This window comes from Motilibacter aurantiacus, from assembly GCF_011250645.1.
GTDB classification, from domain to species: Bacteria; Actinomycetota; Actinomycetes; order Motilibacterales; family Motilibacteraceae; genus Motilibacter_A; species Motilibacter_A aurantiacus.
Genome location: NZ_JAANNO010000006.1, coordinates 1 through 94224, shown reverse-complemented (window position 1 = coordinate 94224; position 94224 = coordinate 1). Strand labels below are relative to the sequence as shown.

At 75.0% G+C, this 94224-nt stretch carries 92 protein-coding genes and 1 riboswitch; of the genes, 78 read left to right on the top strand and 14 right to left on the bottom strand.

The window, feature by feature from the left end:
- Positions 1-184: 184 nt before the first annotated feature.
- From G9H72_RS12315 to G9H72_RS12305, 3 genes are all read left to right on the top strand, one after another.
- A complete protein-coding gene (locus G9H72_RS12315; RefSeq protein WP_331272239.1) occupies positions 185-1405 on the top strand; it encodes a type IV pilus twitching motility protein PilT in 1221 nt (406 codons plus the stop codon).
- A gap of 13 nt (positions 1406-1418) precedes the next feature.
- The gene (locus G9H72_RS12310) at positions 1419-2642 is read left to right on the top strand and encodes a type II secretion system F family protein (RefSeq protein WP_166171412.1); all 1224 of its coding nucleotides are present in this window, start codon (positions 1419-1421) and stop codon (positions 2640-2642) included.
- Positions 2643-2943: 301 nt separating this feature from the next.
- The gene (locus G9H72_RS12305) at positions 2944-3657 is read left to right on the top strand and encodes an alpha/beta hydrolase (RefSeq protein ID WP_231126899.1); all 714 of its coding nucleotides are present in this window, start codon (positions 2944-2946) and stop codon (positions 3655-3657) included.
- A gap of 78 nt (positions 3658-3735) precedes the next feature.
- Here G9H72_RS12305 and ngg read toward each other — a convergent pair whose 3' ends face one another.
- Positions 3736-5532 carry an N-acetylglutaminylglutamine synthetase gene (gene ngg, locus G9H72_RS12300; protein ID WP_166171410.1) on the bottom strand — a complete coding sequence of 599 codons (1797 nt, stop codon included), beginning with the start codon at positions 5530-5532 and terminating at the stop codon, positions 3736-3738.
- Positions 5533-6209: 677 nt separating this feature from the next.
- Here ngg and argG point away from each other — a divergent pair.
- The gene (gene argG, locus G9H72_RS12295; RefSeq protein WP_166171408.1) at positions 6210-7646 is read left to right on the top strand and encodes an argininosuccinate synthase; all 1437 of its coding nucleotides are present in this window, start codon (positions 6210-6212) and stop codon (positions 7644-7646) included.
- 6 nt (positions 7647-7652) lie between these two features.
- On the opposite strand, the gene G9H72_RS12290 is transcribed toward argG, so the two are convergent.
- Entirely contained in the window at positions 7653-9056 is a 1404-nt protein-coding gene (locus tag G9H72_RS12290; RefSeq protein WP_166171406.1) for an aminotransferase-like domain-containing protein, read from the bottom strand.
- On the opposite strand from G9H72_RS12290, the gene G9H72_RS12285 reads away from it, so the two are divergent.
- Both G9H72_RS12285 and G9H72_RS12280 read left to right on the top strand, forming a co-directional pair.
- Complete coding sequence (locus G9H72_RS12285; RefSeq protein WP_166171404.1) at positions 9055-9981, top strand: DMT family transporter; 927 nt, start codon at positions 9055-9057, stop codon at positions 9979-9981. The genes G9H72_RS12290 and G9H72_RS12285 overlap by 2 nt on opposite strands.
- Complete coding sequence (locus G9H72_RS12280) at positions 9981-10583, top strand: FMN-binding negative transcriptional regulator (protein ID WP_166171402.1); 603 nt, start codon at positions 9981-9983, stop codon at positions 10581-10583. The genes G9H72_RS12285 and G9H72_RS12280 overlap by 1 nt, the downstream gene beginning before the upstream one ends.
- A 15-nt stretch (positions 10584-10598) precedes the next feature.
- On the opposite strand, the gene G9H72_RS12275 is transcribed toward G9H72_RS12280, so the two are convergent.
- Positions 10599-10874, bottom strand: a complete 276-nt coding sequence (locus G9H72_RS12275; protein ID WP_166171400.1) for a DUF3253 domain-containing protein — start codon at positions 10872-10874, stop codon at positions 10599-10601.
- A 113-nt stretch (positions 10875-10987) separates the two neighbouring features.
- On the opposite strand from G9H72_RS12275, the gene G9H72_RS12270 reads away from it, so the two are divergent.
- Entirely contained in the window at positions 10988-12211 is a 1224-nt protein-coding gene (locus G9H72_RS12270; protein ID WP_331272237.1) for a PQQ-dependent sugar dehydrogenase, read from the top strand.
- Here G9H72_RS12270 and G9H72_RS12265 read toward each other — a convergent pair.
- The gene (locus tag G9H72_RS12265) at positions 12187-13404 is read right to left on the bottom strand and encodes an MFS transporter (protein WP_166171398.1); all 1218 of its coding nucleotides are present in this window, start codon (positions 13402-13404) and stop codon (positions 12187-12189) included. The genes G9H72_RS12270 and G9H72_RS12265 overlap by 25 nt on opposite strands.
- 41 nt (positions 13405-13445) lie before the next feature.
- Between G9H72_RS12265 and G9H72_RS12260 the strand changes: the two genes are divergently transcribed.
- Positions 13446-14570: an ROK family transcriptional regulator gene (locus G9H72_RS12260; protein ID WP_331272236.1), complete on the top strand. Its 1125-nt coding sequence runs from the start codon at positions 13446-13448 to the stop codon at positions 14568-14570.
- Between the two features lie 180 nt (positions 14571-14750).
- On the opposite strand, the gene G9H72_RS12255 is transcribed toward G9H72_RS12260, so the two are convergent.
- Complete coding sequence (locus G9H72_RS12255; RefSeq protein ID WP_331272235.1) at positions 14751-15524, bottom strand: N-acetylmuramoyl-L-alanine amidase; 774 nt, start codon at positions 15522-15524, stop codon at positions 14751-14753.
- Between the two features lie 120 nt (positions 15525-15644).
- Between G9H72_RS12255 and G9H72_RS12250 the strand changes: the two genes are divergently transcribed.
- The 4 genes from G9H72_RS12250 (at position 15645) to G9H72_RS12235 (ending at position 21224) form a co-directional block, all read left to right on the top strand.
- The gene (locus G9H72_RS12250) at positions 15645-17768 is read left to right on the top strand and encodes a methyl-accepting chemotaxis protein (RefSeq protein ID WP_166171392.1); all 2124 of its coding nucleotides are present in this window, start codon (positions 15645-15647) and stop codon (positions 17766-17768) included.
- Positions 17769-18188: 420 nt separating this feature from the next.
- Complete coding sequence (locus tag G9H72_RS12245) at positions 18189-19043, top strand: DUF2382 domain-containing protein (RefSeq protein WP_166171390.1); 855 nt, start codon at positions 18189-18191, stop codon at positions 19041-19043.
- A 112-nt stretch (positions 19044-19155) separates the two neighbouring features.
- On the top strand, positions 19156-20355 hold the full coding sequence (locus G9H72_RS12240; protein ID WP_166171388.1) for an RNA polymerase sigma factor: 1200 nt from the start codon (positions 19156-19158) through the stop codon (positions 20353-20355).
- A gap of 23 nt (positions 20356-20378) precedes the next feature.
- Positions 20379-21224 carry a sulfurtransferase gene (locus G9H72_RS12235; RefSeq protein WP_166171386.1) on the top strand — a complete coding sequence of 282 codons (846 nt, stop codon included), beginning with the start codon at positions 20379-20381 and terminating at the stop codon, positions 21222-21224.
- A 567-nt stretch (positions 21225-21791) separates the two neighbouring features.
- Here the strand turns inward: G9H72_RS12235 and G9H72_RS12230 are convergent.
- Positions 21792-21935 carry a hypothetical protein gene (locus G9H72_RS12230; protein ID WP_166171384.1) on the bottom strand — a complete coding sequence of 48 codons (144 nt, stop codon included), beginning with the start codon at positions 21933-21935 and terminating at the stop codon, positions 21792-21794.
- A 98-nt stretch (positions 21936-22033) separates the two neighbouring features.
- Here G9H72_RS12230 and G9H72_RS12225 point away from each other — a divergent pair, with 98 nt between their 5' ends.
- The 17 genes from G9H72_RS12225 to G9H72_RS12145 all read left to right on the top strand — a co-directional run bounded on the left by G9H72_RS12225 (position 22034) and on the right by G9H72_RS12145 (position 36962).
- Positions 22034-22615 (top strand): TlpA family protein disulfide reductase, encoded by a 582-nt coding sequence (locus tag G9H72_RS12225; protein WP_166171382.1) that lies wholly within the window; start codon positions 22034-22036, stop codon positions 22613-22615.
- 16 nt (positions 22616-22631) lie between these two features.
- Complete coding sequence (locus tag G9H72_RS12220) at positions 22632-23498, top strand: cytochrome c biogenesis CcdA family protein (protein WP_166171380.1); 867 nt, start codon at positions 22632-22634, stop codon at positions 23496-23498.
- Between the two features lie 19 nt (positions 23499-23517).
- Entirely contained in the window at positions 23518-24324 is an 807-nt protein-coding gene (locus tag G9H72_RS12215; RefSeq protein ID WP_166171378.1) for an alpha/beta fold hydrolase, read from the top strand.
- Positions 24317-24910, top strand: coding sequence for a TetR/AcrR family transcriptional regulator (locus tag G9H72_RS12210; protein WP_166171376.1), 594 nt, complete (start codon positions 24317-24319; stop codon positions 24908-24910). Before G9H72_RS12215 ends, G9H72_RS12210 begins: the two co-directional genes overlap by 8 nt.
- 207 nt (positions 24911-25117) lie before the next feature.
- Complete coding sequence (locus G9H72_RS22420) at positions 25118-25567, top strand: prepilin-type N-terminal cleavage/methylation domain-containing protein (protein WP_166171374.1); 450 nt, start codon at positions 25118-25120, stop codon at positions 25565-25567.
- Positions 25568-25663: 96 nt separating this feature from the next.
- A complete protein-coding gene (locus G9H72_RS12200; RefSeq protein ID WP_166171372.1) occupies positions 25664-26980 on the top strand; it encodes a prepilin-type N-terminal cleavage/methylation domain-containing protein in 1317 nt (438 codons plus the stop codon).
- Positions 26977-27657, top strand: coding sequence for a PulJ/GspJ family protein (locus G9H72_RS12195; protein WP_166171370.1), 681 nt, complete (start codon positions 26977-26979; stop codon positions 27655-27657). Before G9H72_RS12200 ends, G9H72_RS12195 begins: the two co-directional genes overlap by 4 nt.
- Before the next feature lie 20 nt (positions 27658-27677).
- Positions 27678-29510, top strand: coding sequence for a hypothetical protein (locus G9H72_RS12190; RefSeq protein WP_166171368.1), 1833 nt, complete (start codon positions 27678-27680; stop codon positions 29508-29510).
- Between the two features lie 9 nt (positions 29511-29519).
- On the top strand, positions 29520-30299 hold the full coding sequence (locus G9H72_RS12185) for a prepilin peptidase (RefSeq protein ID WP_166171366.1): 780 nt from the start codon (positions 29520-29522) through the stop codon (positions 30297-30299).
- Positions 30300-30432: 133 nt separating this feature from the next.
- Positions 30433-31521, top strand: a complete 1089-nt coding sequence (gene pilM / locus G9H72_RS12180; RefSeq protein WP_166171364.1) for a type IV pilus assembly protein PilM — start codon at positions 30433-30435, stop codon at positions 31519-31521.
- Positions 31521-32246 carry a PilN domain-containing protein gene (locus tag G9H72_RS12175; RefSeq protein ID WP_166171362.1) on the top strand — a complete coding sequence of 242 codons (726 nt, stop codon included), beginning with the start codon at positions 31521-31523 and terminating at the stop codon, positions 32244-32246. The genes pilM and G9H72_RS12175 overlap by 1 nt, the downstream gene beginning before the upstream one ends.
- A gap of 1 nt (position 32247) precedes the next feature.
- On the top strand, positions 32248-32958 hold the full coding sequence (gene pilO / locus G9H72_RS12170) for a type 4a pilus biogenesis protein PilO (RefSeq protein WP_166171360.1): 711 nt from the start codon (positions 32248-32250) through the stop codon (positions 32956-32958).
- Positions 32959-32993: 35 nt separating this feature from the next.
- Positions 32994-33668, top strand: coding sequence for a hypothetical protein (locus tag G9H72_RS12165; RefSeq protein WP_166171358.1), 675 nt, complete (start codon positions 32994-32996; stop codon positions 33666-33668).
- 52 nt (positions 33669-33720) lie between these two features.
- Positions 33721-34902 carry a chorismate synthase gene (gene aroC / locus G9H72_RS12160; RefSeq protein WP_331272234.1) on the top strand — a complete coding sequence of 394 codons (1182 nt, stop codon included), beginning with the start codon at positions 33721-33723 and terminating at the stop codon, positions 34900-34902.
- Between the two features lie 25 nt (positions 34903-34927).
- Positions 34928-35443: a shikimate kinase gene (locus tag G9H72_RS12155; protein WP_166171356.1), complete on the top strand. Its 516-nt coding sequence runs from the start codon at positions 34928-34930 to the stop codon at positions 35441-35443.
- Complete coding sequence (gene aroB / locus G9H72_RS12150) at positions 35440-36525, top strand: 3-dehydroquinate synthase (RefSeq protein WP_166171354.1); 1086 nt, start codon at positions 35440-35442, stop codon at positions 36523-36525. The genes G9H72_RS12155 and aroB overlap by 4 nt, the downstream gene beginning before the upstream one ends.
- A complete protein-coding gene (locus tag G9H72_RS12145) occupies positions 36522-36962 on the top strand; it encodes a type II 3-dehydroquinate dehydratase (protein WP_166171352.1) in 441 nt (146 codons plus the stop codon). Before aroB ends, G9H72_RS12145 begins: the two co-directional genes overlap by 4 nt.
- Before the next feature lie 19 nt (positions 36963-36981).
- Here the strand turns inward: G9H72_RS12145 and G9H72_RS12140 are convergent, their stop codons facing one another.
- Both G9H72_RS12140 and G9H72_RS12135 read right to left on the bottom strand, forming a co-directional pair.
- On the bottom strand, positions 36982-37425 hold the full coding sequence (locus G9H72_RS12140) for a VOC family protein (RefSeq protein ID WP_166171350.1): 444 nt from the start codon (positions 37423-37425) through the stop codon (positions 36982-36984).
- Positions 37426-37601: 176 nt separating this feature from the next.
- Positions 37602-39938, bottom strand: a complete 2337-nt coding sequence (locus tag G9H72_RS12135; RefSeq protein WP_166171348.1) for an Ig-like domain-containing protein — start codon at positions 39936-39938, stop codon at positions 37602-37604.
- A gap of 296 nt (positions 39939-40234) precedes the next feature.
- Here G9H72_RS12135 and efp point away from each other — a divergent pair, with 296 nt between their 5' ends.
- On the top strand, positions 40235-40798 hold the full coding sequence (gene efp, locus G9H72_RS12130; protein ID WP_166171346.1) for an elongation factor P: 564 nt from the start codon (positions 40235-40237) through the stop codon (positions 40796-40798).
- A gap of 1 nt (position 40799) precedes the next feature.
- Entirely contained in the window at positions 40800-41228 is a 429-nt protein-coding gene (gene nusB / locus G9H72_RS12125; RefSeq protein WP_166171344.1) for a transcription antitermination factor NusB, read from the top strand.
- 93 nt (positions 41229-41321) lie between these two features.
- Here the strand turns inward: nusB and bldD are convergent, their stop codons facing one another.
- A complete protein-coding gene (gene bldD, locus G9H72_RS12120) occupies positions 41322-41816 on the bottom strand; it encodes a transcriptional regulator BldD (RefSeq protein ID WP_166171342.1) in 495 nt (164 codons plus the stop codon).
- Positions 41817-42002: 186 nt separating this feature from the next.
- On the opposite strand from bldD, the gene G9H72_RS12115 reads away from it, so the two are divergent.
- The 19 genes from G9H72_RS12115 to G9H72_RS12025 all read left to right on the top strand — a co-directional run bounded on the left by G9H72_RS12115 (position 42003) and on the right by G9H72_RS12025 (position 63110).
- Positions 42003-42905, top strand: coding sequence for a M14 family zinc carboxypeptidase (locus tag G9H72_RS12115; RefSeq protein WP_231126929.1), 903 nt, complete (start codon positions 42003-42005; stop codon positions 42903-42905).
- A gap of 51 nt (positions 42906-42956) precedes the next feature.
- Positions 42957-43541: a bifunctional pyr operon transcriptional regulator/uracil phosphoribosyltransferase PyrR gene (pyrR, locus tag G9H72_RS12110; RefSeq protein ID WP_166171780.1), complete on the top strand. Its 585-nt coding sequence runs from the start codon at positions 42957-42959 to the stop codon at positions 43539-43541.
- On the top strand, positions 43538-44491 hold the full coding sequence (locus tag G9H72_RS12105) for an aspartate carbamoyltransferase catalytic subunit (RefSeq protein WP_166171338.1): 954 nt from the start codon (positions 43538-43540) through the stop codon (positions 44489-44491). Before pyrR ends, G9H72_RS12105 begins: the two co-directional genes overlap by 4 nt.
- A complete protein-coding gene (locus G9H72_RS12100; protein ID WP_166171336.1) occupies positions 44488-45798 on the top strand; it encodes a dihydroorotase in 1311 nt (436 codons plus the stop codon). Before G9H72_RS12105 ends, G9H72_RS12100 begins: the two co-directional genes overlap by 4 nt.
- Positions 45795-46346: a PH-like domain-containing protein gene (locus G9H72_RS12095; RefSeq protein WP_231126897.1), complete on the top strand. Its 552-nt coding sequence runs from the start codon at positions 45795-45797 to the stop codon at positions 46344-46346. The genes G9H72_RS12100 and G9H72_RS12095 overlap by 4 nt, the downstream gene beginning before the upstream one ends.
- Positions 46346-47467, top strand: a complete 1122-nt coding sequence (gene carA / locus G9H72_RS12090; RefSeq protein WP_166171334.1) for a glutamine-hydrolyzing carbamoyl-phosphate synthase small subunit — start codon at positions 46346-46348, stop codon at positions 47465-47467. The genes G9H72_RS12095 and carA overlap by 1 nt, the downstream gene beginning before the upstream one ends.
- Positions 47468-50797 (top strand): carbamoyl-phosphate synthase large subunit, encoded by a 3330-nt coding sequence (carB, locus tag G9H72_RS12085; protein WP_166171332.1) that lies wholly within the window; start codon positions 47468-47470, stop codon positions 50795-50797.
- Positions 50794-51681 carry a dihydroorotate dehydrogenase electron transfer subunit gene (locus G9H72_RS12080; RefSeq protein WP_166171330.1) on the top strand — a complete coding sequence of 296 codons (888 nt, stop codon included), beginning with the start codon at positions 50794-50796 and terminating at the stop codon, positions 51679-51681. The genes carB and G9H72_RS12080 overlap by 4 nt, the downstream gene beginning before the upstream one ends.
- Before the next feature lies 1 nt (position 51682).
- Complete coding sequence (locus G9H72_RS12075; RefSeq protein ID WP_196791131.1) at positions 51683-52759, top strand: dihydroorotate dehydrogenase; 1077 nt, start codon at positions 51683-51685, stop codon at positions 52757-52759.
- Positions 52756-53499: an orotidine-5'-phosphate decarboxylase gene (pyrF, locus tag G9H72_RS12070; RefSeq protein WP_166171328.1), complete on the top strand. Its 744-nt coding sequence runs from the start codon at positions 52756-52758 to the stop codon at positions 53497-53499. The genes G9H72_RS12075 and pyrF overlap by 4 nt, the downstream gene beginning before the upstream one ends.
- A gap of 111 nt (positions 53500-53610) precedes the next feature.
- On the top strand, positions 53611-53934 hold the full coding sequence (mihF, locus tag G9H72_RS12065; protein ID WP_166171326.1) for an integration host factor, actinobacterial type: 324 nt from the start codon (positions 53611-53613) through the stop codon (positions 53932-53934).
- Complete coding sequence (gene gmk, locus G9H72_RS12060; RefSeq protein ID WP_166171324.1) at positions 53931-54530, top strand: guanylate kinase; 600 nt, start codon at positions 53931-53933, stop codon at positions 54528-54530. The genes mihF and gmk overlap by 4 nt, the downstream gene beginning before the upstream one ends.
- A gap of 53 nt (positions 54531-54583) precedes the next feature.
- On the top strand, positions 54584-54850 hold the full coding sequence (rpoZ, locus tag G9H72_RS12055) for a DNA-directed RNA polymerase subunit omega (RefSeq protein WP_166171774.1): 267 nt from the start codon (positions 54584-54586) through the stop codon (positions 54848-54850).
- Between the two features lie 243 nt (positions 54851-55093).
- Positions 55094-56329, top strand: a complete 1236-nt coding sequence (coaBC, locus tag G9H72_RS12050; protein ID WP_166171322.1) for a bifunctional phosphopantothenoylcysteine decarboxylase/phosphopantothenate--cysteine ligase CoaBC — start codon at positions 55094-55096, stop codon at positions 56327-56329.
- A 217-nt stretch (positions 56330-56546) separates the two neighbouring features.
- The gene (metK, locus tag G9H72_RS12045) at positions 56547-57749 is read left to right on the top strand and encodes a methionine adenosyltransferase (protein ID WP_166171320.1); all 1203 of its coding nucleotides are present in this window, start codon (positions 56547-56549) and stop codon (positions 57747-57749) included.
- A gap of 160 nt (positions 57750-57909) precedes the next feature.
- On the top strand, positions 57910-60027 hold the full coding sequence (locus G9H72_RS12040; RefSeq protein ID WP_166171773.1) for a primosomal protein N': 2118 nt from the start codon (positions 57910-57912) through the stop codon (positions 60025-60027).
- Between the two features lie 138 nt (positions 60028-60165).
- Positions 60166-60711, top strand: coding sequence for a peptide deformylase (gene def, locus G9H72_RS12035; protein WP_166171318.1), 546 nt, complete (start codon positions 60166-60168; stop codon positions 60709-60711).
- Positions 60712-60717: 6 nt separating this feature from the next.
- On the top strand, positions 60718-61644 hold the full coding sequence (gene fmt / locus G9H72_RS12030) for a methionyl-tRNA formyltransferase (protein WP_166171316.1): 927 nt from the start codon (positions 60718-60720) through the stop codon (positions 61642-61644).
- The gene (locus G9H72_RS12025) at positions 61641-63110 is read left to right on the top strand and encodes an RsmB/NOP family class I SAM-dependent RNA methyltransferase (RefSeq protein WP_166171314.1); all 1470 of its coding nucleotides are present in this window, start codon (positions 61641-61643) and stop codon (positions 63108-63110) included. The genes fmt and G9H72_RS12025 overlap by 4 nt, the downstream gene beginning before the upstream one ends.
- A gap of 14 nt (positions 63111-63124) precedes the next feature.
- On the opposite strand, the gene G9H72_RS23000 is transcribed toward G9H72_RS12025, so the two are convergent.
- Complete coding sequence (locus G9H72_RS23000) at positions 63125-64348, bottom strand: GGDEF domain-containing protein (RefSeq protein WP_331272232.1); 1224 nt, start codon at positions 64346-64348, stop codon at positions 63125-63127.
- Positions 64349-64447: 99 nt separating this feature from the next.
- Here G9H72_RS23000 and rpe point away from each other — a divergent pair, with 99 nt between their 5' ends.
- From rpe to G9H72_RS11990, 6 genes are all read left to right on the top strand, one after another.
- On the top strand, positions 64448-65122 hold the full coding sequence (gene rpe, locus G9H72_RS12015) for a ribulose-phosphate 3-epimerase (protein ID WP_166171312.1): 675 nt from the start codon (positions 64448-64450) through the stop codon (positions 65120-65122).
- A gap of 81 nt (positions 65123-65203) precedes the next feature.
- Positions 65204-65345: riboswitch (FMN riboswitch) on the top strand.
- Positions 65346-65476: 131 nt separating this feature from the next.
- The gene (gene ribD, locus G9H72_RS12010; RefSeq protein ID WP_166171310.1) at positions 65477-66556 is read left to right on the top strand and encodes a bifunctional diaminohydroxyphosphoribosylaminopyrimidine deaminase/5-amino-6-(5-phosphoribosylamino)uracil reductase RibD; all 1080 of its coding nucleotides are present in this window, start codon (positions 65477-65479) and stop codon (positions 66554-66556) included.
- A gap of 4 nt (positions 66557-66560) precedes the next feature.
- The gene (locus G9H72_RS12005) at positions 66561-67175 is read left to right on the top strand and encodes a riboflavin synthase (RefSeq protein ID WP_166171308.1); all 615 of its coding nucleotides are present in this window, start codon (positions 66561-66563) and stop codon (positions 67173-67175) included.
- Entirely contained in the window at positions 67172-68458 is a 1287-nt protein-coding gene (locus tag G9H72_RS12000; protein ID WP_166171306.1) for a bifunctional 3,4-dihydroxy-2-butanone-4-phosphate synthase/GTP cyclohydrolase II, read from the top strand. The genes G9H72_RS12005 and G9H72_RS12000 overlap by 4 nt, the downstream gene beginning before the upstream one ends.
- A complete protein-coding gene (gene ribH, locus G9H72_RS11995) occupies positions 68455-68937 on the top strand; it encodes a 6,7-dimethyl-8-ribityllumazine synthase (protein ID WP_166171304.1) in 483 nt (160 codons plus the stop codon). The genes G9H72_RS12000 and ribH overlap by 4 nt, the downstream gene beginning before the upstream one ends.
- Entirely contained in the window at positions 68934-69197 is a 264-nt protein-coding gene (locus G9H72_RS11990) for a phosphoribosyl-ATP diphosphatase (protein WP_166171302.1), read from the top strand. The genes ribH and G9H72_RS11990 overlap by 4 nt, the downstream gene beginning before the upstream one ends.
- A gap of 14 nt (positions 69198-69211) precedes the next feature.
- Here G9H72_RS11990 and G9H72_RS11985 read toward each other — a convergent pair whose 3' ends face one another.
- The 3 genes from G9H72_RS11985 to G9H72_RS11975 form a co-directional block, all read right to left on the bottom strand.
- The gene (locus G9H72_RS11985) at positions 69212-69511 is read right to left on the bottom strand and encodes a hypothetical protein (RefSeq protein ID WP_166171300.1); all 300 of its coding nucleotides are present in this window, start codon (positions 69509-69511) and stop codon (positions 69212-69214) included.
- A 699-nt stretch (positions 69512-70210) separates the two neighbouring features.
- A complete protein-coding gene (locus G9H72_RS11980; protein WP_166171298.1) occupies positions 70211-71065 on the bottom strand; it encodes a hypothetical protein in 855 nt (284 codons plus the stop codon).
- On the bottom strand, positions 71062-71592 hold the full coding sequence (locus G9H72_RS11975; RefSeq protein WP_166171296.1) for a SigE family RNA polymerase sigma factor: 531 nt from the start codon (positions 71590-71592) through the stop codon (positions 71062-71064). The genes G9H72_RS11980 and G9H72_RS11975 overlap by 4 nt, the downstream gene beginning before the upstream one ends.
- A 76-nt stretch (positions 71593-71668) precedes the next feature.
- Between G9H72_RS11975 and hisG the strand changes: the two genes are divergently transcribed.
- From hisG to G9H72_RS11950, 5 genes are all read left to right on the top strand, one after another.
- Entirely contained in the window at positions 71669-72514 is an 846-nt protein-coding gene (gene hisG / locus G9H72_RS11970; protein WP_166171294.1) for an ATP phosphoribosyltransferase, read from the top strand.
- 74 nt (positions 72515-72588) lie between these two features.
- Entirely contained in the window at positions 72589-72978 is a 390-nt protein-coding gene (locus tag G9H72_RS21610; RefSeq protein WP_331272230.1) for a PH domain-containing protein, read from the top strand.
- 162 nt (positions 72979-73140) lie between these two features.
- Entirely contained in the window at positions 73141-73992 is an 852-nt protein-coding gene (locus G9H72_RS11960; RefSeq protein ID WP_166171290.1) for a DUF6065 family protein, read from the top strand.
- Positions 73993-74058: 66 nt separating this feature from the next.
- Positions 74059-74769, top strand: a complete 711-nt coding sequence (locus tag G9H72_RS11955) for an SseB family protein (protein ID WP_331272229.1) — start codon at positions 74059-74061, stop codon at positions 74767-74769.
- 86 nt (positions 74770-74855) lie between these two features.
- A complete protein-coding gene (locus G9H72_RS11950; protein ID WP_166171286.1) occupies positions 74856-75662 on the top strand; it encodes an MBL fold metallo-hydrolase in 807 nt (268 codons plus the stop codon).
- Positions 75663-75822: 160 nt separating this feature from the next.
- Here the strand turns inward: G9H72_RS11950 and G9H72_RS22415 are convergent, their stop codons facing one another.
- Positions 75823-76149, bottom strand: a complete 327-nt coding sequence (locus tag G9H72_RS22415; RefSeq protein ID WP_166171769.1) for a DUF1844 domain-containing protein — start codon at positions 76147-76149, stop codon at positions 75823-75825.
- Between the two features lie 446 nt (positions 76150-76595).
- Between G9H72_RS22415 and infC the strand changes: the two genes are divergently transcribed.
- From infC to tyrS, 17 genes are all read left to right on the top strand, one after another.
- Positions 76596-77276 (top strand): translation initiation factor IF-3, encoded by a 681-nt coding sequence (gene infC, locus G9H72_RS11940; RefSeq protein ID WP_166171284.1) that lies wholly within the window; start codon positions 76596-76598, stop codon positions 77274-77276.
- Positions 77277-77405: 129 nt separating this feature from the next.
- Positions 77406-77600 (top strand): 50S ribosomal protein L35, encoded by a 195-nt coding sequence (rpmI, locus tag G9H72_RS11935; RefSeq protein WP_166171282.1) that lies wholly within the window; start codon positions 77406-77408, stop codon positions 77598-77600.
- An 85-nt stretch (positions 77601-77685) separates the two neighbouring features.
- Positions 77686-78075 carry a 50S ribosomal protein L20 gene (gene rplT, locus G9H72_RS11930; RefSeq protein ID WP_166171280.1) on the top strand — a complete coding sequence of 130 codons (390 nt, stop codon included), beginning with the start codon at positions 77686-77688 and terminating at the stop codon, positions 78073-78075.
- Between the two features lie 117 nt (positions 78076-78192).
- On the top strand, positions 78193-79014 hold the full coding sequence (locus G9H72_RS11925) for a TrmH family RNA methyltransferase (RefSeq protein WP_331272227.1): 822 nt from the start codon (positions 78193-78195) through the stop codon (positions 79012-79014).
- Between the two features lie 65 nt (positions 79015-79079).
- A complete protein-coding gene (locus tag G9H72_RS11920; RefSeq protein WP_331272226.1) occupies positions 79080-80153 on the top strand; it encodes an ATP-binding protein in 1074 nt (357 codons plus the stop codon).
- 98 nt (positions 80154-80251) lie between these two features.
- Positions 80252-81361 carry a phenylalanine--tRNA ligase subunit alpha gene (pheS, locus tag G9H72_RS11915; RefSeq protein ID WP_166171276.1) on the top strand — a complete coding sequence of 370 codons (1110 nt, stop codon included), beginning with the start codon at positions 80252-80254 and terminating at the stop codon, positions 81359-81361.
- A gap of 1 nt (position 81362) precedes the next feature.
- On the top strand, positions 81363-83840 hold the full coding sequence (pheT, locus tag G9H72_RS11910; RefSeq protein WP_166171274.1) for a phenylalanine--tRNA ligase subunit beta: 2478 nt from the start codon (positions 81363-81365) through the stop codon (positions 83838-83840).
- A gap of 59 nt (positions 83841-83899) precedes the next feature.
- Complete coding sequence (locus tag G9H72_RS11905) at positions 83900-84454, top strand: DUF998 domain-containing protein (RefSeq protein WP_166171272.1); 555 nt, start codon at positions 83900-83902, stop codon at positions 84452-84454.
- A 53-nt stretch (positions 84455-84507) separates the two neighbouring features.
- Entirely contained in the window at positions 84508-85551 is a 1044-nt protein-coding gene (argC, locus tag G9H72_RS11900; protein ID WP_166171270.1) for an N-acetyl-gamma-glutamyl-phosphate reductase, read from the top strand.
- On the top strand, positions 85548-86699 hold the full coding sequence (argJ, locus tag G9H72_RS11895; RefSeq protein WP_166171268.1) for a bifunctional glutamate N-acetyltransferase/amino-acid acetyltransferase ArgJ: 1152 nt from the start codon (positions 85548-85550) through the stop codon (positions 86697-86699). The genes argC and argJ overlap by 4 nt, the downstream gene beginning before the upstream one ends.
- A complete protein-coding gene (gene argB, locus G9H72_RS11890) occupies positions 86696-87583 on the top strand; it encodes an acetylglutamate kinase (protein WP_166171266.1) in 888 nt (295 codons plus the stop codon). Before argJ ends, argB begins: the two co-directional genes overlap by 4 nt.
- A 47-nt stretch (positions 87584-87630) precedes the next feature.
- Entirely contained in the window at positions 87631-88791 is a 1161-nt protein-coding gene (locus G9H72_RS11885) for an acetylornithine transaminase (protein WP_196791137.1), read from the top strand.
- Entirely contained in the window at positions 88784-89722 is a 939-nt protein-coding gene (gene argF / locus G9H72_RS11880) for an ornithine carbamoyltransferase (protein WP_166171262.1), read from the top strand. Before G9H72_RS11885 ends, argF begins: the two co-directional genes overlap by 8 nt.
- A complete protein-coding gene (locus G9H72_RS11875; protein ID WP_331272224.1) occupies positions 89719-90246 on the top strand; it encodes an arginine repressor in 528 nt (175 codons plus the stop codon). The genes argF and G9H72_RS11875 overlap by 4 nt, the downstream gene beginning before the upstream one ends.
- Positions 90247-90343: 97 nt before the next feature.
- Positions 90344-91756, top strand: coding sequence for an argininosuccinate lyase (gene argH / locus G9H72_RS11870; RefSeq protein ID WP_166171260.1), 1413 nt, complete (start codon positions 90344-90346; stop codon positions 91754-91756).
- Entirely contained in the window at positions 91738-92403 is a 666-nt protein-coding gene (locus tag G9H72_RS11865; protein ID WP_166171258.1) for a DNA-3-methyladenine glycosylase, read from the top strand. Before argH ends, G9H72_RS11865 begins: the two co-directional genes overlap by 19 nt.
- Positions 92400-93656: a tyrosine--tRNA ligase gene (tyrS, locus tag G9H72_RS11860; RefSeq protein ID WP_166171256.1), complete on the top strand. Its 1257-nt coding sequence runs from the start codon at positions 92400-92402 to the stop codon at positions 93654-93656. Before G9H72_RS11865 ends, tyrS begins: the two co-directional genes overlap by 4 nt.
- Positions 93657-94224 lie beyond the last annotated feature (568 nt).

The window sequence follows — 94224 nt, the reverse complement described above, 5'->3', positions numbered from 1 at the left end:
TGCCGCGTTCCTGCCGCGTTCCTGCCGCGTTCCTGCCGCGTCCCTGCCGCGTTCCTGCCGCGTTCCTGCCGCGTTCCTGCCGCCTTCCTGCCGCCTTCCTGCCGCTCAACCCGGCAGCGCATCGGCCGATCAGGAGGGGAGACCTGCCGCCGGCCCGGGGGCAGCCGGCGTCAGGAGGCCTTGCGTGGACCAGCGCGCGCAGACGGGGACGTCTCCCTACGCGTTCTACGCGGTCCCGGACGAGGCAGCCGCCGAGGAGCAGGCGCCCACGCCGCTCTCCCGGCGGCACGGGGAGGTGCCCGCAGTCGCCGGACGGCACGCCGCGCCGTCCGGGGCCGAGACGCTCGACCTCGGCGCCCTGCTCGTGGCGACCCTGGACCTGGGAGCCTCCGACCTGCACCTCACGGCCGGCGCGCGCCCGGCGCTGCGCGTCGACGGCGAGCTCCGCCAGATCGAGGGCCAGCCGGTGCTCAAGCCCGCCGTGCTGCAGCAGGCGGTCTACGGCATCCTCACCCAGCGTCAGCGCGAGCGGCTCGAGGAGACGCTGGAGCTCGACCTCGCGTACAGCATGCCCGGCCGGGCCCGCTTCCGCGTCAACGTCTACCGCCAGCGCGACTCGCTGGGCGCGGTCTTCCGGACGATCCCGTTCCAGATCCGCCCGCTCGAGCAGCTGAACGTGCCGCCCGCGGTCGCCGGCTTCGCGGCCCTCGAGCGCGGCTTCGTGCTGGTCACCGGGCCGACCGGCTCGGGCAAGTCCACGACGCTGGCCGCGCTGCTCGACCTGGCGAACCGCACCCGTAGCGACCACATCATGACCGTCGAGGACCCGATCGAGTTCCTGCACAGCCATCAGCGCTGCCTGGTGAACCAGCGCGAGGTCGGCGAGGACACCAAGTCGTTCCAGGACGCGCTCAAGCACGTGCTGCGCCAGGACCCGGACATCATCCTCGTCGGCGAGCTGCGCGACCTGGAGACCATCGGCGTGGCCCTCACCGCGGCCGAGACCGGCCACCTCGTGCTCGCGACGCTGCACACCCAGGACGCCGCACAGACCATCGACCGGCTGATCGACGTCTTCCCTCCGCACCAGCAGCAGCAGGTCCGCACCCAGCTGGCCGGCGCGCTGCAGGGCGTCGTCTGCCAGACGCTGGTCAAGCGGGCGGACGGCGCCGGCCGCACCGTTGCCGCGGAGGTGCTCGTCGTCACCCCCGCGGTCCGCAACATGATCCGCGACGGCAAGACGCACCAGATCTACTCCGCGATGCAAGCCGGTGCCGCGCACGGCATGCAGTCGCTCGACCAGTCCCTCGCGCAGCTGGTGCGCCAGGGGACCGTCACGTACGACACGGCGCTCGAGAAGTGCCACAACGTCGAGGACTTCAAGCGCCTCGCAGGCCGGGCCTGAGGAGGCAGCAGCGATGGCATCCACCGCAACGTTCGAGTACAGCGTCCGCGACCGCTCGGGGCAGATGGTCAAGGGCAAGCTGACCGGCGAGTCGCAGGCCGCCGTCGTGGCGAAGCTGCGGGCGCAGGGCTACGCGCCGGTGAGCGTCAAGAAGTCCGGCTCCGGGCTGCAGAAGGAGCTGTCGATCCCCGGCCTGAGCAAGCGCGTCACGCTCAAGGACCTCGCGGTCATGTCGCGGCAGTTCGCGACGATGATCAACTCCGGGCTCTCGCTGCTGCGGGCACTCGACATCCTGTCCTCCCAGACCGAGAACCAGGAGCTCGCCCGCGTCCTCGGCCTCGTGCGGGCCGACATCGAGTCCGGCATCTCGCTCTCCTCGGCACTGGCCAAGCACCCCAACGCGTTCCCGCCCCTGTTCGTCAGCATGTGCCGGGCCGGTGAGGTCGGCGGCTTCCTGGACTCGGTGCTCCTGCAGATCGCGGAGAACTACGAGGCCGAGGTCAAGCTCCGCGGCAAGATCAAGTCGGCGATGACCTATCCGGTCGTCGTGTTCGTGATCGCCATCCTCGCCGTCGTCGGCATGCTGCTGTTCGTCGTGCCGGTCTTCGCCAACATGTTCAGCGATCTCGGCGGTGAGCTGCCCGCGCCGACCAAGGCGCTCGTCTTCCTCTCCTCGGCGCTGAAGGTGGTCGCGCCCGCCCTGGTCCTGGCCGGCATCGTCTCCTTGTTCACCTGGCCGAAGGTGAAGCACAAGCCGCAGGTGCGCAACGTCCTCGACCCCATCAAGCTCAAGCTGCCGATCTTCGGGAAGCTGTCGCAGAAGATCGCGCTGAGCCGCTTCACCCGCAACCTGGGCACGATGATGCGTTCCGGAGTCCCGATCCTGCAGTCGCTGGAGATCGTCGGCTCGACCGCGGGCAACGTCGTGCTGCAGCGTGCGGTCACGGACGTCTCGGAGGCCGTGCGCCGTGGAGAGTCGCTGGCGAGGCCGCTCGAGCGCCACTCCGTCTTCCCGCCGATGGTCGTGCAGATGCTCGTGGTCGGCGAGGACACCGGGGCGCTCGACACGATGCTGCACAAGATCTCCGACTTCTACGACCAGGAGGTCGAGGCGACGGCGGAGTCGCTGACCAGCCTCATCGAGCCGTTGATGATCGCGGTGCTCGGCGGCGTCATCGGGTCGATGATCATCGCGCTCTACATGCCGATCTTCGGGGTCTTCGACCTGATCAAATGAGCCGGCCGGTGGGCCTCCCCGGAACGCACGAAGGCCTCGACGGCAGCGGGGCGGCGCTGCCGGAGGCCTTCGTGGTCCGAGGCGGGGCCGATGGCGGGAGTCGCCTCGCGGCGAGTGGCCGAACGCGAGCGCCGGCGGAGCTGACGACGCGACGGCGGTCCTTCATGAGACCCGGGGACATCGCCCCCATCTACCCTGCCTGAGCTGCAACCGGGCACGTGGTCGGCGCATTCCCCGGGTAGCGGACGGACCGGAGGGAAGAACCCGGCGCAGCGGCGGCTCGGCATCGGGGAGGCACCACGTGAGCGCTCTGGAGCCGGGCGACGCCCACCAGCGCCCGGTGGACAACTCGCGGCACGGGCGGCTGGCGTTCCGGGCGCGCCCACCGGTCGCTCAACCGGCGCGGAGTGGGCTCCTCCGTCTGGGCGACGGGGGCTCGGGGGAGCTCGCGCTGGGGTGGGTGCCGGCTGCCGCCGCCGAGCGGCCGGTCCGGCTCGTGCTCCTCCTGCACGGCGCGGGAGGCTCGGCCCGGCACGGGCTCGACCTGCTGCTGCCGGTCGCGGAGGAGCGCGGGCTCCTGCTGCTCGCTCCGAAGTCCCGCCACGCGACCTGGGACGTCATCATCGGCGGCTACGGCCCCGACGTGCAACGCGTCGACCGCCTGCTCGACCAGGTCACGGACGGGTACGCGGTCACCGGCCTCACGGTCGCCGGGTTCTCCGACGGCGCGTCCTACGCCCTGTCGCTCGGGATCGGCAACGGCGACGTCTTCGACTCCGTCGTCGCCTTCTCCCCGGGCTTCGCCGCTCCTCTGGTGCGGCACGGACGGCCTCGCGTCTTCGTCTCCCACGGCACGCGCGACGAGGTGCTGCCCGTCGACGTGTGCAGCCGCCGACTGGTGCCCCGGCTGCAGGGCGACGGGTACGCGGTGACGTACCACGAGTTCGACGGCGGCCACGTGGTGCCAGGCCCGGTCGTCGATCAGGCCGCCGACTGGATGGACGAGCCGGCATAGCTGCGGCCGGGTAGGCCTAACAGGCCGGTAGGCCCGGTAGGCCCGGCACGCCGGCAGCCCCGGGCGACGGCGGAGGGCTCACCGGGGCGCGTGGTCGTGCGAGCGCAGGTCGGCCGACCGGCCCCGGACCGGGATGGCCGAGGTCGACGGGAAGAGCAGGTCGACGAACCGCTCGGCGGTCGGCTGCGGCTCGTGGTTCGCCAGCCCGGGGCGCTCGTTGGCCTCGATGATGACGTAGTCCGGGCCATCGACCCGGGGCACGAGCAGGTCCAGGCCGGTGACCGGGACGTCGAGAGCGCGCGACGCGGCTTCGGCGACGTCGCGCAGGTGCGGGTGCAGCCGCGCGGTGCAGTCGTGGATGGTCCCGCCCGTGTGCAGGTTCGCGGTCCGCCGCACGGCCAGCTCGACCCCCTCGGCGAGCACGGAGTCCATGTCGTAGCCGGCCTCGCGCACGGTGTCGACGGTCCCGCCGTCCAACGGGATGCGGGACTCGCCCCCGGTCGCCGCCGCCCGGCGCCGGCTCTGGGCCTCGATGAGCTCGCGGACGGTGTGGCGCCCCGTGCCGAACACGCGCGCGGGCACGCGTACCGCCGCTGCGACCACCCGGTGCCCGATGACCACGATGCGCAGGTCCTGGCCCTCGACGAGCTCCTCGAGCAGGACCTCCGGGCAGAAGGACCGGGCGAGCTCGACCGCCTCCCGCAGCTCCGCCGGCGTCGAGGCCCCGACGGTGATCCCACGCCCCTGCTCACCGCGGACGGGCTTGACGACCAGCCGGCCGACGTCCCTCAGGAACGCCTCGTCCTGCTCGTCGCCGCGCGCCAGGGCACCGCGCGGCACACGCAGCCCCTCGCGGGCGAGGATGCGCCGGGTGACCTGCTTGTCGTCGCACCGGCTCAACGCGACCGCCGACGTCAGCTCCGACAGTGACTCCCGGGTGACGACCCTGCGCCCGCCGTGCGACAGGCGCAGCTCGCCCCACTCCGGGTCCAGCACCTCCACGACGATGCCCCGACGCCGTGCCTCGTCGGCGATGATCCGGGCGTACGGGTTGAGCCGCTCGTACCCGTCGTCCGGGGGAGCAGCGAAGAGCCGTTCGTTGATCGGGTTCTTGCGCTTGATGCAGTAGACCGGCACGCGCTCGAAGCCGAGCTTCTCGTAGAGCCGGATGGCCCGGACGTTGTCGTGCAGCACCGAGAGGTCGATGTACGCCCGGCCGCGTGCCCGATAGCGCTCGGCGAGGGCGCGGACCAGAGCCTCGCCGACGTTCGGCAGGCTGGCCTGCCGGTCCACCGCGAGGCACCAGAGGCTGGCCCCGCGCTCGGGGTCGCCGAAGGCTCGCACGTGGTCGACCCCTGTGACCGTCCCGACGATCTCGCCGGTCCGGTCGTCGGTCGCGACCAGGTAGGTGAAGGTGCGGCCGTGCTGGTTCTGCCAGACCTGCTCGATGTCGGCGGTCATCATGCCGCAGGAGGCGTAGATGCGGTTGATCTCCTGCACGTCGGCCAGGCTCGTGACGGCGCGCACGCTGAGCGGGGCCTCACCGAGCGGCGCTTGCATGTAGCGGTGCAGCCACAGCCGATAGGTGAACGACGGATCCACGAACACCTCGTCGGGTGCGCGGTGGACAAGCACGTGCGGGTCCCTGGCGTACACGCAGATGTCGCGGTGGCCCGGCTCCTCCACGCGCAGCAGCTGCAGGACCTGGGACTGGTCGGCGAAGGTGTGGCCGAAGATGAGGCGCCCCCAGCCGCAGTCCAGGGCCACGTCCGGGGTCATCCGCTCGTCGGTACCGCCTGGCGGCTCCCGCCAGCTGTCGGTGGAGAGGGTGCCGTGCTCGAGCCACCGCCCCGCGTGCCTGGCGTCCCTGCCCATGTCAGCCTCCCTGGTCGACGTCGTGGGCCTGCAGCCACATTCCCCGAAGCCCGGGCCTGTCACCGCGCAGCGGGACGGGCCCCGCGCCGCGGATGCGTGCAGCTCCTTGCGGCGGGCGCGGCGTCGTCGTCGGCCGGCTGCGGGCGGGAGGGGCCGTCTGGGCGCTGCCGTCCACGTCGGGCCTCCCGCGGAGGGGCCGACGTGCTCGCGGGGGGCAACAGGGCGCCTCGTGCTGGCTCATGTGCCTCGGCTCTTGCTCGCGGAACAGTGGTCAGGTACGCCCCTGTCTGGACGCGAACGGCCCGGTGCCACCGGCCGAAGTGCAGCTTTACATACCGTAGGAGGGCGGGTGCAAACAGTCCTCGTGGGCTCGCGGTCGACCGGTGCGTCGGTGCCACGCCGGCCGGGTCGGCTCCTGCCGGCCGACGATCTCGTGCCCGACGCGCTCGAGCCCGGCCCCGCACACGTCCATCGCTGCGATCTGGTCGTGTCTCGGCCGGGCGAGGATGCCCGTGTAGTGCGCACGCCGGCCACCTCGTCGAGCGCGGAGCGGCGCGGCGTGCGTGCGAGGGCTGCACGCCCCCCCCGGACGCGTCCAGGGGGCCTGGCCGCCGTCCGCAGGGACGCCCCAGCGACCCGCCTGCATAGCCATACAGGGGAGTGCATACAATGGCGTCATGTCCAAGGTGCTCGCCTCGCTCCCCGTCGGCTCCCGTGTCGGGATCGCCTTCTCCGGTGGCCTCGACACGTCCGTCGCCGTGGCCTGGATGCGCGAGAAGGGCGCGGTGCCGTGCACCTACACGGCCGACCTCGGGCAGTACGACGAGCCGGAGATCGAGACGGTCCCCGGCCGGGCGGCCGCGTACGGCGCGGAGGTCGCCCGGCTGGTCGACTGCCGCTCCGCGCTGGTGGAGGAGGGGCTCGCCGCGCTGGCCTGTGGTGCCTTCCACATCAAGTCCGGTGGCCGCGCCTACTTCAACACCACGCCCCTCGGCCGCGCCGTCACCGGCACGCTGCTGGTGCGCGCGATGCTCGAGGACGACGTGCAGATCTGGGGCGACGGCTCCACCTTCAAGGGCAACGACATCGAGCGGTTCTACCGGTACGGGCTGCTCGCGAACCCCTCGCTGCGCATCTACAAGCCCTGGCTCGACGCCGACTTCGTCGGTGAGCTCGGCGGCCGGACCGAGATGTCGCAGTGGCTGGCTGCGCGCGGCCTGCCCTACCGCGACAGCGTCGAGAAGGCGTACTCGACCGACGCGAACATCTGGGGCGCCACGCACGAGGCCAAGTCCCTCGAGCACCTCGACACCGGCATCGAGATCGTCGAGCCGATCATGGGCGTGCGGTTCTGGGACCCCGCGGTCGAGATCGCCCCGGAGGACGTGACGGTCACGTTCGAGCAGGGCCGTCCGGTCGCCGTCAACGGCCGTCGCTTCGACGACCCGGTCGCCCTGGTGCTCGAGGCGAACGCGATCGGCGGCCGGCACGGGCTCGGCATGTCCGACCAGATCGAGAACCGGATCATCGAGGCCAAGAGCCGGGGGATCTACGAGGCGCCCGGCATGGCGCTGCTGCACGCGGCGTACGAGCGCCTGGTGAACGCCATCCACAACGAGGACACCATCGCGATCTACCACGCGGAGGGCCGCCGGCTCGGGCGCCTGCTCTACGAGGGCCGCTGGCTCGACCCGCAGTCGCTGATGCTGCGCGAGTCCCTGCAGCGCTGGGTGGCCGCCGCGGTGACGGGCTCGGTCACGCTGCGGCTGCGCCGCGGCGAGGACTACTCCCTGCTGGACACCACCGGCCCGGCGCTGAGCTACCACCCGGACAAGCTGTCGATGGAGCGGACGGAGGAGGCTGCGTTCGGGCCGGTCGACCGCATCGGCCAGCTGACGATGCGCAACCTCGATATCGCCGACTCCCGGTCCAAGCTCGAGCAGTACGCCCGGCTCGGGCTGGTGGGCGGCGGCCCGACGCTGGCCGGCGGGGCATCCACCGACCTCATCGGCGCCCTGCGCGAGGGCGGCGCCACCGCCATCGCGGCGGGCACGCGCGACACCGGCGGCACCGAGCTGCTGGACGCCGCGGCGATCGAGTCCGGCACCGACTGAGAGCGGCTAGACCACGGCCTTCAGCGCCGCGCCGAGCAGGGCCGCGGCCTCGGGGAACCGGCTGGGGTCCTCGCCGGCGAAGTTGAGCCGGACGTACGGGCCGGACGGCTCGGCGGGGAACCACTCGGTGCCGGGGGCGACGAGGACGCCGCGTGCCTCGCCCTCGCGGACGAGCTGCTCGACGTCCGTGCCGTCCGGCAGCCGGGCCCAGAGGTTCAGGCCCCCTGCCGGCACGTGCTCGACGTGCAGCTGCGGGGCGTGCTCGCGCACGCTCGCGACGAGCAGGTCCCGGCGGTCGCGCAGCTGGCGCCGCATGGCGCGCAGGTGGCCGGCCCACCCGGGCTGGGTCACGACGTCCAGGGCGGCCGCCTGGAGCACGCCGCTGACGTACATCGTCTCGGCGGCGCGGTCGGCGAGGACCCGCTCGCGGGCCGGGCCGCGGGCGACGACCGCGGCCACGCGCAGGGCCGGCGACACGCTCTTCGTCAGCGACCGGAGGTAGACGACGTGGCCGTCGGCGTCCTGGCCCACGAGCGGCCGGGGCTCGGCGTCGATCGCCAGGTCGTGCGCCCAGTCGTCCTCGACGAGGAACGCGCCCCGGGCGCGCACGACGTCGAGCACCGCCCGGGCGGTGCCAGCGGGCCACTGCGTGCCGGCGGGGTTGGCGAAGGTCGGCTGCGCGTAGAAGGCCCGGGCGCCGGTCAGGGCGAAGGCACGGTCCACCTCGTCCGGGTCGGGCCCGTGCGCCCCGCTCGGGACCGGCACGAGCGTGACCCCGACCTGCTCGGCGGCCAGGATCGCGCCCCAGTACGTGGGGGACTCCACGAGCAGCGGCCGGCCCGGGCCGACCAGCGCCCGGAAGACCGAGCTGAGACCGCTCTGGCTGCCCGCCGCGACGAGCACGTCGCGCGGGGCGGGCGCGCCCCCGGGGGGTGCGCCGACCGCGGTCTGCGCCGCGAACCACGCCTGCAGCTCGGGCAGGCCGGCGACGGGGGACCGGGTCAGCGCCGTCTCGGCCCGGGCCGCCCGGGACAGCGCCGCGCGCACCAGGCGCTCGGGCAGCAGCTCACGGGCCGGGTAGCCCGAGTGCAGCCCGATCGCGTCGGGCAGCGACGCCCGCTGCGTGGAGGAGAGCGCAGCGCGTCCGGTCCGCGGGCCCAGTGCCGAGGTCTGCCAGCCGTAGTCCGCCGGCCGCGACGGCCCCGACGCGCTGACGAAGGTGCCGACCCCGGGCCGGGTCTCGACGAGGCCGAGGCCGACGAGCTGCCGGATCGCGCGCTGGACGGTCACCGGGCTGGCCCCGTGCTCGGCCACGAGGGCGCGGCTCGAGGGCAGGCGCGTCCCGGCGGGGGCGTCGGCCACCCATAAACGGAGTGCGGCGACGATCCGCGCCGCGCTATCGTCAGCCATGTCAGTACAGAGTAGCGCTATCGGCCCTAGCCCGGTCGTGATATCGCAGCGACCCGGGCTCGCCTGGGGCCTCGTCGGGGTCACGGCCTTCTCGTTCACGGTCCCGTTCACCCGGTACGCGACCGGCGACGGGCTCTCGCCGCTGTTCGTCGGAGCGGGCCGGGCCGTCGTGGCCGCCGCGCTGGCCGCCGTCGTCCTGGCCGTGACACGGCAGCGCCTGCCGGCGGCCCGGCAGTGGCTGCGGCTCGCCGTGGTCGCCGGCGGGGTGGTGGCCGGCTTCCCGCTGCTGACGGCGTACGCGCTCGAGGAGGCGCCGGCCGCGCACGGCGCGGTCGTCATCGGCCTGCTGCCGGCCGCGACGGCGGTGATGGGCGTGCTGCGCGGCCGTGAGCGGGTGCCGGGCGCCTTCTGGGCCTTCGCGGCGCTGGGGGCCGCCGCAGTGGGTGCGTTCGCTGCCGTGCAGAACGGCGGCCTCGGGGTGCTGCACCGGGCGGACCTGCTGCTGTTCGCCGCCGTGCTCGCCGCCGCCGTCGGCTACGCGGAGGGCGGGCTGCTCGCCCGAGAGCTGGGCGCCTGGCAGACGGTGTCGTGGGCGCTGCTGCTCGCCGCGCCGCTCATGACCGTGCTCACCGGGGCCTCCGTCGCCCAGGCGGCGCCGTCCGGGACCGCGCTGCAGTGGCTCGCCTTCGCGTACCTCTCCGCCGTGAGCATGTACCTCGGCTTCTTCGCGTGGTACCGAGGGCTCGCGATCGGGCCCATCACCCAGGTCAGCCAGGTCCAGCTGGTGCAGCCGGTCCTGAGCATCCTCTGGGCGGCGCTGCTCCTGCACGAGCAGCTGAGCGCCGCCACCGCGGCCGGCGGCCTGGCCGTCGTCGCGTGCGCCCGCAGCGCCGTCCGCACCCGGCAGAACAGGAGATCGAGCTGATGCGCCACACCCCGAGGTTCCTGCTCACCGACCCCGAGGAGGTGAAGCGACTCGTCCGTGAGAACCCGTGGGCGACCTTCGTCAGCTCCACGGCGGGCGGGCTCGTCGCCTCGCACTACCCGGCGCTGCTGGACGAGACGGCCGACGGGATCACGCTCCTCAGCCACTTCGGCCGCCCGGACGAGGTCGCGCACGAGCTCGGGCGGCACCAGATGCTCGTCATCGTCCAGGGGCCGCACGACTACATCTCCCCGAGCTGGTACGCCCCCGGCGAGCTCGTCCCGACGTGGAACCACGTCACCGCCCACCTCTACGGGACGCCGGAGACCCTCGACGAGGAGGAGAACTACGCCGTCCTCTGCAACCTCACCGAGCACTTCGAGCACCACCACGCCGGCGGCCGCTCGCTGGCCGAGGACGAGGCGGGGACGCGCCGGGCGGCCAGGGGCACGGTCGGGCTGCGCCTGCGCGTCGACCGGTTCGACGCGCGGGCCAAGCTCAGCCAGAACAAGCCCGCCGACGTGCGGGCGGAGATCATCGCGCGGCTGGACGAGCGCAACCCGGCGCTCGCCGCGGAGATGCGCCGGGTGGCGGCGACCTGAGCCCCGGCGGCGGCGTCAGCCGGGGCGTACCCGCCGGATGCGGACCGGCCCGCGCGCCGTGCCCGGGTCGACGACGGCGCCGCGCTGGGTGACGACGACTTGCCCGGCCGCGGCGAGCCGGCGCGCGGCGGACCGGACGGGCTCCATGAGGTCGCGCCAGTCCTCGGTGCCGCCGATTGCCCGGGCGGCCTCCGACGGGCAGATCGTCGAGCCGTCGGCCCGAGCCTCCAGCAGCGCGAGGATCGCCTCCTCGAGCGCTCGGTCGGTCGGGGGTCCGGGCGTGCGGGGCACGCCCCCATGCTCCCGGACTCCCGCCGGTGCGGCACCTCGGCGTGTGACTGGGCCGGGGCGCGGGTACGCGGCGGGTGAGCCGACTGCCCGGCGTCGGCGGAGACGGAGCTGACGTGCACGTACGCCGCGAGAAGCGGTCCTGGATGCGACGCGGGGTCGGCGCGGGAGCGGTCCTCGCCCTGCTGCCCGCCCTGGCCGGCCTCGCGCCCGCCGGCGCCGCCGAGCCGCCCCCGCCCCCGCCGGACGGCACGATCTTTGAGCCCGAGCGCCTTCCCTACGGGCCGGAGGTGCCCGGCAAGCTGACGGTCCCCGCCGGCTTCACGGTCACCGAGTACGCCGCCGGCCTCGGCAACCCGCGCATCCTGGCCGTCGGCCCGGACGGCACGGTCTATGCGACCCGGCGGCAGACCGGCGACGTGATCGCCCTGCTCGACACGGACCGCGACGGCGACGCGGACCGGACCGTCCGCGTGGCGCACGGGCTGAAGCGGGTCAACGGGATCACCGTGCACGAGAACGTGCTCTACCTCGCCACCGACAAGAAGATCCTGACCGCCCCGCTCCGTGGCGCCGGCACGATCGGCCGGCTGCGCACGATCGTGGACGACCTTCCCGACGCCGGCCAGCACCCGAACCGCACGCTCGCCGTCGGGCCGGACGGCTACCTCTACGTCACGGTCGGCAGCACCTGCAACGCCTGTGACGACACCAACCCCGAGAACGCGACGATTCTGCGCATGCCGCTCGACGGCAAGGGCCGCATCATCTACGCGAAGGGCCTGCGCAACACCATCGGGTTCGGCTGGGTGCCCGGCACCCGGGCCCTCTACGGCATGGACCACGGCTCGGACTGGCGGGGGGACGACCAGCCGCCGGAGGAGCTCAACCGCATCGAGCGGGGGGCGAACTACGGCTGGCCGTGGTGCTTCGCGGACAAGCAGGTCGACCCCTACATCCCGAACCAGCCGACCCCTTTCACCAAGTCGCGATTCTGCGCCGCCACCAAGGCGCCTGCGCTGACCTACCAGGCACACAGTGCACCACTTCAGATGCTCTTCTCGACGAGTGCGTCCTTCCCGCGTGACTACCGGGGAGACGCGTTCGTCGCCATGCGCGGGTCCTGGAACCGCAGCCAGCCGGCCGGCTACAAGGTGGTGCGCGTCCGGTTCGACGGCACCACGCCGGTCGCGGTCGAGGACTTTCTCACCGGCTTCCTGACGGCCGACGGCACCGGGGTCTACGGCCGCCCGGTCGGCCTCGCCCAGCTGCCCGACGGGTCGCTGCTCGTGGGCGACGACACCATGGGGACGGTCTACCGGGTGGCCGCGACCCGCTGACCGGTACGCCGCCGTGCGGCCGGCGCGACCAGTAGCGCCAGCCCCACGGCGGCGAGCCCGGCCCCGGCGTACGCGACGGCGGGCGGGGCCGCGGCCTCGAGCACCCGCCCGCCGAGCAGGCCGCCGCTGGCGATGCCGACGTTCCAGCTGCTGTTGACGACGCTGGGCGCGAGGTCGGGGCTGCCCGGCGTGGCGTGCAGCGCCGCGGTCTGCAGCAGGGTGGGGAGAGCGCCGAAGGCCACACCCCAGGCGAACACGGCCGCGGTGGCCGCCCAGGGCGAGGACGCCGGCCCGCCGAGCGCGACGAGGGCGGCCACCGTGAGCGCGAAGGCCCCCGTCAGCCCGGGGCGCAGCCGCCGGTCGGCCAGGGCGGCGGCGGCCGAGAGCCCGAGCAGGCTGCCGACGCCGTACGCGAGCAGGGCCGCCCCGAGCGCTGCCTCCGGCACCCCGGCGTTCCGCAGCAGCGGGCTGATGTACGTGTAGGCCGTGTAGTGGCCGAGGGTGAAGACCATGATGGTCACGGCCACCACGAGCAGCGCGGGCCGGCGCAGGGCGGCCCCGATCGACAGGGCGGGGCCGGCCGCGGACGGTGCCGGGGCGGCGGGCAGCATGCGGGCCGCGCCCAGGGCGAGCACCAGCAGCCCCGCGCCGGCCAGGGTGAACGCCCAGCGCCAGCCCACCGCCGTGCCGAGGAACGTGCCGAGCGGCACGCCGAAGCTCAGGGCCAGCGCGTTCCCGGCGTTGACGTAGGCGATGGCGCGCCCGGCCTGCTCCGGGCGGGCGGCGGTCACCGCCAGCGCCACCACGATCGAGAACACGCCGGCGTGGGCGAGGCCGCCGAGCACCCGGGCGACCAGGGTCGCCCAGAAGCCGGCCGCCGAGGCCACGAGCAGGTTGCTGACCGCGTACGTCAGCAGCACCGCGACGAGCGCGGTCCGGCGCGGCCAGCGGACCAGGAGCGCCGTCAGCGGGATGGAGCCGACGACGACCACCACCGCGTAGACCGAGACGAGCAGCCCGACGCGCGACTCCGGCACCCCGAGGTCCGCCCCCATCTCCGACAGCAGGCCCACCGGGAGGATCTCGGTGGTCAGCGCTGCGAAGATCGTGGCCCCGAGCAGGGTCAGCATCCCCACCGGCAGGCGGGGGAGCGGGACGGCAGGAGGAGCTGTCGGGGCGGCGGGGGAGAGCACCCTCCCATTAAACTCCCTCCACGAGCTTTATGGAGGCGGTCGTGAGCCGGATCGAGGGACGGGCGCTGGCACTGCTGCAGGCCGTGCACGCGGACCCGGGGCTGACCCGGGCGGAGGCGGCGCGGCGGCTCGGGCTCGGGACCGGGGCGGCGACCGAGCTGGTGGGGCGGCTCGTGACCGCGCAACTGCTCACCGAGCGGCCGGCGCCGCCGAGCGGCTCGCGCGGCCGGCCCACGCGCCACCTGGTGGCGCACCCCGCCGGGCCGGTGGTCCTGGCCCTCTCCATCACCCACGAGTCCTGGCGGCTGGACGCGGTCGAGCTGGGCGGCACCGCGCTGGCCACCGTCGCCGAGCCGCACACCGGTCGGGTCGAGGCGGTGCTGCCCGCCGTCGCGCAGGCGGTCGGGGAGCTGCGCGCCCGCTTCGAGGGGCGGGTGCGCGGGCTGGGTGTCTCCGCGCCGGGCACGGTTCTGGAGGGCAGGTACCTCGACGCGGCGAACCTCGACTGGCACGCGGTCGACCTGCACGCCGTGTGGCCGGGCGCCGAGGTGATCGTCGCGGACAACGACACCACGCTGGCGGCCCTCGCGGAAGGCCGCCGCGGGGCTGCGGTGGACGCCGCGCTCGCGATCCACGTCCGCATCGAGGCGGGGCTCGGCGGCGCGGTGCTCGACGGTGGGCGACTGGTGCGCGGCGCGCGCGGCGTCGCGGGCGAGTTCGGCCACATGCCGTTCGGCGACCCCGAGCTCACCTGTCCCTGCGGCGCCCGCGGCTGCTGGGGGATCGCCGTGGACGGGACCGCCCTGGCCCGGCTGCTCGGCGCTGCCCCACCGGCCAACCCCATCAGCTACGGGCAGCGGGTGCTCCGAAGGGCGCGCAGCGGCGACGCCGCCTCCCGCGCCGCCGCCGAGCAGATCGCCGGCACGTTCGGCCGCGGCGTCGCCGGCCTCGTCAACGCGCTCGACCCCGACCTGGTCATCCTCGACGGGCTGGCGACGGACCTGCTCGAGGCCGCGCCCGGAGCGTTGGAGGCGGCGTACCTCGCGGGGCTGATGGCCTTCCGCCGGGACCTCCCGCCCCGGCTAGTCCCCGCCGAGCTGCGCGAGGCCGGCCCTCTGGTGGGCGCGGCCGAGCAGGTGTGGACCGCACTGTGGCCGTTGCTCTGACGGGGCGATGCGAGGGGCCGCGCGGGACACGACGCTCTCGTGCGCTCAACCTGCTCCTCGTGCTCGGTGCGGCCTTCTCCGGCGAGGCCGTCTACAAGGTGTGGGCCCAGGAGCTCGCGCCCACTCTGCTGCCGGGGACAGCGCAGGACTTGACGATGTCGGCGTGTCACGGCTCCCGCGCTAGGAGCCGGTCGTCAGATAGGCGAGCACGCCTTCCGCGATCCCGCGTGCAGCCTTGCCGCGACCTGAAGCCGAGCTCAGGAAACTCGCATCGCTGGAGTTGCGCATGTTGCCGCACTCGACCAGCGTCGCCGCCTGCCGTGCGAGGTTGAGCCCGGCCAGGTCGGACCGGCGGGCCAGGCCCGGCTCCCGGAGCCCGCCGGCGTACGTCGCGCGCGGCAGCCCCGTCACGCCGCCGAAGGACGCGCGCAGCGCCCGGGCGAGCTCGTCGGACGCGCCGAGGACGCGCAGGTTGCCCCTGTCCGGCGCGAGGCCGGGCTCGATGACGTGGAAGCCGCGGGCGCGGGAGGACGCGCCGTCGGCGTGGATGGAGACGACGACCTCGGCGCGCCGCTCGTTGGCGATGCGGGCGCGCCGGTCCACGCACGGGCCGACGCCGCTGTCGTCCGGGCGGGTGAGGCTGACCGTGGCGCCGAGCCCACGCAGGATGGTGGCGGCCCGGCGGGCGACGTCGAAGGCGAAGGCGTGCTCCGGGTAGCCGGCGTCCGTCGCGGTCCCGGTCGTGTTGCAGGGCTTGGAGAAGCCGCCGGCGTCGACGGGCCGGCCGGTGACCTCCGGGTGCAGCGCGTTGTCGCCGTTGTGACCGGGGTCCAGCACGATGCGCCGGCCCTCCAGCGGCAGCGGCGCCGGCGGCCGTGCCTGCGCGCTCGTCGGTGCGCCCGCGGCGAGGAGGGCGACGAGCGCGGGCAGCGCGAGCGGGCGGAGGAGGCGCACACCTTCATTAGAGCGGCATCGGACCGCCATCCGCCGCCAGTGGGCCGGCATTGGGCCGGCCGGGTGACGCCCCCGTGCTAGTGCTTCAGGCAATAGCTCTAGAAGGCGAGAACCCGGACCATGAGCACCTTGCCTGTCCCCCGCACCGGACGCGGGACCCGTTTCCGTGTCACGTCACTTCTCGTCGGCGGGACCGTGCTGACCTCGGTGGTGCTCACCGGGTTCGGCGCGCTGCAGGCCGGCCGGATGGGCGCCGACGTGCGCGAGGAGGTCGCCGGCCTGACCGACCAGCAGCTCGACCGGGTCGCCGACGGCGTCTACGACGTGGTCTCGACCCAGGGCGACCTCACCGGCGTCAAGCTCGACAACGACCTCGCCGTGGCGAGCGACGTTCTTGCCCGCGCGGGCGGCTTCGGCACCGGCGGCGGGTCGGTCTCGTGGAGCGCGAAGAACCAGGTCACCCAGGAGCAGACCCGGGTCACGCTGCCGCGCGCGCTCGCCGGCGCCACCTGGCTGGGCCAGAACACCGACGCGGGCCGCGCGACCGCTGTCGTCGACGAGGTCAAGCGGCTGGTCGGCGGCACGGCCACGATCTTCCAGCGCATGCCCGACGGCGGCATGCTCCGGGTAGCCACCAACGTCCTGGGCAAGGACGGCAAGCGGGCCATCGGCACGTACATCCCCGCGCTCGGGGCCGACGGGAAGCCGAACGCCGTCGTCTCGACGGTCACCTCGGGCAAGACCTTCCGCGGCGTCGCCTTCGTCGTCGACAGCTACTACGCCGCGGTCTACCAGCCGCTCGAGGACGCGCGCGGCCGGGTGGTCGGCATGCTGTACGTCGGGGTCAAGCAGGAGAGCATCCCCACGTTGCGCGAGGCCCTCATGCAGGCCAAGGCCGGCGAGCACGGCACGGTCGCGATCGTCGGCGGGACCGGCGACCGCCGGGGCAAGGTCATGATGAGCACCTGGCCGGACGGCACCGACCCGCTGGAGGTCACGGACGCCGACGGCAAGGCCTACCTCGCCGAGGCCGTGGCCAAGGGCGCGCAGCTGACCGGCGGCCAGCTCGCGACCGTGCCCTACCGCCACGCCGACACCGGCGGCCACACCCTCCGGGTGAGCTACTACGCGCCGTGGGACTGGGTCATCCTCGTCGACTCCCAGGACAGCGACTTCTCCGCGGTGGACGAGGACGTGGCCGCGGGCACGCGCGGCCTCATCGGCTCCCTCGTCCTCGCCGCCCTGCTGGTCGCGGTCGTCGCGGCGCTGGTCGCGCTCGCCGTCGGTGCCCGCATGGCCCGACCGCTCGAGCGGCTGCACGAGCGGCTGCGGGCGGTGTCCGACGGCGACGGCGACCTCTCCGCCCGGCTCGACGAGGACGAGCCCGGCGAGGCCGGGCAGCTCGCCCGCGCCTTCAACGCCTTTGTCGCCAAGGTGGCGGTGACGGTCGAGGGCGTCGCCCACGTGGCGGCCAAGCTGCAGGCGAGCGGTGCCCAGGTGGGCCGCATCGCCGAGGACCTCGGCCGCGCCGCCAACCGCTCGGCCGAGCATGCGGCCCGGGCGGAGGGCGCGGCGCAGGACGTGCGCTCCAACGTGCACGAGCTCACCCTGGGCGCCGAGGAGATGTCCTCCTCGATCACCGAGATCTCCCGGAACGCGGCAGAGGCCGCCGCGATCGCGGGGGACGCGGTCCGCACGGTCGAGCACACCACCGAGACGGTCGGCAAGCTCGCCTCCTCCAGCGCGCAGATCGACGAGGTCGTCAAGGCGATCACGTCGATCGCGGAGCAGACCAAGCTGCTGGCGCTGAACGCCACCATCGAGGCGGCCCGCGCCGGCGAGGCCGGCAAGGGGTTCGCGGTGGTCGCCAACGAGGTCAAGGAGCTGGCCACGGAGACGGCGCGCGCGACGGACGACATCAGCCGGCGGGTGTGCGCGATCCAGGAGGAGACCGGCGAGGTGACGTCCGCCATGAACCGCATGGGGGAGGTCATCGCGTCGATCGACAGCTACCAGACCAACATCGCGGGGGCGGTCGAGGAGCAGACCGCGACCACCGCCGGGATGCAGCAGCAGATGGCCGGCACGCGGGACGCCGCGAGCGAGATCGCGACCGGCATCGCGGACGTCGCGCTGGCGGCGGCCTCGACCGACGAGCGCGCCGGCCAGGCGCAGCGGACCGCCTCCGAGCTGGCCGCGCTCACCGACGAGCTCGGACGGCTGGTGTCCAGCTTCCGGCTGTGACCGCTGTGATGATCGGCACGTCGTCGTCGTGCATGGAGCCGGCCCATCCCGTTCTCGGGGTGGGCCGGCTCCTCCGTCCTGACGGGGACACACTGTGGGAGACACGTTGTGTGACAACTGCGCGCACAACGACGTGACCGTCGGGCCATGACGCAAGATTCGCCCGGTTCTTTCCAGTTTTCGCAGGTGCGTGACCGGGGATCTGTCCTTTCGTTGCGACGACCGCTGCGCGGGGGACGCCCTGCAGGGAAGCGGACACGGTGGCCGGGCAGCAGCCCGCCGCCCCACACCCCGTCATTGCGCGACCCAGGGCCACCCGTGCGAGCTCCCGTGAGGGAGGGCGCGACGGTGCCCGGAGTCCCGCGGAGGCGCGGCCGTCGCCGCAGAGCCGGACGTATCGAATCGCAGAAAGGGCATCTCATGATCGGAACCGACGACCTGACCGGCGTCATCGGCGGCACCCTCTACGGCAGTGACGGCCAGAAGATCGGCAAGATCGGCCAGGTCTACCTCGACGACGCGACGGGCCGGCCTGAGTGGCTGACCGTGCACACCGGCCTGTTCAGCACGAAGGAGACCTTCGTGCCGCTCGCCGAGGCGACGACGAGCGCGGACGAGGTCCGGGTGCCGTACACCAAGGACCAGATCAAGGACGCCCCGAACGTCGACCCGGAGGCCGGGCACCTGTCCGAGGCCGAGGAGGCCGAGCTCTTCCGCTACTACGGGGTGCAGCAGGCCGGCACGGCCGGCTACGCCGAGGAGGCCGCGGGCTACACCGACGGCACGGTCGGCACGGTCGGCACGGAGACGACGACCGGCACCTACACCGGGGCGGGCACGGGAACGTACGAGACCGCCGGCACGGTGGGGCACGACACGTCCGGGCCGAACACCGACGACGCGATGACTCGCTCGGAGGAGCGCGTCCGCGTCGGCACCGAGACGGTCGCGGCCGGCCGTGCGCGGCTGCGCAAGTGGGTCGAGACCGAGCAGGAGACGGTCACCGTCCCCGTGCGCAGCGAGCGCGCGACGCTCGTCACCGAGCCCATCACGGACGAGAACTACGACCGCGCGACGTCGGGCCCCGCGATCAGCGAGGAGGAGCACGAGGTCGTGCTGCACGCTGAGCGCCCGGTCGTCACGACCGAGGCCGTCCCCGTGGAGCGGGTGCGCCTCGACGTCGAGTCCGAGACCACGAACGAGCAGGTCACCGAGGACGTCCGCAAGGAGCGCATCGAGCTCGAGGGCGACGTCGACGCGCCCACGCGCCGCTAGCCGGTACGGCGACGACCAGCGGTGCCCCGGGGATTCCCGGGGCACCGCTGACGTGTGTGCGGGGCCCGGCGCCCGGGCAGGTGGCGAGGCAGGCACGGCGGCAGGACGAAACATGACGGAGCAGGACTGGGGCGCGCAGGCCGTCGACGACCTCGCAGGACGGCTGCGCTCGTTCCTGGCGGGGTACCTGCGCGACCGCAGCGCGCAGGTCGATCTCGAGGACGTGGTCCAGGAGGCACTGGTCCGCACGTGGACGGCACGGGAGCGGCTGGATTCCGGAGTCGCCGTCCAGTCCTTCGCGCTGGTGACGGCTCGCAACCTGGCTCTGTCCAGGCTGCGCTCCGGGGCGGCGGCCCAGCGCGCGTACGAGCGGATGCCCGGCCCGCCGGAGCCACCCTCCCCGTCCGAGCAGGCCGAGCGCGCCGACCGGGCGCGGATGCTCTCCGCCGCGATCGCGGGGCTGCCGCGGCGGGACCAGGAGGCGCTGCTCCGGCACGACGTCGAGGGTGAGGCGCTCGCCGACCTGGCGGCCGAGCAGGACGCCTCGCCCGGGGCGCTGGCGGCGCGGCTGGCGCGGGCGCGCTCCCGGCTGCGCGTCGACTACGTCCTCGCCGTGCAACGGGCCGAGCTGCCGACGGCGCGCTGCCGCCCCGTCCTGCTGGCGCTGTCGGCGGCCGACCGCCGCCGGATGCGGGAGACCGGGGCGATGCGGCATCTGGCCGAGTGCGGCACGTGCGCCCGCCTCGCCGAGCCCCTGAGCGCGCGCCGCCTCCCCGCCGGCTGGCTGGTCCCCGGCGCCGCCCCGCTCGCCGGCGGGCCGCCCCCCTCGTGGTGGCGGTCCCTGGCCCGCAGGATGCTGCGCCCGCAGGCCGCGGTCGCGTCCGCAGCCGTGGCCGCCGGCGCCGCCGTCGTGGGCTACGCCGCGGTGCGTGCAGCCGAGGAGCCGCGGCCGGCGGCTCCGCGGAGCCTCTCCTCGCCGGCCCCGTCGGCCGAGGACCGGGTGGTCCGGCTGGCCGGCGCCGAGGTGCTCGCTGTCCCGGCCGACGAGGGCTTCTGGGTAGCGGCACCACCGGAGGTACGCCGCATGCCGGGGCAGGCGGCCCGGCTCTGGGTGCAGCTGCGAACCGGCGGCGACGAGTCCCGGGCCCACCTGCGCGCCGGTGACCTGGTCTCGGGCACCGGCCGCCTCGAGCCGACCGGGCCGGGGCTCGCCGAGCGGTTGGGGGTGACGGCCGCCGAGGGGGCGCGCGAGCTGGACGGTCAACCGCTGCACCTGGTCCTGCGAGCGAGCGATCTGCGGGTGGGCCGCTGAGCCCGCGGTGCGACGATGCGCACATGAGCGTGCTGATCCCGGTGAGCGAGCTGGCCGACGCTGTCTCGGCCGGCGGCGCCCTGCACCTGCTCGACGTGCGCTGGGCGCTCGGCGGGCCGCCCGGGCGCGCCGAGTTCGAGGCGGGCCACGTGCCCGGCGCCGTCTACGTCGACCTGGACACCGAGCTGTCCGCGCCGGCCGGGGAGGGCGTCGGCCGCCATCCGCTGCCGGCGCCCGAGGCACTGCAGGAGGCCGCGCGTTCCTGGGGGCTGCGGTCCGGTGTGCCCGTCGTCGTGTACGACGGGGGCAGCGGCGCGGCGGCCCGGGCCTGGTGGCTGCTGCGCTGGGCCGGCCACCCCGACGTACGCCTGCTCGACGGTGGCCTGCCGGCCTGGCGGGCGGCGGGGCTTCCGCTCGAGACCGGCCGGGCACCGGCCCCGGAGCCCGGCGACGTCACGCTGGGCGAGGGGCGGCTGCCCACGCTCGACGCGGACGGTGCCGCGCGCCTCGTGGCGGAGGGCGGGCTGCTCCTGGACGCCCGGGCAGCCGAGCGCTACCGCGGGGAGGTGGCCTCGGTCGACCCGAAGCCCGGCCACATCCCGGGCGCGGTCAGCGCGCCGTACCTGGACAATCTCGCGGCCGACGGCAGGTTCCTGCCGCCGGCCGAGCTCGCCGCGCGGTTCACCGGCCTCGGGGTCGAGCCGGGCCGCCCGGTCGGCGTCTACTGCGGCTCCGGGGTGACGGCGGCCTCGCAGATCGTGGCGCTGGCTGTGGCCGGCCACGAGGACGTCGCGCTCTACCCCGGGTCCTGGTCGCAGTGGGCCACCTTGCCCGGGCGGCCGGTGGCGACCGGCGCCGAGGCGGGCTGACGCGGCCCGGCCCGTCTGACGCGCGGCGGCGGCTCCACGAGGCGGGGGCTCTGCGCGCCCAGCTGCGCCGGGTCCGCGAGCAGGGCCAGGCCGGGCAGCTGCTGGCCAGCTGCTCGATCACGACGCGCGGCTGCAGGCGGGCGAGCGGCGCGACCAGACAGACGTGGATGCCGTGGCCGAAGCCGATGTGGTGGCGCACGTCGCCTCGGAAGACGCCGAAGCGGTCGGGCTGTCAGAAGACGTCGGGGCCCGACGAGCGCGGAGAGCAGGTCGTCCGCGGGGTCGGCGCCTCGGCGGGCCGCCAGCTCGTCGACCAGCTCCCCCAGGGCGCGGTCGCCCCGGCCCCGTCCGGCCCGCGTGACGCGATCGAGTCGACCAGGCGCGGAAGCGAGGCCGCTCGTCCTCGGGTACCCCGACCAGCCGGGCATGACGTTCACGGGAACGGGGTCGGCGAGGCCGCGCATGCCGTCGACGGTCCCGCTGGCCCGCACGTCCGCCAGCAGGCCGTCGACGGTCGCCGGGTCTCCGGCTCCGGTGCGGAAACCTTGCGCGGGGTGAACGCGCTGCTCACCAGCCGGCTCGGGCTCGTGTGGTCCGCGGCACCGGCTCCCCGGCCTCGCGCACCTTCGCGTGGAACGCGCTGCGGTCCCGGCGGGTGACCGGCTCCCACAGCCCGGAGGGGCCGACGTCGGCCTGCCGGGATCCCGGCATCTGCGACGTCACCGAGCCGTAAGGACGGGACCGCTTCCCCCGGGGCGGGGCGAGGGCGCTCAATGGGCCGGACCAATGACGGCAGCCCTGGAGGACCCGTGTCGCGTCGGCCCCTGCTCCTGCTCGCCCTCGGAGCCGCGCTCGTCCTGCCCGGCTGCGGCGGATCGGCCGAGCCCGCGCCGGGCGCGGCCGGCACGGCGGCCGCTGAGGCCGCCGTGCCCGGTGCGGTCTCGTCGCCCCCTGCGCCGGGCGACGTCCCGGCCGGGACCGAGGGGACTGCGGGGGACGCGCTCGACTTCGCCGCCACGACGCTCGACGGGGCCCCGTTCTCCGGCGCCTCGCTGCGCGGCCGGCCGGCCGCCCTGTGGTTCTGGGCTCCGTGGTGCCCGACCTGCCTGCGCCAGGCCCCCGCCGTGCGGGAGGCGGTGGCGGCCCATCCGGAGGTCAACATCGTGGGCGTCGCCGGCCTGGACTCGGCGGAGAACCTGCCGGGCTTCGTCGACATGGCGAAGGTCTCGTCGATCCCGCACCTGTCCGACGAGCCGGGCGAGATCTGGAAGCGCTTCGAGGTGGCCGAGCAGAGCACCTTCGTGCTGCTCGACGTGACGGGGCAGGTGGTGTTCCGCGGCCCGCTCGAGCCGGACGAGATCGCGGGCCGTCTGGCCCGGCTGGCCGGCTGAGCGCCCGGGCACGGGAATGTCCGACGTCCCGCTCGCGCTCGCGGCTGCCGCCGGAATGCTCGCCGCGCTCAACCCGTGCGGCTTCGCGCTGCTGCCGGCGTACCTCTCGCTGGTGCTGGCCGACGCGCCCGGGCGCTCCCGGGCGGCCGTGACGGGCCGGGCGCTGCGGTTCGCGGGGGCGATGACCCTGGGGTTCGTCGGGGCGTTCGCCCTCTTCGGGCTCGCGTTGCGGCCGGTGGCCGGGCCGCTGCAGCAGCGGCTGCCCTGGCTCACGGTCGCGCTCGGCGTCGGCTGCGTGCTGCTGGGCGGCTGGCTGCTGCTCGGGCGCGGGCTCGGCGTGCGCGCCCTGGTGGCCCGGCGGGCGCCGCGGGTCGACGGCTCGTTCCCCGCCACGGTAGTGCTCGGCGTCGCGTTCGCCGGCGCCTCCCTCGGCTGCACGGTCGGCCCTTTCCTCGCCATCGTCGTCTCCAGCCTGCGTGCCGGGTCGCTGCTCGAGGGAGGGGCGCTCTTCCTGGCGTACGCCCTCGGCATGGGCGCCGTGGTGGCGACGGCCGCCGTCGCGGTGGCGCAGGCCCGGTCCTGGCTCGTCCGGCGGATGCGGGCGGCCGCGCCGTACGTCTCGCGTGCCGGCGGTGCGGTCGCCGTCCTGTCCGGTGCCTACGTCGCCTACTACGGCTGGTACGAGCTGCGGGTCCTGCGGGGCGAGCTGCAGGGGGACCCGGTGGTCGAGGCGGCGGGCCGGCTGCAGGGGGTGCTCGCGGACGGGCTCGACCGGGCCGGCCTCGGGGCGGTGCTGGCGGCGCTGGCCGTTCTCGTCGTGGCCGGCGTCGGGATCGGCCCGGCCCGGCGGGCGGTGCAGCAGCGCCTTGACCGCCACGGCTAAGAGTATTAGCTTCATGGCTATGACTACTAGCTACCTGCAGCTCGCCGGCGGGCGCATCGCGTACGACGTGACGGGCGACGGGCCACTCGTGGTCTGCCTGCCCGGCATGGGGGACGTCCGCTCGGTCTACCGCTTCCTCGTCCCCGCGCTGGTCGCGGCCGGCTTCCGCGTCGCGACGATGGACCTGCGCGGGCACGGGGAGAGCGACGTCGGCTTCGACTCCTACGACGACGTCGCCGCGGGGCGGGACGCGCTCGCCCTGGTCGAGCACCTGGGCGGCCCGGCCCTGCTCGTGGGCAGCTCGATGGGGGCCGGCGCCTCGGTGTGGGCGGCCGCCGAGCGCCCGGGGGCGGTCCGCGGGCTGGTCCTGGCCGGGCCGTTCGTCCGCGACCCCCGGCCCCGCCGGCTGGTCACCCTCGCGCTCAGGGTCGCGCTGCTGCGGCCATGGGGGCCGGCGGTGTGGCGCGCGTACTACCGGGCGCTCCATCCCGGGCGCCGCCCCGCCGACCTCGCCGACCACCTCGCCCGCATCGCGGCCGCGCAGCGCCGCCCGGGCGCCTGGCGCGCCTTCGCCGCCACCACCCGCACCAGCCACGCGCCCGTGCAGGCGCGGATCGCCGAGGTGGCCGCGCCTGTCCTCGTCGTCATGGGCGAGCGGGACGCCGACTGGCCGGACCCGGCGGCGGAGGGCCGCTGGGTGGCCGACGCCCTGCGGGGCGAGCTGCTCCTCGTCGAGGACGCCGGCCACTACCCGCTGGCCGAGTACCCCGAGCTGGTCGCCCCCGCCGTCAGGGACTTCGCGCGGGCCGCGACCGCCCGTGCCTAGGGCCGGCCTCACGCCCGAGCGGGTGGTCGAGGCCGCGGCCGTGCTGGCCGACGAGGTCGGGCTCGAGCAGCTGACGCTGGCGCTGATCGCGCAGCGGCTCGGGGTCGCGATGCCCAGCCTCTACAAGCACGTGCAGGGCCTGGACGACGTACGCCGACGGCTCGCCGCCCGGGCCGTGGCCGAGCTGGCGGCCGAGCTCGCCGACGCGGCGGCGGGCCGGGCCGGGCCGGACGCGCTCGCCGCCGTCGCCGGCGCGTACCGGGCGTACGCGCACCGGCATCCGGGGCGCTATCCGGCCACCTTGCGCGCGCCGAGCCCTGACGACCCGGCGCACGTGGCCGCGGGGGAGCGTGCCGTGGGCACCCTGTACGCAGCGCTGCGCGGCTACGGGCTGGAGGGGGAGGACGCCGTGGACGCGACCCGGTCCCTGCGCAGCGCGCTGCACGGCTTCGTGGCGCTGGAGGCAGCCGGCGGGTTCGGCCTGCCCCGTGACGTCGACCGCTCGTTCGAGCGCCTGGTGGCCGCGCTCGACGCGGGGCTGCGGGCGTGGCCCGGGCGTCCGGCAGAAGTTGTGCGCGGACGCTAAACCGCGTCCGGAATGGGCCGATGGATCAGGTGTCATCGAGCCGCACCGGCAAGAGAAGGGGCGCCCCACCGACGAGGTGGGTGCCACATCAGGGGTTCACCGCGAGCCCGCTGGACCCCTGACCTCTCCTCGGCCGGCACCGAAAGGTGCCGCGAGGGACCGGCGGGGCGGCTCACCGATCGGTCCTCCGGGAAGGAACTCCCACCCATGCTCGCTCGTCTCCGCAACGCGCAGGACAAGAAGGACTCGGGCTTCACGCTCATCGAGCTCCTCGTCGTCATGATCATCATCGGCATCCTCGCCGCCATCGCCGTGCCGGTCTTCCTGAACCAGCGTGCGAAGGCCCGTGAGACCTCGGCCAAGTCCGACGTCACCACGATCGGCAAGGAGGTCGCCGCCTACTACGTCGACGGGACCGGCAACGTCACCCTGGCCACCGCCGGCAGCACCTGGACCCTGACCGACGCCACGGCGAACGCGCAGATCACCACCGGCTCGCTGAGCTCGGGCAACACGGCGCGCACCGTGGCCCAGGGCACCGCCGGCGCCTGGTGCGTGCAGGTCGGCACCAACGACAACCCGGCCAAGATCTGGCGTTACCAGGGCGGCAGCAACGCCAATGCCGCTCAGGGCCTCAGCCAGGGCGCCTGCGCCTGACCCACCGCCGGCAGAAGGGGTGGCCGCCTCGGCGGCCACCCCTTCCGCGTTGCCCGGCGGGCTCAAGCACGAGCCGGATCCGCCGACACCTACTCCGTGACCCGAGACGAGAGGACGCCGCGCGTGCTCGACCGGATGCGCCGCGACGACGGCTTCACCCTCACCGAGGCGATCGTCTCCCTCGTCATCTTCGGCCTGCTCGCCTCGATCACGGCCTCGCTGCTGATCGGGCTGCTGAGCACCACGAAGGCGAACGACCAGCGGGCGGTCGCGTCCAGCCTCGCCTCCCAGCAGATCGAGGCCGTCCGCGGCCAGGACGCGCTCGCGATCGCCGACGGCCTCACGAGCGCGCGGTCGACCGTCAACGGCACGACCTACGACATCCGGCAGACCGCGAACTTCGTCTCCTCGGGGGAGGCCACCTCGCTCTGCGCCGGCACCGGCTCGAGCCTGGCGTACAAGCTGATCACCGTCGAGGTCCGCTGGCCGGACATGGGCTCGACGCAGCCGATCCGGATGGACACGCTGCGCGCCCTCGGCCTCGGCAGCGACGCACTGGACCCCGAGAAGGGCACCCTCGCCATCCTGGTCAAGACCCCGAAGGGCCGTCCGATCGGGGACGCGGTCGTCAGCCTGAGCCCGGGTGCGCTGACCCGGGTGACCGGCAGCGACGGCTGTGCCGTCTTCACCGGGGTCACGCCCGGCTCCTACTTCCCGACCGTGTCGAAGGCCGGCCACATCAGCCGCGAGGGCCTGCCCACGTTCACCCCTCAAGCTGCCGTCACGGCGCTCAAGAACACCGTGACCCGCGCGACGATCGACTCGTACGCCGCTTCCGGCCGGCTTGCGGTCACACTCACGTCCCCGAACGGCTTCCCGATCCCCGCGACGCTCGGCCTCACGCTGGAGAACTCGCTCTGGGCGTCTCCGCGAGCCCGTCCCTTCGCCGACTGCTCCGCCGTCCAGACCGCTCCGCGTGGCTGCGTGTCCTGGGACACGACGGTCCCGGCCGCACCGCCGCGCGTCGCCGCCGCCGTCTTCCCCGACCCCTACCGGGCCTGGGCGGGCACGTGCTCGGCCGTCGCGCCGGCCTCGCCCGCCACGTCGTCGCTGACCCAGGTCGGCGAGAGCACGACCAGCCCGGCGGAGGTCCGACTTGTCGACCTGCAGGTACAGCTGAACGGCGTTTCCGGAACCAGCAAGGTGTGGGCGGTGCAGCCCGCGAACGCGCAGTGCACTTCCGGGGAGCAGTGGCCGCTGACGGAGACCGCGGCCGGTGTCTACCGGGCGGCGCTTCCCGCGGGCACCTGGACGATCGTCCGGACGGACGGCGCTGCGCCGACGGGCACGACGGGCGTCGCCACCGCCGTCCTGAGCCCCGGCCAGACGCAGCCGGTGCAGGTGATCGGATGAGCAGCGAGTTCTTGGCCCGGCTGCGGCGGCGGTCCGTGCGTGGCGACGCCGGCATCACCCTGACCGAGCTCATCGTCGCCATGTTCGTCGGGAGCATCGTGCTTTCGGGAGTCGCCGCGCTGACCATCTCCACCCAGAAGTCGGTCAGCCAGGCGATGGCCCGTGCCGGCGCCACGGCCGACGTGCGGACGGCGCTGGCCTACATGTCGCGTCGCCTGCGGGTGGCCGTGCCGCCCGGCGGCGGCACCGCGGGGGCGTTCGAGGCGGCGGGCCCGCGATCGGTGACGTTCTACGCCAGCCTCGTGGCACCCGGGTCCACGGGGACCCCGGCGCCGACGAAGATCGAGTTCTACGTCGACACCGCCGCTGGCTGCCTGGTGGAGGCCCGCACCGCCGCGGTGGGGGCCGGTGCCCCGTACACCTGGCCGTCCTCGGGCCGGAGGACCACCTGCATCGCTCTCGGCTCGATCAACCCGGCAGGCCAGCGCCTGTTCACCTTCTACGCCACCCCCGGCGCGACGACACCGCTCGCGACCGACGCCTCCGGCGCGGTCACCGCACGTGACCTGCCCGCCATCGAGAGCGTTGCGGTCGACCTCGCCGTCGCGCCGACGAAGCCCGCCGGGACGGCTCCGTCCCAGGCGAGGACCCGGCTCACCCTGACCAACCTGCTATGACCGGCCCTGGAGGGACCCCGATGCGCTCGCGCGTGCTGCTCCGCGCCCGCCGTGGCGAGGACTCCGGCTTCACGCTCGTCGCCGTCGTCGTCGCGATGACGGTGCTGATGCTGATGCTGCTCTCCGCGCTCGCCTACGTCGTCCGCGACCTAAAGCCGGGCCGGGAGAACGAGGACGGGCTGACGGCGCTCGCAGCCGCCCAGGCGGGGGTCGACGAGTTCGTGTCCCGGCTCAACGGCAACGGCCTGTACTACCAGACCATGACCGCCGACCGGACGAACCTCGCGGTCGTCAACCCGAACGACCCCGTCGCGAGCAGGAGCATCGGCGTGGCGGCGCCCGGTACCGGGGGAGTGGCCGGCTACTTCAAGTACTGGCCGCTCGGCACCGCGACGGAGACGGCGCGCACCGGCATCATCCGGCTGCGCGTGACGGGGACCAGCGGCAGCGGGCCGGAGGCCGAGTCCCGCACGCTCACCGTGCAGCTGCAGCGCAAGACCCTGCTGAACTACCTGTGGAACACCCAGTTCGAGGTGCAGGACCCGCTGGTCTACAAGGACGCCGCCCGGGCCGACGTCTCCGGATCCGCAAGCCCCGGGAACAACTTGTTCTACGCCGCAGACCCCAGGATCGTCGAGGCGCTCTGCTCGGCCCGCTACTTCCGGCCGGCCGGCGCGGCGTCGACCGTGCCGGCCCGCGCCAGCACGACGTACAAGGCCGGCACCAGCTTCCGGATGCCGGACGGGACGACATACAGCAACCCCTACTACAACGTCATCGACCGCAAGGGAAATGTCGTGAACGGCCCGTACCGCGACGGGAGGACGGTGACCAGCGTCTGCCGTAGCGGCGAGCTCTCCTGGACCACCGGTGACGTCGTGGACGGGCCGCTGCACAGCAACGACGCGCTGAGCATGAGCGGCACGCCCGCCTTCCTCAACCCGAAGGTCGAGACCGGCTGGTCCACGACGTCGGCTCCGGCGGCCGACGCCGGCCGCGGCTTCTGGTACGGGTCCGGGGGGCCGCTGACCTCCTACGGGGGGCGCGCTGCGTACCAGCCGGCCTATGCGCCGGACGTCGCGCTGCCGGCGACCAACAGCGACCTGCGGGCCAGCGCGGTGACCGACGGGTGCGTCTACACGGGCGAGACCCAGATCACCTTCAGCGGCACCACCATGACCGTCTACAGCCCCAACACCACCACGACGAAGAGCGGCTGCTTCAACGGCAACGCCCGGAGCTCGGCGCAGACGTACCCCATCCCGCCGGTGGTCTACGTCGACCAGCTGACCGGGACCTGCCTCACCTCGCTCGGCTTCGAGCGGGCGACGATGGTGCAGAACAGCCGGACCAACGACTACGACTGCAGTGACGGTGACGCCTACGTGCAGGGCACGGTCTCCGGCCAGGTCACGGTGGCCTCGGCGGACGAGATCGTCGTGACCGGGGACCTGAAGTACGCTTCCGGTCTCTCCGGCACGGACGTCATCGGCCTGGTCGCGAACGGATTCGTGTGGGTGTACCACCCGGTCAACGCCAACGACGAGAACCTGCTCACGTCCGCGGCCAGCGTCCACTACATCGACGCCGCGCTCACCTCGCTCAGCCACAGCTTCGCGGTCGAGAACTCGAGCTCGGGCGCCGGCCTCTCCTCCGCGAGCAGCGACGCGAGCAAGCTCAACATCCGCGGAGTGATCGTGCAGAAGTTCCGCGGCGCGGTCGGCACGGGTGGTGGCGCGAGCGGATACCTCAAGAACTACATCTACGACGCCCGGCTCGCGAACCAGCCGCCGCCCTACTACTCGCGCCCGGTGGACACCACCTGGAACGCGACCCTGCTCTCGGACGGGTAGGAGGCCCACGTGCCCGCCCTCCTCGTGCTGCTGGCCGTCGTCGGCCTCGCCGTCGGCTCCTTCCTCAACGTCGTGGTGTGGCGGGTGCCGCGCGGCGAGAGCGTCGTGGCCCCGGGATCGCACTGCCCGTCCTGCGCCGCCGCCGTGCGCACGCGCGACAACGTGCCGGTCCTGAGCTGGCTGCTCCTGCGCGGGCGATGCCGCGACTGCGGGACGCCCATCAGCCTGCGCTACCCGCTGGTCGAGCTGCTCACCGCCGCCGTCTTCGTCGTGCTCGGCGCGCGCCTCGGCGCCTCGTGGGAGCTGCCGGCGTACCTCTACCTCGGGGCGCTCGGCGTCGCGCTCGCCCTCATCGACCTCGACGTCAAGCGGCTGCCGAACGTCCTGGTGCTGCCGGCGTACGCCGTGGCGCCCCTGCTGCTGACCGTGCCCGCCGTCCTCGACGACCGCTGGCCGGACCTGGGGCGCGCCCTGCTCGGCGGGGCGGCCCTGTACGCCGGGTACTTCGCGCTCGCCTTCGCCTATCCCGCCGGCATGGGCTTCGGCGACGTCAAGCTGGCCGGCGTCCTCGGCATCTACCTGGGCTGGCTGGGCTGGGGGCCGCTCGCCGCCGGCGCGTTCCTCGGCTTCCTGCTGGGCGGGGTCGTGGGCGTGGCTCTGCTGGCCGGCCGACGCGCCACCCGCAAGACCGCGATCCCGTACGGGCCCTTCATGCTCGTCGGCGCGCTGCTCGGCGTGCTGGCCGGCAGCAGCATCACCGGCGCCTACCTCGACGTCATCGGCGTCTGACCCCGCCCGCGGGCCTTCCCCACGCGCCCGTTCGGGAGGCGCGGGGGCTCAAGGCGAGGGCCACCGCGCCGATGGTCTTGTCGAGTGCACTTCCGTGCGCAGCGCGGCCCTGCCGGCCGGGGAAGGAAGCGACGTGGCTGGAGCCATCGGTCTCGACATCGGGACGTCCGGCGTACGGGCGGCGGAGGTGTCGTCCGGGAAGGGGCGGGCGACCCTCGAGCGCCTCGCGGAGGTGCCGCTGCCTCCGGGCGCCGTGCGCGACGGAGAGGTCGTCGACGTCGCAGCCGTGGCGGCAGCCCTGCGCGAGCTCTGGGCGACCGGCCGCTTCTCGACCAAGAAGGTCGCCCTGGGCGTCGCCAACTCCCGCGTCGTCGTCCGTCAGGTCGAGCTGCCGTGGATGCCGCTGGCCGACCTCAAGGCCTCGCTCGCCTTCCAGGCCCAGGACCTCGTCCCCATGCCGATCGACCAGGCACTGCTCGACTTCCACCCGCTGGAGGAGTTCGAGGCCCCCACCGGCGCACGCCTGCTGCGCGGACTGCTCGTCGCGGCCTCCCGCGAGATGGTCGACAAGCTGGTGGACGCCGTCCAGCAGGCAAAGCTGGTGCCGACGTCGGTCGACCTCACGTCCTTCGCGGTGCTGCGCTCGATCGGCTCGGTGGTCATCGCCGGCCCGGCTGCCGACGGGCCCGGCGTCCCCGTCGAGGCGATCGTGGACGTCGGCGCGTGCGTCACCAACGTCCTCGTCCACCAGGGTGGCGTCCCGCGCTTCGTCCGCATCCTGCCCATGGGCGGCCAGCACCTCACCGAGGCCGTGGCCGACCGCCTGGGCGTCCCGTTCGAGCGCGCCGAGCAGCTGAAGCAGGAGCTCGGCGCCGGCGCGCCGGACGGCCCGGCCCCGGAGTGGGACGGCTCGGAGAGCGACCACGCGCGGCGCGCCCTCGCCGACGCCACGAGCGCCCTCGTCGCGGAGATCCGCGGCTCGTTCGACTACTACGTCGCCTCGTCCGGCACCGCGCCGATCGCCCACCTGCTGCTCAGCGGGGGGAGCGCCCGGCTGGCCGGGCTGGACGCCCGCCTCTCCGAGGCCACCCGGCTGCCCGTCCGCACGGTGACTCCGCTCCCGCGGCTGCGGATCGGAAGGACCGGCCTGAGCGAGCACGCCCTGGGCCTGCTCGCCCCGTCGTCGACGGTGCCCGTCGGCCTCGCTCTCGGAGCTGCCTGATGACCACACCCACCTTCCTCTCCGCCGAGACCGCGGACACCGCGGTCTCCGCCGCCCGTGCGGCAGTCCTGCCCCGGGTCAACCTGCTCCCGCCCGAGATCCTCGAGCAGCAGCGGTTCCGCAGGGTGCAGGCGGGCCTCGGGGCCGGCCTCGGCCTGGTGGCCGCGCTCGTCGTCGCCGGCTACGCCCTGTCCGCCGGGTCCGTGTCCGACGCCCGGCAGGACCTCGCGGCCGCGAGGTCCGAGGGCGCGCAGCTGCAGAGCGCGCAGCAGGAGTACGCCGACGTCCCCCAGGTCGAGGCCGACCTGAAGGCCGAGTCGGCGCTGCTGGCCCAGGCCATGGGCCGGGACGTGCGCTGGTCGCAGTACCTGCGGGACATCGGCGTCATCGTCCCCAAGGGCGTCTGGCTGACCGAGGTGTCGATCGTGCAGCCCGAGGCCGGCGCCGCCACTGCAACGGACGCCGCGGGGACGCCGGCCACCGGCAGCGCGGTGACCTCGGCCCCGGTCGCCACGATCACCTTCACCGGCAAGGCGACGAGCCAGGACGCCGTGGCCGGCTGGCTGGACGCGCTGTCCGGCGAGCCGGGTTTCGCCGATCCGTACTTCACGAACTCGCAGTCGGCGGTCGACGCCGAGCTCGGGCGCACGCTCATCACGTTCTCCTCGAGCGTGAACGTGACCGCCGAGGCGCTGTCCCACCGCTACGACTCGACGGGGAGCTGACATGACCCGCACCCAGAAGTGGACCGCCGCCACGGTGGCGGCAGGCCTAGTCCTGCTGGCCGCCGGCTGGCTGCTCCTCCTCGGGCCGAAGCGGGCCGAGGCCTCCGGCCTGCGCGACGAGGCGACGGCGCAGCTGGCCCAGAACGCCCAGCTCTCGACGCAGCTCGGCCAGCTCAAGGTGCTGGCGCAGGAGCTCCCCGCCAAGCAGCGCGCGCTGGCCCAGCTCAACAGCAAGGTGCCGGACAGCGTCGACCTGCCCACGCTCGTCCGCCGGATCACGGCCCTGGCCACGGCCTCGGGTGTCACGCTGGGGAGCATCTCGCCCGCCGCACCGGTGGCTCTCGCCGGCACCGACGGCACCGTCACGGGGATGCAGAGCGTCTCCGTGGGGCTCACGGTCACCGGCGACTACTTCGAGGTGGCCGGCTTGCTCAGCCGGCTGGAGACGATGGGCCGCGCCTTCCTGGTGACCACGGTCTCCCTCACCGACGCCATGGCGACGGGCACGGACGAGGCGCCGGCCGGGACGGTCCAGGCGCAGATCCAGGGCGCGGTCTTCGTGCGCCCTGCCGACGGCACGGGCACCGCGGCCGGGGGCACCGCGGCCGTGGGCAGCAGCGCCCCGGCCGCCACCCTGTCCGGCACCACCCCGTCCGGCACCACCCCGTCCGGCACGCCTGCCGGCGGCACCTCGACCCTGCCCGCCAGCTGACCCGGCTCCGGCACGCTCACCGAAGGACACCTTCCATGCCCCGCAGTGCAGGAGACCCCGCCGACCAGCGCCAGGTGCGGCCGGCGTTCCTCGTGGCCGCCGGCGGCGCCGCGGTCGTCGCGGCCGGGATGCTCGCCTGGTCCACGACGTCCGGCGGCGACGACACCGCCCTCGCGGTGGTGACGACGGCCCCGGCCGCCGCCCCTGCGTCCCCGGTTCCCGCGGCCTCCGCCATCCCGGCAGCCACGCCTGGCTCCGGCGGGGACGACACGCTGACCAGCGCCCGGCCCGCCGGCGGCGGCGCGCTGCGCAACCCCTTCGTCCCGCTCGTCGCGGCCGCGCGCCCGTCGGCAACCCCGGCCGCCTCGGCCGCGCCCTCCGCGAGCGCCACGCCGGCGCCCACCGCGGTCCCGAGCGCCACCGCGGCACCCGGCTCGGCGGCTCCCGGCCCGACGCCCACCGCCACGCCCGCTCCCACGCCGTCTCCCAGCGCGGCCCCGGTCGTCGTGAAGCTCGTGGCGGTGGGCGGCGACAACGCCGCCGCGACCTTCCAGGTCTCCGGCAAGACGTACGTCGCCGTGCCGGGCGCGGAGTTCGCCGAGCGGTTCACCCTGCTCCGCCTGGAGGGCGGCAGCTGCGGGACCATCGCGTACGGCACCGTCAAGAAGGACCTCTGCGAGGGCCAGTCCCTGACGGTGCCTGCAGGCTGAGGCACCGCGCGCGCGTACGGCCCACGCACCGCGCTGTGGGAGGATCTGAGCCGTGCTGCGCTGGATCACCGCCGGGGAGTCCCACGGCCCTGCCCTCCTCGCCGTCCTCGAGGGGCTGCCCGCCGGAGTGCGGGTCACCACCCGCGACCTCGCCGACGACCTCGCGCGGCGCCGCCTCGGCTACGGGCGCGGCGCCCGCATGTCGTTCGAGCAGGACGAGGTCGAGCTGCTCGGCGGAGTGCGCCACGGCGTCACCCAGGGCGGGCCGGTCGCGGTGCGCGTCGGCAACACCGAGTGGCCGAAGTGGCAGCAGGTCATGGCCGCGGACCCGGTCGACCCCGAGGTGCTGGCCGGGCTCGCGCGCAACGCGCCGCTGACCCGCCCGCGCCCGGGCCACGCCGACCTCGTCGGGATGCAGAAGTACGGCTTCGAGGACGCCCGGCCCATCCTCGAGCGGGCCTCCGCGCGGGAGACCGCGGCCCGCGTCGCGCTCGGCCGCGTCGCCAAGGCCTTCCTCGCCCAGGCCGTGGGCGCGACCGTCGTCAGCCACGTCGTACGCATCGGAGGGGCCGTGGCGCCCGAGGGCGTCGTGCCCGGCCCCGACGACCTCGCGGCGGTGGACGCGGACCCGGTGCGCTGCTTCGACCCCGCAGCGAGCGCGGCGATGGTCGAGGAGATCGACCGCGCCCACAAGGACGGCGACACCCTCGGCGGCGTCGTCGAGGTCGCGGTCACCGGCCTCCCGCCCGGCCTCGGCAGCCACGTGCACTGGGACCGGCGCCTGGACGCCCGGCTGGCCGCCGCGCTGATGGGCATCCAGGCGATCAAGGGCGTGGAGGTCGGCGACGGCTTCGCGCTCGCCGCGACCCCCGGGTCGAAGGCCCACGACGAGATCGAGACCGGCGAGGACGGCCGGATCCGTCGCCGCAGCGGTCGCTCCGGGGGCACCGAGGGCGGCATGTCGACCGGCGAGGTGCTGCGGGTGCGAGCGGCCATGAAGCCGATCGCGACCGTGCCGCGCGCGCTCGACACCGTCGACGTGGCGACCGGGGAGGCCACCAAGGCCCACCACCAGCGCAGCGACGTCTGCGCGGTCCCCGCCGCCGGGGTCGTCGCGGAGGCGATGGTCGCGCTCGTCCTCGCGGACGCGGTGCTGGAGAAGTTCGGCGGCGACTCGGCCGCGGAGACCCACCGCAACGCCGCCGCCTACCTCGCCGGGCTGGGCGTCCGGTGACCTCCCTCCGCCTGCTCCGGCGTTCATGAGTCCGCGTGCAGTGGTCGTCGGCCCGCCCGGTGCCGGCAAGACGACCGTGGGACGGCTGCTCGCCGCCCGGCTGGCGCTGCCCTTCCGGGACACCGACTCCGACGTCGAGGCCACGACGGGCACCTCGGTCGCGGAGCTGTTCATCGACAAGGGCGAAGCCCACTTCCGCGAGCTCGAGCGCGCCGCGGTGGCGGCGGCTCTCGACGGCTTCGTCGGCGTCCTCGCGCTCGGCGGGGGAGCGGTGCTCGACGCCGGCACCCGGGCCGCGCTCGTCGCCTCGCCGGCGCCGGTCGTCCTGCTCGAGGTCGGCATCGAGGACGCCGCGGCCCGCGTCGGCTTCAACCAGGCGCGCCCCCTGCTGCTCGGCAACCCGCGCCAGCAGTGGCAACGGCTGCTCGAGCAGCGCCGGGCCTTCTACGAGGAGGTGGCGACCATGACGGTGCCGACGGACAAGCGGGCGCCGGAGGAAATCGCCGACGACATCGTGGCGCGGCTGGAGGGCCGCCGATGAGCGCGCCGACCCGCATCCGCGTGGGAGGCGAGGCGCCGTACGACGTGGTCGTCGGCCGTGGCCTTCTCGGTGAGCTGCGCGGCCTGCTGGGTGACCGCGTCCGCCGGGTCGCCGTGATCCATCCGCACGCCCTGGGCGCGACGGCGGAGGCGGTGCGCGAGGACCTCGTGGCGGCCGGCCTGGAGGCCGTGCTGCTCGACACCCCCGACGGCGAGGACGCCAAGTCGGCGGAGGTGGCGGCCTTCTGCTGGTCCGTGCTCGGCCAGGCGCACTTCACCCGCTCGGACGCGGTGGTCAGCGTCGGCGGCGGCGCGACCACGGACCTCGCCGGGTTCGTCGCGGCCACCTGGCTGCGCGGCGTCGCCGTCGTGCACGTGCCCACCACGCTGCTGGCGATGGTCGACGCGGCCGTCGGGGGCAAGACCGGCATCAACACCGCCGAGGGCAAGAACCTCGTCGGCGCCTTCCACCCGCCCGCCGGGGTGCTCTGCGACCTGACGACACTGGAGACGCTGCCGGTCAACGACTACGTGGCCGGGCTGGCCGAGGTGGTCAAGGCCGGGTTCATCGCCGACCCACGCATCCTCGAGCTCATCGAGGCCGACCCCGAGGGAGCGGCCTCGCCCACGGGCGAGCACGCCCGGGAGCTGATCGAGCGGGCCATCGCGGTGAAGGCCCGCGTCGTGGCCGCCGACCTGCGCGAGTCGGGCGAGCGCGAGTTCCTGAACTACGGGCACACCCTGGGGCACGCGATCGAGAAGGTCGAGCGCTACCAGTGGCGGCACGGCTCGGCCGTCGCCATCGGGATGATGTTCGCGGCCGAGCTGGCCCGGCTGGCCGGCCGGCTGGACGACGTGGTCGTCGACCGGCACCGGTCGATCCTCACCACCCTCGGGCTGCCCACGCAGTACGCCGCCGGCGCCGCCGCCTGGCCGAAGCTGCTCGACACGATGAAGGTCGACAAGAAGTCGCGCGGTGACCTGCTGCGCTTCATCGTCCTGGACGACGTGGGCAAGCCGTCCCGGCTCGAGGGGCCGGACCCGGCGCTGCTGGCGGCGGCGTACGCGGAGGTGACCCCGTGACGACGGTGCTCGTGCTCAACGGGCCGAACCTCGGCCGGCTCGGCAGCCGCGAGCCCGAGGTCTACGGCTCGGAGACGTTCGCGGACCTCGCGGCCGCCTGCGCGACGACGGCGGCCGAGCTGGGCCTCACCGCCGACGTGCGCCAGACCGACGACGAGTCCGAGCTCGTGCACTGGCTGCACGAGGCGGCCGACGGCGCGGTGCCCGTCGTGCTGAACCCCGCCGCCTTCACGCACTACTCCTACGCCCTGCGGGACGCCTGCGCCCAGCTCGACGGCCGCGCCCCGCTGGTCGAGGTGCACATCACCAACCCCGCCCGGCGCGAGGCCTTCCGGCACACCAGCGTGGTGGCGGGAGTCGCGACCGGCACGGTCGCAGGCTTCGGGCTCGACTCCTACCGGCTGGCGCTGCGCGCCGTCGCGGCGCTGCTGTCCTGAGCCGGGCCCGGTCCCGCGGTCAGGAGCCGGCGGCGGCGAGCTCGGGCACCTCGGCCTCGCCGGCGGCCACCGCCGGGTTCATCCACATCACCTCGAAGACGTGGCCGTCGAGGTCGCGGAACGAGCGGCCGTACGTGAAGCCGTGGTCCTGGGCCGGCATCCAGTCGCTGCCGCCGGCTGCGAGGGCCTTGTCCACGAGGGTGTCGACGGCCTCCCGGCTGTCGGCCGACAGCGCGTAGAGCGCCCGTGTCCCGGCGTGCGGGCCGGCGACCGGCGTCCCGGCCGGCAGGAAGTCGGAGAAACGCGCCTGCTGCAGCAGCATGAGGGTGATGTTGTCGTCGAGGACCACGTTGGTGGCCTGGTCGTCGCAGAACTGCTCGTTGCGCCCGTAGCCCAGCGCCTGCCAGAACGCGTCGGAGGCGCGGACGTCCGCGACCGGCAGGTTGATAAAGATCATGGTCATGGCGGGGTCCCTCTCTCGGATGCCGCTCCTGCGGCGCGGTCGCACGACGTGTGCGTCAGCAGGGAAGACGTCCCGTCGGGGCGGAAGTCATCGCCGCCCGGGCACACGAGCGCGCCGTGCCCCTTCGCCAGGCGGAGGAAGCACGGCGCGCGTCGCACCACGCGGGTGGTGGGCCGTCAGGCCCCGCTGATGGCGTCCACCGCGAGGTCGGTGCCCCGCGAGCGCTTGTTGCCCTTGCTCGTCGCGCTCACGACCACGGTGTGCTTGCCCGCCGGGACCTTCACCGTCGCGACCCTGCCGCAGCTGCTGTAGCCCCGGTAGAGGTCGACGGTCGCCACCCGGCGCCCGTCGACGGCGACCGTCGCGATGCCCGACCGCACGCTCCGGCAGGCGTGGACCGTCACGGAGGTGCCGCGCAGCACGGCCTTCACCGCCGGCTTGGCCTTGCCCTTGGTGGCACGGACGAACGACTTGCCCGCCGCGTCGGAGGCCGTGACGGTGCGCCAGCCGCCGCGTACCCGCACCAGTGCCGAGCTCGCGCTGTCCACGACCCCGGTGGTGCGGACGGTCGTCCCGACAGCGATCGCGCTCTTGCCCGACAGGTCCAGGACCGTCGGCGCCACCCACGCGGAGTAGCGGGTGTTCGCGACCAGCGGCGCGGACGGGGTGAAGGTGTAGGCCGTGCCGCTCTGGCGCGTCACCACGCCGCGGACCTTGGCCCCGTCCTCGCCCACCAGGCCGACGGTGGTGCCCGAGACACCGGTGACCGGCTCGCTGAAGGCCAGCGGGACGGCACCGGTCAGGGCCATCCCGTCGGCGGCTCCGATGCTGGCCTGGGGGGTGTCGACGTCCCGGCGGAAGGGGGCGCCGGACGACCAGGGGTAGGCGAAGCCGGACTCGTCCAGGGCACGGACCCGCCACGTGTAGGTGCCGTTGCCCAGCTTGCTCGCGTCGAGCGTGACCCGGCTGGTCCCCGCGGGGTCGCCGGGGCGCACGACCCGGTCGGTCGTGACGTCGACGACCGGCTGGGCGAAGTTGCCGTCGACCGCCACCTGCACGCGGTACGCCTTGGCCTCGGAGTCCGTCGCCGCCACGCGGGCGCCCGCCGGGACGGCAGCGGTCTGCGTCGTCCAGGACGCGCTGACGACCGGGCCCGCGGAGACGGCGGAGACGGCGCGTACCGGGGAGGTCGCGAGCTTGCCGAAGCGCTGCGGGCCGCTCACCGGGCCGCAGAGCCGCCACCCGCAGGCCTGCACGCCCCAGTAGAGCGACCGGGCGTCGGGCAGGGTGCCGTAGGGCGACAGGCTCGTCGCGGCGGTCTCCCACACGTGGTCGGAGTCGCGCAGGTCCTTCGTGCGCGACACGTAGAGGCGGTACTTGATCGCCCCGTCGACCGGTTGCCAGGAGAAGACCGGCGTGGCGGAGGCGACACCGCCGGCCACCGGGGTGACCGCGGCACCGCCCGGCACCGCCGACACGGCCTCGGCGACCGCCGCCGGCGAGGTGAAGGTGAACGTGCCCTGGTCGGACCAGCTGCTGCAGGCCGGCTTGGGCGCGTAGCCGGGCACCGCGGACGGGACCGGCACGGTGATCTTGCCGTCCGAGACGCTCTTCGTGCCGCCGGCGCCGTCCCAGACGCCGGTGCAGCTGAGCGCCGGGTCGTTGAAGGGCGTCTTGGCCTCGCTCACGGTCCCGTCGCGGCCCCGGACCCGCCAGTACCACGCGCCGGGGAAGAACTTGCCGCCCTCCATCGGGTTGCGGGCGGCCACCCGCTCGGCGGCGTCGGCCAGGCAGACAGCGCGGGCGGTGGGCTCGGTCTTGTCCAGGCACGTCTTCTGCTCGTCCTCGAGCCACTGCACGCGCGGGTCCTCGCCGAAGGCGAACGCGCACTTGGTCTCGTCGCCCGGCAGCGCCTCCTTGCCCGCGGCCGTCCCGTACGGCGCGAGGTAGGTGTGCTGGGTGTAGCAGGTGAACCGGCGGGTGTCCTCGCGGCCCTCGTAGGACCAGGCGTCGTGGAACGGGTCGGCGCTGAACTCGACTTCGTAGAACGATGCGTCGGCGACGGGCTGCCAGCTGACGACCGGCACCGCGACCGAGGAGACGGTGACCGGCGACGCCGGCTCTGCGTCCCAGCTCCTCGTGAGCGTCGCGGGCGCGCTCCACTCGCCGGCAGCCGCGGCGGTGGTGGCGCGGACCCGCCACACGTAGTCGCCGCTCGGCACGAGCGGCGGCAGCTGCCAGGCCGGCGTCGGGACCGTGGCCGCCAGGACGTTGGGGTCGAATCCGTCGCTGTCGGACAGCTGGACCTCGTAGCCGGTCGCCCCCTCGACCGGGGCCCAGGTGAGCTCCGCGTTCGACACGACCGCCCCCGCGTCCGGGGCCAGCCCGGCCGGAGCCGCCACCGTGGCGGCACCGGCCGGTGCCACCGGGGCCACGACGAGGCCCGCCAGCAGGGCCGGCACCGCGAGCACGGCGGGCAGGGCCGCGCGGCGCCATCGGCGGGTCAGAGACATACGGGCTCCCCTCGCGGGGGCCGTTCGCCCCCTCTGCCCGACAGTCGGCGCGAACGCGACGTCTCCGATGGCCCGGACGGATGATCGCGAGGCGCTGGACCGGCCGGACGGGTGACGCGGGGGCCGCCGGTGCCGCCGCGCGCGCCTCAGGGTGCCCGAGCCCGGGCCTGCCCGCCCCCGGTAGGCTGGGAAGCCGTGCCTTCGGACGGCTCGCGACGCGGCTCCTGACGCCTGTGCTTGTTGCGGCCACCGGGCAGAGCACAACGACGGACATCCGAACGAGGCGAGGCGTACCCGTGGCGACGAGCAACGACCTGAAGAACGGCCTGGTGCTGAACATCGACGGCCAGCTGTGGACCGTCATCGAGTTCCAGCACGTCAAGCCCGGCAAGGGCGGCGCCTTCGTGCGCAGCAAGCTCAAGAACGTCCTGTCCGGCAAGGTCGTCGACCGCACCTTCAACGCGGGCGTCAAGGTCGAGACGGCCACCGTTGACAAGCGCGACATGCAGTACCTCTACAAGGACGGCAACGACTACGTGTTCATGGACACGGACTCGTACGACCAGCTGAACGTCCCCGCGGCGACCGTCGGCAAGAACGCCGACTACATGCTCGAGAACCAGATGGCGATGGTCGCGATCCACGAGGGCACGCCGCTCTACATCGAGCTGCCGGCCTCGGTCGAGCTCGTCATCGAGTACACGGAGCCCGGCCTGCAGGGCGACCGCTCGACCGGTGGCACCAAGCCGGCGCGCCTCGAGACCGGCGCCGAGGTCCAGGTGCCGCTCTTCATCACCAGCGGCGAGAAGGTCAAGGTCGACACCCGCGACGGGTCCTACCTGGGCCGCGTGTCGAGCTGACGTGTCGGCCCGCCACAAGGCGCGCAAGCGCGCCCTCGACGTCCTCTTCGAGGCCGAGCAGCGCGGCCGTGACCCGCTGACCTCGCTCGCCGAGCACGTCTCGCGCGGCGAGCCGCCGGTCTCGGCGTACGCCGTGGAGCTCGTCGAGGGCGTCGCGGCCCACCGGGAGGCCATCGACGCCGTCCTGGCCCGGCACGCGCAGGGCTGGGAGCTCGACCGCATGCCGGCGGTCGACCGCAACGTGCTGCGCATCGCGGTCTACGAGCTGCTCCACCGCGACGACATCCCGGGCCCGGTGGCCGTCGCGGAGGCCGTTGCCCTCGTCAGCGAGCTGTCGACCGACGAGTCCCCGGGGTTCGTCAACGGGCTGCTCGGCACCGTGCTCGGGCTGCGTCCGCAGCTGTCACAGGTCGAGCCGCAGGACTCCTAGCGGCCCGCCGCGCGGCCTGCACGACGAAGCCGTGGAGCGCCGGGGGGTGTCGTCACCCGCGCCCCGCGCTCCACGGCTTCGTCGTACGCCCGGTCAGTCCTCGACGACCGCGCGCCGGGCCTCGGGGTTGAGCACGCCCCAGGTGATGAGCTGCTCGGTGAGCACGCTGGGGGACTGGTCGTAGATCACCGCCAGGGTGCGCAGGTCGTCCTGGCGGATCGAGAGGACGCGGCCGTTGTAGTCGCCGCGCTGGCTCTGGATGGTGGCCGCGTAGCGGGCGAGCGGGCCGGCCTTCTCCGCGGGCACGGAGCCGAGCCGCTCCAGGTCGATGACGAGCCGCGGCGGGGGCTCCGACGCGGCGCTGGGCGCGCCCTCGGGCAGCAGCTCGGCCACCGGGACGCCGTAGAAGTCCGCCAGCTCGGCGAGCCGCTGCACGGTGACGGCCCGGTCCCCGCGCTCGTAGGAGCCGACCACGACCGCCTTCCAGCGGCCGTCCGACTTCTCCTCGACGCCGTGCAGAGAGAGGCCCTGCTGCGTCCGGATCGCCCGGAGCCGTGCTCCCAGCGCCCTTCCGTACTCGCTTGCCACCCGTGAACCTCCCGACGATTACCGGCCGCGAGGGCCGTGACTTAGAGTGACGTTACGGAGAGTGAAGGCCGCAGGTCAAGCGCAACCCGCTCCTTACCATCCGTACGGGGGACAGCCGCCAGTGGGCCCGGTCACCATGGCCCGGTGCTCCTTCCCCGCTCCCGACCCGGCCGTCGGGCCCGCTGGATGACCGCTGCGCTGGTGTGCGCCGCGGCCCTGCCTGCCCCGGCCGGTGCCGCCCCGACCGATCCGAGCCGAAGGCTAGGCGGTGCGCACGCACCGGCTCCTGCGCTGCCCGAGCGACGCGCCGCGGTGCCCGTGTCGAGCCCGCAAAGCTCACTGAGGGTGATCATTTTCGGACGATCCGTGCGCGGCCGTCAGCTGGTCGCGGTACGGCGCTGGCGGCCGGGCGCGCCCGCGGTCCGCGTGCTCGTGATCGGCCAGGTCCACGGCGACGAGCGGGCCGGGGCGCAGGTGGCGCGGCTGCTGCGCCGCGGCGGGCTGCCGGAGGGCATAGACCTCTGGGTGGTGCCCACCGCGAACCCGGACGGCCTCGCCGCCCGCACCCGGGTCAACGCCAGGGGGGTCGACCTCAACCGCAACTTCCCGGTGCTCTGGCGCGCGCGGGGCGCGCGCGGGTCGAGCACCTGGCCCGGCCCGTCCGCCGCGAGCGAGCCCGAGACGCGGGCGCTGCTCGGCCTCGTCCGGCGCGTCGACCCGCAGATGACCGTCGTGCTGCACCAGCCGCTGCACGGCGTGGACTCCTACGGTGCCCGCGCGCGCCCGCTCGTGCGCGCCCTCGCCGAGCGGGCGGGCCTGCCGGTCAAGACCTTCTCCTGCGGCAGCGGAGGGTGCAGCGGGACGTTCGGCCAGTGGCACAACACCGAGCTGCCCGGGTCCTCGGTCACCGTGGAGCTGGAGCGGCACCCGTCTGCCGCGCGCGTGCAGCGGGTGGCGCGCGCGGTGCTCGAGGTCGCGGCGACGCTGCCGCCGGCCCCGGCTGGTACGGTGCCAGACGGTGCGGCGGCAAGCCGGCGCACCGCAGCCCCTCACCGACATCCTTTAAGGCCCGTCCAGCGAGGCGGGTAAGGAGGTCCAGCGTTGACGACCGTCCCCTCCGAGGGGCGGCGCGACGTCGAGCTGCCCGCGGCCGCGGCCCCCGCCGAGCCCGGGCGTGAGCCCGACGTACGCACCGTCCTGACCGCCGCCGAGATCGACCGCTCCCTCTCGCGCATCGCGCACGAGGTCCTCGAGCGGGGCAAGGGCGGCGCCGACCTCGTCCTGCTCGGCATCCCGACCCGAGGCGTCGCCCTGGCCCGCCGGCTGGCCGCCCGGATCGAGAGCTTCGAGGGCAGCCCGGTCCCCGTCGGCAGCCTCGACGTGACGATGTACCGCGACGACCTCCGGCTGCGGCCCGCCCGCGCCCTCGAGCGCACCGAGATTCCCCCGTCGGGGGTCGACGGCAAGCTGGTCGTGCTCGTCGACGACGTGCTCTTCTCCGGCCGCACCGTCCGCGCGGCGCTCACCGCGCTGGACGACGTGGGACGCCCGCGCGCCGTGCAGCTCGCGGTCCTCGTCGACCGCGGCCACCGCGAGCTCCCGATCCGGGCCGACTACGTCGGCAAGAACATCCCCACCTCGCTGCGGGAGAGCGTGCAGGTCCGGCTGGCCGAGCACGACGGCGCGGACGGGGTCCTGCTCCGCCCGACGGGAGGCGCGCAGTGAGGCACCTGGTCTCCGCCGGCGACCTGAGCCGTGACGAGGCGCTGCTCGTCCTCGACACCGCCCACGAGATGGCCGGCCTGCAGCAGCGCGAGATCAAGAAACTGCCCACCCTGCGCGGCCGCACCGTGGTGAACCTCTTCTACGAGGACTCCACCCGCACCCGCATCTCCTTCGAGGCGGCGGCCAAGCGGCTCTCCGCCGACGTCATCAACTTCAGCGCCAAGGGCTCGAGCGTCTCCAAGGGCGAGAGCTTCAAGGACACCGCACTGACGCTGCAGGCGATGGGCGCGGACGCCGTCGTCGTCCGCCACTCGGCCAGCGGCGCCGCCCAGCGGCTCGCGGCCTCGGGCTGGGTCGGGGGCAGCGTCGTCAACGCGGGGGACGGCACCCACGAGCACCCCACCCAGGCGCTGCTCGACGCGTACACGATGCGCCGCCGCCTGGCCGACGGCCGCGGCGACCTCGCCGGCCGCCGCGTCGTGATCGTCGGGGACGTCCTGCACAGCCGGGTCGCCCGGTCGAACGTGCTGCTGCTGGCCACCCTCGGCGCCGACGTCACGCTCGTCGCGCCTCCGACGCTGCTGCCGATCGGCGTGCAGACCTGGCCGTGCGCGGTGTCGTACGACCTCGACGCGGTCCTGCCGAAGGCCGACGTGGTGATGCTGCTGCGCGTGCAGCGCGAGCGGATGAGCGAGGCCTACTTCCCGAGCGCCCGCGAGTACACCCGCCGCTACGGCCTCGACGCCACCCGGGCCGCGACCCTGCAGGACACGGCGATCGTCATGCACCCCGGGCCGATGAACCGCGGTGTCGAGATCGCGGCCGAGGTCGCCGACTCCGAGCGCTCGACCATCGTCGAGCAGGTCGCCAACGGGGTCAGCGTCCGCATGGCGGTCCTCTACCTGCTCCTCGGCGGGGCGTTCGACAGCAGCAAGGAGCACCAGCGATGAGCGGTTCAGCGAACTCGACCACCTTCGTCCTGCGCGGGGCCCGCCCGTACGGAGGCGGCCCGGTCGACCTCGTGCTGCGTGACGGCGTGCTCGCCGAGGCCACGGCAGCCGGCACCGCGGGGGCGGCGGGCGCGACCGTGGTCGACGCCGACGGCCTCGTCGCGCTCCCGGGCCTGGTCGACCTGCACACCCATCTGCGCGAGCCGGGGCGCGAGGACGCCGAGACGGTCGAGACCGGCACCCGGGCCGCCGCGCTCGGCGGCTTCACGGCCGTGCACGCCATGGCCAACACCGATCCCGTCGCCGACACCGCCGGCGTGGTCGAGCAGGTCTGGCGGCTGGGCCGCGAGGCCGGGCACTGCGACGTCGCGCCGGTCGGGGCGGTCACGGTCGGGCTGGGCGGCGAGCGGCTCGCCGAGCTCGGGGCGATGGCCGACTCCGCCGCCCGGGTCCGGGTCTTCTCCGACGACGGCAAGTGCGTCTCCGACGCGGTGCTCATGCGCCGGGCGCTGGAGTACGTCAAGGCGTTCGACGGGGTCATCGCGCAGCACGCCCAGGAGCCGCGGCTCACCGACGGCGCGCAGATGAACGAGGGGGCGCTGTCCGGGGTGCTCGGCCTGCGCGGCTGGCCGTCGGTCGCCGAGGAGGCCGTCATCGCCCGCGACGTCCTGCTCGCCGCGCACGTCGGAAGCCGGCTGCACATCTGCCACGTGTCGACCAGGGGCTCGGTCGAGATCCTGCGGCTGGCCAAGGAGCGCGGCATCGCCGTCACCGCCGAGGTCACCCCGCACCACCTGCTGCTCGACGAGTCCCTCGCCGCGACGTACGACCCGGTCTTCAAGGTCAACCCGCCGCTGCGCGGCAAGGACGACGTGCAGGCGCTGCGCCAGGCCGTGGCCGACGGCGTCATCGACGCGATCGCCACCGACCACGCCCCGCACGCCGCCGAGGACAAGGAGGGCGAGTGGGCCAACGCGCTGCCCGGCATGCTCGGCCTCGAGACGGCGCTGGCCATCGCCCAGGAGGCGCTGGTCGAGACCGGCCTGCTCGACTGGGCCGGCGTGGCCGACCGGCTCTCGACCCGGCCGGCCCGCATCGGCCGGCTCACCGGCCACGGCCGCCCGCTGCAGGCCGGGGAGCCGGCCAACGTCGTCCTGGTCGACCCGGCGGCACGGCGCACCATTGACCCCGCCGGCCTGGCCTCACGCAGCCGCAACACGCCCTATGCCGGGCGCACCCTCCCCGGGCGGGTGGTCGCGACGTTCCTGCGGGGGCGCCCGACCGTGCTGGACGGGGCGCTGGCATGAGCGAGGCCGTCCTGCTCGCCGCCGAGCAGCAGCACCTGACCAAGCTCGGGGAGCGGCTCTGGCTCGTCGGCGGCCTGCTCGCCGCGCTGGCGCTGGGCTACCTGCTGCTCTGGAGGGGCTGGCGCAAGCGCGGCGCGCGCCAGTCCGACGTCCCCGCGCTGCCGCAGGTGCCCGAGGCGGTCGCGCGCGGCGCCGTCCGCGCCCGCGGCGAGGGGACGTACGTCGTCACGACGACCGCCGGCGACTGGCTGGACCGGATCGTCCCCCACGGGCTGGGCGTGCGCAGCCTGGCCCACATGATCGTGTCCGACGCGGGCGTGCTCTTCGCCCGCGTCGGCGCCCCCGACGTCTTCGTGCCGACGGCCGCCCTGCGGGGCGGCCGGCTCGAGCGCGGGATGGCGGGCAAGTTCGTAGAGGAAGGCGGATTGGTGGTCGTCACCTGGGAGCACGGGACGCGTCAGCTCGACACGGGGTTCCGGCCACGCGCCGCGGCCGACCGGGACGCGCTGCTGGCAGCGGTGCAGGGGCTCGTGGAGGTGAAGTCCTGATGGCCCGCGACGCCCTGCTCGTCCTCGAGGACGGGCGCACCTTCCGCGGCGAGGCCTTCGGCGCCGACGGCGAGGCCTTCGGCGAGGCCGTCTTCGCCACCGGCATGACCGGCTACCAGGAGACGCTGACCGACCCGTCGTACCACCGGCAGGTCGTCGTCATGACCGCCCCGCACGTGGGCAACACCGGCGTCAACGACGAGGACCCCGAGTCGCGCCGCGTCTGGGTCTCCGGCTACGTCGTGCGCGACCCCGCCCGCCGCCCGTCCAACTGGCGCGCACAGCGCACCCTGCAGGACGAGCTGCGCGAGCAGGGCGTCGTCGGCGTCGGGGGCGTCGACACCCGCGCGCTGACCCGGCACCTGCGCGAGCGCGGTGCGATGCGCGTGGGCCTGTCCACGATGGAGGACGACCCGGCCAAGCTGCTCGAGCGCGTGCTCACCAGCCCCGGGATGGTCGGGGCCGACCTCGCCGCCGAGGTCACCACGCCCGAGCCGTACGTCGTGCCCGCCGTCGGCGAGGCGCAGCTGCGCGTCGCCTGCCTCGACCTCGGCGTCAAGCGCGCGACCCCGCTGCGGATGGCCGACCGCGGCATCGAGGTCCACGTGCTGCCCGCGACGAGCACGATCGAGGACATCCTCGCCGTCGCGCCGGACGGGCTCTTCGTGAGCAACGGGCCGGGTGACCCGGCGACGACCGACGGGCCGGTCGAGGCCGTCCGCGGGGCGTTGGAGCGCGAGCTGCCGACCTTCGGCATCTGCTTCGGCAACCAGATCCTCGGCCGCGCGCTCGGCCTCGGGACCTACAAGCTGCGCTACGGCCACCGCGGGATCAACCAGCCGGTCCAGGACCGCGCCACCGGCAAGGTGGAGGTCACGGCCCACAACCACGGCTTCGCGGTCGACGCGCCGGTCGACGGCACGCCGGTCGAGACGCCGTACGGCCGGGCCGAGGTGAGCCACGTCGGGCTCAACGACAACGTGGTGGAGGGGCTCCGGCTGCTCGACGCCCCCGCGTTCTCCGTCCAGTACCACCCCGAGGCCGCCGGCGGGCCGCACGACGCGGCGTACCTCTTCGACCGGTTCCGTGACCTGATGCTCGACAAGAAGGGACGTCGCTGAATGCCCCGCCGCGACGACATCCGCAGCGTCCTCGTCATCGGCTCCGGGCCGATCGTCATCGGGCAGGCGGCCGAGTTCGACTACTCCGGCACCCAGGCCTGCCGGGTGCTCAAGGCCGAGGGCCTGCGCGTCATCCTCGTCAACAGCAACCCGGCGACGATCATGACCGACCCGGAGATCGCCGACGCGACCTACGTCGAGCCCATCACGCCCGAGTTCGTCACCAAGGTCATCGCCGCCGAGCGGCCGGACGCGCTGCTGCCGACCCTCGGCGGTCAGACCGCGCTCAACACCGCGATGGCGCTGGACAAGGCCGGCGTCCTCGAGGAGTACGGCGTCGAGCTGATCGGCGCCAACGTCGAGGCGATCGTCAAGGGCGAGGACCGGCAGAAGTTCAAGGAGGTCCTCGACACGATCCCGGGGGCCGGCTACGCGGACTCGCGCATCTGCCACTCGATGGAGGACTGCCTCGCCGCGGTCGAGGAGCTCGGCTACCCGGTCGTCGTCCGCCCGTCGTTCACCATGGGGGGCTCCGGCTCGGGGCTGGCCTACGACGAGGAGGGACTGCGCCGCATCGCCGGAAGCGGTCTTCACCTCTCGCCGACGACCGAGGTGCTGCTCGAGGAGTCGATCCTCGGGTGGAAGGAGTACGAGCTCGAGCTGATGCGAGACCGCAACGACAACGTCGTGGTCGTCTGCAGCATCGAGAACCTCGATCCGATGGGCGTGCACACCGGCGACTCGATCACCGTCGCGCCGGCGATGACGCTCACCGACCGCGAGTACCAGGTGCTCCGCGACATCTCGATCGCGATCATCCGCGGGGTCGGGGTCGACACCGGCGGCTGCAACATCCAGTTCGCGGTCGACCCGCGGACCGGGCGGGTCGTCGTCATCGAGATGAACCCGCGCGTCTCGCGCTCCAGCGCGCTCGCCAGCAAGGCGACCGGCTTCCCGATTGCCAAGATCGCCGCCAAGCTCGCCGTGGGCTACACCCTCGACGAGATCCCGAACGACATCACCCGGGTCACGCCCGCGAGCTTCGAGCCCACGCTCGACTACGTCGTGGTCAAGGCTCCGCGGTTCGCGTTCGAGAAGTTCCCGTCGGCCGACTCCACGCTCACCACGCACATGAAGTCCGTCGGCGAGGCCATGGCCATCGGGCGCAGCTTCCCCGAGGCGCTGCAGAAGGCGCTCCGGTCGCTGGAGCGCAAGGGGTCGAGCTTCAGCTGGGCCGGCGAGCCGGGCGACAAGGCTGCCCTGCTGGCCGCGGCCGGGCGCCCGCACGAGTCGCGGCTGCTCGAGGTGCAGCAGGCGCTGCGCGCCGGCGCGACGGTCGACGAGGTGCACGAGGCCACCGGCATCGACCCGTGGTTCGTGGACCAGGTCGCCCTCATCAACGAGGTGGCCGAGCAGGTGCGCGGCGCCGCGGAGCTCACTGCCGACGTCATCCGCCGGGCCAAGCGGCACGGCTTCTCCGACGCCCAGCTCGCCGAGCTGCGCGGCATGCCGGAGTCCGTCGTCCGCGGTGTCCGGCACGCCCTCGGCGTCCGCCCGGTCTACAAGACCGTCGACACCTGCGCGGCCGAGTTCGCGGCACGCACGCCGTACCACTACTCGGCCTACGACGAGGAGGACGAGGTCGAGCCGCGCGAGACGCCGGCGGTCCTGATCCTCGGCAGCGGGCCGAACCGCATCGGGCAGGGCGTGGAGTTCGACTACTCCTGCGTGCACGCGTCCTTCGCGCTGCGCGACGCCGGCTTCGAGACCGTGATGGTCAACTGCAACCCCGAGACCGTCTCGACCGACTACGACACCAGCGACCGGCTCTACTTCGAGCCGCTCACGCTGGAGGACGTGCTCGAGGTCGTCGCCGCGGAGCGCCGCGCCGGCCCGGTCGCGGGCGTCATCGTCCAGCTCGGCGGGCAGACCCCGCTGGGCCTCGCGCAGGCGCTGGAGGAGGAGGGCGTGCCGGTCGTCGGCACCTCCCCGTCGGCGATCCACCTGGCCGAGGACCGCGGGGCGTTCGGCCGGGTGCTCGCGGCCGCCAAGCTGCCCGCGCCGCAGCACGGCACCGCCACGACGTACGACGAGGCGAGCGAGATCGCCGCCGGCATCGGGTACCCGGTGCTGGTCCGCCCGTCGTACGTCCTGGGCGGGCGCGGCATGCGGATCGTGCACGACGCCGACGAGCTCGCCGAGTGGTTCGCGTCGGTCGCGGGCGCCGTCACGCCTGAGCACCCGGTGCTCGTGGACCGCTTCCTCGACGACGCGGTCGAGATCGACGTGGACGCGCTCTACGACGGCGAGGAGCTCTACCTCGCCGGGGTCATGGAGCACATCGAGGAGGCCGGGGTCCACTCCGGCGACTCGGCCTGCGTGCTGCCGCCCGCGACGCTCGGCGCCGAGGAGATCGCCCGCGTCCGAACCTCCACGGAGGCGATCGCCCGCGGCGTGGGAGTGCGCGGGCTGCTCAACGTGCAGTTCGCGATCGCCTCCGACGTGCTCTACGTGCTCGAGGCCAACCCGCGCGCGTCGCGCACCGCGCCGTTCGTCTCCAAGGCGACGGCGGTGCCGCTGGCCAAGGCGGCCGCGCGCATCATGCTCGGCGCGACGATCTCGCAGCTGCGTACCGAGGGGATGCTGCCCGAGCGCGGCGACGGGGGAGACCTCCCGCTCGGCACGCCGCTGTCGGTCAAGGAGGCGGTGCTGCCGTTCTCCCGCTTCCGCACGGTCGAGGGCGGGCACGTCGACGCCGTCCTCGGCCCGGAGATGCGCTCGACCGGCGAGGTCATGGGCATCGACTCGACCTTCGGCACCGCGTTCGCCAAGGCGCAGGCCGCCGCGTTCGGCGGGCTCCCGATCAAGGGGCGGGTCTTCGTCAGCGTCGCCAACCGCGACAAGCGCGCGATGGTCTTCCCGGTCAAGCGGCTGGCCGACCTCGGCTTCGAGCTGCTCGCGACCGAGGGGACGGCCGCCGTGCTGTCGCGCAACGGCGTCGCCGCCACCGTCGTGCGCAAGCACAGCGAGCGGGCGGCCGCGCCGGGGGAGCCGACGATCGTCGACCACATCCTCGCCGGCGAGGTCGACATGATCGTGAACACGCCGACCGGTCGGGCCGCCCGCGCCGACGGGTGGGAGATCCGTACGGCCGCGGTCGCCATGGACCGGCCGATCATCACGACCGTGCAGGAGCTCGGTGCGGCGGTGCAGGGCATCGAGGCGCTGACCCGGGGCGACCTCGGCGTGCGCTCGCTGCAGCAGCACGGCGAGACGATCCGCGCGGCCCAGGCCCAGTCGCCGTCCTCCCGGCCGGGTGCGGGGGCATGACGGTGGCTCCCAGCGCCCCGCTCGGCGGGGTCGTGCAGGTGCGCGGCGAGGTGCTGTCCGTGCGGCGCGTCGGGGCGTACGCCGCGATCACCCTGCTCGCGCCGGGGGTGGCCGAGCGCTTCCGCCCCGGCCACTTCGTCGCGCTCGCCATCGGCGACCAGAGCTCGAGCATGCTGCTGCGGCGCAGCTTCAGCATCCACCGCTGCCAGGAGCGCGGCGTCTACGGCGGCACGGTCGAGATCGTCGTGTCGGCCCACGGGCCGGGCACCCAGTGGCTGGCCTCGCGCCGGCCGCACGACCCGGTCGACGTCGTCGGCCCGCTGGGGACGCCGTTCGCGCTGCCCAAGGAGCCGGCCAGCTGCGCGCTCGTCGGGGGCGGCTACGGCTCCGCGCCGCTGTTCACCCTCGCCGAGCGGCTGCGCGCCCGCGGCTGCCGGGTCGACATCGTGCTCGGCGCCGCGACGGAGGAACGGCTCTTCGGCGTCCTCGAGGCCAAGCGGATGGCCGACTCGGTCACGGTGACGACGGACGACGGCTCGCTCGGCATCCGGGGGCGGGTCACCGACGCCCTGCCCCGCGTCATCGAGCGCGCCGCCACCGACGTCGTCTACGCCTGCGGCCCCATGGCCATGCTGCGGGCCGTGTCGGACGTGGCTGCGGGCGCGGGGATCCCGGCGCAGGTCGCCGTCGAGGAGGCGATGGCCTGCGGCATCGGGGTGTGCATGACGTGCGTGCTGCCCGTCGTCGGCGAGGACGGCGTGACGCGCATGGTCCGCTCCTGCACCGAGGGCCCGGTCTTCCGTGGGGAGAGCGTCCGCTGGGCGGACGTGGGCACCGTGCCGGCCGACTGCCTCGGCGCCCCCGTGGCGGCGGGAGGCCACTGACATGACGGTCCCTCCCACCGTGCGGCCGGTCGCGCCGCACAGCGCCGACGTGCCCGAGCCCGCGGTCGACATGCGCGCCTCGCTCGCCTGGGCAGCGCTGCCCAACCCGGTCGCCACGGCCTCCGGCTGCGCCGCCAACGGCCGGGAGCTCGCGCGCTTCTACCCGCTGTCCCGCCTCGGGGCGATGGTGACCAAGAGCGTCATGCTCGCGCCGCGCTCCGGCCGGCCCACCCCGCGCATGGCCGAGACGCCCAGCGGCATGCTCAACTCCATCGGCCTGCAGGGCCCCGGCGTCGACGCGTTCGTGCAGCAGGACCTGCCCTGGCTCAAGTCCCAGGGCGCGCGGACGATCGCCTCGATCGCGGCCGGCAGCATCGACGAGTACGCCGAGGTGGCCGCCCGGCTCGCGCTCGCCCCGCCCGGGACGGTGACCGCGGTCGAGGTCAACATCTCCTGCCCCAACGTCGAGGACCGCGGCCTGGTCTTCGCCTGCGACCCCCACGCAGCGGCGGCCGCCGTCGCCGCCGCGCGCGAGGCGACCGACCCGTCGATCCCGGTCCTGGCCAAGCTGTCGCCGGACGTCACCGACATCGTGTCCATCGCGCGGGCCTGCGTCGGCGCGGGTGCCGACGGGCTCACGATGATCAACACCGTGCTCGGCATGGCGATCGACACCACCACGCTGCGCCCCGTCCTCGGCGGCGTCACCGGCGGCCTGTCCGGGCCGGCGATCCGCCCGGTGGCGGTGCGCTGTGTCTGGCAGGTCCACGCCGCGCTGCCCGACGTGCCGATCCTCGGCGTCGGGGGAGTGCGCACCGGGCTCGACGCCCTGCAGCTGATCCTCGCGGGGGCCAGCGCCGTCTCGGTGGGCACCGCCGTCTTCAACGACCCCGGCGCGCCGCTGCGCGTGCTGGGCGAGCTGCGCACGGCGCTGGCCGAGCGCGGGTTCGAGCGGCTGCGCGACGCGGTCGGCTACGCCCATCGTGCCCTCGGCGACGGCGCCGACCGGATCGCCCCGGCCGTGCCCGCGGGGCCGAGCCTGCAGGACTTCGCCCCTGACGCCGAGGAGGCGCTGTGAGCCCGCAGGAGGTCCGCGCGCCCATCGCGGTCGCGCTCGACGCGCCGGACCTCGGGACCGCGACGGCGTGGGCCCGGGCGGCCGGCCCGCACGTGCGCACGCTCAAGGTGGGGCTGGAGCTGTACCTGCGCAGTGGGCGCGAGGCCGTCGAGGCCGTGCGCGAGGCCAGCGGCGGGCGCGAGGTCTTCCTCGACCTCAAGCTGCACGACATCCCGAACACCGTCGCCGGGGCGGTCCGGTCGGTCGCCGGCCTGGCCCCCGACTACCTCACGGTGCACGCCGCCGGCGGCCCGGCGATGGTGCAGGCCGCGGCCGACGCGCTGCCGTCGGGGCGCGTCACGGCGGTCACCGTGCTCACCAGCCTCAGCGCCGGGGACCTGGAGCGGGTCGGCCTCGCCGGGCCGCCGCTCGACGCCGTGCGGCGGCTCGCGGCCCTCGCCGTGGCCGCCGGTGCCGGGGCCCTGGTCTGCTCGCCGCAGGAGGTCCGGGCCGTCCGGCAGGAGGTCGGCCCCGACGTCGTCCTGGTCACGCCCGGGGTGCGGCCGCCAGGGGCGGCCCTCGGCGACCAGGCCCGGGTGTCCACCCCGCAGCAGGCGCTGGCCGACGGTGCGGACCTGCTCGTCATCGGCCGTCCGATCACCGCCGCCACGGACCCGGGGCGGGCGGCAGCCGAGATCGCCGCCTCCGTCTGGGGCGAGCCCGGCGGGCCGGCCCCGACCCACGGCTCGCAGAGCCTGTAGGCAGGGGGTGCATTGCCTCCCCGTCCGACCAGTCGCTAGGTTTCCGGCTTCAGGCCATCGACTTCTTCAGGCCGCCAGAGCAGCCCGGCGTCCAACCGCGAGGTGAACCGCGTGCCCCTTCCCCCCTTGACGCCCGAACAGCGGGCCGCCGCCCTCGAGAAGGCTGCGGCCGTGCGTCGCGCCCGCTCCGAGGTGAAGAGCCGCCTCAAGCACTCGGGTGCCTCCCTCGGCGAGGTGATCGCCACCGGCCAGGAGGACGACGTGGTCGGGAAGATGAAGGTCTCCGCGCTGCTGGAGTCGATGCCGGGCGTGGGCAAGGTCCGGGCCAAGCAGATCATGGAGCGGCTCGGCATCGCCGAGACGCGGCGCGTGCGCGGCCTCGGTGCCAACCAGGTCGCCGCGCTCGAGCGCGAGTTCCCCGCGCGAGACGCGTGACAGCGGCCGCTGCGGCGTCCCCGCCCCCGGCGCCGCGCCGCCTCACCGTCCTGTCCGGGCCTTCCGGGGTGGGCAAGACGACCGTGGTCAAGGCGCTGCGTGAGCGCTACCCCGACGTCTGGGTGTCGGTCTCGGCCACGACGCGCTTCCCCCGCCCGGGGGAGGTCGACGGCGTGCACTACTGGTTCGTCAGCGACGCCGAGTTCGACGCCCTCGTCGCGTCGGGGGACCTGCTCGAGTGGGCGGTCTTCGCGGGCAACCGCTACGGCACGCCGCGCAAGCCGGTGCAGGACAAGCTCGACGCCGGCGTGCCGGTCGTCCTCGAGATCGACCTGCAGGGCGCTCGGCAGGTGCGCGAGCGTGCGCCGGACGCGCTGCTCGTCTTCGTGGCGCCGCCCTCCTGGGACGAGCTCGTCCGCCGGCTGGCCGGGCGGGGCACCGAGCCCGAGGACGTCGTCGCCCGCCGTCTCGAGGCCGCCCGCGAGGAGCTCGCCGCCGAGGGCGAGTTCGACGTGACGCTCGTCAACACGGACGTCGAGGAGCTGTGCATACGGCTGGTAGCCTTGATGGAGTCGCCTGTCAACCCGAGCCGGTGAGCACCGGCTCCGTCCAGGCGGCCGCCCCAACCCGCGACGAGAGCGAGTACAGCGTGTCCGGTTCCCAGGTCGTCCCCGAGGGCATCACCAACCCGCCGATCGACGAGCTGCTGGCGGCCACCGACTCCAAGTACAGCCTCGTGATCTACGGCGCCAAGCGCGCACGGCAGATCAACGCGTACTACTCCCAGCTGGGCGAGGGCCTGCTGGAGTACGTCGGCCCGCTGGTCGAGACGCACGTCCACGAGAAGCCGCTGTCGATCGCGCTGCGCGAGATCAACGCCGGCCTGCTCACGGCGGAGCCGATCGAGCAGCCCTGACCTTCCCCGTCCCGCCCGGATGCGGGCCTGCTCCTCGTGAGCGGGCCCGCATCCGTCGTTCCGGCCCGGCGGGCGCGCACCCGCCGCGGCGCTTCCGGCAGCAGCATTCGGCCCAGCGACCACCTCTGGCCCCCTGGGGCCCACCTGCGGGCCCGTGCCGCGGGCCCGAGGTGGCGCCACCGGTCCAGGAGCCGGCGGGGGCCGCCGCGCGCCGCCGTGCCGCTGCTGGTTTGCTGATCGACCATGGCTGAGATCGTGCTGGGCGTGACCGGCGGCATCGCCGCCTACAAGGCGTGCGAGCTGCTGCGCCGGCTGCGCGAGGCCGGGCACGGGGTCACCGTCGTGCCGACCGACGCGGCGCTGCGCTTCGTCGGGGCCCCGACCTGGGAGGCCCTGTCCGGGCGCCCGGTGCGGCGCGACGTCTGGTCCGACGCCGCCGAGGTCCCGCACGTGCGCATCGGGCGGTCCGCCGACCTCGTCGTCGTCGCACCGGCCACCGCCGACCTGCTGGCCCGGGCCGCCCACGGCCTCGCCGACGACCTGCTCACCAACGTCCTGCTCACCGCGCGCTGCCCGGTGCTGTTCGCGCCGGCGATGCACACCGAGATGTGGGAGCACCCGGCGACCCGGGCCAACGTCGCCCTGCTGCGCGAGCGCGGCGTGCAGGTGCTCGACCCCGCCGTCGGCCGGCTGACCGGCGCCGACTCCGGCCCCGGCCGGCTGCCCGAGCCGGCCCAGATCGCCGAGGCCTGCCGACGCGCCCTGGCCCGGGCGGGCTCGCCCGGGGCGCTGCACGATTTGGCCGGGCGGCGGGTCGTCGTCTCCGCCGGCGGCACCCGCGAGCACCTCGACCCCGTCCGTTTTCTCGGCAACCGCTCGTCCGGGCGGCAGGGCTGGGCGCTGGCCACCACCGCGCTGGCCCGCGGGGCCCGGGTCGACCTCGTCGCCGCGAACGTCGCCCTGCCGGCCCCGGCCGGGGCGAACGTCGTCCCGGTCGGGTCGGCCGCCGACCTGCACGACGCGGTGCTCGGCCTCGCCGCGGGCGCCGACGCGGTGGTCATGGCCGCCGCCGTCGCCGACTTCCGCCCTGTCGCCCGGGCCGACGCGAAGATCAAGAAGGCCGGGAGCGGCGCCCCTCCGATCGAGCTCGAGCAGACCCCGGACGTGCTCGCCGGCCTCGTGCAGGCCCGGGACGCGGGACGGCTCGGCGCGCCCGTGCTCGTGGGCTTCGCCGCGGAGACCGGCGACGAGAGCGCGGACGTGCTCACCCACGGGCGGGCCAAGCTCGCCCGCAAGCGCTGTGACCTGCTCGTCGTCAACGAGGTGGGTGACGGCGCGCGCGCGACCGGCTTCGAGTCCCCGGACAACGCCGGTGTCGTGCTGGGCCTCGACGGCAGCGAGCGCGCGGTGCCGCCGGGGCCGAAGGAGGCGCTCGCCGACGTCGTCTGGGACGCGGTCGGCCGGCTGCTCGCGCGCTGACCCGGCAGACGTGGCGCTCGTCTCACCATCCGGGAGAGTTCCCGGTCGCTGACCGGACTGCCGCCGCCCTCCCGGTAGGCTCGGCGCCTAGCCATCGCCCGCGAGGGCGCCGACCTCGCCCCGACCCGTCCGCCCCGGCCACCGAGCGATCCGCACCCCGATCGCACGGCAGCCGCGTCCGACGACCGGGCCGCTTCGCCGGAGACCAGGAGAGCGCGTGTCCCGACGCCTGTTCACGTCCGAGTCCGTCACCGAGGGCCACCCGGACAAGATCGCCGACCGCATCAGCGACTCGGTGCTCGACGCCCTGCTCAAGGACGACCCCAAGAGCCGCGTCGCCGTCGAGACCCTCATCACGACCGGCCAGGTGCACGTCGCCGGCGAGGTCACGACGCAGGCGTACGCCGACATCCCCGGCATCGTCCGGGACGCCGTGCTCGAGATCGGCTACGACTCCTCCGCCAAGGGCTTCGACGGCCTGTCCTGCGGCGTGTCGGTCTCGATCGGCGCGCAGTCCCCGGACATCGCGCAGGGCGTCGACGTCGCCTACGAGTCGCGCGTCGAGGGCGACGAGGACCCGCTGGACCGCCAGGGGGCCGGCGACCAGGGCCTGATGTTCGGCTACGCGTGCGACGACACGCCCGAGCTCTACCCGCTGCCGATCGCGCTCGCGCACCGGCTGGCGCAGCGGCTGACGGCCGCGCGCAAGGAGGGCACGCTCCCGTACCTCCGCCCCGACGGCAAGACCCAGGTCACCATCGAGTACGACGGCGACCGCGCCGTCCGCCTCGACACCGTGGTCGTCTCCAGCCAGCACGCCGAGGACATCGACATCGTCGGGATGCTCGCACCGGACATCGAGGAGCACGTCATCAAGCCCGTGCTCGCCGAGGCGGCGCCCGAGGGACTGCAGACCGAGGGCCACCGGCTGCTCGTGAACCCGACCGGCAAGTTCGTCATCGGCGGCCCGATGGGCGACGCCGGACTGACCGGCCGCAAGATCATCGTCGACACCTACGGCGGCATGGCCCGTCACGGCGGCGGCGCGTTCTCCGGCAAGGACCCGTCCAAGGTGGACCGCTCCGCGGCCTACGCCATGCGGTGGGTCGCGAAGAACGTCGTCGCGGCGGGCCTCGCCAAGCGCTGCGAGGTGCAGGTCGCGTACGCGATCGGCAAGGCCCACCCGGTCGGCCTGTTCGTCGAGACGTTCGGCACCGGGACCCTCTCCGACGAGATGATCCAGGACGCCGTGCTCGAGGTCTTCGACCTGCGCCCGGCCGCGATCATCCGGGACCTGGACCTGCTGCGCCCGATCTACGCGGCGACGTCGGCGTACGGTCACTTCGGCCGCGACCTGCCCGACTTCACCTGGGAGCGCACCGACCGCGCGGACGCGCTGCGCTCGGCCGCCGGCGCCTGAGCACACGTCCTCGCCCGACGGGCGGCCGCCTCCCTGCGGGGGCGAGCCGCCCGTCGGCGTTTCCGTGCCCGCCCGGGGCTGTGCACGCGGGGGCGCTGGACGGCCGGCGCTGTGGACAGGCCGCCGCCGGTCGGTGCCGGCTGTTAGACCTAGGAGGGTGATCGCGACGGGAGTCGAGCCGCCGCACGAGCAGCTGGCGCTCGTGCGTGAGCAGGTGCGCCGCGCCCGTCCCAAGCCGGCCGACCCGCCTGCCACCTCCCTGCCGGTGGCGCGGGTCGCGGTCGACGTCCCGCTGGCGCACCTGGACCGCACGTTCGACTACCTCGTCACCGAGCCGCAGGCGGAGGCCGCGGTGCCCGGGGCGCGGGTCCGGGTGCGGTTCGCCGGCCGCGACGTGGACGGGTTCGTGCTCGACCGGGCCGAGTCCTCGGACCACACCGGCCGCTTGGAGCCGATCCGGCGGGTCGTCTCCGCCGAGCCCGTGCTGACCCCCGAGGTCGCCCGCCTCGCCCGCGCGGTGGCCGACCGCTACGCCGGCACCCTGGCCGACGTCCTGCGGCTCGCGGTGCCACCGCGGCACGCGGCCGCCGAGGCCGAGCCGGCCCCGCCGGTGCCCGGCACGCCGGTCGAGCCACCGGAGCCCGGCCCGTGGGCGCGCTACCCGGACGGGGCGTCCTACCTCGCGGCCCTGACCGCCGGGAGCGCGCCGCGAGCGGTCTGGGCCGCGCTGCCCGGGGACGCCTGGCCGGACGAGATCGCCCTGGCCGTGCAGGCCACCCTCGCGGGGGGCCGCGGCGCGCTGGTGATCGTGCCGGACGCGCGGGACGTGGCGCGGGTCGACACGGCGCTGACGGAGCGGCTGGGGCCGGGGCGGCACGTCGCCCTCACCGCCGCGCTCGGGCCGGCCGAGCGCTACCGCCGCTTCCTGGCGCTGCGCCGGGGCGCCGCCTCCGCGGTCGTGGGCACCCGGGCCGCGGCCTTCGCCCCGGTGGGACGGCTCGGGCTCGTCGTCTGCTGGGACGACGGGGACGAGAGCCTCGCCGAGCAGCGCGCGCCGTACCCCCACGCCCGGGAGGTCTGCCTGCTGCGCGCCGCGCCGCGCGGGCTGGCGGCCGACACGCCCGCCGCGTGCCCGCCCGGGCTGCTGCTCGGCGGTCGCACGGTCACCGCGGAGGCGATGCAGCTGGTGGAGACCGGCTGGGCGCACCGGCTGGCCGCCGCCCGCGTCGACGTGCGTGCGGCCGCGCCGCGGGTGCGCACGGCCGCGGACGGCCCGCGGGCCGACGACCCGCTGGCCGCCGCCGCCCGCATCCCCAGCTCGGCGTGGCGGACCGCGAGCGCGGCACTCGAGCACGGCCCGGTCCTCGTCCAGGTCCCCCGCGTGGGGTACGTCCCGGCGCTCGCCTGCAGCCGCTGCCGCACGCCGGCCCGCTGCCCGCACTGCTCGGGCCCGCTCGCCCTGCGCGCGGGCGGGTCGGTGCCGGCCTGCCGGTGGTGCGGGCGCGGCGGGCCGGGCTGGCGCTGCGCCGAGTGCGGCGGCACCCGTCCCCGCGCCGTGGTCGTGGGCGCCGCGCGCACCGCGGAGGAGCTCGGGCGCGCCTTCCCGCGCGCCCGCGTGCGCCAGAGCTCGGGGGAGAAGCCGCTGCTGAGCGTGGGCAGCCGCCCGGCCCTGGTGGTCGCCACGCCCGGCGCCGAGCCCGTCGCGGAGGGCGGCTATGCCGCCGCGCTGCTGCTGGACCCGGTGGCCCTGCTCGCCCGGCCCGACCTGCGTGCCGAGGAGGAGGCGCTGCGCCGGTGGGCGGGCGCCGCCGCTCTCGTGCGTCCGGCCGCCGAGGGGGGCGAGGTCGTGCTCTGCGGCGATCCCGGGCTGCCCGGTGTGCAGGCCCTCGTGCGCTGGGACCCGTTCGGCGCGGCCGCCGCCCAGCTCGCCGACCGTGGCCCGCTCGGGCTCCCCCCGGTCGCCCGGGTCGCCACGGTCACCGGCCCGCTGCGCTCGGTGTCCGCGGTCCTGTCGGACGTGCGCCGCACCCTGGAGGGCGCCGGCGTGACCGGAGTGGACGTCGGCCTCCCGGTGCAGCTCGAGCCCTCGGCGCGCGCCCCCGGCGGGCCGCCGCCGGGGGCGACGGACGAGCCCCCGGCGGCCCGCGCGGTCCTGCGCGCCCCGCGGTCGGCCGGGGCCGCGCTCTCGGCGGCGTTGGCCACGGCGCAGGCGCTGCGCTCGGCCCGGCGCGACGCCGAGCCGGTCAGGGTCCGGGTCGACCCGCTCGACCTCGGCTAGCGCCCCGCGTCTGCCGGCCGCCCGTGGTCCCGGGGGGTCCTCGGGATCTGCCGGCCCCGGTTCCGGAGCGCGGGCGGGGCCTGCCCCGTTGCCTAGACTGAGGCGTTCCGCCCACCGTCTGCGAGGAGTGCACCGCCCGTGGCGATCCAGCCCATTCGACTGTTCGGCGACCCGGTGCTGCGCACCAAGGCGGACCCGGTCGTCGACTTCGACAAGGAGCTGCGCACTCTGGTCAAGGATCTGACCGAGACGATGATGGACGCGCCCGGCGCCGGGCTCGCCGCGCCGCAGATCGGCGTCTCGCTGCGCGTCTTCACCTACCACGTCGACGGCGAGCTCGGTCACCTCATCAACCCCAGCCTGGACCTGTCCGAGGAGCAGCAGGACGGCGACGAGGGCTGCCTCTCCCTGCCCGGCATGGCCTTCGACACCCGGCGGGCCATGCGGGTGGTCGCCAAGGGCCAGAACGAGCACGGCGACCCGGTCACGCTCGAGGGCAGCGCGATGCTCGCCCGCTGCGTCCAGCACGAGACCGACCACCTCGACGGCATCCTCTTCATCGACCGGCTGGACCGCGAGCAGCGCAAGCTGGCGCTGCGCGCCCTGCGCGAGGCCGAGTGGGCCGGCGCGCCGGTGCCGACCGTCAAGGACAGCCCGCACGCCACCCACGGCCTGGCGCTGTAGGCCGCCGTGCGCCTCGTCTTCGCCGGCACGCCGGACGTCGCCCTGCCCAGCCTCGACGCGCTGCTCGGCAGCCGGCACGAGGTCGTCGCCGTCGTCACCCGCCCCGACGCCCCCGCGGGCCGCGGGCGCCGGCTCGCGCCGAGCCCGGTCGCCGAGCGTGCCGTCGCCGCCGGGGTGGAGGTGCTCAAGCCCGCCCGGCCGCGGGACCCCGACTTCCTCGAGCGGCTCGCCGAGCTCGCGCCGGACTGCTGCCCCGTCGTCGCCTACGGGGCGCTCGTCCCGCGCGCGGCCCTGGACATCCCGCGCCACGGCTGGGTGAACCTGCACTTCAGCCTGCTGCCGGCCTGGCGTGGGGCGGCGCCCGTCCAGCACGCCGTCCTCGCCGGAGACGAGGTCACCGGGGCGAGCACGTTCCTGCTCGAGGAGGGGCTCGACACCGGGCCGGTCTTCGGGCTGGTCACCGAGGCCGTGCGGCCCACCGACACCAGCGGCGACCTGCTCGGCCGGCTGGCCGTGTCCGGAGCGGGTCTGCTCGCGGCGACGCTCGACGCGATCGAGGACGGCGCCGCGGCGCCGACCCCGCAGCCGGCCGAGGGCGTGAGCCTCGCGCCGAAGCTCACGGTCGAGGACGCCCGGCTCGACTGGTCCCAGCCGGCGTTCGCCGTCGACCGGCGCGCCCGCGCCTGCACGCCCGCGCCGGGGCCGTGGACGACGTTCCGCGGGGAGCGGCTGCGCCTCGGGCCGGTACGCCCGCAGCCGGACGCTCCCGCGCTGGCCCCCGGTGAGCTCGTCGTCGATCGCGCCGGCGCCCGCGTCGGCACCGCCACGGTGCCCGTCCTGCTCGGGGAGGTCCAGCCCGCCGGCAAGCGGCTCATGGGAGCCGCGGACTGGGCGCGCGGCGTACGCCCCGAGCCGGGCGAGCGGCTCGGGTGAGCCCGGCCGACGGAGGGCACGCCCCGCGTGCCCGCTCCGGTCCGGCGGCGCCCGGCCCGTCGCGGCGCGGGGGGCCGCGACGTGCCTCTGCCGGGGCGCGCCCCGCGCGCTCGTCCGACCCGGCCCGCGACACCGCGTACGCCGTGCTCACCGCCGTCCGCGAGCGTGACGCGTACGCCAACCTGGTCCTGCCCGCGCTGCTGCGCGAGCGGCGGCTCGACCCGCGCGACGCCGCGCTCGCCACCGAGCTGGCCTACGGCACCCTGCGCGGGCTCGGCACGTACGACGCGGTCCTCGCCGCGTGCGCGGACCGGCCGCTCGGCCGCGTCGACCCGCCGGTGCTCGATGCCCTGCGCATGGGCGCCCACCAGCTGCTCTCGACCCGGGTCCCGCCCCACGCGGCCGTGTCGGCGACCGTCGACCTGGTGCGCAAGGGGCCTTCTCGCGGGGCCGCGGGGTTCGCGAACGCGGTGCTGCGACGGGTCACCACCCGGGACCGGGACGCGTGGCTGGCCGAGCTCGCGCCGCCGCTCGACGAGGACCCCGTGGGGCACCTCGCACTGGCCCACGCGCACCCGCGCTGGGTGGTGCGCGCGCTGCGTGACGCCCTGGACGGGTCCATGGAGGAGACGGCCGCCGCGCTCGAGGCCGACAACGTGCGCCCGGCGGTGACGCTGGCGGTGCGTCCCGGCCGCGCCGACGTGGAGGAGCTCATCGCCGAGGGAGCCAGCCCCGGCTCCTGGTCGCCGTACGCCGCGGTGCTCGCCGGCGGCGACCCCGGCGACCTGCCCGAGGTCCGCGCCGGCCAGGCCGGTGTGCAGGACGAGGGGAGCCAGCTGGTCGCGCTGGCCGTGGCGGGCGCCCCGCTGGACGGGCCGGACGTGGCCTGGCTCGACGGGTGCGCCGGGCCCGGTGGCAAGGCTGCGCTGCTCGCCGGGCTGGCTGCCGGGCGCGGGGCGCGCGTGCTCGCGGCCGAGCTGGCGCCGCACCGGGCCCGGCTGGTGGCGCAGGCGGCGGTGCCGACGGGGGCGGCGGCCGTGGTCGTCGCCGACTCGACGGCCCCGCCCTGGCGGGCGGGCGTGTTCGACCGGGTCGTGGTCGACGTGCCCTGCAGCGGGCTGGGCGCGCTGCGGCGTCGCCCGGAGGCACGGTGGCGGCGCAAGCCCGAGGACGTCGTCAGGCTCGGCCCGCTGCAGCGGGCGCTGCTGCGCTCCGCACTGGCCTCGGCCCGTCCCGGCGGCGTCGTCGCCTACGCCACGTGCAGCCCGCACCGGGCCGAGACCCGGGACGTGGTGGACGACGTGCTCGCGGGCCGCGACGACGTCGAGCGCATCGACGCCCGCCGGGTCCTGGACGCGGTGACGGCCCGGCCGCTCCCGGCGCTCGGCGAGGGGCCGGACGTGCAGCTCTGGCCGCACCGGCACGGCACCGACGCGATGTACCTCGCCCTGCTGCGCCGGCGCTGAGCCCCCAGGGCACGTCAGGCGGGGACGGTCGGCTGCCCGGCCTCGAGCTGCCCGAGCACCACGCGGTCCTTGCCGGCCCGCTTGGCCTCGTAGAGGTGCGTGTCGGCGGTCCCGAGCAGTGCGCCGAGCCGCGGATGGGCAGGGCCCGGGCCGCCCGTCGCGACCCCGACGCTCATCGTGACGCGCAGCCCGGGGGAGACCGCGTCCAGGTCCAGGGCGGCGACGGCGGCCCGGAGCCGCTCGCACGCCTCGGCGGCCTGGCGCTGCCCCGCCCCGGGCAGCAACAGCACGAACTCCTCGCCCCCGAGGCGGACGACGAGGTCGCCGGCCCGGCGACCGGCGTCCAGGGTGGCCGCGACGCGGCGCAGCACCTCGTCCCCGGCCGGGTGGCCGTACCTGTCGTTGACGTGCTTGAAGTCGTCGATGTCGCAGACGGCCAGGCTGATCGCGGCAGGCGGCTCGCGGCGGGAGTCGATGGCGCGCAGCGCGGCGTCCAGCGCTCGCCGGTTGCCGAGACCGGTGAGCACGTCGCGGCGGGTGAGGCCCTCCAGCTGCCCGGCCAGCAGGCGGGAGCGGCGCAGCGCCTCCTCCAGCTCCTCGGTGCGCTCGGCGACCCGGGCCTCGAGCCGGCCGTTGGCCTCGGAGAGCCGTCCGGCGAGGTCGGCGGCGCGCTGGCGCTCGTGCTCGGCCTCGCGCAGCAGGGTGGAGACGATGCGCGAGGTGACGAACGCCGCGAAGGCCGCGACGACCGACAGGAGCACGCCGGCCACCTCGACGTCGTGGTAGCTGGACGGCCGGGTCCCGTCCCCTGCTATCGACGGCAGCAGGAGGATCAGCGCGAGCGTGGCCGCCAGCACGAGCGGCACCGCGCGGACGCGGACGACGAGCCCGCCGGCGAGCACGACGATGGAGCTGTAGACCGGCGCGAGCTGGGAGTTGGTCGCGTGGACGATGCCGGCCAGGATGGCTCCGAAGCTGCAGACGACGAACGCGCCGGCGATGCCGACGTGGCCGCGGCGCGCGAGCGGCACGGCGCCGAGGTAGGCCAGCGCGGTCAGGCCGAGGCTCCAGAGCCCGCTGCGCGCGTCGGAGAGCTGCGCGACGATCGGGGTGAGCGCGACGGCCAGGCCGGACACGCTGGAGCAGAGGGCGATGAGGACCCGCCCGCGTCGGCGTACGTCCGGGTCGGGGTGCTGCACGCGCAGCAGGGAGCCCAGTAGGCGACGGAAGGTCTGCACGCCGCCTCCCCTCCTGCGTCACGGGCCCGTCGTCCTAGCATCGGCGCCCATGCACCGAGTCGAAGGCAATCGCCGCCGCAACTCGACGGGCCCGGCCCGATGACGGTCCAGATCTCGCCGAGCATCCTGAGCGCGGACTTCACCGACCTGGCGCGGGAGGTCGCCCGGATCGCGCCGGCCGCGGACTGGGTCCACGTCGACGTCATGGACGCCCACTTCGTGCCCAACCTGACGATCGGCCTGCCCGTCGTCGAGCGGCTGGCCCAGGTGAGCGAGCTGCCCCTCGACTGCCACCTGATGATCGCAGACCCCGACCGCTGGGCACCGGAGTACGCCGAAGCCGGCGCACGCTCGGTGACCTTCCATGCCGAGGCGGTGAGCGCGCCCGTGCGCCTGGCCCGCGAGCTGCGGGCGCGCGGCGCCCGGGCAGGGCTCGCGCTCAACCCGGCGACCCCGGTCGAGCCGTACGCCGACCTGCTGCCCGAGCTGGACATGCTGCTGCTCATGACCGTCGAGCCCGGGTTCGGGGGGCAGAAGTTCCTCGACCTGGTCCTGCCCAAGCTGCGCCGCGCCCGCGAGCTCGTGCAGCGCTCGGGCGCGGAGGTCTGGCTGCAGGTGGACGGCGGGGTCGCGGCCGACACGGTCGAGCGCGTGGTCGAGGCGGGGGCGAACGTGCTCGTCGCCGGGTCGGCGGTCTACGGCGCCGCGGACCCGGCGGAGGCGGTGCGCGGGCTGCGCGCGCTCGCCGAGGGCGGGGCAGCCGCCGACGCCTGAGCCACCGCGTCCGCATGCTGGACGGACGGCCGCGTTCCGCCGGCCGGAATCGTTCCGCGTGCGACGATGTTGCCGACGACGACGCGTGCCCCGGGGTCGGTGGAATTCCGAACCGGCGGTGACAGTCCGCGACCCGGTCTCGGCGCCTCCACGGGCCGGAGCCGGTTGACCCGGTGCAACTCCGGGACCGACGGTGAGAGTCCGGACGGGAGGCGGCACGCGGCGGATGGGACGTGCGCGTCCCCGCGCACGCAGGCAGGGCCTGTCGTGCGGCGGGCGCGTGCGCTGCCCGCCCGCCGCTGCGCCCTGCCCCCGCGGTACGCCGGTGACGGCGAGCGGCGGGACGGAGGCAGCATGACGGGTACGACGGCGAGTCAGGCGGAGGTCGCCGCTATGCGCCGTGCGGTCGAGCTCGCCGCCCTCGGCGCGGCCACGGCCGCCCCGAACCCCGTCGTCGGCTGCGTGGTGCTGGGCCCGGCCGGCGAGACCGTCGGCGAGGGCTGGCACGAGCGCCCCGGCGGCCCGCACGCCGAGGTCGCCGCCTTGCGCGCTGCCGGGCCCGCCGCCCGCGGGGCGACCGCCGTCGTGACCCTCGAGCCCTGCCGCCACACCGGGCGGACCGGCCCCTGCACACAGGCACTGCTCGCGGCCGGCGTCTCCCGGGTCGTCTACGCGGTGCCGGACCCGTCGCCGGTCGCCGGGGGAGGCGCCGCCGAGCTGCGCGCCGCGGGGGTGGACGTCGCGGGCGGCCTGCTCGCCGCGGAGGCCGAGGCCGGCAACCGCCGCTGGCTCACCGCGGCGCGGCTGGGGCGCCCCGAGATCGTCTGGAAGTACGCCGCCACGCTCGACGGGCGTGTCGCCGCCGCCGACCGCACCAGCCGCTGGATCACCAGCGCCGAGGCTCGCGCCGACGTCCATGCGCTGCGCGCGGACGTGGACGCGGTGATCGCCGGGGTCGGGACGGTCCTGGCCGACGACCCCCAGCTCACCGTGCGCGGCGTGCCCGTCGACCGCCAGCCGCTGCGCGTGGTGGTCGACAGCGCCGGCCGGACGCCGCCGGGCAGCCGCGTCCTCGACGACGCCGCGCCCACCTGGGTGGCGACGGCAGGCGAGCTGGGCCGCGGCCCCGACGGCCGCGTCGACCTGGGGGCGCTGGCCCGCGGGCTGTCCGCCCGCGGCGTGCTGCGCGCCATGGTCGAGGGCGGGCCCACGCTCGCCGGCGCGCTGCTGCGGGCCGGGCTGGTCGACCGGGTGGTCGGCTACGTCGCGCCCGCGCTGCTCGGCGCCGGGCCGGCGGCCCTGGGCGAGGCGGGCGTGGGGACGATCGCCGGGGCGTACCGCCTCGAGCTGGTCGACGTGCGGCGCGTCGGGCCGGACCTCCGCCTGGAGGCCGTCCCGGTCGCGGCGGGGCAACTCATCGAGGCGAAGGAGTAGGCGCGTGTTCACCGGCATCGTGGAGGAGCTCGGCGAGGTCGTCGGGGTCGAGGAGCTCGCGGACAGCGCGCGGCTGACGCTGCGCGGGCCGTTGGTGACGAGCGACGCGGTGCACGGCGCGTCGATCGCCGTGAACGGCGTCTGCCTGACGGTGGTCGACGTGGCCGACGGGGTGTTCTCCGCAGACGTCATGCGCGAGACGCTCGTCCGCTCGTCGCTCGGCGCGCTGGCTGCCGGCGACGTCGTCAACCTCGAGCGGCCGGTCGCGCTGCAGGCCCGCCTGGGCGGCCACATCGTGCAGGGCCATGTGGACGGCACCGCGGAGATCGTGTCGCGGACCCCGGGGGACCGCTGGGAGGTCGTGCGCGTCGCGGTCCCGGCCGAGCTGGGTCGTTACGTGGTGGAAAAGGGCTCGGTCGCCCTCGACGGCGTCTCGCTCACCGTGAGCGCCGTCGGCGACGGCTGGCTCGAGGTGAGCCTCATCCCGGCGACCCTCGAGGCGACGACGCTGGGACGCAAGCCGCCGGGGGCACCGGTCAACCTGGAGGTGGACGTGCTCGCCAAGTACGTGGAGTCGCTGCTCGGCGCCCGCGCCGGGCAGCCCGGGGGTGCAGCATGACCGCCGTGGCCGACGGGCACACCGACGTCCGCCTGGACCCGGTCGAGCTCGCGGTCGAGCACATCGCCGCCGGGCGGGCCGTGGTCGTCGTCGACGACGAGGACCGCGAGAACGAGGGCGACATCATCTTCGCCGCGGAGAAGGCCACGCCGGAGCTGGTGGCGTTCATGGTGCGCCACAGCTCCGGCTACGTCTGCGTGCCGCTGCCCGAGGAGGAGTGCGACCGGCTGGGCCTGCCGCCGATGACGGCGGTGAACGAGGACCGGCGGCAGACCGCGTACACCGTCACCGTCGACGCCAAGGAGGGGGGCGGGACGGGCATCTCGGCGACGGACCGGGCGCGCACCATCCGGCTGCTGGCCGACCCGGCCTCCACGCCGGGCAGCTTCACCCGCCCCGGCCACATCGTCCCGCTTCGGGCGCGACCCGGCGGCGTGCTGCGCCGTGCCGGGCACACCGAGGCCGCCATCGACCTGGCCGAGCTGGCCGGGCTGCGCCCCGCCGGCGTGCTCGCCGAGGTGGTCAGCGAGGAGCACCCCGGCGACATGGCGCGCCTGCCGGAGCTGCGCCGCTTCTGCGACGAGCACGGGCTCGCGCTGGTCTCGATCGCGAGCCTCATCGCTTACCGCCGGCGCTTCGAGAAGTCCGTCGAGCGGGTCGCCGAGACGCGGCTGCCGACGGAGTTCGGCATGTTCCGGGCCGTCGGCTACCGCGACCTTCGCGACGGCGCGGAGCAGGTGGCGCTCGTCGCAGGCGACATCGGCGACGGGCGGGACGTGCTCGTCCGGGTCCACTCCGAGTGCCTCACCGGGGACGCGTTCGGCTCGCTGCGCTGCGACTGCGGGCCCCAGTTGCACGCGGCGCTGCGCACCGTGGCCGACGAGGGCCGCGGGGTGGTGCTGTACTTGCGGGGCCACGAGGGCCGCGGGATCGGGCTGGTGGACAAGCTGCGGGCGTACGCGCTGCAGGACGCCGGCGCGGACACGGTCGAGGCGAACCTCGCCCTGGGCCTGCCGGCGGACCGCCGCGACTACGGGACCGGTGCCCAGGTGCTGGCCGACCTCGGCGTGCACACCATGCGGCTGCTGACCAACAACCCCACCAAGCGGGCGGGGCTGGAAGGGTACGGTCTGCAGATCTCCGGGACGGTGCCGCTGACCATGGTGCCGACCGCGGACAACCTCAAGTACCTGCAGACCAAGCGGGACCGGATGGGGCACGAGCTGCCCGACCTGCCGGACTCGGGCCCGGACGGGCCGAACCTCGAGAGGAGCCCCACGTGAGTGGAGCCGGCGCCCCCACGGTGCAGGCGGACGGGCACGGGCTGCGCGTCGCGGTGATCGCCGCCCGCTGGCACGAGCAGATCATGGGCGGCCTGCTCGACGGCGCGCTCACCGCGCTCGCGCAGTGCAAGGTGGAGGACCCGGTCGTCGTCCGCGTGCCCGGCACCTTCGAGCTGCCCGTCGCGGCAGCCCGGCTGGCGCGCACCGGCTCCGACGCGGTCGTGGCGCTCGGCGTCGTGATCCGCGGGGGCACGCCGCACTTCGAGTACGTCTGCTCCGCGGCGACCTCGGGGCTGACCCAGGTGTCGGTCGAGACCGGCGTGCCGGTGGGCTTCGGGGTGCTCACGTGCGACACCGAGGAGCAGGCCTACGCCAGAAGCGGGCTTCCGGGGTCGCAGGAGGACAAGGGCTACGAGGCGGCGAGCGCCGCGGTCAGCACGGCGGTCGTGCTGCGGGACGTGCTGAAGGGGTGGGCGTGAAGTCGTTCGAGGCGCTCTTCGCCGAGCTGTCGGAGAAGGCGGCCACCCGCCCGGAGGGGTCGGGGACCGTCGCCGAGCTGGACAGGGGTGTCCACTTCATCGGCAAGAAGGTGCTGGAGGAGGCCGCCGAGTCCTGGATGGCGGCCGAGCACGAGGACAAGGAGCGGGCGGCCGAGGAGATCAGCCAGCTGCTCTACCACTCGCAGGTCCTCATGCTGGCGCTCGGGCTGAGCCTCGAGGACGTCTACAAGCACCTCTGAGCCCCCGGCCCCGCTCAGCCGACGGCCAGCACCTGACCGCCGTGCCCGCAGCACCCGGTGCGCGCGACGGCGAGCAGGTCCCCCGGCGCCAGGCCCGCGGGAAGCAGCGCCGAGCGGGACACCCAGCCGAGGTCGTCCACCACGGCGTGCGGCGACCGGCGGGCGACCGAGGCCCGGCCGACCAGCCGCGCAACGTGGGTGCCGTCGCAGCGGGCCTCGTACGCCGAGAGCAGGCCCGCCCGCACGGGCGGCACGACGGCGACGGGCCGGCCGTCGGCGGCGGGAAGCACCTCCTGCACGGGCAGCACGGTCACCGGCCCCGCGGGACGGGCAGCCCCACGGGGCCGTCACCGTGATCGGCACCACGCGCCCGGCCTGCGCCGCAGCGCGCCGAGCGTCACCGCAGGGGCCGGCCCGCGGTCGGGGCGGTGGGGCGCACCCAGCTGGCCCCCTCGGCCCGCAGCCAACATCGCACGCGCCCATGGCGCAGCGGCAGGCCCCCCGAGCCACAGGGTGACGTCCCGGCCGGCCCAGGCGCGCGCCCGCATCCGGACGTCGAAGCCGAAGACGGCCTGGACGGGAGCCCCGGCCTGCCCTGCGGCCCGGCCAGCGAGAAGCCCTCGACCAGCCGGTCGTCCCCGCGCGCCCGGGTGCCGGACGGCCACAACGACTCCTCGAGCGGGTCGGGATGAAGGCGCGGAGGGAGGGGAGGCAGTCGCTCAACGTCATGGCACCGGCTCACGCGCTCCGCCCGCCGCCGGACAGGGGCCGGGCCGGATCCTGACGGTCCTCGTACGCCGCCCTGACCCCGGTGTCAGCCCGGCCTCACGGTTCCTCGGCACCGTGTCAGGGAAGGGTCAGGAGCACCCGCCGGAGCCGGTGGGCGAGGAGGCTGCCGCCATGGCGAACAAGACGCACCACGAGCCGCTGTCTGCCGACGGCCAGGTGACCGGCGTCCTGTGGGTCACCGCTGTCGCCGCCGCCCTGCTCGTGCTGATGTGGGCGCTCTGACGTCACCTGCGAGGGCCTGCCGGCAGCGGCGGGACACCGCTCGGCTGCTCGCCCTGCGCCTTGGCCAGCGCGGCGTCCGCCACCGCGCCGAGCCAGCTCAGCGGGCTGTCCACCGCGATGTAGCTGCGGGCCTTGAGGCTCACCCGCACGACGAGGTCGCCCTTGCGGACGGCCAGGGACCACTCGGTGGCGTCGAGGGTCGGGTAGGTGGAGCGCCTGGCGTACTCGCCGCCCGTCCGTGAGGCCCAGGCCCGCAGCACGACCGTCCGCCGGTCGCAGGCGTCCAGGCTGCCCTGCTCGCGCAGCAGGGCGGCCCCGCGCCCCGGCTCCGTCTCCAGCACGCTCGTGGTCAGCAGCGGCAGCCGGCCCGTCGCACCCCGCACCGGCGCGCGCCAGAGGCCCCAGCCGATCTCCCGCCGGGCGTCCTGAGGCAGCCAGGCCACTGCCGGCTGCCCGGTCAGCCGGTCCATGACCGTCCCCCGGGCGTCGATGTACCACGCGCCGTCCCGCTCGGCCCGCCAGCCGCGCCCGAGCTCGCCCGCCGTGAGCGCGGCGTCGGTGGCCGGCGGGCTGGAGGTGCCGGCCACGGCGAGCCCCTCGCACCGCGGGGTGAACTGCGTGCGTGGCTCGGCGGACACGGCAGCGGCCGGCGCCGAGCGGCGGGAGCCGTGGTCGACGGCGACGGGCACGGCGGCGACGGCGGTGACCGAGAGCGCCGCCCCGACGGCCGGCACCACGCGGCGTGCCCGGGCGCGCCGCCGCCCGCTGCGGGCCGCCTCCGCGACCAGCGCGCCCGGCAGCGTCATCCGCTCGCCCCGGGACAGCGAGTCCCGGACGAGCTCCTCCAGATCGGTCATGGCGCAGATCCCTTCCCGGCCGGGGCCGAGGCGTCGAGTACGAGGTCGGGCGGCAGCCGGCGGCGCAGCGCCGCCAGTGCGCGGTGGGCCGTGACGCGGACGCTGCCGGGGGAGACGCCGAGCGTGGCCGCGATCGCGGCGTCGTCGAGGTCCTCGAGATAGCGCAGCACGACGACCGCGCGCTGGCGCGGCGGCAGGGTGGCGAGCGCCCGGCGGACGGCGTCCCGCTCCACCACGTCGCCGGCCGGGTCCGGCGAGGCGCCGGGGTCGACGTGCTCGCTGGCGAGCTCGCCGGACCACCGGCGCCGGCGCCAGCCGAGGAACCGGTTGAGCATCATGCGGCGCACGTAGGCGTCCGGGTCGTCGGCGCGCAGCACCTTGCGCCAGTGCACGTACGCGTCGGCGAGCGCGGTCTGCAGCAGGTCCTCCGCCTGCTCGCGGTGCCCGGTGAGGGCGTACGCGAACCGCAGCAGCGCCGGCCCGCGCGCCGTCGCGTACTCGTCGAACCCGCCGCCCCGTCCGTCCATGCCCCTACTGATGCCGAAGCCCCCTCCTCCGGTTACAGGTCCGAAGGACTCTGCGCCGTCTGGAAGGATGGGGCACGTGCTGAGGGTCGCCGTACCGAACAAGGGCTCGTTGTCCACCGCTGCGGCGGAGATGCTGAAGGAAGCGGGGTACGCGCAGCGCACCGACCCGCGGGAGCTGGTTCTGCAGGACCCGGCCAACGACGTCGAGTTCTTCTTCCTGCGCCCGCGTGACATCGCGGTCTACGTCGGCTCCGGCCAGCTGGACCTCGGCATCACCGGCCGTGACCTGCTGCTGGACTCCGGTGCGCCCGCCGAGGAGCTGCTCCAGCTCGGCTTCGGCGGCTCGACGTTCCGGTACGCAGCCCGACCGGGCACCGCTTCCTCGCCCAAGGAGTTCGAGGGCAAGCGCGTCGCGACGTCCTATGCCGGCCTGGTGTCCAAGCACCTGGCCGAGCTCGGCGTCTCGGCCGAGGTCATCCGGCTCGACGGCGCCGTCGAGACGAGCGTCCGGCTGGGCGTCGCCGACGTGATCGCGGACGTCGTGTCGACCGGGACCACGCTGCGCCAGGCCGGCCTGGAGATCCTGGGCGACCCGATCCTGCACAGCGAGGCCGTCCTCGTCCGCGGCGCGGGGGCCTCCGGCTCGGCCGCCGTGGACCAGCTCGTCCGCCGCCTGCAGGGCGTCATCATCGCGCGCCGCTACGTGCTGATGGACTACGACGTGCGCGCGGAGCTGGTGGAGGAGGCGGTGGCGATCACGCCGGGCATCGAGTCGCCGACGGTCTCCCCGCTGCACGACCGCGGCTGGGTGGCCGTCCGCGCGATGGTGCCCAAGAGCGACACCAACCGGGTCATGGACGAGCTGTGGGAGCTGGGGGCGCGGGGGATCCTCGTCACCGGCATCCACGCGTGCCGGCTCTGAGCGCTCCGACGCCGGGGCCCGGCACCGCGCCACCGGCCCTGCCGCACACCTTCCGGCCGCGGTGGGGCAGGCGTGTGCCGTACGCCCTCGCGGTGGTGGTCGCCGCGGTCTTCGCCCTGCTGGTGGTCGGGCTCTCGGACTGGCCCGCCCTGGACCGGTTCCTCGTGGCCGTCGTAGGGGCCGCCATCGTCTGGTTCCTGCACCGGCTCGCCGACGTCCGGGTCGTGGCCGACCAGCAGGGGCTGCTCGTGGCGAACATCCTGCGCGGCCGCCGGCTCGAGTGGGCGGAGGTCCTCGGGGTCACGCTGCGCCCCGCCGACCCGTGGCTCGTGCTCGACGTCTCCGACGGCAGCACCGTCGCGGCGATGGGGGTGCAGGGCTCCGACGGGGCCTACGCGGTCGAGCAGGCCCGGCAGCTGGCCCACCTCGTCGCGGCCCGGGCGTCCGCCCGCGAGGAGGGGTGAGCGCTCCGGCGCGGGCGGTGCCGCCGGTCGGGCCTTCGCGGCCAAAGGGAGGGCGCCCCGCCGCACGGTGCGCTATCTGTTGACATCGAGCAGACCGTACGAGCACACGCGCGACCGTCCGGACGTGCGGCCGCTTCCCGAAGCGCGGAAGGACACCTGATCGTGACAAGTGCGCACGAGGACGGTAGGACGCAGCCGGCCGACGACCTGCCCGCCGCGTCGGGGCCGCGGCCCGCTGCCGCGAACGAGCTGGTGGCGTACTTCGGCAAGGGCGGCCCTGCGCGCGCACCGATCGTGCCGGCTCCGCGCAAGCGCGAGTGGCTGGACTTCACGCCGGGCAGGTCCGGCAAGTACTGCCTGCCGCTGCTCATGGCGGGGGAGCAGGGCTGGGAGATCTGCAACCCGGTCGGCTTCACGGCCGTCTGGGACGGCGGGGAGGCCCCTGACGCCCTCACCGTCGTGCCCGACGGCCGGCCGCGCGAGGTCCTCGCCGCGTCCATCTTCGGCGGCGGCGTCCTGAGCTTTGGGGTGCCGCACGTGTTCAGGACGCCATCCGGGTGGAACCTGCTGGTCCGCGGGCCCGCCAACCGCCCGAAGGACGCCGTCAGCCCGCTGGAGGGGCTGGTGGAGACCGACTGGTCGGTCGCCCCCTTCACGATGAACTGGAAGCTCACCCGCCCAGGCGCGCAGGTGCGCTTCGAGGAGGGCGAGCCGTTCGCCATGATCCTGCCGCAGGCGCGTGGGACGCTCGCCGAGTTCGAGCCGCGGTGGCTCCCACGCTCGGCCGACCCGTACACCAGCCAGGAGGCGGCGCGCTTCCACGAGGAGCGGGTGGCCGCGCACCGGCAGAACTTCCTGGCTGCGAACGGCTTCGGCGAGCCGGCACCTCTGGGCATGAAGTACTTCAAGGGCCAGTACCCCGACGGCTCGCCGGCCCCGGTGCACGAGACGCGGACGCGGCTGCGCGAGTTCGAGCCGTGGCAAGGCCCCGCCGACGACGTGGACGGGGCATGACCTGCCCCGCCACCGCCGATGGTCCCCCGTGGCGCGGCCGAGGCCGGGCTGGCTAGGTTGCGCCCCGTGACAGGCTCCGCCGGCAGGACGATCCCGGACACCGGCTTCGCCGGGGACGAGGGGAGCGCCGACCGCAAGGTCGCGGCGGCCCTCGCGGCGTACGCGTCGGACCCGGCGCGCTGGCCGGAGGTGCTGTCCGCCCTCGCCTCCTCCCGGCTGCTCGTGCCCGTGGTGGCCGTGCTCGCCGAGGAGGAGGACGTCGCGCCCGGGCAGCTGCGTCGGGAGAAGCGCACCGACATGGCGCTCGTCACCGTCGAGGGGCCGGGCGGCCGGGCGCTGCCGGTCTTCACGAGCCTGGAGACGCTGTCGCGGTGGCGGGCCGACGCCCGGCCCGTGCCCGTCGAGCCGTCGCGCGCTGCGGTCGCCGGCGCGGCGGAGGGGGCGCGCGCCCTGCTCGTGGACCCCGCCGGGCCGGTCCCGTACGTCGTGGCGGGCCCCGCGCTGCGCGCCCTGGGCGCCGAGCAGGTGGCCCTCCCGTTGTACGACGACCCCGCCGCCGCGGCGGCCGTGCAGGCGCTCGTTGCGCCCGAGCCCGAGGTGGCGGCGGTGCGCCTCGTGCCGGGGGAGGGCGTCGACGCGCGGATCGTGCTGACCGTCCGCGAGGGCGCGGCGCTCGAGCCCCTGCTGCGGCGGCTGGGCCCGGTGCTGCAGGGCGCCCCGCTGCTGCGGGAGCGGACGCTGCGCGGCGTCGACGTGGCGGTCGAGCCGGCCGGCTAGGCGAGCCGTGGGCTGCGGCGCCGGGGCCGTGCGGATGGTCGAGCCCGGGCACGGGTAAGCGGCGCGCTCGCGGGCAAGGTGCCGCCGTGCACGATCAGCCGGACTCCTCGCTCTTCTTCGTCGGGACCGCGACGACGGTCCTGCGTCGCGACGGCTTCACGGTCGTGACGGACCCGAACTTCCTGCGCCGGGGCCAGCGGGCGTACCTCGGCAAGGGGCTGAGCTCACGCCGGCTGACCGATCCCGCCATCGCGGTCGAGGACCTGCCCGTACTGGACGCCGTCGCCCTTTCGCACCTGCACGGGGACCACTACGACCGCGCCGCCAGACGCGGCATCCACCCCAGCGTCCCGGTCGTCACCACGGCCCACGGGGCGAAGCGGCTGCGGCGGCAGGGGGTGACCACGGCCGGCCTGTCGACGTGGCAGCCGTGGGAGCTGACGAAGGGCGGGAGCACGCTGCGCGTCACGGCGCTGCCCGGCCGGCACGCCCCCGGGCCGATGCAGGCCGCCCTTCCCAGCGTGATGGGGATGCTGATCGAGTTCGAGCCGGTCGGGGGCGGGCGCCCGTACCGGATCTACGAGACCGGTGACACGCTCGTCATCGACGACCTCAAGGAGGTCGTGCGGCGCTTCCCGGACATCGACATGGCGCTGCTGCACCTGGGCGGGACCAAGGTGCTCGGCGTCACCGTGACCATGGACGGCCGGATGGGCGCGGACCTCATCGAGCTGCTCGAGCTCGGTCGCCGGTCGCGCATCGTGCCGATCCACTACGACGACTACGGCGTGTTCAAGTCCCCGCTGGAGGACTTCCGGGCCGAGGTGGACAGGCGGGGGCTCGTGGCGGACATCCGGTACGTCGCGCGCGGCGACACGCTGCCGCTGGACTGAACGACGGCACGCGGCCGGGCCCGTGCGTGCTGACGAGCGCCTCGAGCCGCCCCGAGCCGCCCCGAGCACGCTGATCATGGGCAGGTCGGCGCCGGCGGCCGCGTGTCGCCGACGACCTGCCCATGATCGCGCGGCCGTCAGGCGTGCGGGGGAGGGTGGCTCAGCGCCCGGAACCGCGCGGGTAGACCGGGCCGGTGAGCTTCTCGCCGGGCCCCTCGCCCGGGGCGTCGGGGATCAGGGACGCCTCGCGGAAGGCCAGCTGCAGCGAGCGCAGCCCGTCCCGCAGGGGCGCGGCGTGGTGGTGGCCTAGCGCGGGGGCGGCGGCGGTCACCAGCCCGGCGAGCGCCGTGATGAGGGTTCGGGCCTCGTCGAGGTCCTTGTGCTGGGCGGCGTCCTCGTCCTCGGCGAGGCCGCACTTGACCGCGGCCGCGCTCATCAGGTGGATGGCCGCGGCCGAGACGACCTCGACGGCGGGGACCTCGGCGATGTCCCGGGCGGCATCGGATACGGCATCAGACGCGGCACGGGACGCGGCACGGGACGCGGCATCGGACGCGGCACCGGACACGGCAGAAGGAGTGGGTACGCCCGACGACGCGGGGCGGCTGGGCGGGCCCAGCGGATCTGTGCTCACACCTGGTAGCCTTTCAGATCGACCCGTCCGTCCCGACAGGTGCTCCACCGCCCCGGCGCGGAGTGCCAGCGGAACGGGCGCGCAAGCGGAGGCCCTCCTCCCACCTGTGGCCGACGGACTGCTGCTCGCTCAGCCGTCGACAGGCCGCAAGGTTCCGGTCCAGCACCGCCCGCGCGGAATGGCGGGTGGTGCCGCGGGTGTTCCCCTGTCACGGGGCCCCGCCCGGTCGGGAGGAAGCTCGCCGCGTGTGGTGGGCGCCCGGCTCTCGCCGGACGGCTGCGCAGGTCACTTGCAGAGTTGTGCAGGTCCCGCCCCGTACCCGGCTAGAGGAGAGCAGCATCAGCACTGAGCCCCGCATCAACGACCGGATCCGTGTGCCCGAGGTCCGGCTCGTGGGCCCCAATGGCGAGCAGGTCGGCATCGTGCGCATCGAGGACGCGTTGCGTCTCGCGCAGGAGTCCGACCTCGACCTCGTGGAGGTCGCGCCGATGGCCCGCCCGCCGGTGGCCAAGCTCATGGACTACGGGAAGTTCAAGTACGAGTCCGCGATGAAGGAGCGTGAGTCCCGGCGCAACCAGGCTCACACCATCATCAAGGAGATGAAGCTCCGCCCGAAGATCGATGCTCACGACTACGACACCAAGAAGGGTCACGTCGTGCGCTTCCTCAACGCGGGCGACAAGGTCAAGATCACGATCATGTTCCGCGGCCGCGAGCAGTCCCGGCCCGAGCTGGGCTACCGGCTGCTGCAGAAGCTCGCGGAGGACGTGCAGGAGCTGGGCTTCATCGAGTCCGCGCCCAAGCAGGACGGGCGCAACATGATCATGGTGCTGGGGCCGCACAAGAAGAAGGTCGAGGCGATGGCCGAGGCGCGCGAGGCGAAGGCCCGCCGCGCCCAGGGCGACGGCGCGGCCGAGGTCGACGGGGAGGACCGGCCGACTGCGGCGGTCGCCGCCGACGAGGCGACCAGCGCGGAGTAGCAGGGCGCAGCAGCAGGACCGCGGCGGGTCGGGACCGCCGGCCGCGCAGAACGCAGGACCCCTGCCCCGGCGGACGACGCCGGGGCGGGGTTGCAGCACGTACTGACGACCTTTGAGGAGACCGGCCCGATGCCGAAGAACAAGACCCACAGCGGGGCGAGCAAGCGCTTCCGCGTCACCGGAACCGGCAAGATCATGCGTCGTCAGGCGGGCCGCAACCACCTGCTCGAGCACAAGCCTTCGACGCTGACCCGTCGCCTGTTCGACGAGGTCGAGGTCGCCCCGGGTGACGCCAAGCGCATCAAGAAGATGCTCGGCCGCTGACGCCCTGCCGCTGACTCCGTAGCTCTTCCCCGTCCGACCCCGGCGGGTGGCGTGTGCCGCCCGCACTCTTGAGGAGAAGTTTTCCGTGGCACGCGTCAAGGCCGGCGTTCACTCGTCGAAGAAGCGCCGCACCGTCCTGGAGCAGGCGAGTGGTTACCGCGGGCAGCGCTCGCGGCTGTACCGGAAGGCGAAGGAGCAGGTCACCCACTCGCTCGTCTACGCCTACCGGGACCGCAAGAAGCGCAAGGGCGACTTCCGCCAGCTGTGGATCCAGCGCATCAACGCTGCGGCCCGCGAGCAGGGCATGACCTACAACCGCTTCATCCAGGGCCTCAAGGCCGCTGAGATCGAGGTCGACCGGCGCATGCTCGCCGAGCTGGCCGTCAACGACCCGGCTGCCTTCAAGGCGCTGGTCGACCTCGCTCGCGCCGCCCTCCCGGCCGCCGCTCCCGCGGCTGCCGAGAGCGCCGCCTGAGCCGGCCTCCTGTCGGCCCGGCCGGACCGCCACGCGCGCCGGCCGGGCCCGGAGAGCACTCGAGTGCCGAGCTCTGAGCCGCGCCCCGCGCGCGCGGGCGAGAGTCCCACGTCCCTGGTGACCTCCGCCCGCAGCCCGCGGGTCGCGGCAGCCCGCCGGTTGGCCAAGCGGTCGTTCCGCTCGGCCGACCGGCGTTTCCTCGCCGAGGGCCCGCAGGCGGTGCGCGAGGCGCTGGCCTGCACGCCCGACCGCGTCCTCGAGGTCCTCGTGACCGACGAGCTCGCCGGGCGGCTGCCCGAGCTGGTCGGCCTGGCCCGCGACGCACGCGTGCCGGTCATGCGCGTGACGGCAGACGTGCTGGCCTCGGTCGCGCAGACGGTGACCCCGCAGGGGGTGCTCGCCGTCTGCGGCTTCGTCGACGTCCCGCTCGAGCAGGCGCTGTCCGCCGGCGCGCGGCTGGTCGCCGTCCTCGCCAACGTGCGCGACCCCGGCAACGCCGGCACCGTGCTCCGCGCGGCCGACGCCGCGGGGGCCGACGCCGTCGTGCTCACCGACGCGTCCGTGGACGTCTACAACGGCAAGTGCGTGCGTGCGACCGCAGGCAGCCTCTTCCACCTGCCCGTCGTCGCGGGCGCCCCCGCGGCGGCCGCCTTCGACGCGCTGCGCGCAGCCGGCCTGCGGGTGGTGGCCGCGGACGGCAAGGGCCGCGACCTCGACCTCGCCGACCGCGACGGCGACCTCGCCGGCCCGACCGCCTGGGTCTTCGGCAACGAGGCCTGGGGGCTGCCGGACGCGCTCCTGGACATGTCCGACGACGTGCTCGCCGTGCCCATCCACGGCCGGGCCGAGAGCCTGAATCTCGCCACCGCCGCCGCTGTCTGCCTGTACGCCTCGGCGCGCGCCCAGCGCGCCCTGCCTGCGCCGCCCTCCGGACACTGACCGTGCGGGCAGGGGAGTCGGAGCGGCACTCGTCCACGACCGCCTCCGGACCGTACGATTCGGGCGTGCCGGAGCATCTCGAGCCTGCTCCCGATCCAGGCGTCGGCCTGGCGCCCGACGACCTGCCCGACGGTCTCGTCGTCGCGGACGCCACGGGGCGCGTCGTCGTGTTCAACGCCGCCGCCGAGCACATGACCGGGTCCCGCGCCGCCGACGTGCTCGGGCGTCCGCTCGAGGACGCCCTGCCGCTCGCCGACCGCGACGGCAAGGTCTGGTGGAGCTGCGCGGCGCCCTACACCGGCCTCGCGATACGCACCGGCTTCGGGGAACGGACCCTGCAGCTGCCCGACGGCCGGGAGGTGCTGGTGAGCGGTCGCTACGTCCGCGAGCAGCGCCTCGGCCCCGTCGCGCGCGTGGTCGTCTCGATGCGCTGCACGCGGGTCCGCGAGCGCGAGGAGCTCAGCCGTGCCGAGCTCGTGTCCACGGTCGCGCACGAGCTGCGCTCACCGCTGACCTCGGTGAAGGGCTTCACCGCGACGCTGCTCAAGCGCTGGGACCGTTTCACCGACGAGCAGAAGCGGCTCATGCTCGAGACCGTCGAGGCGGACGCCGACCGGGTCACCCGGCTCATCACCGAGCTGCTGGACACCGCGCGCATCGACTCGGGACGGCTGCAGCTGCGCAAGGAGCCGGTGGACCTGCCGGCGGCCGTCGCGCGCCACGTCGCCGGGCTCGTCGCGGCCGGCGCCGAGGAGGCGCGCTTCGTGGTCGAGGTGGCCCCGGGCCTCGGCGAGCTCTGGGCCGACCGCGACAAGCTCGACCAGGTTCTCTCCAACTTGCTGGAGAACGCGCTCCGCCACGGCGAGGGGAAGGTGACGGTGCGGGTGGAGCCCGCCGCGGGCGCCGGCACCGCGCTGACCGTCATCGACGAGGGCGAGGGCGTGCCGCTCGAGATGCGCCAGCGGGTGTTCACCAAGTTCTGGCGGACCGGGCGGCGCGGCGGCACGGGCCTCGGGCTCTACATCGTGCGCGGCCTCGTCGAGGCGCACGGCGGGCAGATCGCCATCGACACCGCGCCCTCGGGCGGAGCGCTGTTCCGGGTCGAGCTGCCCGCGGGCGTGCCCGACTTCGAGCTCTGAGCACGCGCCCCACCCCGTCCTTCCTCTGACTCCCGCTCCGTGCGGCGGCCGCTGTCGGCCGCCCGCCGTAGTCACGGCGCTCACTAGACTTGCGCACCGTGTCCGCCCCGAACCGTTCCTTCGACCCGGTGGAAGTGAGCTCCTTGCACGCTGACGAGGTCGCGCGCATGCGCGACGAGGCGCTGGCGGCCTTCACGGCGGCTGGAGGCCTCGACGCGCTCCACGCCGCGAAGGTCGCGCACCTCGGCGACCGTTCCCCGCTGCGGCTCGCGCGCGCCGAGGTCGGCGCGCTGCCACCGCAGGCCCGCGCCGACGCCGGCAAGCGTGTCGGCGGCGCGCTCAAGGCCGTCGAGGAGGCGTACGCCGCGCGCCGGCAGGTCCTCGAGGCCGAGCGCGACGCGCGCGTGCTGGTCGAGGAGGCGGTCGACGTCACGCTGCCGTGGGACCGGCGCCCCGTCGGGGCGCGGCACCCCCTGACCACGCTTCCCGAGCGGATCGTCGACGTGTTCGTCGGCATGGGGTGGGACGTCGCCGAGGGGCCCGAGGCCGAGGCCGAGTGGTTCAACTTCGACGCGCTCAACTTCAAGCCCGACCACCCGGCGCGGGCGATGCAGGACACGTTCTTCGTGGGTGCCCCCGACAGCGGGGTCGTGCTCCGGACGCACACCTCGCCGGTGCAGGCGCGGACGATGCTCGAGCGCAAGCCGCCGATCTACGTCGTCTGCCCGGGCCGAACCTTCCGGACGGACGAGCTGGACGCCACGCACACGCCCGTCTTCAACCAGGTCGAGGGGCTCGCCGTCGACAAGGGGCTGACGATGGCCCACCTGCGCGGCACCCTGGACGCCTTCGCCGAATCCATGTTCGGCGAAGGCGTGATCACCCGTCTGCGTCCTCACTTCTTCCCGTTCACGGAGCCGTCCGCCGAGGTCGACCTGCGCTGCTGGGTCTGCCACGGCGCCTCGGTGGGCGACCCCGCCAACCCCTGCCGTACCTGCAAGTCCGAGGGCTGGGTCGAGTGGGGCGGCTGCGGCATGGTCAACCCGCGCGTCCTCGTCGCCTGCGGGCTCGACCCCGACGTCTACACCGGTTTCGCCTTCGGCATGGGCATCGAGCGGACCCTCATGTCCCGGCACAACGGCCAGGACATGCGCGACATGGTGGAGGGCGACGTGCGCTTCACCCTTCCTTTCGGACTGGAGGTCTGACGTGCGGGTGCCGCTGTCGTGGCTGCGGGAGCACGTCGACATCCCCGCCGGGCACAGTGCTCGTGAGGTCGCCGAGCGCCTCGTCCGCGCCGGGCTCGAGGTCGAGGGCATCGAGCCCGTCGGTGACGTCTCCGGCCCGGTCGTGGTCGGCCAGGTCCTCGAGTTCGTCGAGGAGCCGCAGAAGAAGAAGACGATCCGTTGGTGCCAGGTGCGCGTCGCCGAGGGCGAGGAGCCGCGGGGCATCGTCTGCGGGGCGTCCAACTTCGCCGTCGGGGACAAGGTCGTCGTCTCGCTGCCCGGCGCGGTGCTCCACGGCGGTTTCGCAATCGCCGCCCGCAAGACGTACGGCCACGTCAGCGACGGCATGATCTGCTCCTCCACCGAGCTGGGCGTCGGGGACGACGGCACCGAGGGCATCGTCGTCCTGCCCGAGGACGCGCCCGTCGGGGCCGACGCGGCCGACTACCTGAAGCTGCGCGACGAGGTCCTCGACATCACGCCGACCCCCGACCGTGGCTACGCGCTGTCGGTGCGCGGCATCGCGCGCGAGCTCGCGGCGGCGTACTCCGTGCCGCTGCGCGACCCCGCAGACGTCGAGCCGGCGACGAGCGAGGGCCCGGCATGGCCGGTGCGCGTCGAGGACGGCGCCGCCTGCGACCGCTTCGTCGCGCGCGGGATCGTCGGGCTCGACCCGGAGCGCCCCTCGCCCGCGTGGATGACGCGCCGCCTGGCGCTCGCCGGCATGCGGTCGGTCAGCCTGGCCGTCGACGTCACGAACTACGTGATGCTCGAGCTCGGCCAGCCGCTGCACGCCTACGACATGCGCCGGCTGCAGGGCGCGATCGTCGTACGCCGGGCTCTGCCCGACGAGCGCATCGAGACCCTCGACGGCACGAAGCGGGCACTGGACCCGGATGACCTGGTCATCTCCGACGAGAGCGGCGCCATCGGCGTCGCCGGGGTCATGGGCGGCGCGTCGACCGAGATCTCGGCCGCCACCACCGACATCGTGCTCGAGGCCGCTCACTTCGACGCCGCGGTCGTGTCCCGGGGCAGCCGGCGGCACGGGCTGCTCAGCGAGGCCTCGCGCCGGTTCGAGCGGGGCGTCGACCCGGCCCTGCCGCCCGTCGCGGCCCAGCGGGCGGTGGACCTGCTCGTCGAGCTCGGCGGCGCGACGGCGGAGGACGGCGTGACCGACGCCGGGACGCCCGTCCTGCCGGCGCAGCTGCGCATGCCGGCCGACCTGCCCGGCCGTGTCGTCGGCGTGGGCTACACCACGGACGAGGTGCTCGCCGCCCTCCGGGCCGTGGGCTGCACGGTCACCGCGGAGGGCGAGGACCTGCTCGTCACACCGCCGTCCTGGCGGGGGGACCTCGCCGGGCCGTACGACCTGGTCGAGGAGGTGGCGCGGCTCGACGGGTACGACCGCATCCCGTCGGTCCTGCCGCTGCCGCCGGCGAGCGCCGGGCTCACCGAGCAGCAGCGGGCACGCCGCCGGGTCGGCCGCGCGCTGGCCGGGGCCGGCCTCGTCGAGGCCCCGAGCTACCCCTTCATCGGCGAGGCGGACCTCGAGGCGCTCGGCCTCGCCGCGGACGACCCCCGACGCCGGACGCTGCACCTGGCGAACCCGATCTCGGCCGAGCAGCCGGCGCTGCGCACCACGCTGCTGCCCGGGCTGCTCGCGGCGCTGCGGCGCAACGTCGCCCGCGGCGCGGTCGACGTGGCGCTCTTCGAGACCGGCCTGGTCTTCCGCGTCGACGACGGGCCGCTGCCGCAGGCTCCCCGCCTCGGCGTGGACGCCCGTCCCAGCGACGAGCAGCTCGCCGCGCTCGACGCGGCCCTGCCCCGCCAGCCGCGGCGGGTGGGGGCGGTGCTCGCCGGCAACCTGCGCCGGCCGGGCTGGTGGGGGCCGGGCGAGCCCGCGCTCTGGGCCGACGCGATCGAGGCCGCGCGGACGGTCGCGTCCGCCGTCGGCGTCACCCTGGACGTACGCGCCGACGAGCACGCGCCGTGGCACCCGGGGCGCTGTGCCGCGCTCCTGGTCGGCGGCACGGTCGTCGGACACGCCGGCGAGCTGCACCCGCGGGTGGTCGAGGCGCTCGGCGTGCCGGAGCGGACCTGCGCGATGGAGCTCGACCTCGACCTGCTCATGGCCGACCTGCCCGGCCCGGTGCCCGCGCCGCGGCTGTCGGCCTACCCCGTGGCCACCCAGGACGTGGCGCTCGTGGTCGACACCACGGTGCCGGCCGCCGCCGTCGAGGCCGCGCTGCGCGCCGGGGCGGGGGGCCTGCTGGAGCAGGTGCGCCTCTTCGACGTCTACAAGGGCGCCGGGATCGCGGAGGGCCAGCGCTCGCTCGCGTACCGGCTGTGGCTCCGGGCCGAGGACCGCACGCTGACGGCCGAGGAGGCGTCGCAGGCGCGGGACGCGGCGGTCGCCGAGGCCGGTCGTCGGACCGGCGCGGTGCTGCGCGGCGCGTGAGCCTGCGGCGACGGCTGCGGGGTGAGCCGTCCCCACGAGGCGGTGCGGCAGCCTGGGCCGTGGCCTCCGCCGCCGCCGCGCCGGTGCTGCTCGTCGGTGGGTGGACGCTGGCTGCGGCCCGGCAGCCCGACGGCTTCGACGCCGTGCGGGGCTCGATCAGCGCGCTGGCGGGCGCCGGCGCGGCCGACGCCTGGGTGATGACGGGTGCTCTGGCCGGGCTGGGCGCGTGCCACCTCGTCACGGCGAGCGGGCTGCGGGCGGCCCCGGCCGCCGCGCGCGCGGGCCTCGCCCTGGGCGGGCTGGCCACCTTCGCGGTCGCCGCGACCCCGCTCCCGGCCGAGGGCGGCTCCGGCGCCCACGCGGTCGCGGCGGTGGTGGCCTTCGGCGCGCTCGCTGCCTGGCCGGCGCTCGGCCGGCGCAGCCCGGTCGTACGCCTCCTCCGGCCACTGCCCGCGGCCGCCGCCGCTGCCGCGCTGGGCGCGCTCGTCCTGTGGGTCGGCCAGCAGGCGGTGACCGGCGGCGCAGCTCTCGGGCTGTCCGAGCGGGCCGCCGCCGGCGCGCAGGCCGTCTACCCGCTGCTCGTCGTGCTTTCCGCCCGCGCCCGCCGGGCCTGACGAGGGGCCCGCGCCGTTCTGCATGACCATGCGTCATCCGGTATGATCTCGCCATGGGTCTCACCGTTGCCGTCACGGGCGCGAGCGGGTATGCCGGGGGTGAGCTGCTGCGGCTGCTCGCCGGGCATCCCGAGCTCGACGTCACGACCGTCACCGCCGCGAGCTCGGCGGGCACGCCGCTCGCCGCGGCGCACCCGCACCTCGCGGGAGCGCGCGGGCTGGGCGACCTGGTGCTGCGACCCACCGACCCGGCCGAGCTGGCCGGGCACGACGTGGTCTTCCTGGCCATGCCGCACGGGCAGTCGGCGGCCGTCGCCCGCGAGCTCGAGGGCAGCGGCGCCCTGGTCGTCGACCTGGGCGCCGACCACCGGCTCACCGACCCGGGCACGTGGGAGTCCTACTACGGCGGGGCGCACGCCGGCACCTGGCCGTACGGCCTGCCCGAGCTGCCCGGGCAGCGCCAGCTCCTGCGCGGCGCGCGGCGGATCGCTGCCCCCGGCTGCTACCCGACCTCCGTGGCGCTCGGCCTCGCCCCGGTGCTCGCCGCCGGCCTGGTCGCGGCGCAGGACGTCGTCGTGGTCGCCGCGAGCGGCACCTCCGGCGCCGGTCGCTCGGCCAAGGTCGCCCTGCTCGGCTCCGAGGTCATGGGCGCGGTCTCGGCCTACAAGGCCGGCGGCGCGCACCAGCACACCCCCGAGATGGAGCAGACCCTGACGACCGCCGCCGGCAGCCCGGTGACGCTGTCGTTCACGCCGCTGCTGGCCCCGATGCCGCGCGGCATCCTGGCGACCTGCACCGCGGCCCTGAGGCCCGAGGTCACCACGGCGCAGCTGCGCGAGGCGCTGCAGGCGGCCTATGCGGACGAGCCGTTCGTGACGCTGCTGCCCGAGGGCGTGTGGCCGACCACCGCGGCCACCGCGGGCTCGAACTCTGCGCACGTGCAGGCCGCTGCGGACACCCACGCGGGCCGCGCGGTCGTGACGGTCGCGATCGACAACCTCGGAAAGGGCGCCGCCGGCCAGGCCCTCCAGTGCGCCAACATCGCGCTCGGCCTTCCCGAGGAGTGCGGCCTCTCCGTCGTGGGGGCCGCGCCGTGAGCGTGACCGCTGCTTCGGGGTTCCGCGCTTCCGGTGTCACCGCCGGGCTGAAGCCCAGCGGCACCCCGGACGTCGCCCTCGTGGTCAACGACGGGCCGTCCCACGGCGCGGCTGCCGTCTTCACCGCCAACCGCTGCAAGGCGCACCCGGTCACGTGGAGCCAGCAGGTCGTGTCGGACGGCCGGGTCGACGCGGTGCTGCTCAACTCCGGGGGCGCCAACTGCTACACCGGAAGCCAGGGCTTCCTGACCGTCCACCGGTCCGCAGAGCTCGTGGCCGAGCTCACCGGGCTCAGCGCCGGGGACGTGGTCGTCTGCTCCACCGGGCTCATCGGGCAGCAGCTCGACCTGGTCCGGCTGCTCGCCGGGACCGAGGCGGCAGCCGGTGCCCTCGCGTCGGACGGCGGCCCGGCCGCGGCCCGCGCGATCATGACGACGGACACCCGCCCGAAGGAGGCGCTCGTCGCCGGCCAGGGCTGGGTGGTCGGCGGCATGGCCAAGGGCGCCGGGATGCTGGCGCCCGCGCTCGCGACCATGCTCGTGGTCATCACGACCGACGCCGACGTGGACGCGGAGACGTGCGACCGCGCCCTGCGGGCGGCCACCAGGGTCACCTTCGACCGGCTCGACTCCGACGGGTGCATGTCGACCAACGACACCGTCCTGCTGATGGCGAGTGCCGCTTCCGGGATCGCGCCTTCCTACGACGAGTTCGCCGAGGCCGTGCGCGTGCTCTGCGCGGACCTCGCGCGGCAGCTGCTCGCGGACGCCGAGGGGGCAAAGCACGACATCTCCATCGAGGTGGTCGGCGCCGCCTCGGAGGAGGACGGGCTCGAGGTCGGCCGGGCGGTCGCGCGCAGCAACCTGCTCAAGTGCGCGATCTACGGCGAGGACCCCAACTGGGGCCGGGTGCTGGCCGCCGTCGGCACGACAGGGGCGCAGTTCGACCCCCAGGAGGTCGACGTGTCCTTCCAAGGCGTCAAGGTGTGCATCGCCGGCGAGCCGGGGGAGCCGCGCGAGCTGGTGCGGTTCGACGGGCGCGACGTCGCGATCCGCATCGACCTGCACGCGGGGGCGGAGTCGGTGACGGTGTGGACCAACGACTTAACCGTCGACTACGTCCACGAGAATTCGGCGTACTCCACGTGAGCGCGGTCTCCCGCGACCGCGCGGCCGCGCTCTCCAAGGCCGCGACCCTCGTCGAGGCGCTGCCCTGGCTCAAGCGCTTCGCCGGCCGCACCGTCGTCATCAAGTACGGCGGCAACGCGATGACCAACGAGACGCTCAAGGCCTCGTTCGCAGCCGACGTCGTCTTCCTGCGCCACGCCGGCCTGCGGCCCGTCGTCGTCCACGGCGGCGGGCCTCAGGTCACCGCCGCGCTCGACCGGCTGGGCATCGAGACCGTCTTCACCGGCGGCCTGCGGGTCACGACCCCGGAGGCGATGGACGTCGTCCGGATGGTCCTGGTCGGCCAGGTGCAGCGCGAGGTCGTCGGCCTCGTCAACGCCCACGGCTCCTTCGCGGTCGGGCTCTCCGGCGAGGACGCCCGGCTCTTCACGGCCGAGCGGACCATGCCGGTGGTCGACGGCGAGCCCGTCGACGTCGGGCTCGTCGGCGACATCGTCCGGGTCGAGCCCGAGGTGGTCGAGGCGCTGCTCGACGACGGACGCATCCCGGTGGTCACCAGCGTCGCGCGCGGGGACGCGGGCGAGGTCTACAACGTCAACGCAGACATCGCGGCCGCCGCGCTCGCGGTGGCCCTTCAGGCGGAGAAGCTCGTCGTCCTGACCGACGTCGAGGGCCTCTACGCCGACTGGCCCAGCACCGACGAGGTGCTCAGCTCGGTGGACGCGGACTCGCTGGAGGCAATGCTGCCGACGCTGTCGTCGGGAATGGTCCCCAAGATGCAGGCCTGCCTGCGGGCGGTCCGGGGCGGCGTGTCCAAGGCGCACGTGCTCGACGGTCGCGTCCCCCATTCCCTGCTGCTCGAAGTGTTCACCGACGAAGGCGTCGGGACGGAGGTCACCCCGTGAGCCCCAGCCAAGCCCGCTCCGGTGTCGAGCGGTGGTCGTCGGCCGTCATGCCGACCTACGCGACGCCCGGCATCACCCTGGTCCGCGGCGCAGGTGCCGTCGTCGAGGACGACACCGGGCGCAGCTACGTCGACCTCATCGCAGGCATCGCGACGAACGTGCTCGGCCACGCCCATCCGGCGGTCGTCGCGGCGGTCACGGAGCAGGTCGGCCTGCTCGGCCACACGTCGAACCTCTACGCCAACCTCCCGTCGATCACGCTCGCCGAGCGGCTGCTCGGGCTGCTCGGCCGCGAGGGCAAGGTCTTCTTCTGCAACTCGGGCGCCGAGGCCAACGAGGCCGCGCTCAAACTGACCCGGCGCACCGGGCGCACCAAGGTCGTGGCGGCGTACGGCTCCTTCCACGGCCGCACCATGGGCGCCCTGGCGCTCACCGGGCAGCCGCTGAAGCAGGAGCCCTTCGCCCCGCTGGTCCCAGGTGTGGCTCACGTGGACTACGGCGACGTGGCGGCCCTGCGCCGTGCCGTCGACGACGCGACGGCCGCGGTGTTCCTCGAGCCGGTGCAGGGGGAGGGCGGCGTGCTGCCCGCGCCCCCCGGCTACCTCGAGGCCGCGCGGGAGATCACCACGGCCGCCGGGGCCCTGCTCGTGCTCGACGAGGTGCAGACCGGCATCGGGCGCACCGGTGCCTGGTTCGCGCATCAGGCGTCGGGCGTCCGCCCCGACGTCGTCACCCTCGCGAAGGGGCTGGGCGGTGGCCTGCCGCTCGGCGCCTGCATCGGCCTGGGCGAGGCGGCGGCGCTGCTGCGCCCCGGCGACCATGCGAGCACCTTCGGGGGCAATCCCGTCACGTGCGCGGCCGGACTGGCCGTGCTCGACACGGTGGAGGCCGACGACTTGTGCTCGCGGGCCAAGGCGCTCGGGCACCGGCTGGCCGCCGGCGTCGAGTCGCTCGGGCACCCGCTCGTGTCAGGGGTACGCGGCGACGGGCTCCTGCTCGGCATCACGCTGTCCGCGCGCGTGGCACCCCTCCTCGTCGACGCGCTGCGTGGAGCCGGCTTCCTCGTCAACGCCGTCGCGCAGGACGTGATCCGGCTGGCGCCGCCGCTGGTCCTCACCGACGAGCAGGCCGACGCCTTCCTGGCCGCCCTTCCTGCTGCCCTCGATGCCGCCACTGATGCTGCCGCCCAGGAGGCCGCGAATGTCTGAGCAGACGACCGTCCGGCACTTCCTGCGCGACGACGACCTGTCCCCGGCCGAGCAGGCCGAGGTCCTCGACCTGGCCGCCGCGCTGAAGAGGGACCGCTTCGCCGCCCGCCCGCTGGAAGGCCCGCGCAGCGTGGCGGTGATCTTCGACAAGCCGTCGACCCGCACCCGGGTGTCGTTCTCGGTGGGCGTCGCCGAGCTCGGTGGCTACCCCCTCGTCATCGACTCGGCGGGAAGCCAGCTGGGTCGCGGCGAGCCGGTGGCGGACACGGCACGGGTCCTGGACCGGCAGGTCGCGGCCATCGTCTGGCGGACCTTCGCCCAGAGCGACCTCGAGGCGGTGGCCGCCGCCAGCCGGGTGCCCGTGGTCAACGCGCTCACCGACGAGTTCCACCCCTGCCAGCTGCTAGCCGACCTGCTCACCGTCCGCGAGCGCCACGGGCGGCTGGCCGGGGTCACCCTGGCGTACCTCGGCGACGGGGCCAACAACATGGCCCACAGCTATCTGCTCGCCGGTGCCACCGCCGGCATGCACGTGCGCATCGCCTGCCCTGAGGGGTTCGACCCGGACCAGGCCGTGCTGGCCCGCGCCCACGAGATCGCGGCGCAGACGGGCGGCTCCGTCGCGCACGTCCGGGACGCCGCCCACGCCGCGGAGGGCGCGGACGTCCTGGCCACCGACACATGGGTGTCCATGGGGCAGGAGGGCGAGGCGGGCTCCCGCGCCGGGGTCTTCGAGCCGTTCGCGGTCACCGAGCAGCTGATGCGCATCTCCGCGGCCGGCAGCATCGTGCTGCACTGCCTGCCCGCCTACCGGGGCAAGGAGATCGAGGCGGCGGTGATCGACGGCCCCCGCAGCGCCGTGTGGGACGAGGCGGAGAACCGGCTGCACGCGCAGAAGGCCCTGCTCACCTGGCTGCTGGAGCGGGCGTGAGCGTCCCACAGACGAAGGCGGCACGACACCGTCGCATCGTCGACCTGCTGGGGCGCAACAACGTCCGCTCGCAGCCGGAGCTCGCCAAGCTGCTCGCCGCCGACGGGCTCGTCGTCACCCAGGCCACGCTCTCCCGTGACCTCGACGAGCTCGGAGCGGTGAAGGTCCGTTCAGGAGACGGGGAGCTGGTGTACGCCGTGCCCGGCGAGGGCGGCGACCGTACCCCGCGTGCCGCGGCCGACCGGGCCGCCCTGGACGCCCGGCTGCTGCGCACGCTCAACGACCTGCTCGTCTCGGCCGACGCGTCCGGCACCCTCGCCGTGCTGCGCACCCCTCCCGGCGGGGCGAACCTGCTCGCGTCCGCGCTCGACGCGGCCCAGCTGCCCGACGTGCTCGGCACCGTGGCCGGCGACGACACCGTCCTCGTGGTCTCCCGTGGCGCCGACGGCGGGGCGGCGGTGGCCGACCGGCTGCTGACGCTGGCCGGCGAGGCACGTCCCGACCCGGCCCGTCACCTCGCCTGACCGCGCAGCCGACCGCGTGCGCAAGACTTCCGCCCCATGCACCGCAGAAGGAGAGACCGTTGACCAGCGAGCAGACCCCGGTCCTGGAGGGGGCGCAGTGACCGAGGCCCCCCGGCGCCTGTGGGGCGGCCGGTTCGCCAGCGGGCCCGCCGACGCCCTCGCGCAGCTCTCGGTCAGCGTCCAGTTCGACTGGCGCCTCGCGCCGTACGACCTGCTCGGCTCCAAGGCGCACGCCCGCGTGCTGCACCGGGCGGGCCTCCTCGATGACGACGAGCTCGGGCGCATGCTGGAGGCGCTCGACGGGCTGGCCGCCGACGTGGCGTCCGGCGCGTTCCGGCCGACCGTCGACGACGAGGACGTCCACACGGCCCTCGAGCGCGGGCTGCTCGAGCGGCTCGGCGCGCTCGGCGGCAAGCTGCGCGCCGGGCGCAGTCGCAACGACCAGGTGGCCACGGACCTCCGGCTCTACCTGCGGGACGCGGCCCGCCAGCTGGTCGCGCGCATCGCCGAGCTCGAGACGTCCCTGATCGGCCTCGCCGAGCGCAACATCGACGTGCCGGCCCCGGGGATGACGCACCTGCAGCACGCGCAGCCAGTGCTCCTCGCCCACCAGCTGCTGGCCCACGTCCACCCGCTCGCCCGCGACGTCGACCGGCTGCGCGACTGGGACGAGCGGGCCGCCTGGTCACCGCTGGGCGCGGGCGCGCTCGCCGGGTCCTCCCTGCCGCTGGACCCGGAGGCCACCGCGCGCGAGCTCGGCTTCCGCGGGGCTATCCCGAACAGCATCGACGCCGTCAGCGACCGTGACTTCGTCGCGGAGTTCCTCTTCGTCGCGGCGCTGCTCGGGGTGCACCTGTCGCGGCTCGGCGAGGAGCTCTGCCTCTGGGCGACGTCGGAGTTCGGCTGGGTGCGGCTCGACGACGCCTTCTCGACGGGCTCGTCGATCATGCCGCAGAAGAAGAACCCCGACATCGCCGAGCTCGCCCGTGGCAAGGCCGGGCGGCTCATCGGGCACGTGACCGGCGTGCTGGCCATGCTCAAGGGCCTGCCGCTCGCCTACGACCGGGACATGCAGGAGGACAAGGAGCCGGCTTTCGACGCCGTCGAGCAGCTGCTCCTCGTGATCCCGGCGCTCGCCGGGATGGTCGCCACCCTGCGGGTCGACGCAGTGCGGCTGGAGGCGACCACGCCGACCGGGCATGCGCTGGCGACCGACGTCGCCGAGTGGCTCGTGCGCCGGGGGGTCCCGTTCCGGGACGCGCACGAGATCTCCGGAAGCCTCGTGCAGCTGTGCGACTCGCGTGGCATCGAGCTGTGGGAGCTGGACGACGCCGACTTCGAGGCGGTGGACCCCCGGCTGGACGCCACGGTGCGGTCAGTCCTCTCGGTCCGCGGGGCGCTCGAGGCCCGCTCCGCCGTCGGCGGGACCGCCCCTGCGCGCGTCGCCGAGCAGTTGGCGGCGCTCGCCGCCGGGGCCAGCGAGCACGCTGCATGGGCGACGCGGGACTGACCGCCTTCCGGCGGGAGACGCTGCGGGGGCCGGCGCCCGAGGTGGCGCCGGCCCTGCTCGGCGCCCTGCTCGTCAGCGACACCGAGGCCGGGCGGGTAGCGGTGCGCCTCACCGAGGTGGAGGCGTACGCGGGGGAGGCCGACCCCGGCTCCCACGCCTTCCGCGGGCGTACCCCGCGCAACGACGTCATGTTCGGCGATGCCGGCTTCCTGTACGTCTACTTCACCTACGGCATGCACTGGTGCGCCAACGTGGTGTGCGGGGTCGAGGGCACCGCGTCGGCCGTCCTCCTGCGGGCGGGCGAGATCGTCGTCGGCCCGGAGCTCGCGCGTACGCGGCGGCGGGCCTCCCGCGCCGACGTCGACCTGGCGCGCGGCCCCGCGCGGCTCTGTGCCGCCCTCGGGGTCGACGGGTCGGCGTACGGCCTGGACCTGCTCGCCCCGGCCTCACCGGTCCGCCTGCTCGCGCCGGCCTCGCCCGTGCCGGCTGCGGCAGTGGCGACCGGGCCGCGAGTGGGGGTCACCGCCGGGGCCGACACCCCGTGGCGCTTCTGGGTCGGCGGTGACCCGACGGTCGGCGCCTACCGCAGGCATGCGCCCCGCCGCCGGACGGCCGGTCCCACGGGTGCGGGATCATCGACGCCATGAGCGCCATCCTCGACGACCTGCGTGCCCGCGGGCTGCTCGCCCAGACGACCGACATCGACGCCCTCTCGGCGGCGCTCGGGGCCGGGCAGGTGACGTTCTACACCGGCTTCGACCCCACCGCCGCCAGCCTGCACGTCGGGCACCTCATGCAGGTGCTCACGATGCGCCGGTTCCAGATCGCCGGGCACCGGCCGCTGGCTCTCGTCGGCGGCGCGACGGGGCTGATCGGAGACCCGAAGCCCACGGCGGAGCGCGTGCTCAACGACCCTTCCGTGGTCGCGGGGTGGGTGGGGCACATCCGCGGCCAGATCGAGCGCTTCCTGGACTTCGACGGGCCGGCTGCGGCCACCATGGTCAACAACCTCGACTGGACGTCCCAGCTCTCGGCGATCGACCTGCTCCGCGACCTGGGCAAGCACTTCAGCGTCAACCGGATGCTCGACAAGGAGGCCGTGAGCGCGCGCCTGGCGACCGGTATCTCCTACACCGAGTTCAGCTACCAGATCCTGCAGGCCAACGACTACCTCGAGCTCTTCCGCCGGGAGGGCTGCACGCTCCAGCTCGGCGGCAGCGACCAGTGGGGCAACATCACCGCCGGCGCGGACCTCATCCGCCGGGTCGAGGGGGGCCACGCGCACGCCCTGACGACGAACCTGCTGCTCAAGTCCGACGGGACCAAGTTCGGCAAGACCGAGGGCGGCGCCGTGTGGCTGGACCCGGCGCTCACCAGCCCGTACGCGTTCTACCAGTTCTGGCTGAACTCGGACGACCGGGACGTGCCGACGCTGCTGCGCTACCTCTCGTTCCGTCCGTTGGAGGAGATCGAGGCGCTAGAGGCCGAGACGCGGGACAAGCCGGCCGCCAGGGCCGGTCAACGCGCGCTGGCCGAGGAGCTCACCACACTGGTGCACGGCGGCGACCAGTGCGTGGCGGTGATCGACGCCAGCCGCGCTCTCTTCGGGCAGGGCGAGCTCGCTGCCCTTGACGCGGCAACGCTGCAGTCCGCTCTGGCCGAGCTGCCCCGGGCGGCCGCGTCGCGCCCGCTGCCACTCGTCGTCGAGCTGCTCGCGAGCTCCGGGCTGTGCAAGAGCCGTTCGGAGGCTCGGCGCGCGGTGCAGGAGGGCGGGGCGTACGTGAACAACGTGCGGGTGGCCGACGTCGATGCGACGCTGCGGGCGGAGGACCTGCTGCACGGGCGCTGGGCGGTGCTTCGCCGGGGCAAGCGCTCGCTGGCCGCGGTCGAGCTCGACTGAGCCGGCGCTGGGGGGCGGGGCAGCCGTGACGGGGGTCACGTGGACCGCGCTTTGCGTTCACGGTCCCGTGTGCGCTAAGTTTGCTCCTCGGCTCGCTGAGCGACGGACACGGGAAGTGGCCGCGGTGGCGGGCCGGACGGGACCACGGGACCGGCTGGCGCCGGTGCGAAGCGTTCGTCATGACAACAAGAACCTTGAGTCGGCGCCGGTGACGACGTCCGGCCGGTCGTGCCAGGAAGCGCTCGCTTCCGGGCAGAGCGCCGCGGAATCCTTGCGCTGGTGAGGACTTCGCACCGGAGGAACTGCTAAAGTTTCTCCCAGAACAGCCGAGCAAGACCTTCCGGGAATTGAGCGGCTGTTCTCCGGTGAAGCTCCATCAGGAGCGACCCCGGGGCCGGGCAAGAGACGCTGTATGGTTCTCGGGCACGGCAGGAAGAACCGAAGCGGTGCCGAAAGGCCGGCCGCGGGGAGCGGGAGAGTGTGATAAGCTCTCCGAGCAAGAACGGAGAGGCGAGGCCCGGGAGGGTGGAGCTGATCCGGTGGGAATGAGCCTCGTGCCCGGGGTGTT

Coding starts and splice junctions, on each gene's coding strand:
- G9H72_RS12310 (WP_166171412.1), top strand. CDS start 1,419: ATGGCATCCACCGCAACGTTCGAGTACAGCGTCCGCGACCGCTCGGGG.
- ngg (WP_166171410.1), bottom strand. CDS start 5,532: ATGGGCAGGGACGCCAGGCACGCGGGGCGGTGGCTCGAGCACGGCACC.
- argG (WP_166171408.1), top strand. CDS start 6,210: ATGTCCAAGGTGCTCGCCTCGCTCCCCGTCGGCTCCCGTGTCGGGATC.
- G9H72_RS12285 (WP_166171404.1), top strand. CDS start 9,055: ATGTCAGTACAGAGTAGCGCTATCGGCCCTAGCCCGGTCGTGATATCG.
- G9H72_RS12290 (WP_166171406.1), bottom strand. CDS start 9,056: ATGGCTGACGATAGCGCGGCGCGGATCGTCGCCGCACTCCGTTTATGG.
- G9H72_RS12280 (WP_166171402.1), top strand. CDS start 9,981: ATGCGCCACACCCCGAGGTTCCTGCTCACCGACCCCGAGGAGGTGAAG.
- G9H72_RS12250 (WP_166171392.1), top strand. CDS start 15,645: ATGAGCACCTTGCCTGTCCCCCGCACCGGACGCGGGACCCGTTTCCGT.
- G9H72_RS12245 (WP_166171390.1), top strand. CDS start 18,189: ATGATCGGAACCGACGACCTGACCGGCGTCATCGGCGGCACCCTCTAC.
- G9H72_RS12240 (WP_166171388.1), top strand. CDS start 19,156: ATGACGGAGCAGGACTGGGGCGCGCAGGCCGTCGACGACCTCGCAGGA.
- G9H72_RS12235 (WP_166171386.1), top strand. CDS start 20,379: ATGAGCGTGCTGATCCCGGTGAGCGAGCTGGCCGACGCTGTCTCGGCC.
- G9H72_RS12230 (WP_166171384.1), bottom strand. CDS start 21,935: ATGCCGGGATCCCGGCAGGCCGACGTCGGCCCCTCCGGGCTGTGGGAG.
- G9H72_RS12220 (WP_166171380.1), top strand. CDS start 22,632: ATGTCCGACGTCCCGCTCGCGCTCGCGGCTGCCGCCGGAATGCTCGCC.
- G9H72_RS12215 (WP_166171378.1), top strand. CDS start 23,518: ATGACTACTAGCTACCTGCAGCTCGCCGGCGGGCGCATCGCGTACGAC.
- G9H72_RS22420 (WP_166171374.1), top strand. CDS start 25,118: ATGCTCGCTCGTCTCCGCAACGCGCAGGACAAGAAGGACTCGGGCTTC.
- G9H72_RS12195 (WP_166171370.1), top strand. CDS start 26,977: ATGAGCAGCGAGTTCTTGGCCCGGCTGCGGCGGCGGTCCGTGCGTGGC.
- G9H72_RS12190 (WP_166171368.1), top strand. CDS start 27,678: ATGCGCTCGCGCGTGCTGCTCCGCGCCCGCCGTGGCGAGGACTCCGGC.
- G9H72_RS12175 (WP_166171362.1), top strand. CDS start 31,521: ATGACCACACCCACCTTCCTCTCCGCCGAGACCGCGGACACCGCGGTC.
- pilO (WP_166171360.1), top strand. CDS start 32,248: ATGACCCGCACCCAGAAGTGGACCGCCGCCACGGTGGCGGCAGGCCTA.
- G9H72_RS12165 (WP_166171358.1), top strand. CDS start 32,994: ATGCCCCGCAGTGCAGGAGACCCCGCCGACCAGCGCCAGGTGCGGCCG.
- G9H72_RS12155 (WP_166171356.1), top strand. CDS start 34,928: ATGAGTCCGCGTGCAGTGGTCGTCGGCCCGCCCGGTGCCGGCAAGACG.
- aroB (WP_166171354.1), top strand. CDS start 35,440: ATGAGCGCGCCGACCCGCATCCGCGTGGGAGGCGAGGCGCCGTACGAC.
- G9H72_RS12140 (WP_166171350.1), bottom strand. CDS start 37,425: ATGACCATGATCTTTATCAACCTGCCGGTCGCGGACGTCCGCGCCTCC.
- G9H72_RS12135 (WP_166171348.1), bottom strand. CDS start 39,938: ATGTCTCTGACCCGCCGATGGCGCCGCGCGGCCCTGCCCGCCGTGCTC.
- G9H72_RS12115 (WP_231126929.1), top strand. CDS start 42,003: ATGACCGCTGCGCTGGTGTGCGCCGCGGCCCTGCCTGCCCCGGCCGGT.
- G9H72_RS12100 (WP_166171336.1), top strand. CDS start 44,488: ATGAGCGGTTCAGCGAACTCGACCACCTTCGTCCTGCGCGGGGCCCGC.
- G9H72_RS12095 (WP_231126897.1), top strand. CDS start 45,795: ATGAGCGAGGCCGTCCTGCTCGCCGCCGAGCAGCAGCACCTGACCAAG.
- carA (WP_166171334.1), top strand. CDS start 46,346: ATGGCCCGCGACGCCCTGCTCGTCCTCGAGGACGGGCGCACCTTCCGC.
- carB (WP_166171332.1), top strand. CDS start 47,468: ATGCCCCGCCGCGACGACATCCGCAGCGTCCTCGTCATCGGCTCCGGG.
- G9H72_RS12080 (WP_166171330.1), top strand. CDS start 50,794: ATGACGGTGGCTCCCAGCGCCCCGCTCGGCGGGGTCGTGCAGGTGCGC.
- G9H72_RS12075 (WP_196791131.1), top strand. CDS start 51,683: ATGACGGTCCCTCCCACCGTGCGGCCGGTCGCGCCGCACAGCGCCGAC.
- coaBC (WP_166171322.1), top strand. CDS start 55,094: ATGGCTGAGATCGTGCTGGGCGTGACCGGCGGCATCGCCGCCTACAAG.
- rpe (WP_166171312.1), top strand. CDS start 64,448: ATGACGGTCCAGATCTCGCCGAGCATCCTGAGCGCGGACTTCACCGAC.
- ribD (WP_166171310.1), top strand. CDS start 65,477: ATGACGGGTACGACGGCGAGTCAGGCGGAGGTCGCCGCTATGCGCCGT.
- G9H72_RS12000 (WP_166171306.1), top strand. CDS start 67,172: ATGACCGCCGTGGCCGACGGGCACACCGACGTCCGCCTGGACCCGGTC.
- G9H72_RS11980 (WP_166171298.1), bottom strand. CDS start 71,065: ATGACCGATCTGGAGGAGCTCGTCCGGGACTCGCTGTCCCGGGGCGAG.
- G9H72_RS11975 (WP_166171296.1), bottom strand. CDS start 71,592: ATGGACGGACGGGGCGGCGGGTTCGACGAGTACGCGACGGCGCGCGGG.
- rpmI (WP_166171282.1), top strand. CDS start 77,406: ATGCCGAAGAACAAGACCCACAGCGGGGCGAGCAAGCGCTTCCGCGTC.
- argC (WP_166171270.1), top strand. CDS start 84,508: ATGGGTCTCACCGTTGCCGTCACGGGCGCGAGCGGGTATGCCGGGGGT.
- G9H72_RS11885 (WP_196791137.1), top strand. CDS start 87,631: ATGCCGACCTACGCGACGCCCGGCATCACCCTGGTCCGCGGCGCAGGT.
- argF (WP_166171262.1), top strand. CDS start 88,784: ATGTCTGAGCAGACGACCGTCCGGCACTTCCTGCGCGACGACGACCTG.
- G9H72_RS11865 (WP_166171258.1), top strand. CDS start 91,738: ATGGGCGACGCGGGACTGACCGCCTTCCGGCGGGAGACGCTGCGGGGG.
- tyrS (WP_166171256.1), top strand. CDS start 92,400: ATGAGCGCCATCCTCGACGACCTGCGTGCCCGCGGGCTGCTCGCCCAG.